The 99,373-nt window shown below is 57.0% G+C and carries 81 protein-coding genes, 3 pseudogenes and 1 other annotated feature (1 of these 85 only partly in view); of the genes and pseudogenes, 47 read left to right on the forward strand and 37 right to left on the reverse strand.

Annotated features, from left to right (window positions below):
- Positions 1-46 carry the final stretch of a PAQR family membrane homeostasis protein TrhA gene (gene trhA, locus AC097W_RS09910; RefSeq protein WP_479602334.1) on the forward strand. Its footprint begins 590 nt before the window's first position, so the window shows 46 of its 636 coding nt (coding positions 591-636); its start codon lies off the left edge, out of view; its stop codon occupies positions 44-46.
- A 26-nt stretch (positions 47-72) separates the two neighbouring features.
- Here trhA and AC097W_RS09915 read toward each other — a convergent pair whose 3' ends face one another.
- The gene (locus tag AC097W_RS09915) at positions 73-390 is read right to left on the reverse strand and encodes a hypothetical protein (RefSeq protein ID WP_479602335.1); all 318 of its coding nucleotides are present in this window, start codon (positions 388-390) and stop codon (positions 73-75) included.
- A 598-nt stretch (positions 391-988) separates the two neighbouring features.
- Between AC097W_RS09915 and AC097W_RS09920 the strand changes: the two genes are divergently transcribed.
- Positions 989-1,669 (forward strand): phosphatase PAP2 family protein, encoded by a 681-nt coding sequence (locus tag AC097W_RS09920; protein WP_479602336.1) that lies wholly within the window; start codon positions 989-991, stop codon positions 1,667-1,669.
- Between the two features lie 35 nt (positions 1,670-1,704).
- Here AC097W_RS09920 and AC097W_RS09925 read toward each other — a convergent pair whose 3' ends face one another.
- The 3 genes from AC097W_RS09925 to AC097W_RS09935 form a co-directional block, all read right to left on the reverse strand.
- Positions 1,705-1,881, reverse strand: a complete 177-nt coding sequence (locus AC097W_RS09925) for a hypothetical protein (RefSeq protein WP_479602337.1) — start codon at positions 1,879-1,881, stop codon at positions 1,705-1,707.
- Between the two features lie 236 nt (positions 1,882-2,117).
- The gene (locus AC097W_RS09930) at positions 2,118-2,447 is read right to left on the reverse strand and encodes a type II toxin-antitoxin system RelE/ParE family toxin (RefSeq protein ID WP_479602338.1); all 330 of its coding nucleotides are present in this window, start codon (positions 2,445-2,447) and stop codon (positions 2,118-2,120) included.
- Positions 2,444-2,695 (reverse strand): type II toxin-antitoxin system ParD family antitoxin, encoded by a 252-nt coding sequence (locus AC097W_RS09935; protein ID WP_479602339.1) that lies wholly within the window; start codon positions 2,693-2,695, stop codon positions 2,444-2,446. The genes AC097W_RS09930 and AC097W_RS09935 overlap by 4 nt, the downstream gene beginning before the upstream one ends.
- Positions 2,696-2,808: 113 nt before the next feature.
- Here AC097W_RS09935 and AC097W_RS09940 point away from each other — a divergent pair, with 113 nt between their 5' ends.
- Together AC097W_RS09940 and AC097W_RS09945 are read left to right on the forward strand one after the other, a co-directional pair.
- Positions 2,809-3,006: a hypothetical protein gene (locus AC097W_RS09940; protein ID WP_479602340.1), complete on the forward strand. Its 198-nt coding sequence runs from the start codon at positions 2,809-2,811 to the stop codon at positions 3,004-3,006.
- A 305-nt stretch (positions 3,007-3,311) separates the two neighbouring features.
- Complete coding sequence (locus AC097W_RS09945) at positions 3,312-4,343, forward strand: GGDEF domain-containing protein (protein ID WP_479602341.1); 1,032 nt, start codon at positions 3,312-3,314, stop codon at positions 4,341-4,343.
- A 10-nt stretch (positions 4,344-4,353) separates the two neighbouring features.
- Here the strand turns inward: AC097W_RS09945 and AC097W_RS09950 are convergent, their stop codons facing one another.
- From AC097W_RS09950 to gspG, 22 genes are all read right to left on the reverse strand, one after another.
- On the reverse strand, positions 4,354-5,004 hold the full coding sequence (locus AC097W_RS09950; protein ID WP_479602342.1) for a hypothetical protein: 651 nt from the start codon (positions 5,002-5,004) through the stop codon (positions 4,354-4,356).
- Positions 5,004-5,849, reverse strand: coding sequence for an ankyrin repeat domain-containing protein (locus AC097W_RS09955; protein WP_479602343.1), 846 nt, complete (start codon positions 5,847-5,849; stop codon positions 5,004-5,006). Before AC097W_RS09955 ends, AC097W_RS09950 begins: the two co-directional genes overlap by 1 nt.
- Entirely contained in the window at positions 5,836-7,392 is a 1,557-nt protein-coding gene (locus AC097W_RS09960; protein WP_479602344.1) for a putative porin, read from the reverse strand. Before AC097W_RS09960 ends, AC097W_RS09955 begins: the two co-directional genes overlap by 14 nt.
- Positions 7,393-7,429: 37 nt before the next feature.
- Complete coding sequence (locus AC097W_RS09965) at positions 7,430-8,068, reverse strand: TonB C-terminal domain-containing protein (RefSeq protein WP_479602345.1); 639 nt, start codon at positions 8,066-8,068, stop codon at positions 7,430-7,432.
- A gap of 38 nt (positions 8,069-8,106) precedes the next feature.
- Positions 8,107-8,517, reverse strand: coding sequence for an ExbD/TolR family protein (locus AC097W_RS09970; protein WP_479602346.1), 411 nt, complete (start codon positions 8,515-8,517; stop codon positions 8,107-8,109).
- 2 nt (positions 8,518-8,519) lie between these two features.
- Positions 8,520-10,241, reverse strand: coding sequence for a DUF2341 domain-containing protein (locus AC097W_RS09975; RefSeq protein WP_479602347.1), 1,722 nt, complete (start codon positions 10,239-10,241; stop codon positions 8,520-8,522).
- Positions 10,242-10,337: 96 nt separating this feature from the next.
- Positions 10,338-20,570, reverse strand: a complete 10,233-nt coding sequence (locus tag AC097W_RS09980; protein WP_479602348.1) for a filamentous haemagglutinin family protein — start codon at positions 20,568-20,570, stop codon at positions 10,338-10,340.
- A 19-nt stretch (positions 20,571-20,589) separates the two neighbouring features.
- On the reverse strand, positions 20,590-22,158 hold the full coding sequence (locus AC097W_RS09985; RefSeq protein ID WP_479602349.1) for a ShlB/FhaC/HecB family hemolysin secretion/activation protein: 1,569 nt from the start codon (positions 22,156-22,158) through the stop codon (positions 20,590-20,592).
- Between the two features lie 121 nt (positions 22,159-22,279).
- On the reverse strand, positions 22,280-23,722 hold the full coding sequence (locus AC097W_RS09990) for a hypothetical protein (RefSeq protein WP_479602350.1): 1,443 nt from the start codon (positions 23,720-23,722) through the stop codon (positions 22,280-22,282).
- 29 nt (positions 23,723-23,751) lie between these two features.
- Positions 23,752-24,519, reverse strand: coding sequence for an FxDxF family PEP-CTERM protein (locus tag AC097W_RS09995; RefSeq protein WP_479602351.1), 768 nt, complete (start codon positions 24,517-24,519; stop codon positions 23,752-23,754).
- Positions 24,520-24,785: 266 nt separating this feature from the next.
- The gene (gene epsA / locus AC097W_RS10000; protein ID WP_479602352.1) at positions 24,786-25,565 is read right to left on the reverse strand and encodes an XrtB/PEP-CTERM-associated transcriptional regulator EpsA; all 780 of its coding nucleotides are present in this window, start codon (positions 25,563-25,565) and stop codon (positions 24,786-24,788) included.
- Positions 25,562-26,053 (reverse strand): type II secretion system protein, encoded by a 492-nt coding sequence (locus AC097W_RS10005; protein WP_479602353.1) that lies wholly within the window; start codon positions 26,051-26,053, stop codon positions 25,562-25,564. Before AC097W_RS10005 ends, epsA begins: the two co-directional genes overlap by 4 nt.
- Positions 26,040-26,396, reverse strand: a complete 357-nt coding sequence (locus AC097W_RS10010) for a type II secretion system protein (protein ID WP_479602354.1) — start codon at positions 26,394-26,396, stop codon at positions 26,040-26,042. Before AC097W_RS10010 ends, AC097W_RS10005 begins: the two co-directional genes overlap by 14 nt.
- Position 26,397: 1 nt before the next feature.
- A complete protein-coding gene (locus AC097W_RS10015; protein ID WP_479602355.1) occupies positions 26,398-26,874 on the reverse strand; it encodes a prepilin-type N-terminal cleavage/methylation domain-containing protein in 477 nt (158 codons plus the stop codon).
- Positions 26,871-28,892: a secretin N-terminal domain-containing protein gene (locus AC097W_RS10020; protein ID WP_479602356.1), complete on the reverse strand. Its 2,022-nt coding sequence runs from the start codon at positions 28,890-28,892 to the stop codon at positions 26,871-26,873. Before AC097W_RS10020 ends, AC097W_RS10015 begins: the two co-directional genes overlap by 4 nt.
- Positions 28,889-29,362, reverse strand: a complete 474-nt coding sequence (locus AC097W_RS10025) for a hypothetical protein (protein ID WP_479602357.1) — start codon at positions 29,360-29,362, stop codon at positions 28,889-28,891. The genes AC097W_RS10020 and AC097W_RS10025 overlap by 4 nt, the downstream gene beginning before the upstream one ends.
- Complete coding sequence (locus tag AC097W_RS10030; RefSeq protein ID WP_479602358.1) at positions 29,363-29,905, reverse strand: hypothetical protein; 543 nt, start codon at positions 29,903-29,905, stop codon at positions 29,363-29,365.
- On the reverse strand, positions 29,902-30,426 hold the full coding sequence (locus tag AC097W_RS10035; protein WP_479602359.1) for a PilN domain-containing protein: 525 nt from the start codon (positions 30,424-30,426) through the stop codon (positions 29,902-29,904). The genes AC097W_RS10030 and AC097W_RS10035 overlap by 4 nt, the downstream gene beginning before the upstream one ends.
- Positions 30,427-30,431: 5 nt before the next feature.
- Complete coding sequence (locus AC097W_RS10040) at positions 30,432-31,214, reverse strand: hypothetical protein (RefSeq protein ID WP_479602360.1); 783 nt, start codon at positions 31,212-31,214, stop codon at positions 30,432-30,434.
- Complete coding sequence (locus AC097W_RS10045) at positions 31,201-32,883, reverse strand: GspE/PulE family protein (RefSeq protein ID WP_479602361.1); 1,683 nt, start codon at positions 32,881-32,883, stop codon at positions 31,201-31,203. Before AC097W_RS10045 ends, AC097W_RS10040 begins: the two co-directional genes overlap by 14 nt.
- Complete coding sequence (locus AC097W_RS10050; RefSeq protein WP_479602362.1) at positions 32,880-34,067, reverse strand: type II secretion system F family protein; 1,188 nt, start codon at positions 34,065-34,067, stop codon at positions 32,880-32,882. The genes AC097W_RS10045 and AC097W_RS10050 overlap by 4 nt, the downstream gene beginning before the upstream one ends.
- A gap of 2 nt (positions 34,068-34,069) precedes the next feature.
- Complete coding sequence (gene gspG, locus AC097W_RS10055; protein WP_479602363.1) at positions 34,070-34,501, reverse strand: type II secretion system major pseudopilin GspG; 432 nt, start codon at positions 34,499-34,501, stop codon at positions 34,070-34,072.
- A gap of 177 nt (positions 34,502-34,678) precedes the next feature.
- Here gspG and AC097W_RS10060 point away from each other — a divergent pair, with 177 nt between their 5' ends.
- The gene (locus AC097W_RS10060; RefSeq protein ID WP_479602364.1) at positions 34,679-35,347 is read left to right on the forward strand and encodes a lytic transglycosylase domain-containing protein; all 669 of its coding nucleotides are present in this window, start codon (positions 34,679-34,681) and stop codon (positions 35,345-35,347) included.
- Here AC097W_RS10060 and phoB read toward each other — a convergent pair.
- Entirely contained in the window at positions 35,330-36,022 is a 693-nt protein-coding gene (phoB, locus tag AC097W_RS10065) for a phosphate regulon transcriptional regulator PhoB (RefSeq protein WP_479602365.1), read from the reverse strand. The two genes, AC097W_RS10060 and phoB, sit on opposite strands and share 18 nt — an antisense overlap.
- Before the next feature lie 196 nt (positions 36,023-36,218).
- Here phoB and AC097W_RS10070 point away from each other — a divergent pair, with 196 nt between their 5' ends.
- The gene (locus tag AC097W_RS10070) at positions 36,219-36,842 is read left to right on the forward strand and encodes a putative 2OG-Fe(II) oxygenase (protein ID WP_479602366.1); all 624 of its coding nucleotides are present in this window, start codon (positions 36,219-36,221) and stop codon (positions 36,840-36,842) included.
- Position 36,843: 1 nt separating this feature from the next.
- On the forward strand, positions 36,844-39,459 hold the full coding sequence (locus AC097W_RS10075) for a spermidine synthase (protein ID WP_479602367.1): 2,616 nt from the start codon (positions 36,844-36,846) through the stop codon (positions 39,457-39,459).
- 17 nt (positions 39,460-39,476) lie between these two features.
- Here the strand turns inward: AC097W_RS10075 and AC097W_RS10080 are convergent, their stop codons facing one another.
- From AC097W_RS10080 to AC097W_RS10100, 5 genes are all read right to left on the reverse strand, one after another.
- Positions 39,477-40,442, reverse strand: coding sequence for a HupE/UreJ family protein (locus tag AC097W_RS10080; protein ID WP_479602368.1), 966 nt, complete (start codon positions 40,440-40,442; stop codon positions 39,477-39,479).
- A complete protein-coding gene (locus AC097W_RS10085; protein WP_479602369.1) occupies positions 40,439-41,302 on the reverse strand; it encodes a peptidyl-prolyl cis-trans isomerase in 864 nt (287 codons plus the stop codon). Before AC097W_RS10085 ends, AC097W_RS10080 begins: the two co-directional genes overlap by 4 nt.
- Before the next feature lie 26 nt (positions 41,303-41,328).
- Positions 41,329-41,775: a copper chaperone PCu(A)C gene (locus tag AC097W_RS10090; protein ID WP_479602370.1), complete on the reverse strand. Its 447-nt coding sequence runs from the start codon at positions 41,773-41,775 to the stop codon at positions 41,329-41,331.
- A gap of 97 nt (positions 41,776-41,872) precedes the next feature.
- Positions 41,873-44,128, reverse strand: a complete 2,256-nt coding sequence (locus AC097W_RS10095; protein WP_479602371.1) for a hypothetical protein — start codon at positions 44,126-44,128, stop codon at positions 41,873-41,875.
- Positions 44,129-44,162: 34 nt separating this feature from the next.
- The gene (locus AC097W_RS10100; protein ID WP_479602372.1) at positions 44,163-44,783 is read right to left on the reverse strand and encodes a PEP-CTERM sorting domain-containing protein; all 621 of its coding nucleotides are present in this window, start codon (positions 44,781-44,783) and stop codon (positions 44,163-44,165) included.
- A gap of 267 nt (positions 44,784-45,050) precedes the next feature.
- Between AC097W_RS10100 and AC097W_RS10105 the strand changes: the two genes are divergently transcribed.
- From AC097W_RS10105 to AC097W_RS10245, 29 genes are all read left to right on the forward strand, one after another.
- Complete coding sequence (locus tag AC097W_RS10105; RefSeq protein WP_479602373.1) at positions 45,051-46,472, forward strand: undecaprenyl-phosphate glucose phosphotransferase; 1,422 nt, start codon at positions 45,051-45,053, stop codon at positions 46,470-46,472.
- An 8-nt stretch (positions 46,473-46,480) separates the two neighbouring features.
- Complete coding sequence (gene epsL / locus AC097W_RS10110; protein WP_479602374.1) at positions 46,481-47,683, forward strand: XrtB/PEP-CTERM-associated polysaccharide biosynthesis outer membrane protein EpsL; 1,203 nt, start codon at positions 46,481-46,483, stop codon at positions 47,681-47,683.
- A gap of 12 nt (positions 47,684-47,695) precedes the next feature.
- Complete coding sequence (locus tag AC097W_RS10115) at positions 47,696-48,655, forward strand: EpsD family peptidyl-prolyl cis-trans isomerase (RefSeq protein ID WP_479602375.1); 960 nt, start codon at positions 47,696-47,698, stop codon at positions 48,653-48,655.
- Positions 48,656-48,712: 57 nt separating this feature from the next.
- Entirely contained in the window at positions 48,713-49,525 is an 813-nt protein-coding gene (epsE, locus tag AC097W_RS10120; RefSeq protein ID WP_479602376.1) for a polysaccharide export protein EpsE, read from the forward strand.
- 16 nt (positions 49,526-49,541) lie between these two features.
- Positions 49,542-50,918, forward strand: coding sequence for a chain length determinant protein EpsF (epsF, locus tag AC097W_RS10125; protein ID WP_479602377.1), 1,377 nt, complete (start codon positions 49,542-49,544; stop codon positions 50,916-50,918).
- Positions 50,915-51,805, forward strand: a complete 891-nt coding sequence (gene epsG, locus AC097W_RS10130) for a chain length determinant protein tyrosine kinase EpsG (protein ID WP_479602378.1) — start codon at positions 50,915-50,917, stop codon at positions 51,803-51,805. The genes epsF and epsG overlap by 4 nt, the downstream gene beginning before the upstream one ends.
- A gap of 26 nt (positions 51,806-51,831) precedes the next feature.
- A complete protein-coding gene (gene xrtB / locus AC097W_RS10135; protein ID WP_479602379.1) occupies positions 51,832-52,740 on the forward strand; it encodes an exosortase B in 909 nt (302 codons plus the stop codon).
- 10 nt (positions 52,741-52,750) lie between these two features.
- Positions 52,751-53,437 carry an exosortase-associated protein EpsI, B-type gene (gene epsI / locus AC097W_RS10140; protein WP_479602380.1) on the forward strand — a complete coding sequence of 229 codons (687 nt, stop codon included), beginning with the start codon at positions 52,751-52,753 and terminating at the stop codon, positions 53,435-53,437.
- Positions 53,438-53,460: 23 nt separating this feature from the next.
- A complete protein-coding gene (gene gmd / locus AC097W_RS10145) occupies positions 53,461-54,576 on the forward strand; it encodes a GDP-mannose 4,6-dehydratase (protein WP_479602381.1) in 1,116 nt (371 codons plus the stop codon).
- Positions 54,577-54,596: 20 nt separating this feature from the next.
- The gene (locus AC097W_RS10150) at positions 54,597-55,580 is read left to right on the forward strand and encodes a GDP-L-fucose synthase family protein (protein ID WP_479602383.1); all 984 of its coding nucleotides are present in this window, start codon (positions 54,597-54,599) and stop codon (positions 55,578-55,580) included.
- Positions 55,573-56,604 (forward strand): CgeB family protein, encoded by a 1,032-nt coding sequence (locus AC097W_RS10155; RefSeq protein WP_479602384.1) that lies wholly within the window; start codon positions 55,573-55,575, stop codon positions 56,602-56,604. The genes AC097W_RS10150 and AC097W_RS10155 overlap by 8 nt, the downstream gene beginning before the upstream one ends.
- Positions 56,601-57,902 carry a lipopolysaccharide biosynthesis protein gene (locus AC097W_RS10160; RefSeq protein WP_479602385.1) on the forward strand — a complete coding sequence of 434 codons (1,302 nt, stop codon included), beginning with the start codon at positions 56,601-56,603 and terminating at the stop codon, positions 57,900-57,902. Before AC097W_RS10155 ends, AC097W_RS10160 begins: the two co-directional genes overlap by 4 nt.
- Complete coding sequence (locus tag AC097W_RS10165; RefSeq protein WP_479602386.1) at positions 57,899-59,059, forward strand: glycosyltransferase family 4 protein; 1,161 nt, start codon at positions 57,899-57,901, stop codon at positions 59,057-59,059. Before AC097W_RS10160 ends, AC097W_RS10165 begins: the two co-directional genes overlap by 4 nt.
- Positions 59,056-60,633: a hypothetical protein gene (locus tag AC097W_RS10170; RefSeq protein ID WP_479602387.1), complete on the forward strand. Its 1,578-nt coding sequence runs from the start codon at positions 59,056-59,058 to the stop codon at positions 60,631-60,633. The genes AC097W_RS10165 and AC097W_RS10170 overlap by 4 nt, the downstream gene beginning before the upstream one ends.
- Positions 60,630-62,201, forward strand: a complete 1,572-nt coding sequence (locus tag AC097W_RS10175) for a hypothetical protein (RefSeq protein ID WP_479602388.1) — start codon at positions 60,630-60,632, stop codon at positions 62,199-62,201. Before AC097W_RS10170 ends, AC097W_RS10175 begins: the two co-directional genes overlap by 4 nt.
- Positions 62,202-62,207: 6 nt before the next feature.
- The gene (locus tag AC097W_RS10180; protein ID WP_479602389.1) at positions 62,208-63,395 is read left to right on the forward strand and encodes a glycosyltransferase; all 1,188 of its coding nucleotides are present in this window, start codon (positions 62,208-62,210) and stop codon (positions 63,393-63,395) included.
- Entirely contained in the window at positions 63,392-64,555 is a 1,164-nt protein-coding gene (locus tag AC097W_RS10185) for a glycosyltransferase (RefSeq protein WP_479602391.1), read from the forward strand. Before AC097W_RS10180 ends, AC097W_RS10185 begins: the two co-directional genes overlap by 4 nt.
- Positions 64,556-64,688: 133 nt before the next feature.
- Positions 64,689-65,540, forward strand: a complete 852-nt coding sequence (locus AC097W_RS10190; RefSeq protein WP_479602393.1) for an FkbM family methyltransferase — start codon at positions 64,689-64,691, stop codon at positions 65,538-65,540.
- 30 nt (positions 65,541-65,570) lie between these two features.
- The gene (locus AC097W_RS10195; RefSeq protein WP_479602394.1) at positions 65,571-66,131 is read left to right on the forward strand and encodes an LbetaH domain-containing protein; all 561 of its coding nucleotides are present in this window, start codon (positions 65,571-65,573) and stop codon (positions 66,129-66,131) included.
- A complete protein-coding gene (locus tag AC097W_RS10200; protein WP_479602395.1) occupies positions 66,128-66,970 on the forward strand; it encodes a glycosyltransferase family 2 protein in 843 nt (280 codons plus the stop codon). Before AC097W_RS10195 ends, AC097W_RS10200 begins: the two co-directional genes overlap by 4 nt.
- Positions 66,971-67,046: 76 nt before the next feature.
- Positions 67,047-68,258: a WcaI family glycosyltransferase gene (locus AC097W_RS10205; protein ID WP_479602396.1), complete on the forward strand. Its 1,212-nt coding sequence runs from the start codon at positions 67,047-67,049 to the stop codon at positions 68,256-68,258.
- Between the two features lie 2 nt (positions 68,259-68,260).
- A complete protein-coding gene (locus AC097W_RS10210; RefSeq protein ID WP_479602397.1) occupies positions 68,261-69,409 on the forward strand; it encodes a glycosyltransferase family 4 protein in 1,149 nt (382 codons plus the stop codon).
- 10 nt (positions 69,410-69,419) lie between these two features.
- Positions 69,420-71,648 (forward strand): glycosyl hydrolase family 28-related protein, encoded by a 2,229-nt coding sequence (locus AC097W_RS10215; protein WP_479602398.1) that lies wholly within the window; start codon positions 69,420-69,422, stop codon positions 71,646-71,648.
- Between the two features lie 108 nt (positions 71,649-71,756).
- Positions 71,757-72,680 carry a hypothetical protein gene (locus AC097W_RS10220; protein ID WP_479602400.1) on the forward strand — a complete coding sequence of 308 codons (924 nt, stop codon included), beginning with the start codon at positions 71,757-71,759 and terminating at the stop codon, positions 72,678-72,680.
- 13 nt (positions 72,681-72,693) lie between these two features.
- The gene (locus AC097W_RS10225) at positions 72,694-73,800 is read left to right on the forward strand and encodes an acyltransferase family protein (protein WP_479602401.1); all 1,107 of its coding nucleotides are present in this window, start codon (positions 72,694-72,696) and stop codon (positions 73,798-73,800) included.
- Positions 73,801-74,070: 270 nt separating this feature from the next.
- Positions 74,071-77,088 (forward strand): ExeM/NucH family extracellular endonuclease, encoded by a 3,018-nt coding sequence (locus tag AC097W_RS10230; RefSeq protein WP_479602402.1) that lies wholly within the window; start codon positions 74,071-74,073, stop codon positions 77,086-77,088.
- 30 nt (positions 77,089-77,118) lie between these two features.
- Entirely contained in the window at positions 77,119-77,844 is a 726-nt protein-coding gene (locus AC097W_RS10235) for a PEP-CTERM sorting domain-containing protein (RefSeq protein ID WP_479602404.1), read from the forward strand.
- A 39-nt stretch (positions 77,845-77,883) separates the two neighbouring features.
- Positions 77,884-79,854, forward strand: a complete 1,971-nt coding sequence (locus AC097W_RS10240) for a bifunctional metallophosphatase/5'-nucleotidase (protein ID WP_479602405.1) — start codon at positions 77,884-77,886, stop codon at positions 79,852-79,854.
- A 31-nt stretch (positions 79,855-79,885) separates the two neighbouring features.
- Positions 79,886-80,713 carry a PEP-CTERM sorting domain-containing protein gene (locus tag AC097W_RS10245; protein WP_479602406.1) on the forward strand — a complete coding sequence of 276 codons (828 nt, stop codon included), beginning with the start codon at positions 79,886-79,888 and terminating at the stop codon, positions 80,711-80,713.
- 39 nt (positions 80,714-80,752) lie between these two features.
- Here the strand turns inward: AC097W_RS10245 and AC097W_RS10250 are convergent, their stop codons facing one another.
- Genes AC097W_RS10250 through AC097W_RS10260 form a run of 3 tightly spaced genes read right to left on the reverse strand, consistent with a single transcriptional unit; the run spans position 80,753 to position 84,018 of the window.
- Positions 80,753-82,903 (reverse strand): S8 family serine peptidase, encoded by a 2,151-nt coding sequence (locus AC097W_RS10250; RefSeq protein WP_479602408.1) that lies wholly within the window; start codon positions 82,901-82,903, stop codon positions 80,753-80,755.
- Entirely contained in the window at positions 82,904-83,509 is a 606-nt protein-coding gene (locus AC097W_RS10255) for a hypothetical protein (protein WP_479602409.1), read from the reverse strand.
- On the reverse strand, positions 83,506-84,018 hold the full coding sequence (locus AC097W_RS10260; protein WP_479602410.1) for an exosortase/archaeosortase family protein: 513 nt from the start codon (positions 84,016-84,018) through the stop codon (positions 83,506-83,508). The genes AC097W_RS10255 and AC097W_RS10260 overlap by 4 nt, the downstream gene beginning before the upstream one ends.
- A gap of 225 nt (positions 84,019-84,243) precedes the next feature.
- Here AC097W_RS10260 and AC097W_RS10265 point away from each other — a divergent pair.
- From AC097W_RS10265 to AC097W_RS10310, 10 genes and pseudogenes are all read left to right on the forward strand, one after another.
- Positions 84,244-85,371 (forward strand): annotated as a pseudogene (locus AC097W_RS10265) (esterase-like activity of phytase family protein); the annotation flags it as partial.
- Between the two features lie 90 nt (positions 85,372-85,461).
- Positions 85,462-85,557, forward strand: a pseudogene (locus AC097W_RS10270) (PEP-CTERM sorting domain-containing protein); the annotation flags it as partial.
- 60 nt (positions 85,558-85,617) lie between these two features.
- Positions 85,618-86,940 (forward strand): UDP-glucose dehydrogenase family protein, encoded by a 1,323-nt coding sequence (locus tag AC097W_RS10275; protein WP_479602411.1) that lies wholly within the window; start codon positions 85,618-85,620, stop codon positions 86,938-86,940.
- 3 nt (positions 86,941-86,943) lie between these two features.
- On the forward strand, positions 86,944-87,759 hold the full coding sequence (locus tag AC097W_RS10280; RefSeq protein ID WP_479602412.1) for an aldose epimerase family protein: 816 nt from the start codon (positions 86,944-86,946) through the stop codon (positions 87,757-87,759).
- 52 nt (positions 87,760-87,811) lie between these two features.
- Positions 87,812-88,915 carry a nucleotidyltransferase family protein gene (locus tag AC097W_RS10285; RefSeq protein ID WP_479602413.1) on the forward strand — a complete coding sequence of 368 codons (1,104 nt, stop codon included), beginning with the start codon at positions 87,812-87,814 and terminating at the stop codon, positions 88,913-88,915.
- A gap of 49 nt (positions 88,916-88,964) precedes the next feature.
- Positions 88,965-90,434, forward strand: a complete 1,470-nt coding sequence (locus AC097W_RS10290) for a mannose-1-phosphate guanylyltransferase/mannose-6-phosphate isomerase (protein ID WP_479602414.1) — start codon at positions 88,965-88,967, stop codon at positions 90,432-90,434.
- A 495-nt stretch (positions 90,435-90,929) separates the two neighbouring features.
- Positions 90,930-91,529 carry an FxDxF family PEP-CTERM protein gene (locus AC097W_RS10295; protein ID WP_479602415.1) on the forward strand — a complete coding sequence of 200 codons (600 nt, stop codon included), beginning with the start codon at positions 90,930-90,932 and terminating at the stop codon, positions 91,527-91,529.
- 177 nt (positions 91,530-91,706) lie between these two features.
- Positions 91,707-92,189: an FxDxF family PEP-CTERM protein gene (locus AC097W_RS10300; protein ID WP_479602416.1), complete on the forward strand. Its 483-nt coding sequence runs from the start codon at positions 91,707-91,709 to the stop codon at positions 92,187-92,189.
- 18 nt (positions 92,190-92,207) lie between these two features.
- Complete coding sequence (locus AC097W_RS10305; protein WP_479602436.1) at positions 92,208-92,921, forward strand: DsbC family protein; 714 nt, start codon at positions 92,208-92,210, stop codon at positions 92,919-92,921.
- 35 nt (positions 92,922-92,956) lie between these two features.
- Positions 92,957-94,024, forward strand: a complete 1,068-nt coding sequence (locus AC097W_RS10310; RefSeq protein WP_479602417.1) for a rhomboid family intramembrane serine protease — start codon at positions 92,957-92,959, stop codon at positions 94,022-94,024.
- Here AC097W_RS10310 and AC097W_RS10315 read toward each other — a convergent pair.
- Entirely contained in the window at positions 94,017-96,284 is a 2,268-nt protein-coding gene (locus AC097W_RS10315) for a putative bifunctional diguanylate cyclase/phosphodiesterase (RefSeq protein ID WP_479602419.1), read from the reverse strand. The two genes, AC097W_RS10310 and AC097W_RS10315, sit on opposite strands and share 8 nt — an antisense overlap.
- Positions 96,274-98,424 (reverse strand): HDOD domain-containing protein, encoded by a 2,151-nt coding sequence (locus tag AC097W_RS10320; RefSeq protein WP_479602421.1) that lies wholly within the window; start codon positions 98,422-98,424, stop codon positions 96,274-96,276. The genes AC097W_RS10315 and AC097W_RS10320 overlap by 11 nt, the downstream gene beginning before the upstream one ends.
- Before the next feature lie 236 nt (positions 98,425-98,660).
- Between AC097W_RS10320 and AC097W_RS10325 the strand changes: the two are divergent.
- Positions 98,661-99,259, forward strand: a pseudogene (locus tag AC097W_RS10325) (transposase); the annotation flags it as partial.
- Positions 98,942-99,058, forward strand: a sequence feature (AL1L pseudoknot). (Overlaps the previous pseudogene by 117 nt.)
- Positions 99,260-99,373: the final 114 nt, after the last annotated feature.

Consider the following 99,373-nt stretch of genomic DNA (forward strand, 5'->3'; position numbering starts at 1 on the left):
AGGAACCAGCTGCCACTTTTTCGCCGTTTTGGGCTATGCAGCCTAAGGTCATGGATACCTGCAGGAACGGTATCAACTGTTTTCGGCGTCGCCATCACCCACTTCGTCAAATTCATCTTCCAAACTTTCATTGTCCATTACCGCAATTTCAGCGTATTGCACCCCATTGAGCTGATGACGGTAAGCCTGGAATGCATGGCGCGCAGTTGCGTCGTTGTCGCCTTCGTCGTCGGCCGTTGCTGCAGCCAAATGGTGTTTGGCTGCCGCTGAAAAATGGCGTGCAGCCATACGGTGGTATTCGGCTGCAGTTTCGAATTCGTCTTCGAAGTCCTCTGAGACGAGGTCCCCCGCGGTGATTACTTGAACTTCTTGAGTGTGGTCTTTAGTCATGGAGTACCCGAAAATAGTATGGTGGCGGCGAAATGCCGCAGCTACAGCATCCTCCACCCGGATGAAGCTTTGATGACAAACCGGGTTCGAATCACTTCTTTTCCAAAACGATATGGATGAATCAACCCTACCCGTTTGGATATTGGGTTAAAGTGGAAAAACATTGGTGAGTTTGAGCCAATGAGTTGGATGCACTATGTCAAGACGCCTCACGCATTTGATCAGTCTCTATCACGACTTGCGCGACCGATACGGGTCAGATGACTCTATGGTTATTGAACTAAAGATGGAGGTTGATACGTGTGAATTCGTGGGGGACATGATTCCTTCAGTGGAGAGGCGCGAACGCAATGTTGATCCAAAGTTCTGGAACCGTAAGCCTGTACAGGAAAGCGCGTTCTAGTCGAGCAAAGGCGCGTTCAGCAAGCCATGTAACTGCGTCAAAATCAGGCTCGCCAACCCAAGCCAATGACCCAAAATACGTCTTTTCGGTTGTGCTATGAACCTACCTTGAACTTGTGAACAGAATTTCCTTGGCTGTGCTGGACACGATGACCCACAACCAAAATTGCCCCGTTAAAGAATCCGGGGCCTGCAGATGCCCGACCTGAGTCCACTTTCTTTAGCCACTACAGACTATTGGTGGCGCACTGTCACGCACTTGGGTGCCGCCGGTTTGGTGCTGCCAGTGTTTGCGGCGCAACTGATTGGACTCTGGTCAGCGCAACGGGCATTGGCCACGCGCTGGGCACTGGCCGTACTCATGGCCGCATCGGTTGCGATGCTGACCAAATGTCTTTTTTGGGGTTGGGGTCTGGGCATTGCCACCCTGAACTTTACCGGCATCAGTGGCCACGCGTTGCTGGCCACATGCCTGTACCCCGTGCTGTTTAGGATCCATGCACCACAGGGTTCACCGCGTTTGCAAAGCGCCGGGTTCTTTTTGGGGCTGGCTGTGGCGGTTGCAGTCGGCGTATCACGCATCGTGCTGGGCGCGCACAGCGCCAGTGAGGTGTGGTCAGCCTGGGCCATTGGACTGCTGGTCAGCTATGCAACGGTTGGAGCCCTTCAAGACCATTGGCAGCATTCAAAATTGGCACGGGTCTCGCCGCTGCTGCTTTTGTTGGCACTCAATTCCGGTGCCGCCAGCTATCTGCCAAGTCACGACCTGGAGGTGAAGTTTGCGTTGGCGGTGTCCGGGCGTGCCAAGCCGTTCACGCGGCATAAGTTATTGCGTTCTCAGCGCGCCGATAGTGAAAATGGGGTTCCTGCAAATTGAAATTTCTCACCGGAGAGCCGTCGGGTCGACTGGATTCACACGCGATCCTGCACAACCGACGCAACCCGACTTAGCCACGGAACCAGTGTCGTGACGTCTTCCTTGCCGAGGTATCTCAGTTCACACCCGTTGGGCAGTTCGGTCGTACGCCAGCAATAGGGCGGAATGCACTCACGCAACAACGGCTGCTCCTTGGTTTGGGGGATTTGCATCCATTTGACAAGCCCGGGGTCAATGACCCAAGGTGCACTGGCATTCACAGCAGGTGACCCAGAAGGATCGTTTGCGTTGGCTCCTGTGTCTGCTGTGAGCGTGCCGACGGCCTTGGAAGCCGGGTGCTGCTTTCGGCTAGACGTGCGGGACGCGGTGGCTGCTTGAACCCAGTCGCTATCAAAACGCTAGCTGCTCGCGCATGTTCCACGGGGGCTACGGCCCTATTCAGTCTGCGTCAATGGCTCTCTGGCTCGGTCATTCGCACCGGAATATCGCGCCGAGTGTGCAGCACCCGCCACACGTCAATATGGTCGTCACGTTCCAGATAGAACACCAGATACGGATAGGCCGTCAATGGCCAAGCTCGCAAGCCTGCCAAACCCAGTTCATGCGCATAGCGGGGCGAACCAGTTGCAGCGTTGCGGCTGAGATGCCCGTAGGCTTGTTCCAGTGCATCGATAAAGCCCAGTGCCGCGTCCATTGCCCCCTCGGCCAAGGAGTAGTCAATGGCCGATTCCACGTCCCCACTGGCTTGTGCGCGGGGAACGACTGGCTTGACACTCAAACCTTGCCACCCGCCTTGGCGTTGCGGGCAACCCGCTGACGCAGCAAATCAAAGTAGGGGGCGCCCACAGCCTCACCTGGAGCAGAACTGGCACCTTGCAACAACAGATCCCGCAGCTGACGGCGATCCTGATCGGTACGGATCAACTCCCGTACATACTCGCTGCTGGTGCCATAGCCACGCTCTGACACCTGCGCATCAACGAAGGACTTCAGGGTGTCAGGCAGTGAAATATTCATGGTGGTCATGGCGCAAGAATAATGCGTTTGGCAAAATTTGGCAAGAATGTCACGCAATGGCCTGCCGTGACGGGTTCTAACTCGTCAAACAAAATAGCGCGGCACCAAGGGAGTTCACAAGAATGCGTCTGCAAAAAGAGATCAGCTTCGAGGTCGAGATATGCCAGTGCCTCAGCCAATACGGCTGGCTGTACGCCGAAGGTCTTGCCAAGAACCACGGCAGCAAGGCCGATGAAACCCTGCTGACCCGCCTGCGCGACCAGATCGACCAGCGCGGTGCGCTGGATGTGTTGATATGTGTGAATTCGTGGGCGGCATGATTCCTTCAGTGGAGAAGCGCGACGATGTCATAGCGCTGTCACCATCAGCGAGCACCATTGCTACAACACACAGGGCAATAGGATAAGCATGCACCCACATCGAATTTGCGATAAATGCAACAAACTAAAACCGCCTGAGGGAGGATGTCAAATTCGCACTGTCCGATGGGTGTGCGGCGCCTGCTGGGTCCAATGGCAAGTTGGGAGACGCTGACCCGACATCATCCCGGCACGCGGGCACCCACTGCAACATGATCCTGACTGGTTGCATGCGCCCAGATTAGTAGTAACGCCGGAGAATTTTTTTGCGATACAAAGAAACGAAAGAGCAAAGTGCCGAGCTTTTGCGCAAAGTGCTAGCCATCATGGGACAGCATGATGCTGCATTCAATCCGGTGTCCTTCGCTATTTGGTACGAGTTTGCCGCTGGCACGAACGCCCGGCTCACGAAGGCCATAGAGAAAGCGACTCAAACGGAACCTCGGCTTGGGGATGACACCATCATGCGCCTCTATCGGGAGTTTGTTTCTGAAGTGGATCATGTGGTGATGCAGCGCATCAGCGGAGAACTGCAGCGCATGATGACCGGCATAGCCGCCAGTGCCTCTCACACTGGTGACCGGGCGGGCGCCTTTGGTGAGCAGCTCAGCGGATTGACGGCTGCGCTCAAGACAAATGAAGCCTCGGAAATGAGGCCACTTTTGAAGGATGCGCTGGCCGGTACGGCACAGATGAAGATATCTGCGCAGGTGCTCCATGAGCAGGTAGTAGTCAGTCGCAAGGAGATCGAGCGTCTACAGGTGGATCTGACGCGTGCCCGTGATGAAGCGGTGATGGATCCACTGACACAGGTTCTGAACCGCAAGGGGTTTGATCGGCAACTTGCGGCATTGCTGGAGCAGCCACTGATGCCCGACCGTTCGCACTGCCTGATCATGCTGGACATTGACCATTTCAAAAAGGTAAACGACACGCACGGTCATGTAATGGGCGACCGCGTTATCCAGTCGCTGGGAGAGGTGCTGCGTTCCTGTGTTTCGAACAAGGCGCACTCAGTGGCCCGCTATGGCGGAGAAGAGTTTGCGATCCTGTTACCCGATTGCACGCTGGAAGAAAGCGTGACGCTCGCCGATGCCGTTCGGCTGCGCACCAAATCCATGAAGATCCGTGACCGTCGCACCCACGAAGTGGTGTTGACAGTCAGCATCTCAGGCGGCGTGGCAGCGATGCACACTGGCGATGATGCACAGGACCTGATCGCGCGTGCTGACGGTGCTCTGTACCAATCCAAGCAAACGGGGCGCGATCGCGTCACCTGCGCCAGCTTGCTGCACTGAGCGACAAAGCCTATTGCTGCGCTTGAACCTTCTGCGCGTCAAGCTTGTCGCGGTATTCCTCAAGTACATTCTCGGTGCCTACCCGCTTGATCCCCGTGAAGGGCTCCAGGCGCAGCACGACATCGGTTGCACTCTGGTCTCGGCATTGCGAGACGAGATCGCGCCCGTGCTGATAGAGCTTTCTATTCTTGTCCTCGCAACTGGCGACCTGCTGGTCACGCGTTGAAAGGGTGGATTCCGTTTGCTTTGTTTGCACCTTTGCCAATGCCAGCTCGCGCTCTGTGGCGGCCTGTTTGGCGGTCAGTTCGGCAAGGCGCTGATCCACTTCGGCCTTTTGCGATTGCAGAGTCGCTTTTTCCTGCGTCATGGCATTGAGCGCCAATTGCAGTTGTTCTCTCTTGGCGATTTCCGTTTTGACACGCGCCTGAGCACCTCCAATCAGCTTTTCCTTCTCCTCCAACAGCTTGGCCTTGTCTTGCTCAAAACCTGTCAGCTTCTCTTCCAGTGCCGCCTTTTCCTGACCGATCTGTTTCACCTGTTGCTGCGCTCTGCGAAGCGATTCCCGCTCCCGAGAGGCCCCTTTGTCTTGGCTCCACGCACTGCCACTTACAAAGGCACTCGCCAGCACCACCGGAATGAGCAAGCCTGATAGACGCGACATCAAAATTCTCCAAAGTTATAGGGCTGACTCACAATGAGCTCGGTTTTTCTGCGTGTCGGGTCCGCACCAGCATCGCGCAACTGCTGCGCCATGTCCGGACGCCGCAGGTGCTCCGCCCAATACAGCGCAGTCAGCCCATTGCCGTCCGCCATGTCCGGCGTTACACCAAGCTTCAGCAACAACGCAAGCATGCCGGGGTAGTTCTCGCTTACCGCCACTGCCAACAAGTTGTCACCCGACCGGTCCACGACGCGCGTGTTTGCACCCGCTTCGAGTAACACCTTTGCAACGCCTAAATGGTTCAGTTTTACCGCGTTCATCAGTGCAGACAGGCCGTTACTACCCACTGCATTCACATTCGCACCACTGCGAATGAGCTGTCGCGCCAATATGGTGTGACCACGCAAAGCCGCTGCTGCTAAGGGGGGCATTGATCCGCCACGGCCATCTACATACGCTCCCGCCTTCAGCAGCACGCGCACGCTTTCCACCTCACCCTCACGCGAGGCAATCAGCAACGCGCTATTACCCCATGCATCGATGGCGTTGACCTGCGCACCATTGCCGAGCAAAGCCTTTATACCCGCCACATTGCCGGAACCCGCTGCTTGCATCAGCTCCAAGTCCACTGGCTGGGCATAAAGCGGCCGGGTGTCGCTTGCGCGCGCAACCAGCGCGAATTGTTCTTGCTCTGGCGTTCTAAAACGCTCCAAATCGTCTGGGGTCAAAAATCCCATTTCCAGACGATCACGATAGGCCGTTTGCTGGGGACTCGTTGTACAGCCCCCCACCAGACCCGCCATCAGCGCCAGGGCAAGCACGCGCACAGCATTAGAACTTGGCATTGAAATAGACCTGCAGCACATCAATAGCCAGCGGCAATCCGGTGATCTGGTTGCTTGACAACCACCGTGCTGTCAGCCAGGTGTTCTTACCCAAACCGTACTGCCCGCCAAGAATAAAGCCCTTGTTGTTTGTGCCACCCAAATGAAAGTTTGAGTCGGTAAAGGCATCCAGCACTGCGTCCGCTTCCAGGTACCGGTATGCCACAGAAATCTGCCAGTCATTCTTCAACAGCATCGTTGGCATCCCCACGGCCACTTGTGCCAGGTAGCCCTTGGTTTGCGGATCCATATCAATGCCGCTGCGTTCCAGGGTCTTGCTACGGCTGTATCCGATGTTCTCCACATAGTCGGCGCTCAGCATCACATGCACCGGATTTGACACATTCAAGTCAACCATTCCAGTCAGGTTAAGCACCTGGTAATCCGCTGCCAATGCGTAAAGATTGGTTGATGAGTTGCCGTCATTGTCGATATTGAATAGGGTGTTGCCCTTTTGACGGAAGTCCGGTGCGGTTTTGTTCATGGCAACATCGTTTAGCAACGGGTTGCGAACTCCACTGATATTGCGAAAGTCGTAATAGGCCAAGCCCACTTTGGCCCGAGTCTTGTTGTCTGGCACCCACTCAGCACCTACCTGTGCTCCCACCAGCCACTTGCTTTGGACCTTCACCGAACTGGACTGCTCAATTTCCTGCAACGGAAAAGCCCCCAGCGTGGCGAACGGACGCCATACATTCGCGCCCTGCGCATTCGGATCAATCTGTATTGCAGCACCCTCAAAGTTCAAATCATCATTCCATACCAGGTTGGTGCTAAACCAGGGGTTTGGAATCCGGCCGGCAGAAACCGTCAACCAGGGCAAGGTCTCATCCGAATGCGCTTTCAGGTAAGCACGGTCCAGCACAAAGCTGTACTTGTTTCCGTATTGACCCATGGTCTGACTGGTTGAAACCGGGCTGGTCGTGCTGCCCGTTGTCAGGCGCAAAGCTGCTGAAATGTCAGGTGTTACTTTAGCGTTGACACCCAGTCTTGCCCGCATCAGCAGACGATCGCGATCCTCAGTGGTGTTGCCTACGTTCTGACCCAACACCTGCTGGTAGTATTCGGGCGCGTTGTCCTTGGAAAACTTGTCCCCCTGGTAACCAACGCGAACCTCACCCTCCAACTTCACCCGATCCACCCACTCCGGAACCGCATTGGCATCGCCCCAGCGCTCCACCTTAGCCTGTGCTACCACCTCCTCACGCACCTGGTCCGTAATCTGCTTTCTGACCGACTCAGGTACGTATTGCACACGCACCACACCCGCATCCGCCTTCTTCTGCGCAGCCACTGTCTCCTGTGCTTTGGTCTCCGCCTGCTTGACCAGCTGGTCCGACTTTTCCTGGGTCAAAACACCCTGCTGTACCAAAATCTGAATCAGGTTCAACGTTGTCTGGCGCAGCGTTTCCAGCTCTGTTCGCTCATCCGCATGCGCGGTGCTGACGCCGAAGGCCATGCCTATCGCTATGGCAAGACTGGTCGCCTTTAGTCTGGTTTGCATATTTTTACTCACTTATCTTCACAATAAAATCCACTCTTCACCGAGCAGTAATCCGCAATTTGATGGGTTGCGGCATGTCACTTGGCGCACCTTCCCGAAGCGCGGGCAAATTTCGCAGGGCAATTTTTAATGCGCTATCCATATCTGCATCGTTTGTCGAATCGATCAATTCCGCGCGCGTCACCGTGCCTGCCGCATTCACCCACACATTGACCATGATTCGGTAATCTGCCTTGTGCAGCTTCTTATCCTTGGTCATCATTTCCTGGATGCGCTCTTGTATGCGTTCCTTGATGAGCGCGCCATACCAGGCAAACCGGCTGCCAGCGTTGCCACCACCGCTGCCGATCAAGTCACTCCCCCCTTTTTTACCCACCAGCCCAAACGAATCGCCGCCAGCACCGCCAGCTGCATCCACCGCCAGATCAGGGCCAGGCGGGGGTGCGTCCGCCTGCTTGTCGGGTGCCTGGTCTGGTCGTGGCACTTCAATCTTTTCTTGTACCTCCACCTTCGGTGGCGGAGGCTGGTCCTTTGGCGGTGGTGGTGGAGGTGGCGGCTTCAACAAAGAAATTTCCTGAACCGCGCGCTTCTTCTTCCCTTCAACGGGTTTAGTCAACTCTTTAATCAACAGCCACAGCAGTGCGCTCACCAACGCCACACCCACTAAGATGAGCACAGCCCGGCGCCAGCGCCGAGTGGGTTTGCCACCCGCGCTCACTTAACCAACCGCTGCGTCACAAGGCCGATCTGGTTCAACTCCAGCTTGCCCAGCAGGTCCAGAACCTCAACCACCTTTTCATACTGCACGGTGGAGTCGCCTTTAACCACAATTGGAAACTCCTTCAAACTGGCCTTGTATCCCACCAACCGCGATTCCAGTTCTGCCAGTGAGGCAACCGGATACGCATCCAGATACAGCGTTCCGTTCTGGGTAATGGTGATTGCCTTGGTTGACGGCTTGGCCAGGCTCGGCGTATTACTGGCCTTGGGCAGATTGACCTTGATGCCCTGCACCGAGGCGGTCGTCATGAGAATAAAAATAACCAGCAGCACATATGACAAATCCAGCATCGGAGTGATGTTGATGTCGTCGTAGACCGCTCCGTCGTCTTGAACTTTCGACATGATCAGCCCCCGTAGTTCTCAGCCATTTTGGTCACGAACTCGTCTACGAAAACGTGCATGTCGTTGGAAACACCTTTGATCCGTATCGTCAGGTAGTTGTAACCAAACAGCGCCGGAATCGCCACACCCAAACCGGCGACCGTCGCCACCAGCGCCGCGGCAATACCGGGTGCAATGGCGTTCACGTTCACGTCACCTGCGGCGGCAATCGCTGCAAATGTAATCATCACACCCACCACAGTGCCCAGCAGGCCCAGGAAGGGTCCACCAGAAATGGCGATGGTCAGCAGAACCATGCCCTTGTTCAGCTTGCTGCCTTCACGAATAAGCTGGGTATCCAGGCTGGCCCGTACAGCGTTGAACGCGCGAGAAGAAATTACAGGCAAGCCCTGGTCTGCCGCCGTGGCCGGAAAGCGGTGTTTCAACTCCGTCACGCCAACGTGGTAAATGCGGTACAGCGGCGAATGCTTGAACACATCCATCGTTTTTGCCAAGGCATCCATCTGGCTGGTGTGGGCCGCGGCGCTGTCATCCAACTCTGCCAAGCCGCGTGACATCTTGCTGAACTCTTCCGCAAAAATTGCATTTGATTTTTCGACACGCGCCAGCAGCATGGCTTTGCCCACCATCACCCAAATGGCAATAAAGAACATGAACACGCAGATGATGACCACCACCCAACCGTCCACGGTCAGGTTGTTCATCGTGGTGGCGAAGTAGGAGTTTCCTTCACTCTTGTTCGTCGTGCTGTCTTCGCCATACTTCACCAGCTTGCCGGTCTGCGCCTGCGACTCGGCCTGCGCAGCCAACCACGCACCCGAACGTGCCACAGTTGAAATCTGTACCTCATCCATTTCACCCACCAGTCCACCGCCCATGCGCAGTGTGGCCGCCGGCGTGAATGCGCCCGCCGCCGTAGCCACTGACTTGCCATCCACATACAGCGTAAAACCTGTACCCGCGGTCACAGCAACGTGATGCCAACCGTTCAAAGCAATAGCTACACCGCTGGCAAGCTTCGTACCATTGTTTGCCAGCACTGGCAAGCCGCCAGCTAGGCTGAGTGTCAAACCACCCATTGACAGCAGTTCGCCATCTGCCTTTTCTGGCTTAATCCAGGCAGAAAAAGTAAATTCTTTGGCTGCCAGCAAAGCCGGGCTGCCAGCCACCATGCCGCCATCGCCAGACATCTTTGCGGCACCTGCAATCACACCGCCCGTTGAATAAGTCACCTTGGCTTCGCTGGCATGGTTACTGTTCACCGTAGCGTCCTGCGGTAAGCCCTGCGCCTCACTCAGGTGGAACACCATCAGTTGCTGCGGGTCGTAGCTGGTCTTGCTGTCAGCAGCTTGCGGGGCTTCCTTATTTCCGGAATAGAGCCAGATGTGCTGCGTACTGTTGCTTCCTGCCAGCTTGGGAACTTGCACCCAAACAAAGGCCAACTCGTTGACGCTGTCGAAGCGCTCAACGTGAAATTTCAACTCTGTTGTGTCATCTTCCGCCACCACACGAATATCGGCACCATCTTCTTTGGCTGACAGAAAGTCAAAATTGCCCGAGGAAAGACGAACCAACACCGGAACTGAAGTAGCCTCAATTGGCACACCCGCAGCCTTGGTGTCGAGTGTGACTTGTTTGCGCACGGTCCAATCTTTGTTCCACCAAGCATGGGCGGAGGCGGGCAATATCAACAAGACAACAACGATAGCGAGAAAGCGTTTCATTTTTTTATTCAAGGTAAAGGCTGGCATATGCGACTGGCCAACTGCTGAGGTTACAAAATATCTGTTTCAAACGAATGACAAAAGAGCGTTAAAAAATCATTCGCCGAATCCGAGCACATCCACGCGAACAAACGTTGGTTTGAACGAATCGGCCAGAGACTGCGCACTCTTGGCGGAATCAGCCGCAGACTGACTGAGAGCCGCAGTGGTTTTGGATAGATCGTCCCCTGAGGAGGTGGCGCCAGACGCTGACGCGGTGACCGCACTGGTGTCGGCAACTGGTGTTCCTGCCGACTTGCCCGATACCGAGATGTTGTCCGCCCCCAGCACCACCTGCGCGGCGATATTGAGATTGCCCGCGCGAATACCGGCGTCGCCTGCGTTGACCGTGCCCTTGGGCGCGATCAGATCAACGTCGCCCGCCTTGACACCGCCGCTGGAGAGCGCGGCGATGCCGCTGCCAGAGGCCGCACCCTGAAGTTCCTGTGTGACCGCACCCGTTTTGGGATCTGTCTTGATGAGGGGTGGAGGAGCGGCAGCAGCCGTCTTCTTACCCTTACCAGCGTCAATGTCACCTTCGCTCGACCACAACATGACATCGCCGCCACCCACCGTGATGATGCGGGACTGGTTGACCAGCATGCTGCCCCGTGAAAAGCCCTTGATATCGCCCTTGGCTGCTGCCACGATACCCAGCACATCGTTGTTCAGTTTATTGGGGTTGACCAGCGCATCCGACGTATTGGCACGCCCCACGATCATTTCGCCACCGGGAATCATGAATTCGATGTTGCCATCACGCTCGGTCTTGATTCGGCTGGCAAAGAGATTGATGTCACCCTGGTAATTCTTGAAGCTACCATCCGGGGTTTTCTCGCCGATGCCGGGGAACACCAGTTCCAGCGCCGCGTAACCACGCGCGAAATCGCTGGCAAAGCCGCTATCGGCCTTATTGGCATCTCGCCCGGTTTGGCGCAGGGCAGCAAATACGAGGCCACGCACACTGTCTCGCTGTGCATCCATACCTTGCGCGGCCACACTACGCACGGCTGCCAAGGCATTGCCAGCATTGAGCTGCTTGTTCCCAGTAAGCCAGCGCGCCAGCCACAGCGTAGGCTCGTCCGTTGCGCCCGCATCCAGCTTGGCGATCAATCGGTTGAGCGCACCCGTCGCGTCCAAACCGGCAGAGCCAGCGCCTGCAAGTACCTGGATATCCGCTCCGCCACTGGACAAGCCAGAATTGTCCAGTTCGCCCCGGCTGACAATGCCGCCCGAGGTCCCGAGGTCGATGTTGCGACCCGCCGTGACCTCTATCCGTCCCGGCCCACCGATAAAGATGCCCTGCGTGTCACTGCGATTGGAGCCCGCCGAAAACACCACGTCACGCCCTGCTTCAATCACGCTGCGGTCGCCAGCGTTGGGGTGCTGCGCCTGGATGGTGAAGTCGCGCACATCGCGCCCGGCGCGTACCGCCACGGACTTGGGCACAGTGAGTGCTATTGCGGTTGCCAAGCCCTTCACATCGCCTTCAGTCGCAAAGATGCGCGCCGGCTTGGCGTCCCCCGCATGCACCGGTACGACCGCATGCATCTGGGTGCCAAGAATCTGACTCGGCAAACTGACCGGACGGGCCGCACCTGCAATCAGCGCAGTATCGCGGTCACTCATGGTGATGCCCGCATTCAACTGAACCGATTTTTTTGCCAACAATTCAAGCTGGCTGTTTGCCGCGGGCAGCAGAGTCATCGCACTGTTGTTCACGACATCGCCCTGGAAGGCAACGACCGACAGGCTTGGCGGCAAATAGTTCAACGATGCCAACGAACCGGTTTGCTGGAGGACATCTGACGAGGCCAAGACAGTGGGGTAGATATTCTTCAAGGAACCTGCACTGTTGCTGACCAGCGGATCATGCAAGGTAACATTCCCCGTCAAGCTCTCCAGCTTTGCTCCACTTTTTTCTCCGTAGGTCGAGAACAAGGTCCGGCGAGCGTCGCGCGTGGTGCCGGCGCCAATATTCGAGGTATCCGTACTGCCAAATGTTTGCATCAACAGATGTGGATTGAGAATGGCCTGGATATTCACGTCGTCCTGCGCCTGCACGTGCGCTTGGCCATCTCCCAGCGCAAGAATGCTGTAGACCGGGCTCAAGGTGCTTGACAGCGTATCCACTTGCCCACTGCCCACCTTGCCGCCCACCTTCAGCACCACATCGCCGTTGTCAGCGTAGTACTGGCCACCGAGCAAGTCGGTACCAGCCTGCACGCGCACCGTTCCGCCGCCGGTTTTTACGAGTGCATTAGCGTCAGGCGTCGCCGAGGCCATTCGCCCTTGTGTTGGCGCACTGGCAGACAGGTTTTTAACCTGGCCGCCGGCGCGGACTGTGACGTCGCCGCCGCCCAGGGTGCCGATCCCTTGTCTGAACTGGTCGAAACGCACCCACCAGGCGGGCGAGCCCTGCGACGCAACATAAGCGGTTCCATCGGCGGTCAAACGCCCTTGCCGGAACAGCCAATCCGAGTAAAGCTGCGTGGATGGTTTCCCCTCGATGTCGCGACCTGCCGTCAAGCTGACATCGCCGCCGTCCTGGGTGAAATAGGCTCGCTGCGTAGTGGTCGGTGCGACAAAATTTTGCACCGCATCGGCAATGCGTCCAGCGGTGTAAATCACCGACGTATTGGCCGCCAGCTTGATATCCTGCCCTGCCGCAATCCGGATGTCGCCAGTACCAGTTCGAATCAACTTGCCCGCCGCCAGGGTAACGTCCTTGGCAGCCGCAACGGCCAGCGGATTGGCCGCGGCGCTGTCAGCGCCCGCCACCAGGCGGTACGTCCATGAATCACCCGCGACAAGCGTCGCCGGCGTGGTGCCGCTGCTGAATGCCGTGGCATGGCTAAAACCATCCGACAGATTGCTTTTGATATCCAGATTGCCCGCCGCACGCAAGGTGAGCACACCCGCCTCGCCGCCCGCGCGACTGGCCTGCAGATTCCAGTCCGTCGTGGCCGCGCCAGTGCCCAACGTGAGATTCCCAGAAGAACGTACCTCTACACCCGACAAGAAATGAAAAGCCGCATCACCGGTCTTGCCCAAGCGTGTCTTGATCGCGCTCTGGTTGCTGGCAAATGCGGTGTTATCGGAATTTATCGAGGCAAGGCTCAGGGTAGTGCCGCTGCTAGCACCGGTAGCGGTAAGCGTGTTGATGTTGTTGTAGACCTTCACTGCTTCAATCGACACTGCGCGTGCGCCGGTGATGATGCTGTCCACTGCACTCACGGCCACGTCATTGCCGGTGCGCTGGGCGCGCAACAGCAGGCTGCCGCCGCGCCCGCCACTGCCGCCGGAAACATTGACATTGCTCCCCGTCGCAAGGTTCAGGGCCCCGTCGCGACTGCCAATCTCGATCTCGCCGCCGTCCTGTCTGGCACCGCTGGACTTGGCATCCAGCCTGGCGTTTGCCAGCACGTTCACATCGTTTTTTGCAAATATTTCGATGCGCCCGGGTTGTGCACCAGACGCGTCAAGCCAACCTGCCACGTCAATCTTGCCGCCGTCGGCGGCAAGATTGATTTGCTTTGCCTTCACTGTGTCGGCAGCCACAACGGCCACATCACCAGTGCGTGCACGCAAGCTGCGTGCGCCGTCAAAACCGCCCGTGTTCAACGCAGTATTGATTGCAGAGAAGTTGTTCAGCGTGCCCGCATCGATTTCTGCGCGCGCGCCGGCGCCTTGCTTGCCATCAGCATCCGGCGTTGCAGTGCCCGTCACGCTGCCGTCAGCAAGGGTGACACTGCCGCCAGTCGCGCGCACCGTGAATGTGCCCGCATCCGCGCCGGCGGCGGCCGAAACATCAACGTTCCAGCCACTGGCGAAACTCACATTGCCAATATCGCTGGTAAATTCCGCGCTTCCGCCCCAGGTGGGCCGCGTCACGTCGAAGAAGCTCACGTTGCGCCCGGCCACATCCACACGGGCATCGGCGCCCAGGTTCACATCGCCACCCGTTGCATTGAGCTTGAACTGGCCCGATGGAAGTTCAACCCGGGTATTGAAGTCAACGCTTGTACCAGCCAGTGCCCATTTGGCGCCCAGCGGCGTCACCTGCGCCAGTGCCCGGTCGGCCGCGCGACTCGCCACCGCGAGCGCCCCGGTCGCGGTCAAGGTTTGATCCGCACCCTTTTCACCCCGAATACGCGCAACATTGATCGTCACAGGAGCGGCCACGTTGGTCTTGCCTATTCCCGCCCCCACAAGTTCGTTTGCCGTGATCGCAACCGTGCTGAAACCCTGCACCGATTTATTGCCTTCACCCAGCGTGAGCGTATCTGCGAGAACTGCCAATGCACCAGTGCCCAGCGCCGCGCCCGGCACAAAGGCCACCGCGGAAGGATTGTTCAGGGCAATATTTTTTGCCCGCAGGTTCGCCGTCTTGCCGCTGTTGTCCAACCCGGCCAGGCCAGCACCTTGCAGAGTCAGGTTTTGCAGGGTAGGTTTGCCAGTGGCATCAAGGCCACCAACATTGACATCGCCGTGCAGATCAAAGGTGCTGTAACTGGTGAGCGTCAGCCCTTTCAGACTGTTCAAGCCATCCAGTTCGGCTTGGCTATAGGTAATACCGTCAGCGCTGGCAGGTGCCGTACCGAAGTTGATGCGCGTAGCCCCTACTGCGAAGTTGCCAGCCACCGCTGTGCCGTTTTTACGGAATTCAGCCGTGCCTTTGAATGCACTTTCCTTGGTCGCGTCAAGCACGATGGAGTCCGCGGCACGCACCACACTGCCCATCTCGCCGACGAGCGTTCCCTGGCTGCGATCGGGACTACCGGTGCGCGCGAACGTAGCGGTTGTTGAAGCCGCTCGCACCAGTGCACCATTTCCATGCGTGGTGTAGCTTCCGGCATCGCCCGCGTCGCCCTGCGCGTCGATCACGCTGCCCGATTTGAGGGTCAGCGTGTCTACGGCCGCCAGAATGATCTCGGAGGCCTTCAAGGCATGACCGGCGTCGTTGGCAAGCGTCACGCTCTGTGCGCCCACCGTCAACGTTGTGGCGTCGCCGCCCGCGACACGTGTGCCACCGACAAACAAACTCCTGGCACCCAGTGCATTGACCTTGTCCACGTCGATTTGCGTCACGTCGGCGGCAATCCCGGACGGCGAGCCGCTGGTGATGGCCAGCTTCAGCGCACTGATGTCCACCGCCGCGCCGCGTCCGTCGCTACCAGCTTCAAGTCGGTAGGTCGCGTCAAGTTTCAAACTGTCGCTGCCCGTGCCGCTGGTAGCGATCGACAGTAAACCGGCGTCCTGTGGCCGGTTTTTGCCATCCGCAAAAAAGTCCGACGCCCGCGTCAAGGTGAACTCGGAGCGCGCCCGCACCTGATCGCCCGTGAGCACCTGGATGCCCTGCCAAGCGGCATCGCGTGGCGCGTTGGCACGGCTATCAGACAGATACCCCGACGCCATGCGCACACCATCCTGGCCACTGAAGGCCTGGCCCGGCATCAGATCTTTGATGCCCGTGTTGAGCTTGACCGCATAGGCACCCGGCAATAGAGCATAGTGCGCGGGCAGCAGCGTATACATGCCATCGGCAAGACCCGGCATGCCGGACAGATACACCGCGTCGCCCACAGCACGGTTGAAGCCTTTCGCCTCCTGTGTATCTCCGGGCGCGACGCCACCCTTGTAACTCGGCAGGATGGCAAAGGTATTGGCATCGCTGAGAATATCGCGCGAGCCACCCGGCCCCACCGTGAACTCATAGGCTTGCATGTCGCCACCGCCAGCCAGATTGATCTTGGCGCCCGCCTGCATGTCCACGGACTTGCCTGCCGTGCGGATAGATTTTTCGCCCAAACCAGCCTGCTCCAGCTGACCGGTTGGGACTTTGTCTGGGTCTACGTCGTACACCCAGGCCCGGCCATTCACCATCTTGCCGAAAGGTAGCAGGCTGCCTGGTGTCGCAGCCACAGAGGTCAGGCTGCCGCTCTTGAACGTAAGCGACTCACTTGCCTTGAAATCGATCTGACCAAACGGCACCCACAGGTTGCCATCCTGTACGATATCCTGCGCCTCAATCGTCAGGCTGCCTGATGCCGACAATGGCTCCGTCGGCTCGTCAGTAGTGCGCGTGAAGCTTACGCTTTTGCCTGGCGCAAGAACGCTGTATTGCGTGTAAGTGGAAGGTGCCACGACGGCACCGTTGAACACCAGATCGGCAGCGGCGCGGAGCTCACCAACCGGGCGCGCGGCGCCAGCAGTCACGCCCGCCAGAGCGATGGCTTCCAGCCCATTGAATTGCGCCCGCGCCATGCCTTCCAGTCGCAGCTTGCCCGCCAACTCAAGTTGTTGCGCGTTGAGCGTCAGCACCCCCGTGCTCGTCACCGCGCTCGTGCTGCCCACTCGATCGGGGTTGTAATTGCCCACCAGCAACGTTTCGGCCGTTAGTGCCGCATCGCCGCCCAAGGTTTCGATACGCGCAGCGTCGAGCTTGAGTTCCCGCAAGGGAAGTGCGCGCCCAGCGCCAAGGTTAAGCCCGTCTTCCAATCCAATCGCGTCACGACTGGAGAAGCGCATGCGGTCAAAGCCAGCGGCTTCCAGCTTGTCGGTGCCGATGCGGGCACGCACCACCCCAGTGACGGGAATTGCCACGCTGGCTGACAATCCGGCAGTTTGCGGCGCTACGTTCGTTGCCAGGCTAATGGTCCGCGCGTCCGTGTCGAAGGTCTGACCAGGGACGTGCGCGTTTTTCGACAAGGTGATGCCAAGCACACCACCGCGATTTCCTACGCCACCGGCATGCGCGGCCAGGCTGGCGTCCAACAGAATGCCTTCTTCGCCGAACACCGTCAGCGCGCCGGCGTCGCTACCCACTAAGCGCCCCAGCCCACCGCCTTCGTTCGGCACCCCTAGCTGTACCGGCGTCGCGCCAGAGACATTAATGTAGGAGCCATTTTCGGCCACCACGTAGCCCGTTTTGGCGTTGAGGTTCACAGACCCGCCGGCAAGCACCTTGCCTTGGGTCAGGCCACGGCCATCGCTGTAGGTTTGTGCGATGCCTGAAACGTCGAGTACGGCGTCCTTACCAAGCCACAGCGCATTCTGGTTGGCAGCACTGCTGACCACGCCACTGCTGCGGTCCAGCACCACGTCAATCGCTCCACCGTGGGCCACCAGGGTGCCCTCGACGTCCACGGTGTTGCGCGCCTCCAGCGCAATTTTTCCTAGCGGATCAACCTCAATGCGCGCGCCCTTGCCGATCAGCAATTCACCGGTGCCAGCGCCACTTTGCTTGGCGGCGAGGCTCAGATTGGCAGCTTGACGCACGCGGTTGTCTCGCACCGCCAGCCGGCTGAAATCTGCCAGCGTGGCACCGGTCTGATGTGTCGCATAGCTTTCAATCAGCTCGCGATTCGCCACAGTCGGGCGAACTGCCGTGTTCTGTGCCACTTCCAAAGTGGACAGTGCGGTCAACCCAAAGTCGGCAAAACCGCCTCGGGTAAAGAACAAGGGATCGAGTACGAGCGTGCCAAAATCATTCTCCGCTGCGCCGCCAATTTTGATGCGATTGGTCGTTAAATTGAGCTTCCCGCCCTTTTCCAGCCCGTAGGCCAACACGTTGTCTGTCAACCCTTCGATCGCATACCCAGCGAGGGTTATAGCCCCCCCCTTGCCTGCGGTTAACTTTCCCGTGCTGCCCACGCGGGCACCACCGCTAGCGTCGATGACCACCCCTTGGCCAAGCGCCACCGTGCCACGCGAATCGAAATTGCCGGATGAGGCCAGGGTATCGGCCACCAGGCTGATACTGCCGGCGTCTACCGGGGGCAAACTGAGATCACTTGCCGCCATGGAGGGCAGTTCGTTCACCCAGGCACCGCGAGAACTTAGGCGAACGCCCGCATCCACCTTGAGCAAGGTATCGTTGAGAGGCGAAAAAACATTGTTTCGCGCCGCGAGGTCGATAACTCCCCCAGGAACCTCGACATCGGCTTTCACCAGCAGATTGTTTGCCGCAATGGTCACGCCGCCACCCAGCGGCGCGCGCAAGGCAGAGCGCACTTCCGCCGCCTGGTTGGTGTAAACCTTCAGGGTTGCCACCTTGTCTTTTGCCAGCAACGCAGCATCCAGTGCAAGCGTTTCCTTCAATGCATCGGATAGCACGCTGCCCATGCCGAAGTCCGAAGGCAGGCTAACCGCGGCACGGTCCAGCACCACTTTCTGGTTAAGTTTGTAATCTTTCAAGTCCCCGCCAACGGCGGTGGTACCCATCGTGAACGTGACGCCCTTGGCTTGTGTTCCGGGGGCGCGCTGCAGCTCCCCGTCTACCGTGCCACCCACGATGTTGGCCCGCATGAAAGCCGGGCCCATGCTCACGATACTCAAACTGCCCGCGTCTTTGCCCTCGATATAGCCAGGATCAAAGCGAAGGCTCTGCCCCAGATCAATCACCTCCTTCTGGTTCCAGCGCGCGTAATCCACCACATAGCGCGTCGCAATGCCGTCGTAGCGAGTTTCCGCATTGGCGTCGGCCAGATCAACCAGTTTGCCATTGGCCACCAGCAGCGTGGTTTTGACCGTGGCCGGCGTGTACTTCAGGTTGCCCCCGGAGAGTTTGAACTCCGCGCCCGCCTCCAATATGGTTTCGCCTTCTGACCGAATCTTCACCGTGCCGCCCGCGGTGGAGCGCTCGGCCACCGTGCGCTCCAGGCGCGCCTGGTAGGCCTCCAGACTGTCCTTGGCGATCAAGGTGGACTTGCCCGCATTGGCATTGGCCAGCGCGCGGTTGATGTCCACATAGGCCTTCTCCCCCCTTAGCGGCCCTTTCTGGTTAACCGGGCTGTCCTTCAGTTCGTCCCCCCGGAGTTCAACTTCCACCGTGTTGCGCGCCGCAGAAACCTCTACATCAGTCAAACCTGCGACATCAATTTTGGCGCCGCTTGCTACATGTACGCGTGCCGTGGTCGACGCGTTGGCGAGCGCCGTATCCAGCGGACCAAGCCCGCCCAACAGCGTGCTGGGATTGTCGACCGCAATCAGGTCCACCTTGCCTGCCGGCGCTGCGATCGTGGCCCCGTTTGCCATGTACACGGTCTGCCCCAGCACCCGCACCTCGGACAGCTTTGCCAAGCCGGTGCCGGTCGTGCCATCCACGGTCGCAGTGGTGTCATCTACCTCCGGCATCACCGCCGTAAGGCTGCCTTCGCCCAACACCACACGCCCACCGCGCGTCGAGTCACGGCTGTTGGCTGTCAGGGTCGAGGTATCTTTGGCCATCAAATAGACCGAGCCATTCGCCACTACCGAAGTCGTCGCCCGCGCGATGCCACTCTGGTTGACGGCGTAACCCACCATCGTCACGTTGCCGCGCGGGGTAGACAGCTCGCCAAGGTTGGAGGCATGGCCCAGCATGTCCTCGGCGGCGTTGGTAAGGCCTACGGCCTGCCCATCAAGCTGACCGTCTTTCACGGCAGCGTTGGCGCTAGTGAAATTATTCAGGCCAGTCGGGCTGTCCACCTCCACCAACAGACCGCGCGCGTTCAGATTCGCATCATCCACCGCGCGCAGATACACCTTGGTGGCGGCCGCCAGAATCACCTGGCCATCAGGTGCCGTGATCGTGCCCCGGTTTACCACCGTGGGCGCGATCAGCATCACCCGGCCCTGGCTACCGGCCGTGATCTTGGCATTTTTGAACACCTTGATAAAGCCGCGACCCTCGCCGCCGTCCAGGGCCTTTTCAAACTGTGCCTGCTTGTTGTCGCTCAGCATCGAATTCAGCACGAAGCTGTTGTCAATATTGAGACTGCTAGCCGTGAAATTATTGAGGTTGACTTGAGAGCCCCCCATGAACGCAATGCCGTTGGAGTTAACGAGAATCACGTCCGCCTTCTGGCCGGCGGCCTGCGAGAGCATGCCCGCGATGACGCTGGGGTTGTTGTCCCAGATGCGGTTGAGCGAGGTGAAGCTGGCGCCCTGCACCGGGTTGTTGCTGCTCAGGCTATTGACCTGACGAAACTGCACGTTGTTGCCGGCGCTGACGTTAAAGCTTTGCCAGTTGAGGATGGCCTTGTTGCCCACCTGGTTGACGAACGCCTGATTGCCGTTGACCTGATAACCCGCCTGCCCGGCGGCCACAAAATTCGGAATCGCCCCACCGGTGCTGGCGACCGGCATTTCAGCCTGTGCTGCGTTGGACAGCACCACCCCCGCAAGCAGCGCACCCACCAGCACCGAGCTGCTTGCCGCCTTGCCGCGCCCACGCGCGGTTTCCGCCAGGGGCACCATCATGCCTACGGTCGTATTGAATACCAGTCGATAACGGTTGCGATTCATTCTGTTCCCCTAGCCTCAGTTACCACTCGTAGCCCAATTTGAAATACAGGCGGCTGTCGCCGCGCTTCGTGTTGCCCAGCTCATTCAGCGCCACCGCCCAGTCCAGCGCGGCCGATGCGCCTCGCCAGCCTTTCAAGCGCATCCCCAGCCCGGCGCCGGCCAGCGTGTAGTGGTCATCCGCGGTGATTGGAGAGAGCACGTTCACCGTGCCGCCGTCCACGAAGGCCAGCAGATGCGCATCCTCGAGCGAATCACTCATGCGTTTCGCGAAGTTGGGCGTGCTGGCTTCCAGACTGAAGGCGATGCCGGTGTCGCCTGAGGCGGCGGACTCCAGGTAGCCGCGCACCGTATCAACACCGCCAATAGTGAATTGCTCGTTCGAGATCAAGGGCTGCGGCGAGAGCTGCCAGGTAGTGCGCGCACCCACCCCCCAGCCGCTGGCTGCGGTGTCGCTGTGCGATGCGCTGCCGCGCAGGTAGGCATAACCCGAGCGACCCTTGAATCGCTTGTCGGCAAACTGCTGCTCGTCGCCCACCAGCCCGCGCAGGTGAAAGTTGAACGCCATGCCCAGCTTGGTGCTGCGGCCTTCGCCGAGCCAGGTGCCGTCCCAGCCCAGGGTGAACGGCATGTAGGTGATGGGCGTGTTGAAGCCACCGCTGCCAATCAGGTTTACCGCCTGGCTGAAGTCCTTGTGGTCTACGCCCAGCGTGGCAGTGTGAAAGAAATCATTGCGTCCGCGCAGCGGCAGGATGTAGCGGGCACCGAGGATCACGCCCTTGCCCACCACGTTCAGCGTACCAAGCGCAGCCACATCCGAATCCGACTTCACGCCATAGAACGCCAAGTAGTTGCCAGAGGCCAGCGGCCAGGTGTAGTTCAGCGACAGCACGCGGCTCTCGTTGGGGTTCTCCGGCACGCCCTGCAGCGTCAGCCCCAGGCTGTGCTGCTTGTCCCACAGATTGTCATAGCGCAGGCTGGCGCTTAAACGGGTGGGCGTGGTGTCCTGGCTGTAGCGGTTGTTGACTTCCACACTGCCGTGCAGCGGCAACTTGTCCTCCACCTTCAAATCCACCTCTACCGTGCCTGGGGTTTTGCCCGGGCGCAGCACGGGGGTGATGCGGCGGTCGCCACTGCGATTCAGGGCGGCCAGCTCTTCCTGCATCTGCGGAAAATTCGGCACATTGCCTTCTGCCAGCTCCGGCGCGCCAGCTTTGATGGCGCCCAGGCTGAAATAGCGCGACTCCACCACGCGCAGCCGGTCCACCGGCGCTTCGGTCACGGCCAGCGTCACCACGCCGCCATCCACTTTTTGCTGCGGAATGCTCACCAGTACCGTGAGGTAACCTGCGCCGTGGTAGGCCTTCTCCAGCTCTTCGCGCGCATTCTCCACGTCAGCCAGCGTTTTCTTTTCGCCCAGGTGTGGGTAAACCGCTTTTTCGACCACGATGGTCGGCAACAGCGTGGTGCCTTCCACCCGGTACTCGAATACGTCAAATTTTTGTGCCTCTTGCGCATGGCATGCGCCACTCGATGCAAACACGCCCATGAGGCCCCACACACAGCTAGTCCACAATTTATTACGCATCATCAAACTCATCTGTCCATGGATAGCGGCTGCCAAGCCAAAAACGGAACAGGCGGCACGCAGTTTCCCGCGTGTCGCCACTGTTTTGCACAAACTTCGCCGAGTGGCGAAGGTGCTCAACCGATCAGTAGTTACGGTTCAAAGGTGCGCACTGATTGCCACCCAGATAGGCAGCACGCAGCACCTGCGTACCGGCGTAAGCACCGCCGGGGATGGCAGCGGCCACGTTTTTCAGGTCAGCAATGCTGGCCAGAATGGCGGGGTCTTGTGCTTTGGTAACAAAGTTGGCGAGCAGAGCAGCCTTGTTGCCTGTCGTGCGTGCAGGCACGTTGAAGGACACCCAGCCCTGCTGGTCCCATGTGCCGTCCACATAGTTAGCCAGCGTCGGGAACTTGCCAGTACCAGAGGCCACGGGCGCCGCAGCGGTGTTGTCCCAGGTGTAGGTGCCAGCGCCGTCGAGCGAACGGAACTGCCAGTTGCCCGTGGTTTTGGAGCTGCTCAGACCGTCCATCGACAATACGCCAATCGCCTTGTGGCCAGCGGTGATATTGACCGTCACAGCCACGCCATCGCGGTCCTTGGTGGTGTAGGTTCCACCGGTCACGGCTTTGTCCAGGCAGGTGCGCACATCGCCAGAAGTCGAGTTTTCAATCACAACCAGGCCACCGGTGTTGGCGCCCACGGTGTAGGTGTTGCTGGCGTTGTCCCAGGCAGCTGAAGCATCGCGGTCTGCAGGAACGTTAAACGATGAACCAGTATCGCAAGGATAGTTGCCGAAGTACATATTGTTCACAGCCTGCGTGCCAGAGCCAGGCACGCGGCGGCAAATCAGGATGTCATCAGCTGGCAGGCTGGCATCGACCTGATTCCAGGTGCCGATGTTGCCGGTCATGATGGCCGAGACAACCGACTTGTTCAGGTTGACCAAAGGCACATTGCTGGTGACCGGCACACCGAACGCCAAGCCATAGATTGGGGTAGGGGTCAGGAGCGCCAGTTCAGCCGGTGTCAAAGCCGGAGCGGACACTTCGCCTTCTGTGTTGTACGAGCCATGAAACAGGGCCGGAGCGACGTCGGACACACCCGCGTCAGGAGAGCGCGAAGCCAGGGTGGTGGTGCAAACGTAAGGCGTGGCAACCAGGCCGTTGCCAGAGGTGCAGTCGCTGGCGCCAGAGGTGACGTTCAATGATTCGATCAGCGTGTTACGGGCAACAGGGTCAACACCAAATGCGGAACCACCCTTGACGCGGTAAATCACAATGACGTTGGAACTGGCTGGCCAGCCGCCAGCAGCAACGGCCAGTTTGCCGGCCACGGCCTCGAAGTCCTTCGAAGAAGCGCTGGTGTTGGCAAAACGAACTGGCGTGCCGGTGAACAGGCCAGCCACAATACCGGTGAAGCCCTTTTGCACGGCAGAAGCGCCCGAGATGAACACCACACGATTGTTGGTGTTGGCATCGTCGACGATGGCCTTGTCAGCAGTGCTCAAGGCAGTGGCAGCCATGGCCTGGCCGGACATGGCAACACATGCGAGCGCACACAGGGCGGATAATTTATTGAATTTCATGAAAAGTCCTTGAATGAAGTGGGGAGGAATTAAGCAGAGTTCTTGTTACGGCGACGGGCAATGGCACCCATCAAGCCCAGACCAGCCAGCAACATGGCATAGCTTTCCGGTTCCGGCACAGCCGTCACGGCAGAAATGTGCAGAGCATTACTTCCATCCAGATAAACCTTGACGGCATCGGTGCCGTCAAGGTACTGGTTGTAGGTCGACGCAGCGATACCAGTAGAAGCAGCATTGATTCGCATGAAGCTCAGACCAGTGGCAACTGAATTGTTTGCAAACGTTCCAGCGTTCGAAAAGTTCAACGAAGTACCAGTGATAGCAGTATTGGCTCCGGTGTAGCCCGGGGTACCAGAAGCGTAGGTGGCTGAATCGGTGGAAGCCAACTTGAGATTCAGTTGATCAACAAAGGCCGACGTACCGCCAGCGAGCGTGCGAACAACGTCAGCTGTTTTGCCTGTCAATGGCTTGGGTTCTGTAAACGTTTCCAAAACACGATTTGCGCCCATTCTGTCGGTTGCGGACACGTTCCACTTCAGCGTAGTTGTGTCAACAGCGCTCATGAAAGAGGTGAAGGTCGCATCAGCAGCAAAGACGTGGCTGAAGGAGCCAGCGGCAGCCAGACCTGCTTCGAAACTGTCGATGCTGTAGCCCAGATTGCGACTGTAGGAATTGGCGCCATCCCAGATGTTGAAGAACAAGCCACCGTTGCCAAGTTGGCCATTGTCAATAGGGGCGGCATTGGCGGAACCAGCGGCAGCCAAAACGGCGGCCAGTGCGATAAGTTTGAGTTTCATGTGTCAGTCCTGATAAGTTGGCAAATAAGGGAAAGATGCTTTCGGGTTACGTCAACACAAAAGAATTTCTGTTGCGTGGGAACTAATTTAATTTGCGCTTGTTACAGGCCGTGTTGAACTTCCAGGCAAGTTCCTAGTCCGTTCAGATGCCGAAATTCACACCACGGCTTGAAGTTAGAAGATAAAAGTGCCTCTAGCCCCCGTGCAATATGCGCAAGCAGCTATCAACTTGATAGCACCGCATCCGTAGGCCGGACGCTACAAGATCAGCTGGATTCGCCCGCCACCAACAGACGCAGGGTGGCGCCCTTGCCAACCGCTTGGGCGCGGTTGGTTACGTTGAGCTTGCGCATGATGTTCTGCACATGGTTTTTGACGGTCGGCGGGCTGATATCCAGAATCTGTCCGATCTCCTGGTTGGTCTTGCCGTTTTTCACCCAGTGCAGCACCTGTATCTCGCGCTTGGAGAGCAGGGTTACCGCTTCAACTTCATCGATTTTTTCGCTGCTCTCGTTGATCAGCATGCGGTGCAGCGCCATGTGCAGATAGGGCATGAGCAGCTCCAGCAGATAGGCGTCGCGTGGCGCCTGCGGACTGGGGTGCCGCACAAAGACAAAAAAGCTGCCGCCCTCGCCCTGCATCTCCCGGGCGCCGTGGGCCACCACATGGCCAAATTCGCAACGCTTCAGGTCAGCCAGCAGCTGCCGCCGTCCAACCTGATCTTCTCCATCCGGGCTGAGCAGTCGCGGCACGCGGCCGCCACGCAGCCAGTCGTCCATGATGCGGGGCAGCAGCCCGTTCACCGGGTCGCCCACTTCCTGTTCGGCCTGCGTGTTGAACAGACCGCGGGTGAAGGTCTCAAACTTGAAGCGCATGCGCGCAATGTCGCCATAGGCGCAAAACAGCGTCTCATGGGGAATAAAGCCCTGCAGTGCGCCCTGGGCCCATAAAAAGAACTGAACGCGCTTGTTGACGGTCAATGATGTTTCAATGGTGACGAGCAAATGCTCCAGGTCATGGCTATTCAGGCGAACAGGGGTTTTCATGGTGCTACAACGCCTGTAGCGGGGCTGAATACCCATTCTGCATAGCGAGACGTCCCGGCAAAGGCCGCGTCGCGCTCCAGAAACGTGGTTTTGAGCGCGCTACCGTCAGAAGTGCTGTACACACCCACAATGCGGTCAGCAGCCTTCATCAGGCCCCAGTCCGCGCTGCCAGTCATGGGGTCGCGGTAAAGTTGGCGCAGGTGGCGCTTGGGCGTGGGAAAGCGCTTGTCTTCCAGCAAGTCTTCCAACTTCAATGGGTATTGCTTGACTGCGTCAGGCGACTGTTTGTAATACGACTCGATGGCCCTGCGGTACTGGTTTCCAACAAATAAAAGATCCGCCTCCTTTTCGCGCTGGGCCGTGGTGTGCCACACCTGGCCGGTGCCCGCCATCGACAAGCCCAGCGCTGCCAGTGCAAACAGCACCAGCAGATAGCCAAAGCCGCGTTGCTTGGCGTGGCGACACTGGTGAGCGTTACCACTGCGCATAGGGCCTCTCTTCTCCGCCGGCACCGCTTTTGATATCCCACACACCGGATGACTCGCTCGGGGGGGGAACAATGATCCAAGTCTCAGAATTTTCACTGACGGGGTCCACCGGCATGCGGCGCAGGTAGCGTTTGGTGACCAGTTCGTCAAGCTCGGTGGGGTAGCGACCCGTGTCCGCATGAAACTTGTCGATCGAATCGCGCACCACGGCCAGCGTTTCGCGCAGCGCCGTTTCACGCGCCCGGTCCAGATGCGAAAAATACCGCGGAGTGGCAATGGTGAGCAGCGTTGCGATGATTGCCATCACCACCAGCAGTTCAATCAGTGTGAAGCCGCGACGCATGTCACCACGCACGGTAAGCAATGCCGTTGAGGCCAATACGCTCGGAGCGCGAATACACGTCAAACACGTCATCACCCTCAGCGGGTGCATCTGGCGGGCTGGCGTAGGCACGCTTGCCCCAGGAAGCGGCGGCAGGAACGTCTGTTTGCGGATAAAACGGATCACGCGGCAGGCGGCGCAGGAAGTAGATTTTCCTTGCACCGGCGTCTTTTGCATCAACAACACCGCCTTCCAGTTCCTCCAGCGTGCGCGGATAGGCTGAACTATCCACTCTGCGCAGCATGCGGCCGTCTTCCGTGGCGAGTTTGTAGGCGTCAAGGGCCTCACGAATCTGCCGCAGCGCCGCACGCAGCTCGTGCTCTTTGGTTCGTTGCACACTGAGTTCACGCAGGGGCACCGCCACGGAGGCGAGAACGCCCACAATCGCCATGGTCACGACCAGTTCGATCAGCGTGAAGCCGTGCGCCCTACCCTTCATTTGATGACCTGTAGAGGAACAATGCCGCCAGGCAGTGGCGTCGCAGGCACCGCCTCAACCACGGGTGCTGTAAAGCCACTCTCATGTGCAAGGTCGGCAGGGGTGGGGGGTGCCGATTGAAGTTCCGGCACTTCCGGCGCTGCGCTGGCGGAAGCAGCAGACGCAGGGCGTGACGACAGCGACAAGGCGCGCGGCGCCGCTTTTTTCACCTGCAGCGCTGGGGTGCCAACCGCCGAATCCGAACCTGCTGGCCAAGTGGCTGATATAGCATCCGGCCGGGCAAGATTGCGGACCACGCGCGGCGTAATCAGCAAAACAATCTCGGTCTTGCTGTTGTTGTCACTCTGGCTGGAGAACAGGCGGCCAAGGCCCGGAATGTCGCCCAGGCCCGGCAACTTGTTGGCGCTACTGCGCTCCTCGTCACTAATAAGACCGGCCAGCACCTGGGTCTCGCCATTTCGCAGGCGCAGCACGGTGGCGGCGCTACGGGTGCCAATCTGGTAGGCGAGCGAACCGGCCGGGCCTATCACCTCTTTAACGATGCTGCTCACTTCCAGTCCCACCTTGATGGACACATCGTCATCCAGGTAGATATTGGGCTCAACGTCGAGCTTGAGGCCGACATCGAGGTACGCCACGGAAGCGGAAACTCCCACATTGGCGGTGGACGTGGTGGTGAACACCGGTACGCGGTCGCCAATGTGGATCTTGGCCTTCTCGCGATTTTTGACACGAATGCGCGGGTTGGCCAGAAGGTTGCCGTTACCCGCCTGGTTTTTCAGATTCAAAGCCAACGCCGGGTTGGCAACATAGGAGGTCAGGCCGCTGGTATTGCGCAAGTCAACAAAGCCTGCAGCCAGCGCGCCACCGAGAGTGGTGTTCGTCTGGGTCACGCCGTTATTGACAATCGTCGTATTGGCGCTTGGCTGCAACAGCCCATAACCAACTTGGTCCGGAAAACGCAGCCCCAGCTCCATCAGTTTGCTGCGGGTTACTTCCAGCACCTCTACTTCCAGCATCACTTCGGGCTCAGGCATGTCCAGCGATTCCAACAATCGTTCAGCGAGGCGAACCGCCTCGGGTGTGTCCTTGATGACCAGCAGGTTGAGCTTTTCGTCGGCGAAGATATCCCTGGTTTTCACCAATGCCTTCACCATGGCCTGCGCCTGCTTGACGTCCGCGTTGGCAAGGTAAAAACTGCGTGTCACAAGCTCCAGGTAGCTCTTGGCTTTTACGGGTGTGTCCGGGTAGATCAACATCGAGTTTTCATTGAGCAACTTGCGCTCCAGCTGGTTGGTAGCCAGGATGATTTTCACAACCTCGTCGATGCTGGTGTCCCGCACAAAGATGGTCACCTTGGTATCTGTCTTGACATCCTTGTCAAACACAAAGTTCAGCCCAGAGGTGCGGGCAATAACCTCGAACACGGTTTTGAGTGGTGTGTCCCGAAACTCCAGCGTGATGGGCTTGCTGAAGGTCGATTTGAGCGCCTGCGCGGGGGAATCTGCAAGAGCCACCTGTTCGCGCAGCCTCTTCAGCAACTTCCGTGCCTCACCGAACGTAGGGCTTGCCACAAGAACCTTTTGCAGGATGCGCTCCGCCGCAGCGGTATCACCCTTGTCCAGTAAACCTTCGGCCTCGCGAACCTGCACTTCCTGGCGGCGTTCGCCAGCCACTGCATTTAGTCCCTCTTGTGCGCGCAGGTTGTTCGGGTCCAGCTTCTGTACGCGCCGATAAAGGGTTTCTGCCGCATCAAAGCGCCGACTGGCGCGCTCGGCTTCGGCGGCAGCCAGCATTTGTCCCGATGCGAGGTCGCGCTGCAGAAAATACTGGGTGCGCAACTGTCGATCGTCGGGCGCATCGCGCATGCCCTGCTCCAGGCGCTGAACGCCGTCGTCAATACGTCCTTCTGCGCGCAGATTTTTACTTTCTTCAATAGCCGGGTTGGCCGAGCAGCCGAAGAGAAGTATCACAGCCGCGAGTGGAACCATTCGGGCAATAGGTATAACGATTTTCAATTGGCACTTCCGAATGTCAGGGTTTGTTTTTCGTTGAGCGGCAGATAGACAAAGGTCATCTGCGCAGGCGTTACGTCTTCAATCCGGTAGTCCGGCAGAACGTCGCCTTTATGCGCCAGATAGGTGCGCGCATCCTGGGCGATAAATGCCACTACGGCACCCTCCTCCATCACCTTGCCCAAATAGCGAAACGGCAATGGAGGCGCTTTGGGTTCCGCCACTGTCACGGGAACAGGCCGGGGTGGCGGGGGCTGCCAACTCCGCGCTGCAAACGCGTCTGCGTCCTGCCTCTGGAAACGGGTCTGCGCCGAGGGCGCTGCCTCTACAGCCCGTGGCGTGGTCGCCCGCGCAAGACCAGTGACAGTTGCCTTGGGCGACGCCACAACTTCAGAGGACTCAAAGTCGATCAGCGAAGCAGCCACGGTTGCAGCCAGCACCGCCATCAGGACCAGGTTGCGAAAGGGCAACATTCAGTCTGCCCTCAAAAATAGCGTCAGCCGCACGCGCGCTTCCACCGAATCACTGCCCACATCCTCCCGGCGAAAACTGATTTCATCCAGCGCAGCGGTCGGAATCGTATTCATCACATCGCCAATCCAGGCTCGCAGATGCGGATAGCTTGCGCGAGCAGGCAGCGTAATCTGGTAACGCAGCAAGGGTGCACCGCTTTCGCGCGTCATGCGGTACTCACCGTGCGCCAGTTTGACGCCGTTAGCCTCTGCGGCTTTGTGGATGGATTCAATCGCTTCCAGCGCGCCACCGGGCGCTGGCAAATCGGCATAAAACCCGGCAATGCGTTTGCTGGTTGCCTCCTCGGGGTTGGGTTGCAGCGCCTGGCGCTGCCGCGAGGTGGCCTGCTCAAGCTGCAGTTCTTCCGTGCGCGCACGCGCCTCGCTTACGCCGATTGTCTGTAGGCCAATAGCACCCGCTATCAGCAAAAGACCCACCAGCGCGGGCAGACCATGCTGATTCAGTTGAAAGCGCAAATGCGCAATCACGGTGTCTGAGGTCATAAACGGCTGCTCCATTTGGCGTCCAGTGAAAACCGGACCACCGTCACCGCACCCGCTTGCTTTTCGTCATGCCCGGACAGGAACACCGCCGTGAGCCGCGGCGACTCACGCAGACGGCCCACATAGGCCACTGCGTCGGCCATGGTCTTCGCTTCGCCGCTGATACGCATGGTGCGCGATTGCCCTTGGGCCTCTACGCTCAACAGCGCGACGGCGGGGTCTGAGCGTGACTCGATCTCGCGTAGCATCGTATCCCATGGAAGGCCCAGTTGCCCGGCAACGACTTCAATCGCTTTCGCATCAGGACGCACAGGGGCTGCTGCTCCCGTAAGCGGGCGCGAAACGGCACCAGGTGGCTTGACACGTGCCTGCCTCAGCTCAACACGGTCCAGTTCGTCACGGGCGTCGAAGAAATCCAGAGCGACCACACCCATCGCCGCGATACCGGCGACCAGCAAGAGCAAGCCAAGGGGTGACGCCAACCGGCGTCGCTGAACAAAATTAATGGCAAGTGCGTGCATAGTCTTCAGATTCCTTGCGCTTTGGACTGAAGCCAGGTGAATGCCAGACCTGCGACTCGCGGTGGGGCGCCACCACCGCCGGTCAGGTACAAGGGCACAGATTCTTCCGACAGGCCAACTGCGATACCCATCTGCGCCATCATGCCGGGAAGCGCATCGCGCCAGTCCGCATCCACGCGCTGACTGCGCAATCCCAACCATTGCCCGTCGCGCAGCAAGCCCAGTGACACACAGTCGGGTTCAATCAGCCCAAACCAGGCCGATTTCTTGTTGAAAGATGTGCGCCGGAGGTCAAATGCAGAGGCGAAATAAGGGGCCACTGTGGCGAGAGTGGCGCCTGCCGCATCACAGGTGCTGCGCAACGCTGCAATCAAAGCGGCGTCTACCGCGCAGGCAGGCACCGTCTGTCCCGGTGGTTGTGGTGAGTGCATGACCTGCCAGTCGTTGGCGGCCTTCCCAAAGGTTTCATGAAATCGCAACGACGCATAAGCTGCAAGCTCTTTCGGCTGGCTCACTTCAGCCTGCCAAGGCAGCAGTTGCCAACGCACAAAACGCCCCGACAACACCACATGCAGCTTGGGATTGCGTCCACCCTTTTCAGCAAGCCATTGGGCCAGAGTGACGACTGCCGGCTGCCAGGATGCACCGTCGGTTCCCGGTGTTTCAGACTTGCAGTCAATGTGTTCGCAAGCCGCAATCTTGCGCGACCAACCCCACGCGGGACGCACCAGCGTAATCCGCTGTGCCGACAAGCCAACAATCCATTTTGGGGAACTAAGCGACCACACGATTCAACTCCTGAAGGCTTGTTTCCCCACGACGTACGAGATCAAGCCCTACCTCGCGCATCAACCGGGTCCCATTGCGAGCGGCGGCTTCCTTGATGCGCCGAACGGGTTCACGGCTGACGATCATTTCGCGCAACTCATCATCCAGCACCAGCACTTCCGCTACGGCCTTGCGCCCCTTGAACCCGGTGCCACGGCAATGGGCGCAGCCACGCCCAACCCGAAAGCGAAATCCTGTTGCGTCGGGAATTCCCGAGAGGGACAACAAAGCAGCGTCTGGCACGTCATCTTCTACGCAGTGCGGGCAGCTCATGCGTACCAGGCGCTGCGCGACAATGCCATTCAAGGCGGCCACCAGGCTGTAGGGGTCCACCCCCATGTGCGTAAAACGGCCCAGCACGTCAAATACATTGTTTGCGTGAACGGTGGTCAACACCAGGTGACCCGTGAGTGCGGCCTGAACCGCAATTTGGGCGGTTTCGCCATCGCGAATTTCCCCCACCATGATCTTGTCGGGATCGTGGCGCAAGATGGAACGCAAGCCCCGCGCAAAGGTGAGACCTTTTTTTTCGTTCACGGGAATCTGCAAAACACCGGGTAACTGGTATTCCACCGGGTCTTCAATCGTGACGATCTTGTCGTGGCCGTGGTTGATTTCGTTGATGGCGGCATACAACGTGGTGGTCTTGCCGCTGCCGGTCGGGCCGGTGGCCAGCAACATACCGTAGGGTTCGACAGAAAGCCTGCGTAAAAGCGAGAGCGTGGTGGCGTCAAAACCAAGCGCCTCCAGGCTCAAACCCACCACTTTGTCGGACAGGCGCTGCTTGTCCAGAATGCGCAAAACGGCGTCCTCACCATGAATGCTCGGCATGATGGATACACGAATGTCTATTTCACGCCCGCTTGCGGCCACCTTGAAGCGGCCATCCTGTGGCACGCGGCGCTCCGAAATATCCAGCTCAGCCATCACCTTGATGCGGGAGATAACCTGCTCGGCATTTTCGGTTCCCTGAATGCCACCCACGCTGGCAAGCACACCATCAATGCGGTATTTAATGAAAATGCCGCTGGGTGCGGTTTCCAGGTGAATGTCACTCGCGCCGGCCTTGAGCGCGTCGTACAGCGTCGAGTTGACCAGACGAACCACCGGGCTGGAATCCTCGCTGATGCTCTTGAGCGAAATGTCCTCTGCGCCAGCGCTTTGCTGCGCCGAATGCTCCATCGAAACCATATCATCCATAGCCCGAAGTGTGTCTTCGTGGCGAGCCAGATACGCTGCAATGTCGCCACGGTCAGCCAGTCGGATTTCCAGTTGGGAGCGCACTCGCTCTTGCGCCCAGTCGCGCAAGCCCATATTGAATGGGTCGGCAACAACCATCAGCAGCGCGTCCGATTCGCCACGGAACAGCAGACATTCGCGCTGCAGTGCATCGCTATAGGGCAACAGGTCAAAGGCGGGTTTCAGCGCGTGCATCTCGTTCATGCCAACTACACCCAAATGCGCCGTGACACCCAAGCGTGCAGTGAAGGCTTGGGCCGGCGCGCCATTGGCCTCGTCCAGCGCTTCAATCAAGCGGCCACCGCGCGCCTTGGCAATAGCGCGGGCCGCGTCAATTTCTGTTGGGGAAAAGGGCTTGACGAGGACCCCTGGGTCAATTCGGTTGTTCATCGAATGCTATCCGCCAGTTGAAAGATCGGCAAATACATCAACACCACCACAGCGCCAATCACCAGGCCCATCAGCAGCATCAGTACAGGCCCCAACAGACGCGTCACCCACTCGGCCCAACGCGCCATCTCTTCGTCGTGGAAGGCTGCAACCCGCTCCATCATCTCGCCCATGTTTCCGGCGCGCTCGCCGACTCGCAGCATGCGCAGCGCAACTGCGGTGGTCAGTCCGTCTGCCTCAAAGGCCTGCGAGATAGTGTTGCCCTCGCGAATGCTTCGCGTGGCGCTGGTCAGGCGCGCCTGCAAGGCCACCGACAGCAGACCTGACACCATGTCCAGCGCCGGAACGATGGGAATACCTCCCCGCAGCAACATGCCCAGCGTACGGTACAGCCGCGTCAACTGGAATACACGCATGCGCTCACCTACCGCCGGGAAACGCCACATCAAACGAAACAGCCGCTGCCCCACCATGCGGCCACCGCCGTTCAGCATCACCAATGCAAAAGCCACCAGCAGGCCAATCAATACGGGCCAATACTTCTCAACCACCATGCCCCACTGCAACAGCAGGCGTGAGAGAAAAGGCAAGTCTCCGCCCATGTCTTCGTATATGTGCGAAAAGCGGGGCACCACGTAACCCATCAAAAAAAGAATCACCAGACTGCTGACAGCAACCAGTAGCGCCGGATAGATTGCTGCGCTCACCAGGCGGCCACGCAATGTTTCCAGTTGTGTGGCGTATGCGATATAGCGGCCAAGCGCCTCGTCAAGGCCACTCGTTCTCTCACTGGCGCGAACTGTGGCGACATACAGCGGCGGAAAGGCCTGCGGGGCATCTTCCAGCGTGGCGGAGAAGGCACGCCCCTCGCGCAGGCTGGTAACAATCCCCTGCAGCACGCTTCGAACCGCAGGGCGGTTCTCTTTCTCTGCCAGGGTCTCCACCGCTTCCACGATAGTGATGCCCGAATTGAGCAACGAAAGCAACTCCTGGCTAAAGAGCAGGAGCGGGAAACGTGTGGTTCCCCTTGCTCCCAGCCGACTAAGCCATGGTGCGCGCGTAACCGACAGCACCGCATGCCCCAGTGCAGCAACCTGGCGCCGTGCATCGTCGGCGTCCGATGCTTCAAGCATCGTGATGCCAACGCCGGTGTCCGGCTTCAATGTCTTGACCAGAAATTGCATGATCACCAGCTGACGATGTCTTCCGACTCACCGGTGCCACCGGGCTGACCGTCTTTGGCGTAGGACATCAAATCGTATTCGCCGTGCTCGCCAGGAAACTTATAGACATACGCGTTTGACCAGGGGTCCAGCGGAACCGCTTTTTTGAGATATGGGCCCGACCACTTGGTTTCCCCTGCTGGACGCTCCATCAGCGCTGCCAACCCCTGCTCATTGGTCGGGTAGTGCCCCACGTCCAACCGATACTGATCAAGTGATTTTTCCAGTGCGTCGATCTGTGCGCGTGCGGTCTTCGTTTGTGACTTTCCGATCTGCGCAAAAAACTTGGGGGCCACAAAGCCTGCAAGCATTCCGATGATCACCATGACCACCAGCAGTTCAAGCAGAGTGAAGCCGGAGGAACGTTTGGATGAATAGGGAAGAGTCAGTGTCATAGTGGGTCAAGTCATATCAGGAAGGGTCCGTCTTGCTGCAAATCGGTCAACCCGAATCCGACAGAGAAGACTCCGAAACACCTGTCGGGAATGTAGACGCGTTGTGTGACAAGCCAGTTACACACAGAAACCGGGACTGAAATATTTTCGAAACATCACGATGACAGAATCACTTTGGTGATCACCCGCAACAGCTTCCACCAACCATCAGAAAAACGTGTCCGGTGTGTCAGTCACATCCTTACATCCGTTTTGCTTTCTTGCGCCCTGTTTGCGCCTGAACCGGCGGCAGCCGACGTCTATCAATTCATCGCCGATGACGGCACGCCACATTTCAGCGACCAACCCTCTGATTCGCGGTTTCGCCTGCTGCTGCGAACTGGCAGTCAAACACCCTCTTCCGGCGTGGCGGTGTCATCAAGGGATGGCCTACGCAACCCCAGGAACCGCTTTGCAGACGAAATTTTGGCCGCGGCACAGGCCAACCGCCTTGAACCCGCACTGCTGCATGCAGTGATCGAAATCGAATCGGGCTACAACGCCAGGGCCATCTCACCCAAGGGAGCACTAGGCTTGATGCAACTAATGCCCGCCACCGCAAGACGCTACGCGGTTCTTGATCCTATGGATGCTGTGCAAAATCTGAAAGGTGGTGCGCGCCTGCTACGTGACTTGCTTGATCAATTCTCTGGCAACAAGGAGCTGGCGCTCGCCGCCTACAACGCTGGCGCTGGGGCCGTACAAGCGCATGGATTGCGCATTCCGCCTTACGCGGAAACCATCCGGTATGTTCCGGCTGTTTTGAAAAGCTATGAACTGCGCAAGGGCCTATCGCGCAGTGATTGACAAGCTATAGCCACTGCCCCGCACTGTCTGGATCAAGGAATCGTGCCCGCCCTCTTCCATCGCAGCGCGCAGGCGACGGATATGCACATCCACCGTGCGCTCGTCCCCAAAGAAGTTGTCACCCCAAACATGGTTCAGTAGCTGTGTTCGGCTGTGCACCCGATCCACATGGGTCATGAGGAAATGCAGCAAGCGGTACTCGGTGGGCCCCAAGGCAAGCTGGACACCTGCAGCAGTAACACGCTGAGTGGACGGCTGCAGGCTGAGCCCGCCAACTTCCACAATACCTTCATTCGCAAGGGGTACTCGGCGACGCAGCACGGCAGCAATCCGGGCGAGCAGTTCACGGGGAGAAAACGGCTTTGTCATATAGTCGTCTGCACCCGTTTCAAGACCGGTAATCTTGTCACGCTCCTCGTCACGCGCCGTTAACATGATGATCGACACGTCGCGTGTACTCGCGTCGGATCTCAGAATGCGTGCCAATTCGATGCCCGATATGCCAGGCAGCATCCAGTCAATCAGGACCAGATCCGGCGGAGCCTCAAAAACCATCTTTCTAGCTACCTCACCGTCAGCTGCACACCGAACAATGTGCCCAGCCCGAGACAAGTTGATCGCAATCAGCTCCTGAATGCCCGGATCGTCTTCCACTACAAGAATTTGCGCGGCCATACCTTGGAACGTTGTTGTGAAAAACGCGAGCGTATTGCATACAGATGACGGTTTCATGAATCACGACAGGTTGTGCACAGCCTTCCCTTACTGTCACAAATTTGATATGAATTTCTCCTATATTCCGATTCTGTTCTATTGATATGGTTGCCTCCGCGAGTAGCCTGTCGACCAAAAATACCTACTAAAAAATACAATGGACGAAATCATCGGACTCTTTCCAACGCCATTCATGCGCGCACCGGCGACACTGCCTGTTGAACTGGTGACTGACCTCGTCAAGCATTTCAGTGCGATGGCGGTCCGAGACAACAATTCATCTACAAATCTATCGCACACCGAGGTGCTGCGTCCCCAGGACAGCCCTCTGTTTGCCGAGGCCGCTATGCTGATCACGCCCAAGCTTGTAGATTTTGGGGTGCAGATTTTTGGCGAGCGGATGGGATGGGCGATCAAGGAAATGTGGGTTAACTTCCTCGATCAGGGCGGTCGCCAGGCGATGCACAATCACGCGAACAGTTTCATCTCTGGCGTCGTCTATTTGACGCCCACACATCCAGACTCGCAGACAGTTTTCATGAAGTCGCCCGGAGGCACGGACTTTGCCTTCAGGAATGATCACGCCGGAACGATACCTGGCCCCTACAGCGCCGACAAGTGGGTCAGCCCCGCACCCAATCCGGGCGATCTCGTGCTATTCCCCAGCTACCTCATGCACGCAGTGCCCCCGAATCCCGGAGAACGCCGCATCACCGTAGCGTTCAACGCCATTCCCACCCGACTGGATTCCTGGGGCTACTCCATCACGTTTGGCGGCTAACGTGGCCAACGCTGTGTCCGTGAGGTCGGTAGCCTCGCGCCAACGCATTGCCCTGGCGTTGATGTGTGCATCCGGCTTTGCGTCCCTGGGCTACCAGATTGTCTGGACGCAACAATGCGCTGTCTGGCTGGGTCACGAAACGGCAGCAGTGCTGGCCGTTGTTGCGGCGTTCTTTGGCGGTCTGGCTCTTGGTGCATTGACACTGGGCTCCCTCATTGAGCAAAGTGCGCATCCCGCACGCTGGTATGCCGCCTGCGAGGCCGTCATCGCAGCATGGAGCGTTGCGCTTGCGTTCCTCATGGTGCCATTGGGTGGCTGGTTACTCGACATCACCGGCGAGCAACCCACCCAGGCCTGGCATTGGGCAACGGCGTTCTGCGGCACATTTGTCCTGCTGTTGCCCGCAACGGTGGCGATGGGTGCGACGCTGCCAGCTATGGAGCGCGTCACGGCGCAGCTGCAGCGCCAGGGGTATTCGATCGCTGCGCTGTACGCGAGCAATACCTTCGGTGCCGTCGTCGGTGTGCTGGCGAGCGCTTTCTGGCTCATACCCGAGTTGGGCCTTGCGCGCACGACCGGCTTGTGCGCAGTCATCAATGTATTGTGTGCGGCTGCGGCGCTGAGCTTGCGTTCGGATGGTCTCGTCAGAGCCGATCCGCAACAGACAACCGGCTATAAACTTGCGCCAATGCTCGCAGCGACAGGGCTCCTCGGCATTGGCTATGAGGTACTCGTCGTTCGCGTATTGAGTCAGGTTTCCGAGGATACGGTCTACACCTTCGCGATGCTGCTGGCAGTCTACTTGGGCGGCACCGCCCTTGGGGCAGCGGTGTACCAGCGCTGGTTTTCCGGAACCCGGGTGCCGGGCCACGAGCAGGACCTCAATTCAGACCCCGTTCGCGACCGGTTACTGGGCCTGCTGGCAGCGGCCTGCCTAGTCGCCACACTGGGCTTATGGGGTGCGCAAACGCTCAAGCAATATGCACTGGAACTTATGGGTTCGGGTATGGCTGCGGCGCTCGCAGCGGAAGCCGCGCTGGCCCTCGCGGCATTCGCCCTTCCCACCATCGTGATGGGTGCACTGTTCAGTCACCTCACGATACAGGCGCGAACGGCCGGCATGGCCTTCAGCCGCTCCCTGGCTTTCAATACGTTGGGCGCAGCCGCTGCACCGCTGGTGTTTGGCGTGCTTCTCGTTCCTGCGGTCGGGCCCAAGTTCGCACTGCTGACGGTCGCTATCGGATACCTGGTACTTTCCTCGCCGCGTGCCTGGAGAACGCCCGTTGTCTGGGGGCCCACCGTAATGGCTCTTGCTATGGCCGTATGGGCGCCGCCATTGGCCTTTGTCGACATTCCCGAAGGCGGCCGCGTCGTCAGCTACCGCGATGGGGCAATGGCAACGGTGAGCGTTGTGGAGGATGCGCAAGGAGTCATGCGACTGCGGATCGATAACCGCCAGCAGGAGGGCAGCAGTGACTCACGAGTTGCTGATGCCCGGCAGGCCCTGCTGCCACTGCTACTGCATCCAGCGCCCAAACAGGTGTTGTTCCTTGGCTTGGGTACAGGCGTCACATCGTTTTCAGCAGCTGAGGACCCCACGCTGCAGGTAGATGCGGTGGAGCTGCTACCCGAAGTCATTGAGGCATCCGACTATTTCACGCGTGTACTCACTGGAAGTGAGTCCCCTCGCCGCCGAAACCTGATTGCCGCCGATGCACGGCGCTATGTGCGGGCCTCCTCCCGGCAATACGACGTCATCGTGGCCGACAACTTTCATCCTGCGCGCAGCGGCTCAGCTGCGCTCTATACCGTGGAGCACTTTCGGGCGGTGCGCGAACGACTCGCCGCCGAGGGACTGTTTTGCCAGTGGCTACCACTACACCAGCTTGACGTGGAGACACTGCGCTCCATCGTTCAGTCTTTTGTTGCCGTCTATCCGGACGGCCGGGCCATGATCGCAACCAACAGCCTGGAGACGCCGGTCATCGGTCTGGTCGGACGCAACGGACCGCCCCATTTCGACGCTGGACAGGTGCGGGCACGCCTTGCCACTGCCGCATGGCCGCAAGCCCCTGCAGACTTCGGCTTCAACGACGAATTCGCTGTGTTGGGCAGCTTCATAGCCGGGCCGCAGTCCCTCGCGCGCTTCGCTGGTAGCAGCAAGGCCAACACGGATGACCACCCCGTGGTCGCGTACAGTGCACCACGCATCACCTATGCGCCCGATTCACTTCCGCGCGACCGGCTGGTAGCACTACTGCGGGAACTGACGATCGAGTCTGCCGACGTGCTGGGTTCTACACCCGACGTGGCAATCCAGCGACGTATCGCTGCTTACTGGGCGGCACGCACAAGGTATATCGAGGTGGGCCGCGACGTGCGGCCTTCAGTCGACGTAGAGCGCATGCTGGCACAAGTACGTGAACCCTTGCTATTGGTACTGCGCACCAGCCCGGACTACCGTCCAGCCTACGACCCACTGCTGATGATGGCAACCGCCCTCGCCCGCGTTGACACAAAGGCTTCGCGCAGGCTGCTGACTGAGCTATCGCAGTTGCAGCCTGCGCGGCCGGAAGCAGCGCAGGCATTGGAACGGCTTAACAACACATCCCCATAAAGGAAATGCCCGGATATCTAGGCCAGGATTGCAAGCACGCGCCCCCAGGTCCAGAACGCAGCCATGGAACCAATGCCATATAGCAGCGGGGTGCGCAGCTTTGCAAGAGGAGCCCAGCGACTCAACGCACGCCACACCAGCCAGGCAGTGCCCACTGTGATTAGCTGACCGATTTCCACACCCAGATTGAAAGTCAGCAGCGCAGCCGGTAAATAATTTTCCGGCAAGCCGATTTCCTTCAGTGCGCCGGCAAAGCCCAGCCCGTGGACCAACCCAAAGAGAAATGCCAACGCAGCCGGCCAACGGCGGGCGAGAGTCATGCGCTGGTGCAGGGCCTCGCCCGCCACCAGAATGATCGACAGCGCAATGGTGGCTTCTACCGGCGGGGATCGCAGAGTCAACCACCCCATGGCAGCACTAACCAGCGTGAGGCTGTGTGCTGCGGTGAAAGCCGTGATCGTCCATACCAACTTGCGCTGAAAGCCGACGAGAAAAAGCAAGCCGAACACGAACAGCAAGTGGTCGTAGCCAGTGAGGATGTGCTCAATGCCCAGCAATGTGTAAGCATACGCAATCTCGCCCATCCCGCGCCGGTCGTCTGCTGAGCCGTACATCTGCACGGTCGGCTGGCCACTGGTAAGGGTGTACACGCGGGTCTGTCCATCCATCCAGAAGACCTTCACGAGCGCGGCGGAGTAGCGCTTGCCGACACCTTCTATGGCCAACGTGCCTTTCAGACCGTCATTTCCACAGTGCAAGACGTTGGATTCGGCCACACAGCTATCGGGCCACAACGGCGTCAGATCCTCGGTTCCGGGACGTTTATCGTTGGTGGCTGACCATTGCCAGAGAAACTCGCCGCGCGACATTTCGCGCACTTCCATCTCGGCCATGCTCATCTCATGCGCCCCAGCCAGGACAGGCCAGAGTGCCAGGGCGCCGAAAAACAAGGCGAAAAGCCGTGCACGAATCAAGTTGCTCATTTCGTTGCACCCTCGAACTTCACTTTGTATTTCTTGGTCAAGGCACGAACCGCGGCGCTGCGCTGTTCAGATGCCACGGCATCCTTCCAGTCTTGCAAGACAACATTTCGCAGGGCCTCGTAGTCAGCAGGCTTGGTCGGCGTGATCGCCACCAGCCGCATGGCACGCCATCCGTCACGCGTTTTCAAAACCCGCCATTCACGCAGCGGTGATTCTTCCAGCACCTTCGGAAAATCGGGTCCGTAACTTTGAACCAGGTTGGCATATGGCCGATCCTTGAAGACCCGCAAACCCGCTTTGGCATCGCCAGGTGTTCCGGAGTTCAGGGCCTGAACGAAAGAACGAACGGCGGCCTCGGAGGTGTCTCCGGAAAGTGCCGCCTCCTCAAAATCGTAGCGTGCTGGCAGGTCGTACTTCGCTCTGCGGGCTTCAAACCAATCGCGCAGCAGTTTGTCATTGACTTCCGGCAATTTGACGTTGGCATCGACCACGCTCAGTGCTTTGAAGATCACGCGTTCGCGGATCGCCGTGTCACCCTTGTCGACCTGCATGGCGAGACCTTCGCGGTAAAGCACTTCGTTGTCGAGCCAGACGTGACGCAGTGCGTCAAGCTCCTCGGCGTTGGGCTCGCGACCACGCGCAGCCTTGAACACCTGCCTGGCTTCGGTGTCGACTTCGGAAGCGACCGTGATGGTGCGTGGGTCATCGGTACGACCCACAATGAAATGGTCAACGGCGAACAGCAGCCCGCCCAGGATGACAAAGTGCAAGAGCGGCTCACGCAACCAGGTCGGCATGACAGAACTTTGGGACTGGGTGATGGGAGAGTCAACGGAAGAAATCGGAAGCGATGTGGACATAATTTATTTTGTTAGGCCCGAGCCGTTCAAGCGTAGGGCATGTACAAGACGTGAAGGTCGGCAGTAACGTTGCCGCCTTTCTCAAAGGACAGGGTGATGGGATAGATGCGGCCAATGCCCATCGGAAATTTCAGGCCTACTAGCTTGAGAACCACACCAGTCTCACCAAGCACGGTTTCTTTCCCTTGGGGAATTGCAAAATTCACCTGCGGGCCAACGCCGGGCCCCACCATGACGGCACTTTCGGCCACAGGTGTTTCCACGCCGATCAGGCGGTCATCTTGCGCGACGTCGTCGAACGTCATGCCGATCACTGCCGAGGCGGTACCCACCATGGTGGCACGGGTCCAGGGCGTCACGATACGCAGGTTGGTTGTGAAGAACTCGCAGGCCCGGGCAGCCGGCAGCAAAAGCGAAGCACCTGCAGCGATACCTGACCGCAGTACCAAGCGTCGTCCTATGAGAGGGTTCATATTGTCAAATTCCTGATAACTAGTTCGCGGAAGCACCATGCTGAAAAGGCACCACGCGAAACCGCGTGGTGCCTTGCGAGCGGTGACCCGCGAGGGTTTACTGAACGCCAGCGACGACCGTCGATCCCGTTACCTGGATATAAATCGGGTTGCTGTAGAACCACAGGTCAGACCATGCCGCCACATCGTAGGCAACCATCTTCTGGCCGCCAACAACCGGCAGATGCGCAGGGCAACCGTCGATCGCGTTGCCGCTCAGGGTGGTACCCACTGTGGTGCACGGAATCTTCAACATGGCCGTGTTACTGGCATTGGTGTAGATGTCCGCCAAGGGATTGCCGCTGGTATCGGTTTCGAATGGCACAGCCGCTGGCAGGTTGCTACCGCGCAGACGCACATACTGTGAAGCGGAAACCGCTGGAACACGGTAGGTCATTTTCTGGAACGTAGAGCTGTCGACACCCGACACCACGGGCATCCAAGGCGTTGCACCTGCACCACTGAACGTCTTGATGACCGACGCAGTAGTGTTCTTGGCGGCGGCAGGAACCACCGACAGGTTGGCAGTCGTACCATCAGTGCGCAGCCAATTGGTGTTGCGTGGCCATTCACCCGCGTAGTCCGCAGAACCTGGCGTCTTGTAGCCAGAAACCAAACCACGGATCAGGTCGATGTGGTCAAGCACCGGCATGTTGATGGGCTGGGTTGCGCCGATTTGCAAAAGCGACGGGTTGGAGAAAGTGTACGGCGAGTAGTTGGCGCCATCGGGATCCCGCACCACAATCGACACCACAATCTCCGCACCCGGACGAACAACCAGCTTTTCACCCATGGTGGCGCAGCCAGTTGTATCGATGTCGGTGTTGTTCGTGGCGGCGGCTACCGCCAAGGCTTCCACCGCAGCGTTCGAGCGGGCACCAGGGCCGGGGTAGGAAGCGCAAGCGATGAATGCCAGGCGATCAATCAGTTGGCCGCTCGCAGCAAAGTTGTTGCCGGTGCGCAGGCCATCGACGATCTTTTGCGGGCGCAGCTTGTCGGACCCGTTGCGAACCATGGTGTAGTTGCGCTGGTACTCACCAGGGTAGAAATCCTGGGTCGAGCGGCGGTCGTCAGGACCAAAGCTGCCACGGTTGTGCCAGTCCGAGCTTGCAAAAAACCAGAAGTTGCGCCCTTCACCCAGCAACGCGTCCCACACACCGCCAAGTTGTGCGCCATAGACACCCGTACCACCGTAGGTCGTTCCACCCACTGAGTCGGTAAGCACGCCCGCGATGCTATTGCGCTTCACCTGGTACTCACCCCGATTGGACGATGCACCGTGACCGGGTTGGGTCTCAAAACCAAACGCCACCGACGGAGCCGCGTTGTTGAAGTTGCGCAGGTGCTCGATGTTGAAACCGTTGTTGCCATCCGGGTTGAACGGACCCGCACGCTCCAGGTGAGCAGGAACGTAGTAGCTGCCGTTCGCGTGGAACTCTTTCATCCACTTCATCGCCTCTACGGTCTTGTTGTGGCCTTTGGTACCGTTTCCGGTGCCGCTGGCGGGGATTAACTTCTGAGCCGTGGCGTTCCAGCTCGTGTCGGCCGCATTTTGGCTACCAGTGACCGAGCAGTTCCAGTTGTTGCCAACCGATGAGCCAGTGATGTTGCCACGACTCGTGTCGGTGTCGCCGCGGTCAAAACAGTAAGACCATTGCGCCAGCGCTGTAGCGTTACCAGAGGCGACGTAACCGCCCAGTGGGCTATATCCAGCAACATTCAACGGCGTTGCAGTTTCTGTCGGGGCAGGCATCTGGCCGGCAATGATGGACATGGAGCTGTGCTCGTGACCAGCGACAACCGACTCCAAGCCGAGGAACAGTGGCAGATCCTTGGCGTGGTTCAGGTGCTCCATCACCTGGTACTGCACTTCCTGGATGGACTGCCAGCGCCACATGCTGCCGGTGCCTGCTGCGCCGCCGCCATCGCCCTTGAGGTTAGCCTTGCCAATGCTGTTGGCCCAGGTTGTCGTAGGGCCCTGGCCTGCGACATAAGGATACTCTGCTGTCTCCAGGGTCGCATCTTCCACCAACGAGCAGTTACGATTGCCATTGCCACCGTGGCCGGCCTGCACGAACCAGTCGAGGCCCCAAGGGGTGTCTACCTTGTCGGTGACTTTCTTGACCAGCTTCTGCATGGAGATAGAGCCATCCGAGCAGGTGGTGTGGTTGTGAAAGTCACCAGCAACATACTTACCCGGGATCTTGCCAGCCGCTGAGGCTACCGATGGCGCGATAGCGCTGACCAGTGCGAGGGTTCCGAGGGCCGTGGCCACCGCGACAGATATCTGCCTCTTTTTGAATACGAATTTCATTGAAATTACTCCTAAATAGTGTTCAGCCAAGCGATTAGCGGTTGCGGCGGCGGGCTTTGAATCCCAACAAGCCGAGTCCGGCCAGGAGCATTGCGAAAGTCTCGGGTTCAGGCACGGCTGCGATGTTGTCCAGGCTTACGCCGTTGGCACTTGCCGTGAAGTCAAAAGACTTGGCGCTGCCGTTGAACGTCAGCGTTTTCTGTGTCCATGTGTCGTAAGCAAAAGAACTGTTGGCAGCCAGATCGAAGCTGCCCAACACGGTACCTGTTCCATTCAAACCAGAATAAACAACCACTGCGCCGGACACAGCATTTGGACTCGCATAGAAGAACGAGAGCGCGTTATCCACACCATCGGCGACATTCATGTAAGCCTTGTCGGTATCAGCATATGTATACGCATAAGCAGTTCCCAGCATCGTGGGTGCGTTTGCATAGTAGGAGAAGGCGCTGTCGTTGGACAAGCCCGACATATTGACGAAAGACACACCGAGATTGGAACCACTGGTGCCGTCTGCAGCAGTGCCACCACTGTAGTAGGTGTTTACGTCAACGCCGTAATCCCAGTTCTTTTCAAAATCTACGAGAAATGGCGCTCCCGCAAATGCGGGCGTGGCGGTGATCAAAGCCAGTGCGGCAATTGAGAACAACTTCATCAGAAACTCCTAGGACATTGGGTGTGCGTCTAACGTTGCACAAAGAGTTGCAGCGTCAACGCGGGGCTTTTTACGGAAACCTTGGTAGGCATGCAGATGGTGACAAATATTTGTTACATCCCAAATAGAAATTCGTGACCGGGAATAGTCCGTTTGGATTTCGCAGCACGCCACCCAAATGACACACCGTTGTCATATGCCCATGATTTACTTCGGCGCTTAACCAAACGCATGCTGAACCGCGCCCTGAACAACACCCCGTGATCAATGTCCAAGACCCAACTCATCGTATCGGCTGCGGCGCTAAACAAGCAATCAGCGCCCGCCTCGCTGGGCAGAGACAATCTGCTCAGCATTTTTGAATCTGTCATCGGACCGGGTGCTTTTGTTACGACTCTTTGGGCTCTGGCCTACTATTTCGAGGACCAGATTCTTCCTCCCTACCTCATTCTCTCAGTGATGGTCTTTGCCCTGACCTTCCCTGGTCAAGCGCGGCTTCAGTCATCCATCACAACATTGATCATTGATATCGCGGTCAACTGGACGGGTATCGCCGGCTTGTTGCTCGTCACCGGTGTCAGTACCGGATATATCCGCGATTTCTCAAAACAGGCCCTGATTGCCTGGGTGTGGTTGGCTCCGCTGACCGAGCTCAGTGCCTGCCTGCTGTTGCGCGCCACTGCACCGATGCTCCTCAAGATGCAAGGGCCTCGGCAACGCGCCATCATTGTTGGCATGAATGAGCAGGGTCTGGCACTGGCCGAAAAAATCCGCAGTTCGCCCTACTCCCAGATCGATGTCACTGGTTTTGTCGATAGCCGTAGCGTCGAACGCCTCACACCCACCACTCCACAAAACCTGTTGGGTGGCTTGAATGACCTGGCAAGTCTGGTTAAAGGCAATCGCATACAGCTGATTTACCTGTCATTGCCGATGGCTTCACAACCGCGCATTCTGCAAATTCTGGATGACCTGAAAGACACCACCGCTTCGATCTATTTTGTGCCCGACATGTTCGTCACCGATCTGATTCAGGGCCAGCCAGGTTCCGTGTGCGACATGCCGGTCATTTCTGTATGCGACACGCCGTTCAAGGGCTCCAACGGCGCGCTTAAGCGCATGAGCGACATCATCTTGTCTGTCCTGATTCTTGTGCTGATTTCCCCTGTCCTCCTGGTCATTGCGGCGGCCGTCAAATGGGGATCGCCCGGTCCGATCATCTTCAAGCAGCGCCGTTACGGTCAAGATGGTGAAGAAATACTGATCTACAAATTTCGTTCGATGACCGTTACCGAAGACGGCGCCACCATCCAGCAGGCGCAGAAAAATGATGCGCGCATCACCCGGCTGGGTGCCTTCTTGCGCCGGTCCTCGCTCGACGAACTTCCCCAGTTCGTCAATGTGCTCCAGGGCCGTATGAGCATTGTGGGTCCTCGCCCACACGCTGTCGCCCACAATGAGCTCTACCGCAAGCTCATCAAGGGATACATGGTGCGCCACAAGGTAAAACCTGGCATTACCGGATGGGCGCAGGTCAATGGCTACCGTGGCGAAACCAACACGCTGGACAAGATGCAGGGGCGCATTGATTTCGACCTCGACTACCTGCGCAACTGGTCGCTGCGGCTTGACATCCACATCATTCTGAAAACTATTCGCCTGGTCCTCAAAGACCAAAAGGCTTACTGAGTATGTTGGTGCATCTTCGCCCCCCGCTGACGTCAGCCCTGCTTGTTGTGTTTTCAACTGTGCCTGCGTGGGCGCAAACGGAAGATACTTTCACACTCAACGCCAGCTATGCACGTCAAAGTGACAGCAACCTGTTTCGTTTGCCTTCCAACGCAAACGTCAACGCATTGATTGGCAAGTCCAGCGCAGCCGAAGAGATTGCCATTTCTTCGGTCGGCTTCAATATCAACAAGGCCTACAGCCTGCAGCGGCTTGAGCTTGCCGCGAACCTGGTCGACAACCAGTATAAAAATTTCAGCTACCTCAACTTCATTGCACACAATTACAACGCCGCCTGGCGCTGGAGTCTGACCCCCCACGTAACCGGCAACCTCACCAGTGAGCGGAAAGAAACGCTCAACAGCTTTGCCGACTTTCAGGGATACACCCAAAGTAACCAGCGCACCAACACCAGCACGCGTTTTGACGCCGCCTATGAACTCTACAAAACCTGGTCGCTACTGGCAGGCGCCACCCAATCGAGCCAAACCAACCAGCGCGCGGTGCTGGGCAATGACGACTTCAAATCGACCGCCTCGGACTTGGGACTGCGCTTCGCCTATGCCTCTGGCAGTGCCCTTTCGTATTCATTCAAGACCACGGACGGCACCTACCTCAACCGCACCCTGCACTTGACCGGTTTATCCGACGACGGATTTCGCCAGATCGACCACGGGGTCAACCTGCTGTGGGTGATCAGCGGAAAGAGCCAGGCAAACCTCAGTGCAACCCAGGTCCGCCGCACCCATCCGCACTTCGCCCAGCTTGACTTCAGCGGTTTAACCACCGCCGTCAACCTCAACTGGAACCTCTCTGGAAAATCCGCATTGACTGCCGGCTGGGCGCGCGAGCTCTCCAGCTACCAGACCAGCAACACCAGCTACACGCAAACTGACCGTTTTTCGGTCGGGCCGATCTGGCAGATAAGCCCCAAGACGTCGCTACGGCTTCGTCACGAAGTGGCCCAACTTGACTTTTTTGGTTCGCCCACGGGCGTGCTTGCGAAGCAGCGCAGCGACACCACACGGGACACCAGCCTGTCATTCGACTGGCAGCCACACAAACATCTCGCCCTCAGTGCTGCATTGCAAAACGTTTCCCGCGCTTCCAGTTTGCCTGGCTTTGATTTTGATAGCCGCATAGCCACAGTTTCTGCCCAGTTCACTTACTGACCTTTAAACACCATGATCTCAACTAACTCCCGTTTCACTCTTTCCGTTCTTGCTGCCACCCTGGCACTGGCCCTTTCAGCTTGCGGTAGCAAGGATGACAGCAAGGTAGCCACGCAAGTGGCAGCCAAAGTCGGCTCTGAGGAAATCTCGGTTCACCAGATCAACCAGGTACTCGGCCGCAGCAACACATCGGGTGCATCACCCGAAGCTGTGAAAGCAATGAGCCGCGACATACTTGAAAAGCTCATCGACCAGCAAATCGCCGTGGACCAGGCAACAGAGGCAAAACTCAACCGCTCGCCTGATGTCGTGTCACAACTGGAAGCCTCGCGCCGCGAAATTCTCGCCCGAGCCTACATACAAAAAGTGGTGGGTGGCATCAGCAAGCCAACACCAGAAGATGTCAAAAAATACTACGTCGATCACCCTCAGTTGTTTGCCGAGCGTCGCATTTTTAACGTCCAGGAAATTGTTGTCCCGGTAGCGCCTGGCATTGTCGAGCAGTTGCGCAGCTTTTCTGAAGCAGGTAAACCGATTGAAGAGTCTGCGGCTTGGCTCAAAAGCAAAGACATCAAGTTTGGTGGTGGCAGTGCCACACGCGCTGCAGAACAGATTCCACTGGAACTGCTCGCGCAGGTCCACACCCTCAAAGACGGCCAGAGCCTGGTGATCCAGTCACCTCAATCAGTCACCTTGCTGCGCGTGGCTTCATCACAGCTGACACCCGTTCCTGAAGCCGCTGCGTTGCCGCGCATCGAGCAGTTCTTGACGAACCAGCGCGCAGGCGAGGCAGTTGCTGCCAACATCAAACTGCTGCGTGGCAACACCAAGATTGCCTATCTGGGTGAGTTCTCCAAAGACGAGAGCACCACGCCTGCGGCTGTTGCAGCCGCCCCAGTTGCTTCCGCCTCTGCCTCCGCTGAAGACAAGGCCAAGAACAGCCTGGAAAAAGGTATCGCAGGGCTCAAATAAGCCCAGCGCACGCCGCCTTGAAGAGCCATTACCCCGTTTTATATCTGGACCTCTCCCATGACAAAGCGCTTGTTTCGAATTTCACATTTTTTGGTGGCCGGCGTGCTGGCCCTTATTGGCCTCAACGCCCAGGCCGAGGCTTCGCCTGACTACCCTCTGGGTGCAGGCGATGGCATACGGGTGCAGGTTTTTCAAAACCCGGACCTCACCATTGAAACCCGCGTGTCGGAAAACGGCACCATCACCTACCCACTGATTGGCGCTGTAGCCCTGGGCGGCTTGTCCATAGCGGTGGCTGAACAAAAGATTGCCAGCGCCCTGCAAAAGGGCGGTTTCATCCAGAACCCCCAAGTCAACATTATTCTGGTCCAGATTCGTGGCAATCAGGTGGCAGTCCTTGGGCAGGTTAACCGCCCCGGGCGATTCCCGCTGGAGACCGCCAACACCCGCCTGAGCGACATGCTGGCGAACGCTGGCGGCGCCAATCCGGGTGGCGATGACATTGCCATCGTTACAGGTGTGCGCAATGGCAAGGCGTTTCGCAAGCAAATCGACATCCCGTCCATTTTTCTGACCGACAAGGTCCAAGACGACATCGTGCTTCAAGGCGGCGACAACATCTATGTGCACCGCGCGGCTGTGTTCTACATCTATGGCGAGGCCCAGCGCCCTGGCTCTTTCCGTATCGAACGCGATATGACCGTCATGCAAGCGCTGGCACAGGGCGGCGGCATCACTGCGCGCGGCAGCGAAAAACGATTGCGCCTGCACCGCAAAGCCGCCGACGGCCGCATTGAGCAGTTGGAGCCCCAGCTGACTGACCCCGTTTTGCCCAATGACGTTATTTACGTCAAAGAAAGCCTTTTCTGACCCGAGCACCCATGCCATGACACTTCAACAATTTTTGCTCATCCTGCGCGCTCGTTACAAAGCGGCGCTTTTGGTACTGATTTTGACAGTAGCCACCACAGTGGCCGTCAATCTGATGATGGACAAGCAGTACACCGCCAGCACGGCGGTCTTGCTGGACGTCAAGTCCCCGGACCAGGTAAGCGGCATCATGCTCCAGGGCTTGATGACACCGGGCTACATGGCCACCCAAGTGGACATTATCAACAGTGACCGCACCGCCAAGGCGGTGGTCAAGTTGCTGCGCATGGACGAAAGCGATGCCGTTCGCCAGCAGTGGCTGGAGGCCACCAAGGGCAAGGGCGAGTTGATCAACTGGCTGGCCAATCTTTTGCAAAAAAGCCTGGAGGTCAAGCCCTCGCGCGAGAGCAACGTCATTGACATCAACTACGTCAGTACAGACCCCGACTTTGCCGCTGCCGTTGCCAATGCCTTTGCCAAGGCCTACATCGATGTGAACCTTGAATTGCGCGTGGCCCCTGCCCGCCAGTACGCAACCTTTTTTGAAGATCAAACCAAGGAGGCCCGCAGCAAGCTGGAAAAGGCCCAACTCGCCCTCTCCAATTACCAGCAAAAGAACGGTATCACTGCGGCCGATGACCGAATCGACTACGAAGTCGCCAAACTCAATGAGACCTCCAGCCAGCTCACCGGTATTCAGGGCCAAACCACCGATAGCCAAAGCAAACGCCAAAACGTCAAAGCCGACACTGTGGCTGAAGTCATGCAAAGCCCACTCGTTAACGGCTTGAAGTCCGACATTGCCCGACTTGAGGCCAAGCTGACCGAGAGCAATGTCAACCTCGGTAAAAACCACCCGCAAACACAGCGCACCGAGGCCGAGCTGGCGACCCTGAAGGCCCAGCTGACTGCAGAAACCAACAAGATCACCAGCTCCATCGAAACCACCTACCAGGTCAGCAAACAGCGTGAACAGCAGCTGCAAGGCGCTCTGGGCGCGCAGAAGGCCCGCGTGCTGGTGCTGAACAAGCAGCGTGACGAGCTCAACGTGTTGCGCCGTGATATTGAATCTGCCCAGCGCACATTTGAGGTACTGAGCCAGCGCGCCTCGCAATCCAACATCGAGAGCCAGGCCAACCAGACCAACATCGCCGTGCTCAATCCGGCATCAGCTCCAACCATCGCCTCCAAGCCCCGCAAAGTGTTGAACGTGCTGATCTCCATCTTCCTGGGCACGCTACTGGGCATCGGCCTGGCTTTGATGATGGAGTTGACCAATCGCCACGTGCGATCACCACAAGACCTGCTTGAAGCGCTGGACCTGCCCGTTCTGGGCTCCATCAGCTCGGCTGCGGGCATGTTTAAGAACGCCACCACTGGAGCCCGCGCATGAACACAGTCACCAGCATCACTCCGCACGCCAATGCGCCCACAGGCTCGGCCCGGTCCATCGGCGACATTCTGGTGGCTACCGGCCGCTTGAGCGCGGAGGACGCAACCCGCATTCTTTTGCGCCAACAGCAGGAAAACATTCAATTTGGCGATGCGGCACTGGCCTTGAATGTACTCACCAAGACCGACATCGACTTTGCACTCTCGCAGCAATTCGAATACGCCTACCTGACCGATCAGGACACCAGCCTCAGCCCTGCCCTGGTGGCAGCCTACAAACCATTTAGCCGTGTCGGGGAAAACCTGCGCGCCGTACGCAGCCAGCTCATGCTGCGCTGGTTCAATGCCAACCCCACTCGCAAGGTGCTGGCAGTGGTGAGCCCCGGTGCCCATGAAGGTCGCAGCTTCATAGCAGCCAATCTGGCCATCGTGTTTGCGCAACAGGGCGAGGGCACCTTGCTGATCGACGGTGACCTGCGCGCCTCCCCCGGCACAGACCAGCATGCCCTATTCAAGCTTGGCCGAAGCGCGGGCTTGTCAGGCATATTGGCGGGCCGGGCCGGGCTGGAAGCGGCGCAATCGGTACCCGGCCTTCCGGGCCTCTCGGTGCTGCCCGCCGGCGCTGTGCCACCCAACCCACAGGAGCTGCTGGGCCGAGCCGCATTTGGCGAACTGCTGCGCGCCGCCAGCCAGCAGTTTGACGTGATCATCATCGACACCCCTGCGGGCGGAACCTACGCCGACGCAGAAATCATCGCTTCATGCGCTGGTGCCGCGCTGATGGTGGCCCGCAAGAACAAAAGCCTGGTGCCCCAGGCAACCCTGCTGGCCCGCCGCCTGCAAGACAGCGGTGTCGCACTGGTTGGCTCGGTGCTCAATGACGACTGACCTAACTCCGGCGCTTTAGTATTTATATGAACACCCGCTATCCCCCTGTCATCCGCCTGGGCCAGAAAACGCCAGACTGGCGCGCCAATCTATTGGTCTGGATGCCCATCATCGTAGGGTTAGCGGCCTTGTATGTACCGAGCCTCATAGATTTATTCAAGGGCCCCTGGAGCCAGGACGAGCAAATGCACGGTCCCATCGTGCTGGGCATCTCGGTGTGGCTGCTCTACCGCAACTGGCCTGCGATGGAACTTGCAGCCCGAGGGCAACCCAGCAGCAAATGGGGGTGGCCTGTGTTTGTGCTGGGTGCAATGCTCTATGCATTGGGGAGGTCTCAAAGCGTTGGTTTTCTTGAAGTGGGCTCAGCCATCTGGCTCCTGATAGGGCTGATCCTGCTGCAGCGCGGTACCTTGGCCTTGAAAGCACAGTGGTTCGCCTTGTTTTTCATGCTGTTCATGATTCCGCTGCCCAGCACCGTGGTTGACACAGTCACCATGCCCATGAAAATGGCCGTCTCCTATGTGGTTGAACACATCTTGTTTTGGGCCGGATACCCCATTGGCCGCACGGGTGTCATCCTGCAAATTGGCCAATACATGCTTTTGGTGGCGGATGCCTGCGCCGGGCTTCACACCCTTTTGACTCTGGAAGCCCTTGGCCTGCTGTATCTGAACATCGTACGGCGCGATTCCACATTCAGAAACATCGGTCTGGCCGCTTTGATTGTTCCCATCTCGTTTTCAGCCAACGTCATTCGCGTGATGACGCTCACACTCATTACCTACCACTTTGGAGACGCAGCAGGCCAGGGCTTTCTGCACGGGTTTGCAGGCATGGTTCTGTTCCTGAGCGCCCTGCTGCTGATCATCGGATTTGACACCGCCCTGCAGGCATTTGAGTCTTACCGCCAACGGACTACGCCACTGGTTACTTGAGCCAACTGCCATGAAACTCTCATTTAAAGACATCGTGCTGATGGCACTGATGCTGTTATCAGCCAGCTTGGGCGCTGCACTGCGCCCCACCATTTATTTGGCTGATGAGCGCGCACCCATTGACCTGAAAGCCATGGTACCCACCGCTTTTGGCAACTGGCAAGAGCAGCTCAACATGTCGGCTCAAATCATCGATCCACAGCAAAAAGAGACGCTGGAGCGGATCTATAGCCAGACACTCACCCGCACCTTCGTTAACAACCAGGGCTATCGCATCATGCTGTCCATTGCCTATGGAAAAAACCAGAGCAAATCACTGGAGCTGCACAGCCCAGAGGTTTGTTACCCGGCACAGGGCTTTGCGGTTGCTGACAAACAAAAGACCACCCTGAATCTGCTGGGGCAACCCATAGCGGCCACCAACCTGCAAACCAACCTCGGTCAGCGCCACGAGCCCCTGACTTACTGGAACGTCATTGGCACCAACGTCACCACAAGCCTTCTGGACAAGAGGTTGGTAGACCTGCGCTACTCGTTGACCGGAAGAATTCCAGACGGAATTTTGGTGCGGGTTTCATCAATCGACACCGCCACAGACAACGCCTACGCCATTCAACGTCAGTTTGCCGCAGAAATGATCCAGGCCATCGCACCGGAGAACCGCGACAGGTTCATCGGCGAAATCAAAACCAAATAAACCATTCAGCGCACCCAGGAATCATGAAAAAAATTGCACTTATTACAGGCATCACAGGACAAGATGGCGCTTACCTTGCCGAGTTGCTGCTAAAAAAAGGCTACGAAGTGCATGGCATCAAACGCCGCGCCTCATCATTCAATACCGACCGTATTGATCACCTGTACCAGGACCCCCACGTTTCTCAACGCAACCTGGTTCTGCACTACGGCGATCTGACCGACAGCACCAACCTGATTCGTATCATTCAACAGGTTCAGCCTGACGAAATTTACAACCTTGGCGCCATGAGCCACGTAGCCGTGAGTTTTGAAAGCCCCGAATACACCGCCAATGCAGATGGCACTGGCACCCTGCGTATTCTGGAAGCCATTCGCATTTTGGGTCTCGAAAAGAAGACCCGCTTTTACCAGGCTTCCACCAGCGAGCTGTATGGCCTGGTCCAGGAAACGCCCCAAAAGGAAACCACACCTTTCTATCCCCGCAGCCCCTACGCAGTAGCAAAAATGTATGCCTACTGGATCACGGTGAACTACCGTGAGGCCTATGGCATGTATGCCTGCAACGGCATCTTGTTCAACCACGAAAGCCCGCTGCGCGGAGAAACCTTTGTTACCCGCAAAATCACCCGGGCCATCGCACGCATTGCACTCGGCCTGCAAGATTGCCTTTACCTCGGCAACATGAGCGCCCTGCGCGACTGGGGCCATGCCCGTGACTATGTGGAAATGCAATGGCTCATGCTTCAGCAAGATGTGGCCGACGACTTCGTTATTGCCACCGGCGTCCAATACAGCGTGCGCCAGTTTGTAGAGTTTGCGGCCCAGGAGCTGGGCATCGGCCTGACCTGGAAGGGCGACGGGGTTGAAGAGCAAGGCGTGGTGACCTCTATCAGCGGCAAAGATGCCAAGTGCAAAGTCGGCGACGTTATCGTCAAGGTAGACCCCCGCTACTTCCGCCCGACTGAAGTGGAAACCCTGCTGGGCGACCCCACCAAAGCCAAAGAAAAACTAGGCTGGACACCCAAAACGACGCTCAAGGAACTGGTGACCGAAATGGTGCAGGCCGACTTCGTCAGCGCTCGGCGCGACGCACTGGTCAAGCTGGCCGGTTTTCAGACTTTCGACCACCACGAGTGAACAAACCGTCAAAAGCAGCCATGAACAGAAACGCAAAAATCTATGTAGCCGGCCATGGTGGTCTGGTGGGCTCGGCTATTGTTCGCAACCTGCAAGCAGCAGGCTACGACAACCTGCTACTGCGCAGCCACTCCGCACTGGACCTGACCAGCCAAACCGCAACCGATACTTTTTTTGCAGCAGAAAAGCCCGACTACGTATTTTTGGCTGCAGCCAAAGTCGGCGGCATTCTGGCCAATAACACGTACCCCGCCGAATTCATTCGCGACAACCTGCTGATTCAAACCAACATCATCCACGCGGCCTATTTAAACCAGGTCAAGCGGCTGATGTTTTTAGGCTCCAGTTGCATCTACCCCAAGCTGGCACCCCAGCCTATGAAGGAAGAGTATTTGCTGACCGGCCCGCTGGAGCCCACCAACCGCCCCTATGCTCTTGCCAAGATCGCTGGTGTAGAAATGTGCTGGAGCTACAACCGCCAATATGGCACCCAATATCTGGCTGCCATGCCTACCAACCTGTATGGCCCCGGTGACAATTACCACCCAGAAAACAGCCACGTCATACCGGCACTGATTCGCAAGTTTCACGAAGCCCAAGTTGCCAATGCTGCCAAGGTGGTGGTGTGGGGATCAGGCACCCCCAAACGTGAATTCATGTACAGCGAAGATATGGCCGACGCCTGCGTCTACCTGATGAATCTGGCTGATGAGCCATACGCCAAACTCTTGGGCAGCGATGAATCGTTGACCGGGCGTTTCGAGCCCCCATTGATCAACATCGGCGTTGGCCAGGACGTCACCATCAAAGAACTGGCCGAAACGGTCATGCAGGTTGTGGGTTACCAAGGGCAAATCGTTTTTGATCCCACAAAGCATGACGGTACACCCCGCAAGCTGATGGACGTCAGCCTTCTGCATTCACAAGGCTGGAAGGCTCGTACAGAGCTGGTCGAAGGCATCAGAAAAGCCTACGCGTGCGCTCCGTTCAACACCCATGACTAGCGCCCTCTCCATACTGTATTTCGGCCCCATCAGTGGCACTTGCCTGGATCGCGCCAATGCGCTCCGGCGCCTGGGCCATCGGGTTGAGCACATGGATTTGCGTCAGCTGCTGCCCAAAACCCCATGGGTCGACCGCATAACCTGGCGCCTGGGCGGCAACCTGTTGAGCCCTTGGCTCATGGGTGCGTTATCCAGCAAGCTTGCGGGTCGGCAATTTGATGTGTGCTACGTGGATGGTGGCGAGTGGGTGACGCCCAAGGTGATCTCGCTCGTGCGCCAGCATGCTAAGAAAATAGTCAACTACAACATCGACGACCCTCTTGGCCCCCGCGACGGCGCCCGCTTCAAGGCGTTTCGGCAGAGCTTGCCGCATTACGACCTCAATGCCGTTGTGCGGCAAGAAAACGTAGCAGAGGCGCACGCGCTGGGGGCAAGGAAGGTCATCCGCGTTTACCGCAGCGCCGACGAGCTTTCGCACGCGCCTCGCCCACTCTCTGCGCATGATCACCAAACTTGGGATTGCGATGTGCTCTTCTTGGGCACCTGGTTTCCCGAGCGTGGGCCCTTCATGCTGGAATTGATTCGGCGCGGTGTGCCCCTCACCATCCGTGGGTCTAACTGGCACAAAGCCCCCGAGTGGTCTCAACTCAAGAGTTACTGGGGCGGTGGCGCCATCGGTGGAGACGATTACGCCAAAGCCATTCAGTGCGCCAAGGTCAACCTGGGGTTGCTGTCAAAAGAAAACCGCGACCTGCACACCACGCGCTCGCTTGAAATACCTGCGTTGGCCAGTTTGATGTGCGCAGAGCGCACAACCGAGCACACGGCCATGTACGCCGAAGGCCATGAAGCGCTGTTCTGGAAAGACGCTGAAGAATGCGCCGCTGCATGCAACTTCGCGCTGGCAGATGACAGCCGCCGCCAGGCCATTGCCCATGCTGGTCATCAGCGTGTCAAAAAGAATGGGCACTATAACGAAATGATCGTTGCCTCCATCCTTGCCACTGCGGGTCTTCCTGCATGATTCGTCGAATCATTGCCGGTATGGGTGCCAACTCATTTGGCATGGCAGTCACCATTGGCATTCAGCTTGCCTCGCTTCCCCTGTTTCTGCACTACTGGGACACTGCAACCTATGGCACCTGGCTGATGCTCTCGGCCATTCCCTCCTACCTTTCCATGGCTGATGTTGGCATGGTCACTGCCGCTGGCAACAAGATGACCATGGCTATGGGAAAAGGCGACTCCCTGGAGGCCAACCGCATTTTCCAGAGTGCCCAAATGTTCATGGTGATCGTTTGCAGCGCCCTTGCCTTGCTGGTGGTCCCCCTTATGCTGGCCGCACCCCTACCCGCTGTGGCGACCATGGACCAGCGTATTGCGCTGGCAGCTCTTTCCATCGGCGTACTGGTGTCGCTTTTTGGTGGACTATCCGAGGCGGCCTTCAAGTCCACCAAACGTTACGCCACCGGCACAATGGCCGCAACTTTGGTGCGCTGGGGCGAGTGGATGGGATTCATGCTTGGACTCGTCGCAGTTGGCAGCTTCGCTGCCGTGGCACTCACCGGGCTGGCCGTTCGTCTGGCGGGAACCGTGGCCTGTATGGTGTTGGCAAGAAGTGGGCGGCAGGGACTGAGCTGGGGCATTCAGAGCGCAGACCGGGCTGAAATTCAGTCCATGTTCAAGCCTGCCCTCTCGTTCATGGCCTTTCCACTGGCAAATGCCTTGAGCTTTCAGGGCGTGACACTTTTGGTGGGCGCGCTTTTCGGGCCAGTTGCGGTTGCACTGTTCAATACTTACCGCACCATCGCCCGCGTGGCGGTTCAAGTCACCGCAATTTTCAGCCACTCCCTGTGGCCTGAGTTTTCCCGGCTTTTCGGACAGGGCGCAATGGCCACCGTCAACCATCTTTTCTTGCGCAGTGCAGCACTGGGCGCGGCGCAATCACTTCTACTGAGCGTGGTGCTGTATTTTCTGTCGCCCTGGATGCTGCGTCTCTGGACGCACGGCGCTATTGAATTTGTCCCCTCGCTCATGTTGCTGATGTTGCTGTACGCCGCAGTGGGTGGCATTTGGCATGTTCCCCGTGTTTTGCTGATGGCGACCAACCAACACACTGGCCTGGCCTATTGGTCCATCTTTGCCGGCATGCTTTCTGTCGGTCTGGCATGGCTGCTGGGCGGCGCACTTCAATTGAACGGCGTTGGCACAGCCATGCTGCTGAGCGAGCTATTTATCGCCCTCACCTGCTCCTGGCTTGCGTACAGCGCCAAGACGGTAAACCACACCGGCAACCTCCACCCAAAGACTGCTCTGCAATGAAAATCGCGCTTTCCGCAGTCGGTAAATTTCATACCTTTGACCTGGCACGCGAGCTTCATTCGCGTGGCGTTCTGGCAGGCATATCTACCGGCTACCCCTACTTCAAACTGCGCAGCGAAGGGTTGCCCAAGGAATTGATCCATACCTTCCCCTGGGTGCATGGGGCTTACATGGCCTTCCCTTGGAAGCAAAGCTTGCCACGGGCCATCACCCAGCAATGGGAACATGTCAACGCCCTTACTTTCGGGGCCTCGGTGGCGCGCAATCTGCCGGAGTGTGATTTGTATGTGGGGCTTTCCGGCTCTACCCTGGCTGCAGGCAAGAAGGCCCACCAACGCGGCGCACACTACGTCTGCGACCGTGGCTCTTCGCACATTCGAGTGCAAAACCAGCTGTTGCACGAGGAACACGCAATGTGGGGTATTCCGTTCTCGGGAATAGACCCCCGTACCATCGACCGTGAAGAAGCCGAATACAACGAGGCAGACTGCATCACCGTTCCCTCGGGCTTTGTACTGCGATCTTTTCTCAAACAGGGGGTACCTTTTGAGAAGATGCGCCTGCTGCCTTATGGCGTGAATCTGTCGCGCTTTCAACCTGTGGCTGAACCGGCGGCCGGACGCTTCGATGTTTTGTTTATCGGCGGTATGAACTTGCGCAAGGGCGTGCAGTACCTGGTGCAGGCTTACAAAAACGTAAACCATCCAGGGAAATCACTCACCTTTGTGGGTGCTCCCTCGGCGGAGTTGATTGCCTTACTTACTTCTCGTGGACTCTGGCCATCGGACACCCGGGTGCTGGGCCATATGCCCCAAGCCGAGTTGAAGGAACTCATAAGCCGCAGCCACGTTATGGTTCTGCCCAGTATTGAAGAAGGTCTGGCTATGGTTCAAGCGCAGGCAATGGCCTGCGGATGTCCGGTCATTGCCAGCGTCAACACAGGCAGCGAGGACTTGTTTACCGACGGGCAAGAAGGATTCATCGTACCCATTCGCGATGTCGATAAGTTGACTACACGCATGCAGCAACTGGCTGACCAGCCAGACCTGAGAGCAATCATGGGGCAGCGTGCCCTGGAGCGCGTACAGAGCTTGGGTGGGTGGAGCGACTACGGCCAGAAGGCCATGACCATCTACTCCGAAATGCTGAGGCAATGAGCTACGCGCGCTTCATTTTCATGCTCTTGCTGGCGTTGTCATTCACAGCGTTTTTTGCGCAGCTTGGTATTGATTTTTCGTCGGTCAACATCGCGGCCGCCTGCATTGTGTTGGCCTCATCGCTGGCTGTTCTGTTGTACCTCCATTGGACCAATGCCATTCAGACGCATCCTTTGTCTACCTTTGCCATTTTTGGGTTCAGCCTATCTACCCAACTCGGCGCCCTTCTGGTGCAGTCAGCTACCTGGACTTCTTTGAGCCTAAATCTGCGCCAGCCCATCGCAACCTTCGGTGTCCTGGCCTTGTTCCAGCTCATCGCCCTGGCGGCCCATGGCATGTATCGCCTCTTTTCCAACTCAGCAAGCGCGGCGCGGTCGTCGTTGATCCGCCGCATGCTGGAAAAACTGGGGCTTTACACCACACCCACAGCAGGCACGCTGTGGATCATGGGCCTGTTTGGCTTTATTACATTTGTCTTCGGGTCCGGCGGTGAAAGCGTTGCCAGCAGGGTATTTCAGGCCACGACCTTTTTAGCCTGGGCACCGTTTTTGATTCCCATTTATGTGCTTCAACTAGGCACTGGTTATTGCAGTGCCAAGAAGAACCTTATCTTTCTCGGTTTATATGCGGCCCTTCTCACCATTGTGGGCATGGCCGCCAATGCCCGCGGGCTGATGCTCTGGGGAGTGATGACCATTGCAGCGATGGTATTTCTCAGCGCCATGCGCAGCGCACGACAGGTTACGGCTTCCCATGCAGCAAGAATTGGCATAGCAGCCGTTGTACTGGGTGCCTTGTCCATTCCGGTTACCGACCTGGTAACGGCCATGGTGCTTGCCAGGCAGTCGCGTGGGTATGCCTCTGGTGCCGAGATGGTTGCGCAAACACTTTACTATTTTCAGCAACCGCAACAGCTTGCTGCCCGGCGCGAAAAAGACAAGTTCACCGGCGTACAAAGCCGCTACGACGAAACCTACTTTGCAAACCCCCTGGTTGCGCGGCTCATTGAGACCAAGTTTCACGACAACGCGCTGTATTTTGCGTCTCGCCTGAACGCCAAAGACGAGGAGAAGATGCTGGACATTACCGGTGATTTCTTTTGGTCCACCTTGCCTGAGCCGGTCCTGAAAGCATTGGAAGTCGATGTGGACAAGAAGAACCTGCAGTTTTCAATGGGAGACTACATCAGCCATCTGGGTGGTGCAGGTGGTCTGGGCGGCTTCAAGGCAGGCTCTGGTTTTGCACAGGGTATTTCCATATTTGGCTTCTTCTTTCCGCTGATCTACTTGCTGGTTTGCCCTCTGCTTTTTCTGGCCCAAGACGTCTTGTCTTACCGCTCATCCAAGGGAAACGTTGTGGTTTCAGCCTTGGGCATGCTGGGTATCTGGAAGCTGTTTCAGTACGGCATTTCAGCCGAGTCCCTGCAAGCCTTGTTTATGGGTGTAACGCGCGGCCTGCCGCAAAACATCGTCTTGTTTTTATTCATTTTTCATCTTGCCCGGGTCAGTGCGAGCTTCCTGGGTAGCCCTACGAGTATGCCGCGGCCTTCAACGCCAGAAATGTTGAAGCCATGAGCAATGCGCGTTTCATTTCATCACTCTTAATGGCGCTGTCGCTGGCTGCGTTTGCTGCCCAGTTTGGAATAGATTTTTCTTCGGTCAACATCGCGGCGGCCTGCATTGTGCTGGCTTCGGCGCTGTCAGTTTTGCTTTACATCCAGTGGACCAGCGCCATTCAGACGCACCCCCTGTCCACCTTCGCCATTTTTGGGTTTTGCTTTTCCACCCAGTTGGGTGCCTTACTGGTGCAGTCGGCCAGTTGGACCTCTTTGACCCTGAATTTGCGACAACCCGTGGAGACCTTTGGCACCCTGGCCTTGTTCCAGATCATTGCCTTGATCGCGCACGGCGTGTATCGGCTCTTTTCCAATTCTGCAGCACCAAAGCAACCGTCTGTCATACGCGCTGCGCTAGAGAAGCTGGGGCTGTACACCACTCCCACAGTGGGTACTTTGTGGATCATGGGCGTCATGGGGCTGTTCAGTTTCTTGCTTGCTGGCGGTGGCGAAAGCGTTGTCAGCAAAGTATTTCAGGGCATGACTTTTGTTGCCTGGGCCCCCTTCTTGATACCCATGTTTGTGCTGCAGCAAGGTGCCAGCTATTGCAACGTAAAGAAGAATTATATTTTTCTGGCGGTGTATATGGGCGCCATTACCTTGCTGGGCATGGCCGCCAACGCCCGTGGGCTCATGCTCTCAGGCGCGATGACCATTGCACTTTTTGCCTTGCTAAGCACCATGCGCAGCGCCCGGCCGGTGAAGGCTTCGCAACTTGCAAAAATAATCGCGCTGCTTGTGGTGATGGGTGCCATGGCCATACCTGTTACCGACCTGGTTACGGCCATGGTGATTGCCAGAAAGTCGCGTGGAAATGTTTCCCCGGTCAAGATGGTTGAAGAAACGCTCTACTACTTTCAGCAACCGCAATTGCTCAAAGCCCAGCGTGACAAAGACAAATTCACCAGCATCCAAACCAGCTACGACGAAACCTACTTTGCAAGCCCACTGATGGCGCGGCTGGTTGAGACCAAGTTTCATGACAATGCGCTGTATTTTGCGTCGCGCCTGAGCGCCAAAGACGAAGAAAGAATGCTGGACATTACCGGCGACTTTTTCTGGGCCACCTTGCCAGACCCTGTTCTCAAATCACTGGCGATTGATGTCGACAAGAAGAACTTAAGGTTCTCGATGGGTGACTACATCAGCCACCTGGGTGGTGGGGGTGATCTGGGTGGCTTCAAAACGGGCTCTGGTTTTGCACAGGGTATCTCCATATTCGGCTACTTTTTCCCGCTGATCTATTTGCTGGTTTGCCCCATTCTGTATCTGGCCCATGACCTCTTGTCTTATCGATCTGCCAAGGGCGATGTGCTGGTTTCCACACTGGGCATGCTGAGCATCTGGAAGCTGTTTCAGTACGGCATATCGGCTGAATCGCTTCAATACCTTTTTATGGCAGTGGTGCGCGGCTTGCCGCAAAACATCTTGCTGTTTTTGTTGATCTTTCATATTGCGCGCGTGTGCGCGCGCTTGCTAGGCAGCCTTGCGGGTATGTCGCAATCCCCCGCAAGACTGGCTGTTTGAACCACCATGAACATTGTTCTTTTTTCACACCCGGCGTTTATGTCATCACAAAGCATGCCGCGTTTCGCGCGCATGCTGCAAGAGGCTTACCTGGCCCGTGGGCACCGCGTGCAAGTGTGGTCTCCACAAGCCAGGGTTTACAACTGGGTGCCAAGGGGCCGCCTAACCAAGTGGGCGGGTTATGTTGACCAGTACATTTTGTTCCCCCTGTGGGTGCGCAAGCAGTTAAAGCAGCAGCCCGGTGACACGCTGTATGTGTTTTGTGATCAGGCCCTGGGGCCCTGGGTGCCACTGGTTAAAGACCGGCCGCATGTGGTGCATGTGCACGACCTGCTGGCCCTGAGATCCGCCCTGGGCGATGTGCCTGAAAACCCTACATCTCGCACAGGGCGCATTTACCAGCGCTACATTCGCCATGGGTTTCAACAAGCGCGGCATTTCATATCCATCTCTAAAAAAACGCGCGATGACCTGCACCACTTCGGGCGGGTAAAGCCGGTAACGTCCGAGGTGGTTTACAACGGTCTTAACTACCCCTTTGCACCCATGCCGCCAGACGAAGCCGCGCAGGTGCTAACCCGCGCAGGCCTGCCAGCCAGCGCGGCCGGCATGCTGCTGCATGTGAGCGGTGGCCAGTGGTACAAAAATTTGTCGGGGGTAATTCGGCTATACGCCCAATATGCCAAGGGTGAGCCCAACCCATTGCCGCTGTGGTGCATCAGCCCCAACCCAAGCCCTGCGGTGCAGCAGATTCTGAATGATCTGCCTGCGCAAGCGCAGGTCTTGTTTTTTCAGGGCCTTGATAACCATGCGCTGGTTGCGGCCTATTCGGTCGCGCGCGTTTTTATGGTGCCCAGTCTGGCGGAAGGGTTTGGCTGGCCCATCATCGAGGCGCAGGCCTGCGGCTGCCCGGTTATTACCACCGATGCCGCCCCCATGAACGAGATTGGTGGCTCGGCCACCCACTACTTGCCACGTTTGCACAAAGAAGACGATGTGCATGCCTGGGCCGCAGCCGGTGCAGGCACGCTTAAAAACCTGCTCAACCTCTCCGCAGCACAACGCCAGCAACTGGTAGAGCAAGGGCAAAACCATGCGGCGCAGTTCAATGCAGACGGTTCCATCACTTCTTACCTACACATTTACCAGCAGGTGCTGGCTAATTGGGCGCCTCACCGCCAGAACATCACATGAAAATATTGCACATTCTTCCATCGGTTGACCCGCATGGGGGCGGTCCTATTGAAGGCGTCAAACAATATGGGCATCAGCTCAAAAGCATGGGGCATACAGTGGAAGTGCTATCGCTGGATGACCCGATAGCGCCGTTTGTGGCGAGCTTCCCGCACACGATTCACGCAATCGGCCCTACCGCAGGCCGCTACCTTTACAACCCCCGGCTGACCCCCTGGCTTGAGACCCATGCGGGCGAATATGACGTTGTCATCGTGAATGGTCTTTGGCAATACCATGGCTTTGGAACCTGGCGCGCACTGCATCGTATGAAGGTGCCCTATTTTGTGTTCACGCACGGCATGCTAGACCCCTGGTTTAAACACACGTACCCACTCAAACATATAAAGAAATGGCTGTATTGGCCGTGGGCTGAATACCGTTTGTTGCGTGATGCAAAGGCTGTGCTGTTTACCTGTGAGGAAGAGCGCTTGCTGGCCCGCAAGTCTTTTTGGCTTTATCAAGCGCGCGAAGCCGTCATTACCTATGGCACCAAAACTCCGCCTGGCGACGCGGCGCGATTGCAAGACGTGTTTTACGCAGCCTACCCTGACTTGCGTGGCAAACGGGTGCTTCTTTTTTTAAGCCGCATTCAAGAGAAAAAAGGCTGCGACCTGCTGATAGAAGCCTTTGCCAAAGTGGCGGGGCAAGACCCCAATTTGCACCTGATGATGGCCGGGCCCGACCAGACCGGATGGATGGCCAAACTGCAGGCGCAGGCGCAAGCCCTGGGCGTAGCCGACCGCATTACCTGGCCCGGCATGCTGCAAGGCGACATGAAGTGGGGCGCGTTTTACGCCAGCGAAGCCTTTGTGTTGTCTTCGCACCAGGAAAACTTTGGCATTGTGGTGGCCGAGGCGCTGGGATGCGGGTTGCCCGTGTTGATATCCGACAAAGTGAATATCTGGCGAGAGATTGAAGCGGACGGGGCGGGGATAGTGAACACCGATACGGTCGAAGCCACGGTCAAGACCCTGCAGCGCTGGTTAGCACTGAGTGCCCAGGAGCGCCAAGCCATGGCGCAGCAGGCCCGATTGACCTTTGCTCATCGCTTCACTGTTGAGGCAATGGCGCAGAGTCTTCTAACGACAGTTACGAAGGCACTCAAGGGTGACGCATGAACGTTGACGATGGCCTGTATTTGAAGAACCAGGTTTTTACGGTCAGATGAAAATATCGGGTATAGCTTTTTAAAAATGGTGCATTCAATTGACTACATTATTTTTTTGTCAGTCATAACTTAAGGTGAAACTAATGAAGTCATTATTACAATTTATTGGCAGACAGAATTGGATTCGTTTCGGCATACGAGAACGATTGATTAGATTATTTTATAGTCCTGATTTAATAACATCTTTTGAATTTGAAATAGACTTTTTTAATTGCAAATACAATGGAAATTTAAATTGTTACATAGATTGGATGGTTTACTTTTTTGGAGCTTATGAAAAACAAACAATTTATTTATACCGAGATATTGTAAATAAAAAAGCCCAATCGGTATTCATCGATATTGGCGCAAACATCGGGCATCACTCATTATTTATGTCAAATTATTGTGCACAGGTTCATTCGTTTGAACCATATGCGAAGGTAAGTGACAAGTTGAAGCAAAAAATTTCAAAAAATGAGGTAAAAAATATTACTCTTTATCCCGTCGGCCTAGGAGAAAAAAATGAGGAATTACCGTTCTACGCTCCTCAGGGAGCCAATACCGGGACCGGTTCATTTGTCAGCACTCATTCATCCTCCAACCAAGAATATGGCGTACTCAAGATAGTTGATGCTGGCGAATATATTTCAAATTTACTGTTAGCCAAAATAGATTTGATAAAAATTGATGTTGAAGGATATGAAAAAAGTGTGCTACTGGGCTTGAAAAATATTTTGAAGAAATATGAGCCGACTGTAGTGATGGAGTTTAGCAATACGACGAAAGAAAGTTTTTCCAGTTTAGATGAATTGCTGGCAATGTTTCCAAAAACATATAAAGTAAAAAGAATAATTGAAAATACTCCATACCTATTCTTTTTTAATTCACCAGACTACAGACTTATTGATTTCGACTTCAATACTGCTGGCGGCGATATTATTTTTCTGCCCTAAATGATGCCATCGCATCAAAAAAAGTAAGTCATGATCATTCAAGGCAACGACCCTTACACCCAGCCGTCCTTCTCACTGGGAAATCGAATCGCACGAGCGATATGGGGAGTGGCATGGCTGCTGCTATTTCGACCCAGTCCACGCCCTTTGCATGCATGGCGCAGGCTCTTGTTAAGGGCCTTTGGTGCACGACTCGGTGAGCATGTCAATGTGCATGCCAGTGTCAAGATTTGGGCGCCATGGCAATTGACGATTGGCAATCGAGTCGGCATCGCCAGTGGCGTGTCTCTTTACAACATGGCACCCATCACTATTGGCGACAACTGCGTCGTGTCGCAAGGGGCACATCTTTGTGGAGGCTCGCACAACATTGATTCGCCCAACTTTCAGCTAATCGCCAAGCCAATCAACCTCGAAAGAAATGTCTGGGTATGCGCTGACGTATTTGTTGGACTCGGCGTGACCATTGCTGAAGGCTGCGTATTGGGGGCACGTGCGGTCGTGGTTAAGACCATTGCAGAGCCCTGGACCGTATGGGCAGGTAACCCCGCCGTGTTGAAGCGCATGAGAAAACGGAGCACCACCCCATGAACGGCATCTCGGTTTTGATCCTGACAAAGAACGAACAGCAAGACTTGCCAGGTTGCCTGGCGTCTTTGGGGTGGTGCGATGACATTCATGTTTTTGACTCGATGAGTACCGACGACACCGTCAAAATCGCCGAAGCGTTTGGCGCCACCATCACGCGAAGAGATTTTGACAACTGGTCAAGTCATCAAAATTGGGGATTGACCAACATTCCATTCAAGCATGGGTGGGTTTACTACTCCGACGCTGACGAGCGCGTTACCCCGGAGCTGGCAAAAGCGTTGCAGGCCTTCGCCAAGAATCCGGGGGACCATGTGGCGCTGCGGGTCCAGCGGCGCGACTATTTGATGGGGAAATGGCTCAAACATGTGACGCCTTCCCCCTTCAACATCCGGTTTTTCAAGCCCACGCATATTCGCTATGAGCGGCTTACCAACCCGGTAACCATTGTGGACGGGCCAATTGGGGAAACCGACCAGCATTTCGATCACTACCCGTTTAGCAAAGGTATGACGCACTGGTTCAGCAAACACAACAGCTACAGCACGTCTGAAGCGGGGCAAATTGTTGCGAATCGCAAAGCGGGGTCACCATTCAGTCTGAAGAAAGCATTGTTTTCAAAAGACGCCAACGACCGGCGCTTTCACCAGAAAGAGCTTTACTACCGCCTGCCGTTCAGGCCGCTGGTCATGTTTTTTCTGTTGTATGTCGCCAAGCGTGGGTTTCTGGATGGCCGGGCGGGTCTGACCTTTGTGGTGCTTCGGTCGATCTATGAATACATGATCGTGCTCAAGGTGCGTGAGCTTGAGGCGGCGCAGGCCCGTCCTATAGGCAAAATATGACTCTAGCCCCCGTGGAATATGCGCAAGCAGCTATCTTTTTTGTAGCACGTGCAAATCGGCCTGTGGGAGTCCGCACATGAAAATCCTCCTCTACAGTGCCAACTTCGCGCCTGAGCCCACCGGTATTGGCAAATACTCCGGCGAGATGGCGGCCTGGCTTGCAGCCCGGGGACACCAGGTGCGCGTGGTGGCAGCGCCACCCTACTACCCGGCCTGGCAGTTAGGCACTGGTTATGCGTGGCCGCCCTACCGGCGCGAGCAGTGGCAAGGGGTGGATGTGTGGCGTGCGCCCTTGTGGGTGCCGCGCAATCCGGGTGGCATGTTGCGTGTGTTGCACCTGCTGACGTTTGCCCTGTCTTCCTTGCCGGTGATGCTTCTGCAGGTGTTTTGGCGCCCGGATGTGGTGATGACGGTGGCGCCCGCCTTTGTGTGTGCCCCGGTTGGCTGGCTTACGGCAAGGCTGAGCGGCGCCAAGGCGTGGTTGCACATTCAGGATTTTGAGGTTGATGTGGCTTTCCAGATGGGGCTGCTAAAAGGCAAGGCGCTGCAGCGACTGGTGTTGGCTTCAGAGCGATGGTTGCTGCAGCGTTTCGATGTGGCCTCTTCAATCTCCTGGAAGATGATGGAGCGACTGGTAAAAAAGGGTGTCGAACCTGACAAAGCACGCTTCTTCCCCAACTGGGTGGATGTGGGCCATGTGCGTCCGCTGGCCAAGCCAAGCAACTACCGTGAAGAGCTGGGAATTGCACCTGACGCGGTAGTGATGCTGTTCTCGGGCTCATTGGGTAGCAAGCAAGGGTTAATGGTCATACCCGACGCGGCCAGACGCCTGTTGCACAGCCCAAACATTGTGTTTGTGGTGTGTGGCGACGGCGTGATGAAGCCCGAGCTGGAGGCCGCAGCAAAAGACCTGCCGAACTTGAAGCTACTGCCATTGCAACCCTTTACCAGGCTAAGTGAGTTGCTGGGTTTGGCAGATGTCCATTTGCTAACCCAGAGCGCAGATGCAGAGGACTTGGTGTTGCCGTCCAAGCTGACGGGCATGCTGGCCAGCGGCAAGCCGGTGATTGCAACGTGCCGGGTGGGCACTGAGATAGCAGTGGTCGTTCAGAACTGCGGGTTGGTGGTAGCACCAGGAGATGGCGCAGCACTGGCGTTAGCTATCGTACAGATGGTCAACGACGTGGATTCACGGCTGCGGCTGGGTACACGGGCCCGCATTTATGCGGAAGAAAACTTTGCCAGAGACGCCATTTTGAGCCGCATGCAAGGCATGTTGAGCGCCTAACAATGAGCGGGAAGAAAATGCGCCACCTTTTACTCGCCACAGTTGAAAACCCCCACGACCCCAAGGCATGGAGCGGCACGCCCTTCAACATGCTGAAAGCACTTGAGAAGAATTTTGATCAGGTGACAGTGGTTTCATCTCCAGTACCCAAGAGAAACTGGTTTGATTCAGTTTTGCGGCTCATTCTTGGAAGAAAACGATATCCGCTCTGGATGACATCGACGGCGTTGAGAGCCTACGGCAAACGCTTGGATGAGGCGGTTCAGCAGGCACGGCCAGATGCCATATTGAGCATGTCAAGCCAGCATTTGATTTATGCAAAGGCGTATGACATGCCTGTCTTCATGATTTCAGATGCGCCATGGATTGCGTACAAAGAAGCCTATAGGGACTTTGAAGAGCTGCCGCTGCTCACAACGCAGTACGCACGGCGAGAGGCCAAAGCAGCTAAAAAAATTTCAGGGGTGATGTATCCAACGCCGTGGGCCTGCAAAGAGGCGGAAGCCAGATTCGGCATACCGGCACAACAAATAAAGCGAATTCCTTTTGGTGCGAACAGCCATTTCCAGGGCTCTGACGAGCAGATCGTCCGCAGGATCAAGCAAAGAAAACTGGAGCAACTCAATTTTTTGTTTATTGGCAAAGACTGGATTCGCAAAGGGGGGCCGCTGGCCCTGGCCATTGTTAAGGAGCTGAATGCGCGTGGCCTTCACGTCACATTGCATATTATTGGCTGCCAGCCTGTGATACCGCCTGACAGCGTGAATCACGTTCAAGTGCATGGCTATCTTTCGCCCAGTAACCCGGAAGACTGCATCAAGATGGCGAATGCGTTTGCGCAGGCGGATTTCTTTTTGGTTCCCTCCCACGCAGAGTGCTTTGGCCTGGTATTTGCCGAGGCGCAGTCTTATGGGTTGCCCTGTATTTCACTCACCAGCCATGGAATTCCGGGCGTGGTGGAACACCAAAAGACGGGCTTGCTTTTCGAGCTATTTGTCTCCGCCAAATCAATAGCGGACGACATTGTGGAAATAGTCGAAAGCCCAGACCGCTACGTTGAGATGGCAACCGCCGCCAGAATGAAATTCACCAACGACCTGAATTGGCAGCTTTTCGGCCGAAGGATGTATGTAGCGATTGCGTCGCATTGAGGAACACACCATGTTTGCAAAGTCTCTGGCGGTAGTGAAGTACGTTGTTTGCATTTTGGTTTGTGGAACCACGTTATCGGCGTTTTCCGAACCCTTGAAACCGATTGTTTTCAACGCCCCCTTGAGCGCACGCCCCGGTGACGTAGTGGGTTTGCAGGGCGAGAATTTCGGGGACACGCCGACGGTCACACTCATGGGCAATGGCGGCGGCAGCACCAGCCAAAGCCAACTGGAAGTGGTGAATTCCTTTGGCACCGGCTGGGTGTCTTTCAAAATTCCCTCAACGGCCGCTGGTGCCTTGACGGTACAAATCAGCAATGGTGGAGCGACCAGCACCCCGGTACCGCTCAACGGCGCCCGCGCCTACCATCTGGACGCGCTGCAAATTGTTCCGCTCGGCCGCTTTCGGGTGTTTGGGCGAAACCTGCAGTTGCCGGGCTTCACTCCCGTAGTGACGGTGGATGGTTTGGCTGCTGTGGTTGATGCCAGGGCTAGTGATGAACACATGCTGGTGGCAACCGCACCAAGCGGCGCACGGGTGGGCGGCAAGGCCGCAATTACCGTTGATAACGGTAACGGCACTGGGCCGGCATTGCTGGACAGACAGATTGACGTGGCAGCCGGTGGAGGCGACCCCTTTGCTTTGGGCGTGGGCTGGGGCGCCGGCTTTACAGCCATTGCGGCCAAAGTAGTCCTGGCTGCCAGCGACGCCAGACTGGGCAGCAAGGTGGTGTGCAACGGGCTGGTTGACGACACCCCCGCCATTCAGGCGGCCGTTGACCTGGTGGCTACCGGCGGCGGCGGGGTGTTGCAGTTGCCACCAGGCACTTGCCGTTTGACGGGCAGTATCAAGCTGAAATCCCGAGTGGTGCTGCAGGGTGCGGGCAAAGATCGCACGGTGCTCAAGTACGAAGCGGACTATCCACTGTGGGGGTGGGGTCTGGATTTGGTAGGAGTACGGGAGCTGACGCTAGTGAATACACGCGGCCGCCGCACCCAAAGCCCTTTGCTACAGCAAAGCTCCCGCGCCTTTTTTCAGAACGTGAAGTTTGACTTGAACGGTGGCATCCCGATATTTTTCACTGGGAACAAAAATATGGTGGTGCAAAGCTGCGACTTTTTGCAACTCAAAAGCCCGGATAGTTTTGGGCCTTACGTCTTCACAAGCACCGGTGGACTGGTTTTTGTGGCCAACCGCACCACCTTTGCCGACGGGTCGCCAGATTTTCCACTGGTGCACGATGCCTATGTGGCAAATAACCACTTCACGCGTGACGCCAGAGAAAACCAGGAATCCAAAGCCGTCAATCACAGCTTCACGATGAATTTTGCGCATCGCATTGCGGTAATGGGCAACATCTTTAATGTGCTGGGTGGCCCCATTGCAAACAAGTTTCGTAACGATGGCGAGACCATGCTGACCGAAGGCGGTGGTGGGCGGCGCACGGAGAACCTGGGCACAGTCGTTAGCGCCACTAGCACCACACTTTCTGATCCAGGCAATAAGATTGATGTTGCACCTTTTGAAGGTGGTGCGTTTCCAGAGAACTATGGCGTAGCTGTTGTAGGTGGAAAAGGCGCCGGCCAGTCGCGCAGGGTCACGGCCTATTTAAACGACACTTTAACGGTGGACAAGCCGTGGGATGTGGTCCCTGACACAAGCAGCCGGTATGCCACATTTGTTTGGGGGTTGGAAAAATCGCTCATTAAAGGCAACACGCTCAACCAGAACCCGCGCGGTATATGGCTGTATCACACCGCAATACGCGAGTTGGATATTGTCGGCAACACATTCAATGAAGGCGGCGGTATCTATTTGAGGTCCGCCCAAATTCTCAAGAAGCGGCTATTCGTTCCAATGGTCGGCGTGCGCATTGCCAACAACAGCATCACCAACACGACCAAGCAATGGCGCTCGTACATCAGCGTAATGTTTGTGAGGACGGATGAGCAAGATTTTGGAATAGGAACCATAGGAGTGGAAGTCAGGAACAACACAATCCAGGCCAATAGTCCCAACTTGACCATGCCACAAGAAGAATCAGGCGGCGCAGAGGGCTTTATCAACCGGATGCACGCAGAGGGCCCTACCCAAGCCCTGTCAAAGACCCAGACCCGCTTGCTAGGAACGATTTTTCAGAACAACAAATGCATCAGCTGTGAGGTAGGCGTCATCGTACGGGACGGCGCAAAAGGCACTGTGCTTGATGGCAACGTGGTGATTGCTGCACCACTCTGACTGACGCCGCTTCATGTTTCATAAATTGGTCATCTGCACTCATTAAGATCTTTCCATATAAAAGATAGTGCAGTGAAAGCTGCATGAGAAGTGGAAAAAGGAAAGTGCATGACAACCTCAAAATCAATCCGTAAAGTTCTACTAAGTATTGCTTTCTTGATTGTCTTCAGTGAGGCCGGAATTCGACTGATTGGCTTAACTGATTTTCCAATTTATGCGGTGAATAGCGATATTGCTTACATACCCAAGCCATCGCAATCAGGCACTTTTCTAAATAGAAATTCCTGGGTCTTCAATGACCGCAGCATGGGAACAGTAGACAACTGGAATCCCGCCAAGCGACCCAATATCTTGTTGATTGGCAATAGTATTGTGATGGGTGGCAACCCCTACACGCAGCAGGACAAGCTGGGGCCACTTATTGTGCGTGGACTTGGCGAAGACTATTCCGTGTGGCCCATTGCAGCCAGCGGATGGACAAATGTGAACGAGACTGTCTATCTTGAAAAGAACCTGGATGTTGTGAACGCAAGCAATTTCTTCATCTGGGAGTACATGAGCGGCGGCCTCAGCAAACTCAGCCCCTCCCGTGGCGAATATGTTTTCCCGCAGGAAAAGCCGACCTGGGCAACTTGGTACGTCTTGCGCCGCTACGTACTACCCAAGTTTATTGAGTTTAATATGAGTCAGCTTCCACCGACAGGGGGGCTTGATAAAGCCAATCTTGCTAAGTTTGAATCTGCAATTCAAAAGCTTGCAGCCGCCAGTGGAAAGAAGCAACCAGGCATCCTGTTTCTTTATCCTGGAAAATCAGAATTCATTGCCTTTAAAAGCGGTGTTGAATATTTGCCGGAACGGAAAGAGTTGGAAAGAATTGCAACCCTGTATGGTTTGTCTGTTGTGGATATCGCCAAAAGACCCGAGTGGAACGAAAGCTTGTACCGGGAAGGAACCCATCCCACGGCAGAAGGAAATGCAGTGATGGCGCGGATACTCACTTCGGCGGTTACTGATGCGATCGGTCCACGGTAATTACCAGACATCCATGTATAGATCAGTTCAAGCGAGCCGAGCTGTAGCTGCCATGTTGGTGGTCCTCTTTCACTTGGGGGGCATCATTGCTCTGCCAAAGTATTTCGACACCCCGATATTCGACACCCTATTTGCAGCGGGCGACGCCGGTGTGGAGTTTTTCTTCGTATTGAGTGGGTTCATCATTTTTACTGCCCACAGCACCGACATCGGTACACCTACTCGGCTGGGAAGTTTTCTAAAAAAGCGCTTCGCACGAATATTTCCGATCTACTGGATTGTGTTTTTTTCTGTCTACCTAGCAGCTATAGCCGCACCAAGTCTTCGCGATTCGGTGCCGCACGATTCATGGGTGCTTCTGAAGTCCCTCGCCCTGGTTCCGCAGAATCCGCTGGAAGTAGGTGGCACGGGCGCGCCCGTACTTTTTGTTGCCTGGACGCTTCAATACGAGATGTTTTTTTACACCTTCTTTGCCCTGCTTATTTTGTCGCGGTGGGCAGCAGTAGTGGGTGCAATTTGCGTGAGCGCCCTGTACCTGGGCTGCCTGATCAGTGCATCGTGCGGTGCATTTCCGCTAAGTTTTCTATCGAGCGACTACCTACCTCTGTTTGCCATGGGGATGGCCGTGGCCGTGCTTGCGAAACATCGCGAGGTCAAGAAACCACTCTTCTACTTGCTGGCAGGTGTGGCTTTTTTCGTTCTGGTTTCAGCCGACAAGATTTTGCATATTGACCAGCTGACCAACTGGAAAACGCTTCTGTTTGGCTTGGCCAGCAGCATGATGGTTTTTGGACTTGTAAGCATGGAGAATGCTGGGCGTGTGCTTGGGGGCAACCGGATTGCCCAACGTTTGGGAGAGGCATCCTTCGCGCTCTATCTGATACATGTTCCCATCATTAGCTTGATGCTGAAAATTTTCGTACTGATGCAATTCCGGAGTCTGGGTTTTGCAGGGGCGGCAATGGCCTATGTCCTGACACTCGCTTGCTGCATTGCGGCTGCCATGCTGATTCATCTCTGGGTAGAAAAACCAATGGGGATTTTCTTCCGTAGTGGAATGCGCTTTGCTAACCCCGAGGGAGCCAAGAGTCAGTCGGCGAAAGCCCCCGTAGTTGTCTGAGTGCCCAATGCCCAACTCCGAAATGCTATAACTTTTATAGCTGCTTGCGCAGTATCTACGGGGGCTACAGGCCTATTTTTCATATGAAATGACGTGCAAACTCGCGACAAGGGTGCGATCACTAACCTGAAGCCGGCACACCCGCATAGACGTCCATTCGGACTACTTTACAAAACTTCATGATCGATTTCCTGTAACGAAGCCTCTCTACGATTTGATGCAGGGCGGGAGCCATTTCCCTACCGTATATCGATCAGGGAGATTCGCAACATGAAGTTGAAAACTGCTATTTTCAAAGCACCTCGCTTGTCCAGGCTCGTGTTGAGCCTGATTGCAGGACTATCCTGTGTGGCAGGCTCAGCCGCCTATGCCGCGACCGACCTCTACATCTCGGAATACATCGAAGGCAGCAGCAACAACAAGGCTGTAGAGATTTACAACGGCACCGGCTCAGCCATTGACCTGGCGGCCGGCGGCTACTCGGTGAAGATGTATTTCAACGCAACGCTGACGGCAGGCACCACCATCAATTTGACAGGCGTTGTGCAACCCGGCGCCACTTTTGTGCTGGCCAATTCCAGCTCCGACCCGTTGATTCTGGCCAAGACCCAACAGGCCGTGGCCGGCAGCTGGTACAACGGCAATGACTCGGTTGTGCTGTTGAAAGGCACTACGGTTATTGATTCTCTGGGCAAGATCGGCGGAAACCCAGCCACTGAGTGGGGCACCGGCCTGATCAGCACGGCCGACAACACACTGCGCCGCAAATCGTCGGTGACCACAGGCGACACCAACCCCAACGATGATTTCGACCCGTCGATTGAGTGGGACGGTTTTGCCAACAACGACTTCACGGACCTGGGCACCTACGCCGGCTCCACCGGTGGTGGCACGGATGCTGCCCCCACCGTTCTGAGCACGTTGCCTGCCAACGCTGCCAGCAATGTGGCGGTGAATGCCAATGTGACAGTGAACTTTTCCGAGCCGGTGAACGTCAGTGGCGCTTGGTACACCTTGAGCTGCTCCGCCAGCGGCGTGAAGACGGCACTGGTGAGTGGTGGTGCATCCAGCTTCACGCTGAACCCTGACGCCGACTTTGCGGCCGGCGAGACCTGCACTGTGGCCGTTCAGGCCACGGGTGTTTCGGACCAGGGTACCAACCACAACCCCATGGCGGCTAACTTCACCGCCAGCTTCTCGGTAGCGGCAGCTGCCTCGGCTTGCGACGCACCCTACACGGCGGCCTACACCATTCAAGGCCGCACGAATGCCAGCCCACTGGTTGGAACGACGGTCACCACCCAAGGTGTGGTGGTGGGTAACTATGAAGGCCCCTCCCCTGCGCTGCGCGGGTTCTATATGCAGGATCTGGTGGGTGACAACGACGCCGCAACCTCCGACGCCGTGTTTGTTTACACGGGCGGCAGCAACAACGTGCAGCTCGGCCAGGTGGTGCGGGTCACCGGCAGCGTGAGCGAATACCAGAACCAGACACAAGTGAGCAGCACCGGCATACAGCAGTGCGGTACCGGCAGCGTGGCACCCACCGATGTGATGCTGCCCATGGCTTCAGCTGATGACTTTGAGCGCTACGAGGGCATGCTGGTGCGCCTGCCGCAAACCCTGTATGTGACCGAGCACTACCAGCTGGGCCGCTTTGGCCAGGTAACACTCGCGGTGAACGGCCGCCTGGCGCAGCCCACCAATGTGGCGCTGCCCGGTGCAGCCGCAGCTGCAGTGCAGGCACAAAACGACCTGTCTCAAATCATTCTGGATGACGCGACAAACGCCGACAACCCTGGCGTGATTGCGTTTGGCCGCAATGGGCAGCCCCTGTCTGCCAGCAACACGCTGCGCGGTGGTGATTCGGCTACCGCCATCGTCGGCGTGATGACCTACACCTGGAGCGGAAATGTCGCCAGTGGCAATGCCTGGCGCGTGCGCACCGAGAACGCCCTGGGTGCCAGCGTGCCCTACTTCAATGCTACAAACCCCCGGCCCGATACGGCGCCCAACGTGGGGGGAACATTGCGGGTGGCGGGCATGAATGTGCTGAATTACTTCAATTCATTCACCGGCTGCACTGGCGGCATATCTGGCGCTGCAATGGACTGCCGCGGTGCCGATAACAGCACTGAATTCGTGCGCCAACAGGCTAAAACGGTCGCCGCCCTGGCCGCCATGGACGCGGATGTGGTGGGTCTGGTTGAAATTGAAAATGACGGCTATGGCAGCAACAGCGCCATACGCAACCTGGTGGATGCGCTGAACACGGCAACCGTGCCCAACAGCTACGTTTACCTGGATGTGGATGCACGCACGGCCCAGACCAACGCGATGGGCACCGATGCCATCAAGGTGGGCTTTATCTACCGCCCCACCAAGGTCACACCGGTGGGGAGCACCGGTGCGCTGAACACGACGGCTTTCCAGAATGGCGGAGACAGTGCTCCCCGTAATCGCCCGGCTTTGGCTCAGGCATTCCAGCAAGTGGGTGGTGCTGGTGCGGGTGAGCGCTTCATTGCCGTGGTGAACCATTTCAAGAGCAAGGGCAGTGCCTGTGACACGCCGGACGCCGGAGATGGACAAGGCAACTGCAATGCTGTGCGCGTTCAGGCTGCCAACCAGCTGCGCGCTTGGCTGGCGGGCAACCCGACCGGCACCGGAGACCCCGATGTGCTGGTGATTGGCGACCTGAATGCCAATGCCAAGGAAGACCCGATTGCCGCATTTACCAATAACGGCTGGGTGAACCTGATTGACGCGCACAACGGTGCTTCTGCCTACAGCTATGCCTTTGATGGGCAATGGGGCTACCTGGACCATGCGCTGGCAACGGCTTCTTTGGCGGCGCAGGTGTCGGGCGTTGCTGACTGGCATGTGAATGCGGACGAACCCAACGCACTGGACTACAACACCAACTACAAAAGCGCTGCGCAGATCAACAGCCTGTACGCACCCGATGTGTTCCGCAATTCGGATCACGACCCGGTCATCGTCGGACTGAACCTGGTGCCGGTGGGTACCTGCACCCACCCCGATCTGTCACCCGTTGTGATGCTGGGCAACACCAACAGTGGCGTTGTCAACCGCGTGATCGATAAGGGCTGCACGATTGATGACCTGATTTTTGACGAACAGGCCTGGAGCAGCCAATCCGCCTTCCTGGCGCATGTGTCAAAAGTCAGCTTTGACCTGCTCAAGCAGAAAAAGATTACCTCTGCCGAGCGCAGCATGCTGATGGTGGCCGCACAGGCATCCGGCGTCGGCGTGGCAGCGGCCCAGTAACAAGAACCTCACCCACTTAAGGAAATTTCAATGTTCAAACAAACCCTCATTGCCGCAGCCCTTCTGGCCGCTGGCTACGCAAACGCAGCCCTGCCTGTCACGGTGACACAGTGGAACTTCAATAGCCCGATTGCTGACGCGAACACTGGCACGGGTACCACTTCCGCCAGCACGGGAAGCGTTGTCGCCAGCCTGTTGGGTGGCATGACCTCCACCTTTGCCAGCGGTGACGCGGGCACCGGCTCAAGCGATCCCGCTACAGGTGACGATAGCGGCTGGAACCTGAGCACCTTTGCGGCGCAAAGCACGGGCGACCTGACACGCGGGGCCCAGTTCAAGATGAGCACCGTGGGTTACCAGGATGTGGTCTTCTCCTACGATCTGCGCCACAGCAACACTTCGGCAATGAATGAGACCGTGCAGTACAGCCTGGATGGCGTCAACTTCGTAACTGGGGCGCAGTTTTCCGGTAACGCTGGCGATACCTGGTTCAAAGGTCGCACACTGGACCTGACCACGGTCACCGGTGCCAACAACAATGCCAACCTGACCTTCCGCGTGCTGGCATCGTTTGCACCAGGCACCAGCCTGTATGCGGCCTCCAGCCCAACCGGAACCTATGGAACCACCGGCACCTGGCGCTTCGACATGGTGACGGCCTCTGCGGTAGCGGCCATTCCTGAGCCAGAGACCTACGCCATGTTGATGGCAGGCCTGGGCCTCATCGGTCTGGTACGCCGCCGCCGCCAGGCTTGAACGCAGTTTCTTTCAAATTACCTTTCTGGAACCAAAACCATGAACAAACAGACTCTTCTTGCTGCCTTGCTGGCCGCAGCCTTTATGCCGGTTGTTGCGCAAGCCGATTGCCTGACACCGGATACATCACCGACCGTGATGTTTGGCACTTACGATTCAGGCGTGACGAACCGCGCTGTCAGCGGTGCTTGCACCATTGACGATTTGATCAGTGATGAGCAGCCATGGGGCAGCCAGCAGGCTTTTCTGGCGCATGCCTCGCAGGTCAGCTTTGATTTGCTGAAGCAACGCAAAATAACCTCATTGGAGCGCAGCAAACTAATGGTGGCCGCTTCGCAATCCGGCGTGGGAACGACGCTGAAGGTCAAGCTGATTGGCTTCAACGATTTTCACGGGTACATCAAGTCGGGCGAAGGTTCATCCAGCAACCCCGGAGTTGCACGCTTTGCGACAAAGATCAAGGATCTGAAGGCAAGCAATCCCATGCATGCAGTGGTTTCTGCCGGCGACATGATTGGTGCCAGCCCGCTGACGTCTGCCCTGTTCAAGGACGAGCCAACCATTGAGGCAATGAACCGCATTGGCATTGACTTCAATGCGGTGGGAAACCACGAGTTCGATGAGGGGAAAACCGAACTGCTGCGCATGCAAAACGGCGGCAACCACCCCACCGACGCCTTTTCTGGCCAGGGCCTGCCTGCTGACCTGCGGGCCGGCGAGTTTCGCGGTGCAGACTTCAAGTTTTTGGCCGCCAATGTACTGGATACGGACGCCAACACGACGCTGTTTCCCGGAGTGGGCGTGAAGAACTTTCTGGGCAACAAGATTGCTTTTGTCGGCATGACACTGGAGAGCACACCAACCATTGTGTCGCCATCGGGTGTGGCTGGTCTGCAGTTTCAGGATGAGGCTGATACCGCCAACGCACTGGTTCCGCAGATCAAGGCACAAGGCATCGAAACCATTGTTGTGCTGATTCACGAAGGTGGTTTTCCTACGGTGACTTCAGGCAATTGCACCGGCATTTCGGGCGCCATTGTTGACATCGTCAACCGCCTCGACCCCGCGATTGATCTGGTGATCTCTGGCCATACGCATCAAGCATACAGCTGCCTGATCAACAACTCCGCAGGCAAGCTTGTGCGCGTGACATCCGCTGGACAGTACGCGCGCGTTCTGACTGATATTGATGTCACCATTGACACCCGCACCAAGGATGCAGTGGCTGTGACCGCCAGCAATGTCAATGTCGGTAGCAGCACGAGCACGGTTGTTCAAGACCCCAGCTTGCTGGAAGTGGTCAACCATTACGTGAGCCTTTCCGCTGTGCCCGCCAGTCGCCTGGTCGGAACCATCAGCGCCACCATTACCCGTACCACCAACAACGCCGGTGAGTCGGCACTGGGTGACGTGATCGCTGATGCCCAATTGGCTGCGACCAGCAGTGCGGGTACTGGGGCGGCTCTGGCAGCCTTCATGAACCCGGGTGGCATTCGCGCTGATCTGCCGTTCACGGCAGCTGGCAAGGTGGATGGCAATGTGACTTACGGCGAAGCGTTTACCGTGCAGCCGTTCGGCAATTCGCTGGTGACATTGACGCTGACCGGTGCACAGATTTACGCTGTGCTGGAACAGCAATGGGGTGTTGCGCAGCCGTTCCCACGTGTGTTGCAGGTATCGAACGGCTTTACCTACACCCACAACTTTCCATTGCCACTCAATGCCAACCTGACTGCTGCCGAAGGAGTGACCTTTACAACCTCGGTGCGCGGCAACAGCTACGTGGTGCCCGGTTCAGTGAAGATCAATGGTGTGCCAGTGGATGGCGCAACCAGCTACCGCGTTACCGTGAACAGTTTCCTGGCGGACGGTGGTGACACGTTCACAGCTATCACCGGCGGCACCAACCGTTTGGGTGGTGCAGTGGATACCGATGCCCTTGAAGCCTACATGACAGCCAATCCAGCCGGCGTAGCGCCTGGCGCGCAAAACCGCATCACGCGCCAGTGATACCCCATGAAATAAACCTGAGAACAATGCAATGAAAAACCAATTTAAACCCCTGCTTGGCGCCCTGGTACTGCTGGGGCTGTGCAGTGGCGCACAGGCCGCTTACTTTGACCGGGTCGACTATGTGGCCTCTGCAGGCTACAGCGCGGCTACCGACGGCACATTTGCGAACGGTTCTGCGATGGACCTCTCGGGAGCATCAGGCGATGTGACCTTGTTTGGCGCCGCTGTGTACAACACTCCTCTGACCAATGGCTCGCTGGCCCATAGCTATGCGGGTGATGCCTTCCTGAGCTTCGCCACAACGAGTACCGATCTGGCGATGACGCTGAACCAGTCCCTGAGCGCGACCTCGGGTGGCGCTCTATCCGTTGGAAGTCACCAGCAAGACGCCTTCGTCGACCTGTCGGCAGTGAAGCTGAAGATTGTTGGCGAGGCTGGCGAGGCCAACGGATCCGCCGTGAACGTCAGCTTTGCGGGCAATGCCAGCGGGCTGCTTGACTTCAATAGCATGGTGAGCGGTGGCTACCTTGGCCTTGGCCTGTCGGTGTCACGCGGAACCACCGTGCTGGGCGAGTACCTGTGGGATGTTCAGCAGACTGGTAACCAAGCAGTCAACTTCAGCTTTGCCGGCAATGTGGGTGAAGAGTTGACCTTCAGCAGCTACATGCTGACCGGCGCAGGCTTGGTGAACGCAAGTTTTGCGCAAAGCACCCAGCCCTACACACTGGTCGACACGGGTGCGAGTCTGAATGGTAGCTTCACCATCGCGGCAGTTCCAGAGCCCGAAACCTATGCCATGCTGTTGGCCGGATTGGGATTGATGGGCGCAGTTGCACGCCGTCGCAAAGCACGCTGAACGCTGGCAAAAGCCAGAGGCCGCTAAGGGCAATGCCCCTCAGCGGCTTTTTTTTGTGCTGGCGGAGCCTATCAACAGAGCCCCCAGAAGCAGCACACCCCACTGCGGCAAGGTGGGTGCATCGGTATCACCGGCGTCAAGGCCTACCTGTATAGCCGCGGTGTTATTAGCGGAAACGGTATCGGGCAGGTCGGAGCTTACACCCACGGAGATAGACACCGTGCCTGCTATCGTGTTCCAGGTAAGGTTGATAGGAAAGGTGGTGGTTGCGGCGCTCCCCATCGTGCCGATAAAGCAACTGACGACGCTGCTGTTGGCAGTGCAGCCTGCGGGCCCGGATGAATAAACTGCGCCAGGCGGCAAGGTGGCGGTGACCCAGACGTTGGTAGCACCCTGTGGACCTGCATTCCCGACAGTCACGATGTATTGGGCTGTGATGCCCGGGCTGACACCCCCCGGACCGGAAAGGGCGGCCGACAGGTTGGCGGTGGCCGTGGTATTCAAAGCCCAGTTGACGACTGCCGTTCCGGCGGCACCGGCCACACCATCAACGGCTATGACGTATTCTTTGCCGGCCTGCGCCTGGAGCAGCACGCCGCTGGCGCCACCAGAAGCGCCGTCATTGTCGTTGGAGGCAATGGGCGTCAAAGATGCGACGCTGGTGCCTGTATAGACCGCAAGCAATGTGTCGAATCCGCTGCCATGCGTATCCAGGCTGAATTGCCCCGCGGCTGGTGCCGTCCATTTCCACCACACCGACTGCCCGCCGCTGGCATTGCCCGCGTGATCGGGTTCACCGACTTCATGGCTGGAGAGCTGCGTCACCCCGCTGCTGCTACCCGCACTGCCGCTGAGGGTTGCACGACTCGCAAATGCGTCGTTTCCCGGACGCGCCGCTTCCACCAGGTTGAGGCGCGGCTTGGTAATGCCGTTGCGTGCGTCCGTGATGCTGACACCACTGCTGGTCATTCGCGTCTGGATCTGTGCCAGGGTTTCATTGGGAAAGGTTGAGCGCAAGACGGCGATGGCGCCAGCGACGTGCGGCGTGGCCTGCGAGGTTCCGCCTTCCATGATATCTGCTGCAGTGATTAGTGCGCCCGGCGCCAGCAGGGTAAGAAAGCTCGCGCTGTTGGAGAAGCAGGTGATCTTGTCGGCATCCGTTGAGGCATCGGTGCAGAGGCCCCAATTGACGCCGCCATAGTTGGCATCGTAAACCGCCCCCACGGAAATGGCGCCGGGAGTACATGCAGGGCTGGATAGTCCGTCAGTGAAGGCCTCGTTGCCCGCTGCTACAACCACCTGAATTCCCGCGCTGCGCGCATTGGTGATTGGCGTGCGAAAAGGATTATTGGCAGTACAAGCCGAGGTGTATTTGGTGCTATCGCCCAGGCTCATGTTGATGGCGACGATGTTGTAGGCCGCACGATTGGCAACCGCCCAGTTGATCGCGCTGAGAATGTCGGCCACATAGGCTGAGGTGCCTGAGAAGGCATTGAGCATGGCGATTCTGGACGCCGGCGCGACGCCCAGAACGATAGCGGAAACATTGGTTCCATGACTGGTGTCCGTGGTGCCGCTGCCAAAGTTTTGGGAAACCACGACTCTGCAGTTGACCGGATTGCCCGGGGATGTGCACGAACCAAAGGCTGCCTTGGTGTAGTCGATGCCATCATCAATCACCGCTACGGCTGTGCCGCTACCCAGTTCTGAAGCGGCGGCGACAGCAGGCTGGCCAATAAGCGGCAGGCTCTGTGCAAGCACCCGGTAAAACTGCCGATTGGGAAATACCGCCTTGACGCTGGGGCTCGCCAGAAAAGCAGCCAGGTCTGCCTCGGACGTAAAGCGCTTGAAGGCCATGGGTAGGTGGCTGTAATCCTTCAGGTGAGCAATGCCCGGGCGTGCTACCGCGCCATCAATGCGCTCTTTGAGCAGTTTGTACTGCTGCGTTTTGTAGGTGACTACTGCGGGCTCTTCTTGATCGCGCTTGCTGCTGCGACGCATGGTGGCAACAACGGCGGCGATTGCCGTGTCGTCGTACTCGACAATCAAATCGACAGGTTGGCCAGCCTGCAGTCGGGCAGATGCCTCTGCAGGTGGCGTGGCCGCTTCAGCATAAAGGGACGAAGTCAGAAACCCGGCACTGAGAAAAAATGCTCGCTGCCATTTTGAGCGGGTGATGGAATTCAACATCTAGTGCAGCCTGAATAGCGAACGTGAAAGGACCACACTCATGCCCGCTGCAATGAAGCCAAGCAGCAGACGGCCACCACTTTGAAGAAAATCCGCCCACACCAGCAACGGCGAGAATTTTCCAGGGGCAAAGGCATCTACATATATTTTCCAGATGTGCGCCCACAAGGTGAACGGCAAATCGATGAGAGCAATGCAGCCGAGAAATGCCGCAAGAGCCATTAGCCGTACCGGCCATTCGGTACGGCAGGAAGCGGGCCACGCCAGCGCCAAGGGCAAGGCAACGACCAGCGATTGCCAAAGGTAGGCAACCAGCACGCTGACCATGGCCCGCCCTCGGGGGTCTGCCGGGATGAGGCGTTCTCCAACAAAAACCACCCGATCGGGCGCGAGGACGAGCCGGTAAACAGGTTCGTGACCGCTGACGACGCCTTGGTCGCCGATGGACAGGTCAATGACGCGGTCGTACGAATCGAGTTGACCAAACGACCAGCGCAGCACCGGTAAAAAGGCTTCCGCCATGCGCGGCCCGCAGGCCACAACAATCCCGACGGACAACAAGGCCCCGAGGATCAGCCGCGCCATGATGCCCGTGCTTGCAGTCATTTGCTTGCAGACGTGGAAACATAGGAAACATACGCAAGGGTGACTAGAACAATCATGACCAAGGGCGCAACGGTTCCGTGCAGCAGGGAGAACAATTCCTTGTCAGAGCGGTTGGCGTAAAACAGCACCAGGATGCGCCCTTGATTGAGCAACCAGACAAAGAGCGCACCGGCAACCAGACCGTATGCCCTGCGCCGTGGCGTTATGGGCGCAATCAGCAAAGCAGCAATCAGGAGGAACAGCACCTCAACGCCCTCACAGCCGTTGAGCACATTGATGCCGCCGCCCAAAGCCCGAACGCTGGACTGGACTGCCACCGCATGAACGCCAGGAGTGAGTTGATTGACAAGCCAAGCGGCAGGCACCACCGTTGCATCGTTGATGGCAACGCGTTCCAGAACGGTGCCACGGGCCAAAGACCATCCACTTTGAAGCAGCAGGAATGCGGCGATGAACACACCGACTTGTATCCAAGGTGTTCTGGGCGCAGCATTGGGTTGGTTTGGCATGTGGCGAAATTGTGTCAGCTGCACTGCTTCAGTCGATAGTCCAAACGGCGCATACGAACATGGGTTCTTTTCGCAAAACCGTAATGTTGGCGACCTACAGTGCATGCACTTCAAGGACTCCACATGAACAAAGCATTGCTACCCCTTTTGCTCGCCTCCATTTTTGCTGCGCACTCCGCGCAGGCGGCGACCAACCTGATTGCTATTGGCACCCTGAGCGGAACGATGTCGGACTTGTCGACCCAAACCGCAGGCTTGCTGGAAAACGGCGTTGCTGGCAATTTGCTGGGTGGTGTGGGCTCCGCTTTTGCGTGGGCTGGTGGTAACACTTTCATTGCAACGCCGGACCGGGGCCCCAATGCCTTGGCATACAACCCCCTAGTGGGCGATACCACTTCCTACATTGATCGCTTTCAGACTATCAGCTTTGCACTGACGGCAAACACAGGGCCGGGTCTGGCTTATAGCCTCACCCCGACGCTGACCAACACCACTCTGCTTTCCAGCGCAACGCCTCTGACCTACGGAACGGGCGCATTGGGGACGGATGCAACGAATAGCTTAGGTAGCGGCGTGCCAGCGTTGAATGCCATCAACAACACCAACTACTTTACCGGTCGCTCCGATGGGTTCAATGCTGCACTGCCATCCAGCAATCCCAACAATGCGCGCTTTGACCCCGAAGGCGCGCGGGTTTCCAACGACGGGAAAAGCGTTTTCATATCGGATGAGTACGGCCCCTACATCAACCAATTTGACCGCGCTACGGGTCAGCGCATCAGATCTTTCGCGCTGCCCGCCAATCTGGCAGTAGCAGTACAGGGTCCCACCACGGGTTCAGAGGGCTCACCCACCAATACCACTGGTCGGGTAGCCAACAAGGGTATGGAAGGTCTGGCGATTACTCCGAATGGCAAGACCCTGGTGGGCATCATGCAAGCGCCTCTGTTGCAGGATGCCAGCAAGCAGGTTCGCATTGTCACCGTCGACATCGCTACTGGCACCACCAAGCAATTCGGCTATCGGCTGACCACGGGCTCAGGTGTGAGTGAAATCGTGGCTATCAACGACCATGAATTTCTGGTGGATGAGCGTGATGGCAAAGGACTGGGTGACGGCTCAGCTGCCGCCATCAAGCAACTGTTCAAAATTGATTTGGCCGGCGCTACGGACATCAGTGGCGTAACCAGCATGACATCTGCCACGCCCGCCGTGAGTAAAACCCTGTTCCTGGACATCCGTGCCGCGCTGAATCTGAATGGCATTGTGGATACACAAATTCCATCCAAGATTGAAGGCCTGGCCTTCGGTCAGGATTTAGCCGATGGTCGGCACACCTTGTGGATCACGAATGACAACGACTTTGATGCCGCCAACGCGGGTGACAACAAGTTTTACGTGTTCGCAGTGGATGCAGCTTCGCTGCCTAGCTTCCAGGCACAAAGCATTGCAGCAGTTCCAGAGCCCGAAACATTCGCCATGTTGCTGGCCGGTTTGGGACTGATCGGGTTCATAGGACGCCGTCCCAAGGCAGTTTGAGTAGCGTTTTGCGGATTGCATCCTGCCGGGTGCGCTCCAGATACTTAGCGGCTGCAACTTATGAAAATTACCGTTATTGGCACCGGATACGTGGGCCTGGTATCAGGCGCCTGCTTTGCCGACATGGGCAACGATGTGCTGTGCCTGGATGTGGATCCAGTCAAAATCAAGATGCTGCAGGACGGCGGTATTCCCATTTATGAACCAGGTCTCAAGGAGATGGTGGCGCGCAACGTGACTGCAGGCCGCCTGCACTTCACCACCGATGTGGAGCGTGCAGCGCACTTTGGCACCATTCTGTTCATTGCGGTGGGCACGCCACCCGGTGAAGATGGCTCGGCAGACCTGACGTATGTGCTGGCCGCCGCACGCAACATCGGCAAGTACATGACCGACTACAAGGTGGTGGTCGACAAGAGTACGGTGCCAGTGGGTACCGCAGACCGGGTGAAGGCTGCTATTGACGAAGAACTGGCCCGGCGCGGAGTGCAGATACCTTTTAGCGTAGTGAGCAACCCCGAATTTTTGAAGGAGGGTGCTGCTATTGAAGACTTCATGCGCCCGGACCGCATTGTGGTGGGCTGTGAGGATGAGCAGGCCGCCCTCAACATGCGCGCGCTGTATGCGCCCATTCAGCGCAACCACGACCGCCTGATCGTGATGGACGTTCGCAGTGCCGAGCTGACCAAGTACGCCGCCAACGCCATGCTGGCCACTCGTATCAGTTTCATGAACGAGCTGGCCAACCTGGCCGAGAAGTTGGGGGCCGACATTGAGAACGTGCGCAGGGGTATTGGCTCTGACCCGCGCATTGGCTACGATTTCTTGTACGCTGGAGCAGGTTATGGGGGATCGTGCTTCCCCAAGGATGTGCAAGCACTGATCAAGACGGCAGAGGACGATGCGGGCATTACGCTACGCGTGCTGAATGCCGTGGAAGTGGCCAATGAAGCGCAAAAGCGCGTCTTGGGCGACAAGGTGTTGGCGCGCTTTGGCACAGACCTGCGCGGCAAGCATTTTGCCATCTGGGGTTTGGCATTCAAGGCCAACACGGACGACATGCGCAAGGCCTCCAGCCGGGAGGTGATTCAGGATCTGCTGGACGCCGGTGCGACTGTTACCGCTTACGACCCGGTGGCGATGGTCGAAGCCAGGCAATGTTTCCCCAACGAGGCACAAATCACATTTGCGGAAACCCAGACCGCTGCGCTGGATGGCGCTGATGCGCTGATTATCGTGACCGAGTGGCGTGAGTTTCGCAGCCCGGACTTTGACACCATCAAAGTGAAGCTGAAAAACCCGGTGATCTTTGACGGTCGCAATCTCTACGACCCCAGACTTGTACGCGGGATGGGGATTGAGTATCTGGCGATTGGGCGGTAGAGAGTGCTGACGCACCGCGCGTTTGGCGCCCAACTGCTTCAGGCGGGTTGCGGCGAGATCAGTCAACTGTTGTACCTGAGTCCCCTGCCGGTAGCGAATGCACCTATGCGGGGTGGCGTGCCGGTGCTATTTCCACAATTTGCGGAACGGGGGCCATTGCCCAAGCACGGTTTGGTGCGGACGGCGATATGGAATCTGGAAGAGAGGCCGACCGGGTTACTCGGGACGCAACGGGTTCGCTACGGCCTGGCCATTGAGCCGGGTGCGTTTACCGCTTGGCCGCATGCAGCCAGGCTGCGCTTGACAATCGAGTCGAAGCCGGACGCTTTGGTTGTTGCACTGCAGGTGACCAATACAGGCAACAGCACATTCAACTGGACGGGTGGCCTGCACCCCTATTTTGCCGTGCGGGACTTACTGACATGCAGCATTTCCGGCCTGGCGGGGCTTGAGCTGCAAGAGTTTTCCGGGCAGCCGTTTGAGCAACTCTTTAACTCCTGTGGGCCTCTGGCGCTGAACGCTGGTGGCTATTCATTGCGCTTGAGCGCCACCGGGTTTGACCAATGGATGGTCTGGAATCCAGGAGCAACAGGCGCTACGGCGTTGCCAGACCTGCCCGCTGGCCACTGGCAGCGGTTTCTTTGCATCGAGCCAGTTTGTGTTGACAGACCCGTGGTGCTGGCACCCGGAGAGACCTTTGACGGGCGTTTGAGCATCCAGATTCTTGAGCTGCTACACAACCCCTCGGAGTGTCGTATGGATGACATACCTGCGTGCTACGCTGAACCGAAACCGGCGGCACTTGCTGCATCGTATTGAATACCAACGACCGAGGAATTTTCAAAAATGACTATCAGGAACGAAGTAAGCCATGGCTAAGGGAATGATTCTGGCAGCGGGACAAGGCTCGCGCGTGCGCCCCTTGACCAAAGACTTACCCAAACCGATGGTTCCGATTTTGGGCAAACCGGTGATGGAGTATCTGGTCGAGCACCTGGAGCGTCACGGCATCACGGAAATCATGATCAACGTGGCCTACCACCATCAGAAGATTGAACGGTATTTTGGTGATGGTCGGCGCTGGGGCGTGCAAATTGGTTACTCCTACGAAGGGGTTCTGGACCACGGCGACATACTGCCCCGCCCTATGGGCTCTGCCGGAGGCATGCGCCGCATCCAGGACTTCAGCGGTTTCTTTGACGAGCCTACCCTGGTGCTGTGTGGTGATGCCCTGATCGATCTGGATATCGGCGCCGCACTGGACGAGCACAAATGCAAAGGCGCCATTGCCAGCGTGGTGGCACTGGATGTGCCGCGCAGTGAGGTGCAAAACTACGGCATTGTGGAAACGGCGGCAGACGGGCAGATTCAGTCCTTCCAGGAGAAACCGACTCCAATCGAGGCGAGATCAACCCTGGCCAGCACCGGAATCTATATTTTTGAGCCGGAGGTGATGGACCTGGTTCCACCCAACACGGTGTACGACATCGGCTCACAGTTGTTTCCCCAACTGGTGGAGCAAAAACTGCCGTTTTATGCCCAAAAGCAATTTTTCAACTGGATCGACATTGGCCGGGTGAGCGACTACTGGTCTGTATTGCAGCGGGTGTTACGGGGTGAAGTGGCCGAGATGAACATGCCAGGGCGCGAAGTGAAGCCTGGAATCTGGGTTGGGCTGAACACCTCGATTCCATGGGACAAAGTGAAGATTGAGGGCCCGGTGTACATCGGATCCAGTGTGCGCATTGAGCCAGGGGCAACGATTACGGGTCCTGCTTGGATCGGCCACGGCTGCCACATTCGCACAGGCGCCAAGGTGGTGCGAAGCATTTTGTTTGAGTACACACGCATTGCCGCTGACATGCGCTTCAGCGAAATGATTGTCTCGCCCCTGTACTGCGTGGATCGCCACGGAGACACCTTGTACCGGGGTGACGACACAGCCCAATTGCGCTGGGGTGATGCCCGGGCTTAACCGCTGCGTGCTGCAAACCGACAACCGTCCAAGAAAAATACACCAACTTATGTTGATCCAACCCGTTGTTCTATCCGGCGGCTCCGGCACCCGCCTCTGGCCCCTTTCACGCGAGAAATACCCCAAGCAATTGCTGTCGCTGGTGGGTGAAGACACGTTGCTGCAAGCGACTGTTCGTCGCGTGGACGGTATTGCTGGCGCTGAACTGGCTGCGCCCATGGTGGTATGCAATGAGGAATACCGGTTTGTGATTGCGGAGCAGCTGCGCCTGATGGGGAAGACCGGCACGATTGTGCTGGAACCTTTTGGACGAAATACAGCACCAGCCCTTACGCTGGCTGCACTATCAGCTATCAAAAACGGAGCAGACCCAGTGCTGCTGGTGATGCCGGCGGATCATGTCATTGTCGACACCACCGCGTTTCGCGGTGTGGTTGCTCAGGGGGCAGTGCTCGCTTCGGATGGTGCAATGGTTACCTTTGGCATTACACCGGATGCGCCTGAAACGGGCTATGGCTACATCCAGTCAGGTTCGGCGTACGGTAGTGAAGAAAATGCCTCCCATGCGCGCCTGATTGCCCGATTTGTGGAGAAACCCGATTTGGCAACGGCCCAGGCATATCTGGATGAAGGCTCGTATCTTTGGAACAGCGGCTTGTTTATGGTGCGTGCGTCGGTCTGGCTGGCGGCCATCGGTGCATGTCGGCCGGATGTTTTAGGCGCCTGCCAGGCGGCTTGGGATCAGGGCTCAATCGATGGCGAGTTCGAGCGTGTTGGAAAGGAAGCATTTGCCAGCTGCCCCAGCGATTCCATAGATTACGCAGTAATGGAGCGCATTGCCTCGAACGCAACAGGCACCAGCGCCGTGCCGGGCGCACTGCCAGCGGGTGTGGTCCTGCCGCTGTCTGCAGGTTGGTCAGATGTGGGAGCGTGGGACGCATTATGGAAAGTCCTGCCCAAAGACCAATCGGGCAACGTATACCAAGGCGATGTGTTACTGGAAGATTGCCGCAATACCCTGGCTTTGTCTGAAGGTCGACTCATCGCCTGTGTTGGCGTGCATGACCTGGTGGTGGTTGAAACCGCGGATGCAATTTTGGTCGCACACAAGGACAGAACCCAGGATGTCAAGAAAATAGTGGACAGCCTGAAGCGGCAGGGCCGCTCAGAAGGCGCTATCCACCGTAAGGTATTCCGGCCTTGGGGATGGTATGACGGAGTGGATGCGGGCGAGCGATTTCAGGTCAAGCGCATTGTGGTTAAGCCAGGCGGAACGCTGTCGCTGCAAATGCACCACCACCGCGCGGAGCACTGGATTGTCGTGAGTGGCACAGCCAAGGTTACAAAGGGTGAAAGTTCATTTCTTTTGTCGGAAAATGAGTCAACGTTTATTCCGCTGGGTACCACCCACCGCCTGGAAAACCCGGGGCGCGTGGCACTGGAAATGATTGAAGTTCAGTCAGGCTCCTATTTGGGAGAAGACGATATCGTGCGCTTTGAAGACGTCTATGGACGTTGAGAATTTTTCTCAGATTTCTAATGGAGTAGGGTTTACCCGGATGTTACAGTGACATGAATCATTTTCATTGGAGTGTTTTATGTCACGCAGACTCGACCACCTGAGTAGAGTATTCAATGAGTTGAAAGACCGCTACGGCGAGGCCGACCCGGTTGTTGCCGAACTGCAGTCTGAACTTGACGCCCGGGAAGCGTTAGAGTTCAGGTACCCGACAAATTTTAGTTTCAGCCGCAAGGACCATGCTGAGCCGGGAACTCGCAGACCCTGTGACGGGCTCTTGGGAGTGTCTAAACTTGTCAAAAGAAATGCGCCTGTCAGCCGCTTTCTTTCAATGAATTAAGGGCAATCATTAACGGTACCGTCGCGGCCACTAGGCCGAATGGATTACCGTTGAACCGGTGTGGAACAGGCGGCTTGAAACAATAGCCGTCTAAGCTCAAGATTGTTGACGCAGCGACCCCTGCATCAGCCCAATCAACCACTCCGAATGACTTTATGAAAATCTTGAAAAAGCGGATATTGCGACTGGCGATGCTCGGCATACTTGCATCAACAGCCATAGCCTCGCATGCCCTTGCAGCGATAACGCCCAATACAGTGAACCTTGGCGCGGTAGCTGCACCATTTTCGGTGAGTTATGGCAACACATTCTCTGGACCAAGCTTGCTATCGTTCTATGACGACTACACGTTCACGCTGTCTCCTGCGGCATCATTGAGCAGCATCACCGCCAGCATCAACCTCGGTTCATTTTTTGGTATTGACAATATCTCTGCCCGGCTCTACCAGGGTATCGGTCCATTCAGCGCTGGTAATACTCCGCTCATGCAGGCCTGGAGCACACCATTCAGTGCAGCTCCCGGTATCACAGGATCAACTACCGTCATTTCGTTGTCAACATTGCCTGCCGATACCTACACGCTGGAAATCAGAGGCAACGTGGTTGGCACTTATGGCGGCACCTATTCCGGTAGTTTGAATGTGGCCGCCATTCCAGAGCCAGAGACCTACGCCCTGCTGATGGCTGGCCTTGGGCTTATCGGTTTTATGGCACGCCGCAAGAACACAAAGCCCGGCGAATCATTGAACGCCTAGCGCTACATCCTTGCCCCGCATCAGGTGGACTCCGTGTATCACATGGTTTCGGGGCCTATTGTTTCCAAAAAATGGCATGCCGTTAGTCCGAACGGTCTATGGACGCACGCCGGTCGTGCAAATATGCTCAGGTAAATCTTAATTAGATGCCATCCGGGAACTACACAGGGAAAAATTATGAATTTCAAAGCACTCGTCAGCGCCGTGGTCATTGCACTCAGTTCATTTGCAGCCAGCGCAGTGACCACTGCCCCTATTCAGGCCAACGGGGTAACATTCTCCGACTACGAGCTGGGCACATTTACGCTGGCGGGAGTCTCCAACGTAGCGGGGGTACTCGGTTTCGCACCCTATGTTTTGATAGCGCCGGGCTTCCAGATCGCATTGCCACCGGTTAGCTTCACCTCTGCCTCCGTGTACAACGCTGCACAGGGATTCACCATGTCAAGCGCCGTGCTTTCTGACGCCTTTGCATTTTCAGGCCTGACCGCAGGCACCTACAGCCTGAAAACCAGTGCATCGGTCGCGGGCACCAATTTCATCGCTGCTCAGTTCACCGTAACATCTGTTCCAGAGCCAGAGACAGTTGCGATGCTGATAGCTGGCTTGGGTTTGATAGGCTCCATCGTGCGCCGTCGCAACAAGACAACCGCAATCTGAACAGCGCCAATGCAGCTCATTTCTCTGATAAAAGTGGCTTTGGCGGCAATCGGACTGGTGACCACTTTTAACGCGGCAGGTCAAGAAGCCGCTATTCGCAAGAACTTGGGTGAACGCATTTCGCAGTTGAAAAAAATTGACGAAATTAGAAAAAGTCCGTTTCCAGGATTGTTTGAAATTCGTGTCAACGATTCAGAGATTTTCTACACGGATGCAGCCGGCAACTACCTGATCAAAGGCAGTCTGATTGATACCAAGCTGGGCCGCGATTTGACAGCTGAACGCGTTGACAAGTTAACCGCAATCAGTTTCGACTCTTTGCCGCTAAAGGATGCATTCACCAGCGTGCGTGGCAACGGGAAACGCAAGTTGGTTGTATTTGAAGACCCAAATTGTGGGTACTGCAAACGTTTCGAGAAGGATCTGGAAAAAGTGGACAACGTGACGATTCACACTTTTCTGTATCCCATACTCGGCCCGGATTCGAACGAGAAGGCAAAGAATATCTGGTGTGCCAAAGACAAATCTATAACGTGGCAGGACTGGATGGTGCGTGAGCAGCTGCCCAAAGCGGGGAGCTGCGACACTGCGGCGCTTGAGCGAAACCTCGAACTTGGTCGCAAATACAAGATCAGTGGCACACCGACACTGGTCTTCTCGGACGGAGCGCGAGTGCCTGGCGCCATCAGCACAGCCCAGATCGAAAAACACCTGACTGAAGTCAAAAACTGATACCCACTCCTACGCCAGTCAGCCTGACAGAGCTGATGCGCAGCAACCCCAAGCGCGCTCCGGTCACCAGTTGTCTTCTTGCCATCAATCTGACAGTGTTTGCTGTCATGATGTTGTATGGGGCCGAACTGTGGCACTCATCCACGGGCGTACAACTGGCATGGGGAGCTAATTTTGGGCCGGCCACACAAGATGGACAGTGGTGGCGGCTATTTACCGCCATGTTTGTGCACTTTGGCATTGTTCACCTGGCGTTGAACATGTGGGCCTTGTGGGACGTCGGACGCTTGGTAGAGCGTTTGTACGGGCGTCCCCGATTTGTGGTCTTGTACCTTGTCAGCGGGGTTGTGGGTAACCTGCTCTCACTGGCCACTCAAGGCAACCGGGCCGTTTCTGGCGGCGCTTCAGGAGCAATATTCAGTCTTTACGGAGCACTGCTGATTTTCTTGTGGCGAGAGCGCCGACAAGTAGACCGCAGCGAGTTCAAATGGTTGTTTGGGGCGGCCTCCGTCTTTACGCTTCTCATACTTGGCATGGGGCTTGTCGTTCCGGGCATTGATAATGCGGCGCATGTGGGAGGCTTGGTAGCTGGCGCCTTGTTGGGCAGCTTGATGGCGCGACCATGGACTGCCACGAGCCCCAGCGCACGGCGCCTGCGGTGGTGGTCAGCATCGGGGTTGACCTTGAGTGTCTCTATTCTATTGATGAATATTCCGCCGCCAAGCTACCGACTTAGTGAAGAGTTACGAGCGCGTGGCGCTATCCGCGAGTTTTTGAATGAAGACCAGCGCATTAGCCAAAATTGGGAAGCCATTCTTGAGGCGGGACGTCACAAGAGTTTGTCATTTGACCAAATGGCTGGCAGCATCGATACCAATGTCGCAACGGTTTACCGGGAAAGTTTTGACGCGCTGCGGATGGCCAGTCCGGATTCACCGGCACCCTCCTCCAAAGCACTCGAAGCCTTACAAACGTATGCCACTTTCCGGGCGGACACGGCCAGTGAGTTAGCCGACGGTTTGCGCACCAATGACCCAAAAAAAATTGGCAATGCCTTGAAATTACTCCAAGAAACTCCAACACCAGACATTGGGGCTAAATAGCGACTCGCAACGGCTGGAGACTTTCAAAAGTTTCCTCCACATCCGAGAGGGGACGCTGGGAACGCAGAAGATCAAGCAATTCCGACTGTGCCACGGGCTTGTGATACAGGTAGCCCTGCATGATGCGGCAACCTGAATTCTCCAGATACTGCTCTTGCGCGTGCGTCTCGACCCCCTCGGCCACCAGGTTCAAACCCAAACCTTTGGCAATAGAGATGATGGCCAGCACGACGGGAAACTGCCCCATGGCGTCATGAATCTCCATAACGAAAGATCGATCAATCTTGATTGTGTGTATGGGGAACCGGTGCAGATACGAAAGCGAGGAGTAGCCGGTGCCAAAATCATCAATGGCTACGCTTACGCCGAGTTGGCATAACTTGTCGAGTTGCTCAATGGCGGATTTCGGGTTGTGGATGCAAATGCTCTCAGTAACCTCCACTTCAATTTGCGCGGCAGCGATGTGGTGCAGGCTCAGCGTTTCCTGGAGCTTGGTGTAAAAATCACCCCGATCCAGATACTGCGGAGACAAATTCACCGACATCCGCATCTTGAAGTCCGCCACTTGATTCCATTCAAGAAGATCTCGGCAAACGCGGTCCAGCATCCAGTCGCTGATACGAATCATCAACTGGCTTTCTTCAACAATCGGCAAAAATTCACCCGCACTCAGGAACCCGCGCTGGGGATGGTTCCAGCGCATCAATGCTTCTGCGCCAATGATGCGCTTCGTATGAACGTCGACTTGCGGTTGGTAATACATCTCCAACTCGCCGTGTTCAATTGCTACGTGCAAGTGCTGTTCCAGCTCAATCTTCTTGGACGACGATTCAAGCAAGGAGGGTTCGAAAAAACAATGCCCGTCTTTGCCATGCGACTTCATGTGGTACATCGCGACATCAGCATTTTTTAACAGCACATCCGCCGAATCACCATCCGATGGAAAGACGGAAATACCAATACTTCCAGAGAGGTGTACTTGCTGGCCTGCCAATTCAAATGGCTTGCGTAGACAGGCTGCAAAATTTTCAGCAATTGAGGCCGCATCTTCGCGGCTAGTCAGATCGGGAAGCACGGCCGTAAATTCATCACCACCGCGGCGTGAAAGAGTGTCGCAACGGCGAACGCAGGCTTTCAATCGTGCGGCTGCCTGCTTAAGCAATTCGTCGCCGACAGAGTGGCCCAGCGTATCGTTGACAATTTTGAAGCGATCGAGATCAATGAACACGACGGCCAAACTTGATTCATTACGCTTGGCTTGTAGCAGCGCCAAGCCAAGGCGGTCTTTGAATAACACGCGATTGGGCAAGTCAGTCAGGATGTCGTGGTAGGCCTGGTATGCAATCAACTCATCGGCGCGCTTTCGATCCGTAATATCCCGTGCCACACCATAAATGCCCATCACTGCATCCATTGGTGCCTGTGAAATCTGCGGTCGCTGGCTCTGCTGCCCGGAGAGCATCATCAACTCGTGATTGAAGAAGCGCGATTCTCCATTGCTGTGACGGGATTTGAGACGCAACTCGACATTGCGGGAGAGGCGCCGGTTATTGCGTCTCTCATTGAAGACATAGTTGGCATGCTCAAGATCGTCATCATGCACAAGCACCGAATAGTGTTGGCCTATAAGGTCCCGACGAACAAAACCCAGGACTTGTTCTACCCGGTCATTAATAAAGGTCAAACACCCTTCGGCGTCCAGCGTGTAAATAATGTCAGGAGACCGATCCACCAAAAATCGGTACATCTTTTCTGACCGGTCGAGTGCGGTTGCGATGCGCCGGTTTTCTGCTTGCAGTGCACGGTTCTGCAAAATATTGTCGATGGTTTTCTCAAGCTCCTCCCGTGTGTAGGGCTTGCGCAGGTAATCATAGGCACCGCGCTTGAGTGCACCAATTGCCGCATCAATGCTTCTGGCACCGCTGGTCACAATGATGCTGGCTTCACACCGCTGCGTCTTCATGAAGTCCATGATGGCGTGCCCACCGACATCGGGCATTTGCAGATCCAGTATCACCAAGTCAAAAACGTTGCGTCGGAGCAGCTGAATGGCATCCGATCCGCTATTGGCCGTTGTCAAATCAAAATTTCGGCCTTCAAGCAACGCCGCCAGGCTGCTGAGCATGAGTGGCTCGTCGTCCACCAGAAGCGCCCTAACGGGCGGGGCGTCGAGGGCGGGGGCGGGAGAAGATGCGGGAGTAAAACTGAATAGAAACGGAGCCTGGTGCTGGCCCGCCAACGCAGACGTTTCACGCCACATTTTTGACAAACTCAGGTGTACTGCGCTGGGCAGTAGCTGTCTGTGCGGGCAAATACATTTCAAAAACAGTGCCCACTTTGGTACTGTGGCAACTGATGGTTCCGCCCATTTTTTGTATCTTGTCGTGCACGATGCTCAAACCGAGCCCTCGGTTCTCTCCGGCCTTGGAACTCCGAACCGGTTTGTACAAATTAGCCAAAACCTCGGCCGACAAGCCTGGGCCGGTATCTGTGACAGACACTTCAAAATAGAGACGCCCGCTGCGCAAGACACGTCCCAAGTTACTCACCGTCAGTTGCCCGCCCTTTTGCATGGCCTCGACCGCATTCTTGATCAAGTTGACCAGAATCTGCTTCAAAGTATCGGAAGAGCCTGAAATGACACATGGCTGATCGGCAACGTTCGCCACGATCTGCACGGTCGATGGCAGATATTTGCTATCGCGAAATAACCGTACCAAGTCAATGATGAGTTGATTGATTTCGGTCCCGCCGGGTTGTATGCGGGGAGGAGCCCCCGAAAACTCATCCACGATGCTGCCGACACGGTCAATCTCGCCACTCAAAATGGACAACTCCCTAGTCACGGGCTCATGGCGCATCAGCTTCTCGTCAATGACACCAATGTAGTTCTTCATGATGGCCAGCGGATTACTGACCTCGTGCATCACCTTGCGTGCGTTCTCCTGGTGTTCTGCATGCATGCTGGCAATGAGTTGATCCATCTCGCTGTGGCCGTTGTTGATTGCGTCCAATGCCGTGCCTGCCAGCGAGCCAAAGGAAGTAAGCAGTCGAGCGGATTGTTTCAACTCCTCCAACTGCCATGCCGGTATTCCGCCTACGAACACCACATTGGATGGGGAAGCCGTCCCCAAGGGTACGCAGACCAGGCAATCAGCACCCAGGAGTCGTAACAACTGGTCTTCCTGCAGGCTCAGAGCGCCTGGACTGTGCTCCAGATAAACAAGCTGGTTTAGCAGTGCCGCCTTCGCAATTCCTCCGCCTGCGGAAACGGGGATAGCGAGTTCGGACAAGTGCTGTCCAAACGCTCCGGATGAGACCCCCACCAGGGTTTGGCTGGTAGCGCTCTTCATCAGCATGACAGCATTTTCGATGTTGAAAAGAATGCGGGCGTTTTGTTGCACCACGTCAAGTAGCTGTGCAACGCTTTTGGGGCGCGAGAACGAGACTGAAATTTCAGCCGCCAAAGCCATATTGCGGACCTCGCGCACAAGGTCCGCTTGTCCCGCCGGCAACGAGACATTCCGGGGGATTTGAGCCACAGGCACGGCTTGGTCATCCACGCCGGATACATCAATACCGAGATAGTCGGCTGTCTTGTTAACCTGCTCGGCAACGCCTTGCTGGATTGTCAGCAAATCAGCGTCCGAAATGCTGCACAGCGCGCCGCCCCCAGGGTCCATGGGAACTCCAGCAGGCAGGCTGCTCACCGAGTGCGCAAGGTGAACAATCCGAATCAGCGGGTGAGCTGAGACTACCCGCTCAAGCTTTTCGTGATGGTAGAGAACGCTGTCCGCCAAAAAGGAGTCCAGATTCCAGCGTTCGATCAACCAGGCACCGGCCTCGGTGTGCGAGATTCGCAGCGTTTGCTGCTCAATAGCGCTCAGCATTGCATTGTCCCGGGCATGGAGGTTGGCGGTGTACTCTGTCGGTGCCGCCGCCAGCAAAGCCAATCGGCCCATATCGTGGAGCAAGCCCGCCAAGTACGCTTCCTCACTTTGCGCGTAGCCCATTTTTTTGGCAATTTCGCGGGCCAGTATCGCGGTGGTTAAGGTATGTTTCCAAAAACCACGCAGGTCGGCACCCCCGGCATTTGGAAAAGCGTTGAAAGTTTGAAAAACGGACTCACTGATGACCAGTGTTTTGATAGTGTCCAAACCAAGATTGATGAGCCCTTGCATCAACCCTACCTTTGGCCCCGCCCGATGGTAAGCAGCACTATTTGCCAGCGTCAAAATTTTGCTGGCGATCCCGGCATCATTCGCAATGAGTCTGGCAAGCGCGTCCATTCCGGTATCGTCGCGCTGGCAGAGTTCAATCAACTTCACAAGAATCTGCGGCATGGTAGGTAGCCGTGCCAACAAAAGCCGATTGCGGATATCTTGTTCAACTTTACTCATTGAAACAATTTAACACATATATATTGCAAAATTGTGTGGATTACCGGCCCCAGTGGGCTTGAACTTCTTGAGTGTGATCGTTGAGCATAGAGTGCTCTTAGATAGTTCGGCAGCGGCGAAATGCCGCAACTACAGCATCGTCCACGGGGATGACGCTTTGATGAAAAAGCTTGTTAGAACCACTTCTGAATCGCCCAGGATATTGAGGAGGCTCCAATCTTTGAGACGATGGAGCGATGAACAAGAAGTCAAACAAGTTTCCCCCCGAAGTGCGCGAACGCGCAGTGCGGCGGCTTCAAGAACACCGTGGGGAATATCCGTCCCTGTGGGCAGCTATTAAATCGATAGCCCACAAGATCGACTGTGTGCCGCAGACCCTCAACGAATGGGTTCGAAAACACTAGGTCGACAGCGGCACCCGCGCAGGCGTCACGACCGATGAACGCGAGCGGGTCAAGACTCTTGAACGCGAGAACAAGGAATTACGCCGCGCCGATGAAATCCTCAAGTTGGCCAGCGCTTTTTTTGCCCAGGCGGAACTAGACCGCAAACTCAAGTCCTGAAGGACTTTATCGACCAGCACCGCGACAGCTATGGGGTCGAGGCGATCTGCAAGGTCTTGCAGATTGCCCCATCGTGTTACCTGCGTCATGCAGCGCGTCAACGCAACCCGGCACTGTGCTGCGCAAGGACACAACGCGATGCGACCCTGGCGCCGCAAATCCAGAGTGCCTGGAAAGCCAAGATGCAGGTCTAAGGCGCCGACAAGGTCTGGCACCAGATGAGCCGAGAAAGCTTTGCAGTGACCCGCTGCACCTTCGAGCGGTTGAATCGTAAGCGCGCGGCAAACCCATATTGACCGCGGCCCTGCAGTGGTGGTGACAGTCAGGGTGACGCGGTTGGCGGCGTCCAGCGATGTGGCAGCAACTCGCCAATCATGCTGTTGCGC

Source organism: Rhodoferax sp. GT1R46, from assembly GCF_056521285.1.

Coding starts and splice junctions, on each gene's coding strand:
- AC097W_RS09915 (WP_479602335.1), bottom strand. CDS start 390: ATGACTAAAGACCACACTCAAGAAGTTCAAGTAATCACCGCGGGGGAC.
- AC097W_RS09920 (WP_479602336.1), top strand. CDS start 989: ATGCCCGACCTGAGTCCACTTTCTTTAGCCACTACAGACTATTGGTGG.
- AC097W_RS09925 (WP_479602337.1), bottom strand. CDS start 1,881: ATGCAAATCCCCCAAACCAAGGAGCAGCCGTTGTTGCGTGAGTGCATT.
- AC097W_RS09935 (WP_479602339.1), bottom strand. CDS start 2,695: ATGACCACCATGAATATTTCACTGCCTGACACCCTGAAGTCCTTCGTT.
- AC097W_RS09940 (WP_479602340.1), top strand. CDS start 2,809: ATGCGTCTGCAAAAAGAGATCAGCTTCGAGGTCGAGATATGCCAGTGC.
- AC097W_RS09950 (WP_479602342.1), bottom strand. CDS start 5,004: ATGTCGCGTCTATCAGGCTTGCTCATTCCGGTGGTGCTGGCGAGTGCC.
- AC097W_RS09955 (WP_479602343.1), bottom strand. CDS start 5,849: ATGCCAAGTTCTAATGCTGTGCGCGTGCTTGCCCTGGCGCTGATGGCG.
- AC097W_RS09960 (WP_479602344.1), bottom strand. CDS start 7,392: ATGCAAACCAGACTAAAGGCGACCAGTCTTGCCATAGCGATAGGCATG.
- AC097W_RS09970 (WP_479602346.1), bottom strand. CDS start 8,517: ATGTCGAAAGTTCAAGACGACGGAGCGGTCTACGACGACATCAACATC.
- AC097W_RS09975 (WP_479602347.1), bottom strand. CDS start 10,241: ATGAAACGCTTTCTCGCTATCGTTGTTGTCTTGTTGATATTGCCCGCC.
- AC097W_RS09980 (WP_479602348.1), bottom strand. CDS start 20,570: ATGAATCGCAACCGTTATCGACTGGTATTCAATACGACCGTAGGCATG.
- AC097W_RS09985 (WP_479602349.1), bottom strand. CDS start 22,158: ATGATGCGTAATAAATTGTGGACTAGCTGTGTGTGGGGCCTCATGGGC.
- AC097W_RS09990 (WP_479602350.1), bottom strand. CDS start 23,722: ATGAAATTCAATAAATTATCCGCCCTGTGTGCGCTCGCATGTGTTGCC.
- AC097W_RS09995 (WP_479602351.1), bottom strand. CDS start 24,519: ATGAAACTCAAACTTATCGCACTGGCCGCCGTTTTGGCTGCCGCTGGT.
- epsA (WP_479602352.1), bottom strand. CDS start 25,565: ATGAAAACCCCTGTTCGCCTGAATAGCCATGACCTGGAGCATTTGCTC.
- AC097W_RS10005 (WP_479602353.1), bottom strand. CDS start 26,053: ATGCGCAGTGGTAACGCTCACCAGTGTCGCCACGCCAAGCAACGCGGC.
- AC097W_RS10010 (WP_479602354.1), bottom strand. CDS start 26,396: ATGCGTCGCGGCTTCACACTGATTGAACTGCTGGTGGTGATGGCAATC.
- AC097W_RS10015 (WP_479602355.1), bottom strand. CDS start 26,874: ATGAAGGGTAGGGCGCACGGCTTCACGCTGATCGAACTGGTCGTGACC.
- AC097W_RS10025 (WP_479602357.1), bottom strand. CDS start 29,362: ATGTTGCCCTTTCGCAACCTGGTCCTGATGGCGGTGCTGGCTGCAACC.
- AC097W_RS10030 (WP_479602358.1), bottom strand. CDS start 29,905: ATGACCTCAGACACCGTGATTGCGCATTTGCGCTTTCAACTGAATCAG.
- AC097W_RS10035 (WP_479602359.1), bottom strand. CDS start 30,426: ATGCACGCACTTGCCATTAATTTTGTTCAGCGACGCCGGTTGGCGTCA.
- AC097W_RS10045 (WP_479602361.1), bottom strand. CDS start 32,883: ATGAACAACCGAATTGACCCAGGGGTCCTCGTCAAGCCCTTTTCCCCA.
- AC097W_RS10050 (WP_479602362.1), bottom strand. CDS start 34,067: ATGCAATTTCTGGTCAAGACATTGAAGCCGGACACCGGCGTTGGCATC.
- gspG (WP_479602363.1), bottom strand. CDS start 34,501: ATGACACTGACTCTTCCCTATTCATCCAAACGTTCCTCCGGCTTCACT.
- phoB (WP_479602365.1), bottom strand. CDS start 36,022: ATGGCCGCGCAAATTCTTGTAGTGGAAGACGATCCGGGCATTCAGGAG.
- AC097W_RS10070 (WP_479602366.1), top strand. CDS start 36,219: ATGGACGAAATCATCGGACTCTTTCCAACGCCATTCATGCGCGCACCG.
- AC097W_RS10080 (WP_479602368.1), bottom strand. CDS start 40,442: ATGAGCAACTTGATTCGTGCACGGCTTTTCGCCTTGTTTTTCGGCGCC.
- AC097W_RS10085 (WP_479602369.1), bottom strand. CDS start 41,302: ATGTCCACATCGCTTCCGATTTCTTCCGTTGACTCTCCCATCACCCAG.
- AC097W_RS10090 (WP_479602370.1), bottom strand. CDS start 41,775: ATGAACCCTCTCATAGGACGACGCTTGGTACTGCGGTCAGGTATCGCT.
- AC097W_RS10095 (WP_479602371.1), bottom strand. CDS start 44,128: ATGAAATTCGTATTCAAAAAGAGGCAGATATCTGTCGCGGTGGCCACG.
- AC097W_RS10100 (WP_479602372.1), bottom strand. CDS start 44,783: ATGAAGTTGTTCTCAATTGCCGCACTGGCTTTGATCACCGCCACGCCC.
- AC097W_RS10105 (WP_479602373.1), top strand. CDS start 45,051: ATGTCCAAGACCCAACTCATCGTATCGGCTGCGGCGCTAAACAAGCAA.
- AC097W_RS10115 (WP_479602375.1), top strand. CDS start 47,696: ATGATCTCAACTAACTCCCGTTTCACTCTTTCCGTTCTTGCTGCCACC.
- epsE (WP_479602376.1), top strand. CDS start 48,713: ATGACAAAGCGCTTGTTTCGAATTTCACATTTTTTGGTGGCCGGCGTG.
- epsF (WP_479602377.1), top strand. CDS start 49,542: ATGACACTTCAACAATTTTTGCTCATCCTGCGCGCTCGTTACAAAGCG.
- epsG (WP_479602378.1), top strand. CDS start 50,915: ATGAACACAGTCACCAGCATCACTCCGCACGCCAATGCGCCCACAGGC.
- xrtB (WP_479602379.1), top strand. CDS start 51,832: ATGAACACCCGCTATCCCCCTGTCATCCGCCTGGGCCAGAAAACGCCA.
- epsI (WP_479602380.1), top strand. CDS start 52,751: ATGAAACTCTCATTTAAAGACATCGTGCTGATGGCACTGATGCTGTTA.
- gmd (WP_479602381.1), top strand. CDS start 53,461: ATGAAAAAAATTGCACTTATTACAGGCATCACAGGACAAGATGGCGCT.
- AC097W_RS10150 (WP_479602383.1), top strand. CDS start 54,597: ATGAACAGAAACGCAAAAATCTATGTAGCCGGCCATGGTGGTCTGGTG.
- AC097W_RS10155 (WP_479602384.1), top strand. CDS start 55,573: ATGACTAGCGCCCTCTCCATACTGTATTTCGGCCCCATCAGTGGCACT.
- AC097W_RS10160 (WP_479602385.1), top strand. CDS start 56,601: ATGATTCGTCGAATCATTGCCGGTATGGGTGCCAACTCATTTGGCATG.
- AC097W_RS10165 (WP_479602386.1), top strand. CDS start 57,899: ATGAAAATCGCGCTTTCCGCAGTCGGTAAATTTCATACCTTTGACCTG.
- AC097W_RS10170 (WP_479602387.1), top strand. CDS start 59,056: ATGAGCTACGCGCGCTTCATTTTCATGCTCTTGCTGGCGTTGTCATTC.
- AC097W_RS10175 (WP_479602388.1), top strand. CDS start 60,630: ATGAGCAATGCGCGTTTCATTTCATCACTCTTAATGGCGCTGTCGCTG.
- AC097W_RS10180 (WP_479602389.1), top strand. CDS start 62,208: ATGAACATTGTTCTTTTTTCACACCCGGCGTTTATGTCATCACAAAGC.
- AC097W_RS10185 (WP_479602391.1), top strand. CDS start 63,392: ATGAAAATATTGCACATTCTTCCATCGGTTGACCCGCATGGGGGCGGT.
- AC097W_RS10190 (WP_479602393.1), top strand. CDS start 64,689: ATGAAGTCATTATTACAATTTATTGGCAGACAGAATTGGATTCGTTTC.
- AC097W_RS10195 (WP_479602394.1), top strand. CDS start 65,571: ATGATCATTCAAGGCAACGACCCTTACACCCAGCCGTCCTTCTCACTG.
- AC097W_RS10200 (WP_479602395.1), top strand. CDS start 66,128: ATGAACGGCATCTCGGTTTTGATCCTGACAAAGAACGAACAGCAAGAC.
- AC097W_RS10205 (WP_479602396.1), top strand. CDS start 67,047: ATGAAAATCCTCCTCTACAGTGCCAACTTCGCGCCTGAGCCCACCGGT.
- AC097W_RS10210 (WP_479602397.1), top strand. CDS start 68,261: ATGAGCGGGAAGAAAATGCGCCACCTTTTACTCGCCACAGTTGAAAAC.
- AC097W_RS10215 (WP_479602398.1), top strand. CDS start 69,420: ATGTTTGCAAAGTCTCTGGCGGTAGTGAAGTACGTTGTTTGCATTTTG.
- AC097W_RS10220 (WP_479602400.1), top strand. CDS start 71,757: ATGACAACCTCAAAATCAATCCGTAAAGTTCTACTAAGTATTGCTTTC.
- AC097W_RS10225 (WP_479602401.1), top strand. CDS start 72,694: ATGTATAGATCAGTTCAAGCGAGCCGAGCTGTAGCTGCCATGTTGGTG.
- AC097W_RS10230 (WP_479602402.1), top strand. CDS start 74,071: ATGAAGTTGAAAACTGCTATTTTCAAAGCACCTCGCTTGTCCAGGCTC.
- AC097W_RS10235 (WP_479602404.1), top strand. CDS start 77,119: ATGTTCAAACAAACCCTCATTGCCGCAGCCCTTCTGGCCGCTGGCTAC.
- AC097W_RS10240 (WP_479602405.1), top strand. CDS start 77,884: ATGAACAAACAGACTCTTCTTGCTGCCTTGCTGGCCGCAGCCTTTATG.
- AC097W_RS10245 (WP_479602406.1), top strand. CDS start 79,886: ATGAAAAACCAATTTAAACCCCTGCTTGGCGCCCTGGTACTGCTGGGG.
- AC097W_RS10250 (WP_479602408.1), bottom strand. CDS start 82,903: ATGTTGAATTCCATCACCCGCTCAAAATGGCAGCGAGCATTTTTTCTC.
- AC097W_RS10255 (WP_479602409.1), bottom strand. CDS start 83,509: ATGACTGCAAGCACGGGCATCATGGCGCGGCTGATCCTCGGGGCCTTG.
- AC097W_RS10260 (WP_479602410.1), bottom strand. CDS start 84,018: ATGCCAAACCAACCCAATGCTGCGCCCAGAACACCTTGGATACAAGTC.
- AC097W_RS10275 (WP_479602411.1), top strand. CDS start 85,618: ATGAAAATTACCGTTATTGGCACCGGATACGTGGGCCTGGTATCAGGC.
- AC097W_RS10285 (WP_479602413.1), top strand. CDS start 87,812: ATGGCTAAGGGAATGATTCTGGCAGCGGGACAAGGCTCGCGCGTGCGC.
- AC097W_RS10290 (WP_479602414.1), top strand. CDS start 88,965: ATGTTGATCCAACCCGTTGTTCTATCCGGCGGCTCCGGCACCCGCCTC.
- AC097W_RS10295 (WP_479602415.1), top strand. CDS start 90,930: ATGAAAATCTTGAAAAAGCGGATATTGCGACTGGCGATGCTCGGCATA.
- AC097W_RS10300 (WP_479602416.1), top strand. CDS start 91,707: ATGAATTTCAAAGCACTCGTCAGCGCCGTGGTCATTGCACTCAGTTCA.
- AC097W_RS10310 (WP_479602417.1), top strand. CDS start 92,957: ATGCGCAGCAACCCCAAGCGCGCTCCGGTCACCAGTTGTCTTCTTGCC.
- AC097W_RS10315 (WP_479602419.1), bottom strand. CDS start 96,284: ATGTGGCGTGAAACGTCTGCGTTGGCGGGCCAGCACCAGGCTCCGTTT.
- AC097W_RS10320 (WP_479602421.1), bottom strand. CDS start 98,424: ATGAGTAAAGTTGAACAAGATATCCGCAATCGGCTTTTGTTGGCACGG.